This is a genomic window from Paucibacter aquatile (assembly GCF_002885975.1).
Lineage (GTDB): Bacteria > Pseudomonadota > Gammaproteobacteria > Burkholderiales > Burkholderiaceae_C > Paucibacter_A > Paucibacter_A aquatilis.
The window spans coordinates 737,855-851,346 of sequence record NZ_POSP01000004.1; the positions used below are offsets into that span (position 1 = coordinate 737,855).

The window sequence follows — 113,492 nt, forward strand, 5'->3', positions numbered from 1 at the left end:
TGGCAAGGGCCTCGGCGCAGAGGGCGTGCCGGCCACCATGGACCCGGGACTGCGTCGCACGCTGCGCGGGCTGTGTTGGGTGACCCTGGGCCTGGTCTGGGCCTATGTGCTGAGCGGCGTCGAGGCCCGCCGTTGCGACAGCTGTGAGCCCCTGGCCTGGTTGGAGGGGCTCAGCGCCTGGCCTTCGCACCTGCTCCATCTGCTGGCCCTGCTCGCGATTGTTGACACCCTGGATGCCACCTGGTCTCGCAGTGTTCAGGGCATGGCCGAAGACTGCGCCTGGCTGCATCTGCCCGAACAGACGCCCAAACGCGCCGGTGTCGCGGCCCGCCAGGGCGGTTTGCGCCTCATGCGCCGGATCTGGCAGCGGCATTTGAGCGTGGCCGGCTGGCATGCGGCGCCTGGGGGCAGCCTGGACTTTCGCATCCTCTGGCATCAGTACGGTCGGCGTGGCAGCCGGGTGCCTCGGGCTCTGCGCATCATGTTGGGTTTTGTGCTGACTCTGCTCGTGGTCCTGGGTTTGTTCTTTGGTTTCAGCGACGGCGTCGGTCCGGCCGTGCCCGTGCGAGGCGAGGATCACCGCGCCTTGATCCGTTTCACGCTCGATGCCATCCTGGTGCTGCTGCCGTTGCTGGTGGTGGCGGTGGGCGACGCCACCATGCTGGCCTGCCGATTCATTCGATTGCTCACGGCCGCGCGCACGATCTACCCGGCGAGCACGCTGGCGCATTTCGCCGCCAGCCTGGGCAGCGCGCATGAGGCACTGTGGCTGCGCGCCATCGCCGCCGACCCGGCCCAGCGCGCCGTGGCGCCACCCGAACTGCGCCGCCACAGCCTGCTGGACGACTGGATCGATGTGCAGATCGTCGTGCGGCGCAGCGGGCGCATCGGGCCCTTGGTGATGGGGCCCTTCGTGGTACTGGCGCTCTTGATCGTCGGGCGCAGTCGCTTGTTCGACAACTGGTCGCTGACCCTGCCGGTGGCCATGGCCGCCAGTGCCTACCTGCTGGGCCTGCTGGCCCTGGCCGTGCTGCTCAAGCAGGCGGCCGAACAGGCGCGCAGCCGGGCCTTGCGCCGCATGGAGGCCGATCTGCGCTGGCTGATGGGCGGCGATGAGGAGCAGCGCAGGCTGATCGAGCCCTTCAAGCGGCTGATGGCCTCGGTGCAGGAGGAGCGCGGCGGCGCGCTGGCGCCGATTTTTGAGCAGCCCTTGGTCAAGGCCCTCTTGGTGCCCTTGGGTGGGGCGGGCGGCGCCCAGCTGTTCGAGTATTTCCTGCTGGCGCGCTGACCCATAATCGTTGCGATCACCATGACCTTTGTATCCCCTCCATGCACATAGCCATCCTCACCGGCGGCGGCGATTGCCCCGGCCTCAATGCGGTGATCCGCGCCGTCAGCCTGGCCCTGATTCAGCAATGCGGGGCCCGGGTCAGCGGCGTGGAGCGCGGCTTCCTGGGCCTGATCGAGCAGCGCCTGCGGCCCCTGGCCCTGACCGATGTGCGGGACATCCTGGCCCAGGGCGGCACCATCCTCGGCACGCACAACCGCTGCGATCCTTTCCACTACTTTGCCGAGGGCGGGGTGGATGTCTCGGCGCGTGTGCTCGATTTCGTGCGGGCCCAAGGTATTGATGCCTTGGTCGCCATCGGCGGCGACGGCACCATGGCGATTGCCGAGCAATTCAGCCGTTTGGGCCTGCCCGTGGTGGGGGTGCCCAAGACCATCGACAACGACCTCTACCTGACCGAACGCAGCTTCGGTTTCGACAGCGCCGTGGCGGTGGTGTCCGAAGCCCTGGACCGCTTGGAAACCACGGCGCGCAGCCATGGCCGGGTCATGATTGCCGAAACCATGGGTCGGCATGCCGGCTGGATTGCGCTGGAAGGGGGATTGGCGGGTGGGGCGGATGCCATCCTGCTGCCCGAGTTGCCCTACCGGCTGGAGGCTGTGATCGAGCATTGCCGGCGCCGGACTGAGGGTGGCGGCCATGCATTGATTTGCGTGGCCGAAGGGGCGCATGCCCAGGCGCAAAGCCAGGTGGTGCGCGCACTGTTGAGCGATAGCCCTGACCCGGTGCGTCTGGGCGGCATTGGCGCGGTGCTGGCGCAGCAACTGCAGCAGGCATTGGGGGCGCGGGGCGAAGTTGAAGTGCGCTCTACCTTGCTGGGCCATGTGCAGCGTGGTGGCACACCCACGGCCTTCGATCGCGTGCTGGCCACACAGTTTGGCTGGGCCGCGGCCCAGCTGGTGCGCGAGGGCCGCTTCGGCCGCATGGTGGCCTTGCAAGGGGCAGAGTTCACCAGCGTGGCCCTGGCCGAGGTGGCGGGGCGCAACCGCCTCGTGCCCTTGGACCACCCCTTGCTGCAAGCAGCCCGGGGGCTGGGCATCTGCCTCGGTCAGTGAGGGGAGTCGACATCGACAGCAGCGCCTTCAGCGGCGCCGGTTCAAGAGGTGCTCGCACTCGGGCACATCGCAGTTGTCGCAGGCCCAGCGCCACTCGGGCAGGGCGTCCTGGCGGGCTTGTAGGCGGCTGAAGAGGCCCGTGGCCGGCAGGGGCGCGGTCTTTCGGGCCAGCAGCAAGGGCGTGATGGCATTGAGGGCAGCTTCCAGGCGCTGCGCGCCGCTGCCGGCCACCACCGACCAACCGAGGCCCGCGCCCATCAGCGCTCGCCGCACGGCCGCATCCACCGGCGCCCGCACATGGGCGCCGTCGCGCTGCAGACCGTCGGCCACCCAGGGCAGGTCCAGCGCGGTCAGCAAGGTGAGGGCGCAGCGGCGGTGGAAAGCCAGGCCGGTGTCCAGCAAGGAGTGGTCGTCAAACAGCAGTTCGCTGTAGACCGCCGTCATCAGCGGCGTGGTGTCGCAGAGCACCAGATCGGCGCTGAGCGCCAGGGCTTCGCAGCGGGTCGCCTGGGCGGCGGCAATGGCGGCCTGTTCTTCGGGGCGAGGTGTGCGGCCCGCTTGATCGCACCATTCGCGCAGCAGCTCGGGGGCCCAGGCACAGCGCAGGCCGGTGGCCTCGCTCAAGCGCTGCTGCAGGCTTTGGGCCAGGGTCGATTTGCCGGTGCTCTCCGCACCGACGATGGCGATCAGCAAGCCGGGCACGGCTGGGTCTGCCAGGTCTTCATCAAGCCAGTGCCTGGCGGGAACCGCCGCTCGCGTGGCTGTGCTTGAGCTGCTGCGCCCAGGCGCGCCAGCCGGCCACCGACATGGGGATGAAGACTGCGTAGAGCAGCACGGTCAGCCAATAGCCCTTGTAGGCGAACAAGGCGACGCTGACGCCGTTGACCAGCACCCAGACGCCCCAGTTTTCCTGGTACTTGCGCGCCAGCAGCCACTGGCCGAGCAGGCTGGCGACCGTGGGGAAGGCATCCCAGAAGGGCACGGGTGAATCGGTCTGCTGCTGCAGAAACAGGCCCAGCAGCGGCCAGGCCAGCAGGGTGGCAAGCAGCGAGGCCCACAGGCCCGTGGTGCTCAGGCGCCGCACGCGCAGGGCCTGGCCGTCATCGCCTTTGCCACGCAGCCATTGCCACCAGCCCCAAAGCGAGAGGCTCACAAACAGCAGCTGCAGGCTGGCTTCACCGTACAGCTTGCCGCTCCAGAACAGCAGGAAGTAAAGCAGCGAGCTGAGGATGGCCAGCGGCCAGGCCAGGGCGTGCACACGCATATTGCAGACCACCATCCACAAGGCCAGCACAAAGGCGATCAACTCGGTCCAGGTGATGGGGCTGCCCAGCAACTCAAAGGCCGGGGCAAACAGGGGTTGCAGTTGCAGCAGCAAAGCGTCCATGCGGAACGGCGTGTCCTCGAATCGGGGTGGATTTAGGGCAAGGTAGGGCAGGGCCGGGCTGTCAGCGCGGCGCTCAGCGGCGCACTTGCACGTAGATCTCGTCGGGCTTGATCATGCCGAGCTCGAAGCGCGCTTTCTCCTCGACCATCTCCAGGCCTTCGCGCAGGTCCCGCAGTTCCGCTTCCAGCTGCGCGTTGCGGGCGCGGGCCTGTTCATTGGCCTGCTGTGCCTGGGCCAGCTCGGCGCGCAGCTGCACGCCGCGAGGCAGGCTGCCCTTGCCCAGCCAGAGCTGGTACTGGATCAGCAGCAAGAAGGCCGCGAGGATGACGCCAAGTGTTTTCACGCGCGCAGTTTAGCCGAGCCGCGAAGCAATAAAAAACGCCGCAAGACCGGAGGGTCGGGCGGCGTTGGCAGATCAGGACCACTCAGGATCGAGTGGCGGCCCGCATCACTTCAGGTTGTAGAAGGCAGCGCGGCCGGGGTAGACGGCCACATCGCCCAGGTCTTCCTCGATGCGCAGCAGCTGGTTGTACTTGGCCATGCGGTCCGAGCGCGACAGCGAGCCGGTCTTGATCTGGCCGGCGTTCAGGCCGACGGCGATGTCGGAGATGGTCGAGTCTTCGGTTTCGCCCGAGCGGTGCGAGATCACGGCGGTGTAGCCGGCGCGCTTGGCCATCTCGATGGCGGCGAAAGTTTCGGTCAGGGTGCCGATCTGGTTGATCTTGATCAGGATCGAGTTGGCGATGCCCTTGTCGATGCCTTCCTTCAGGATCTTGGTGTTGGTGACGAAGAGATCGTCGCCCACCAGCTGCACCTTCTGGCCCAGCACTTCGGTGATGTGCTTCCAACCGTCCCAGTCGCCTTCGGCCATGCCGTCTTCGATCGAGATGATGGGGTACTTGTCCACCCAGGTGGCCAGCATGGAGGTCCATTCCTGGGCCGTCAGCTGGATGCCGCCTTCGCCTTCCAGCACATACTTGCCGTCCTTGTAGAACTCGCTGGCGGCGCAGTCCAGGCCCAGGGCGATCTGCTCACCGGCGGTGTAGCCGGCAGCGTCGATGGCTTGCAGGATCAGCTGGATGGCGGCTTCATGGCTTTCCACGCTGGGCGCGAAACCACCTTCGTCGCCCACGGCGGTGGAGATGCCCTTGTCGTGCAGGATCTTCTTCAGGGCGTGGAACACCTCGGCGCCCCAGCGCAGGGCTTCGCGGAAGCTCGGTGCACCCACGGGGATGATCATCAGCTCTTGCAGGTCGAGGCTGTTGTTGGCGTGCGCGCCGCCGTTGATGACGTTCATCATCGGCACCGGCAGCTGGTTGCCGCCCATGCCGCCGAAGTAACGGTACAGGGGCAGGCCCGATTCTTCGGCCGCAGCGCGGGCCACGGCCATGGACACGGCCAGCATGGCGTTGGCGCCCAGGCGGCTCTTGTTCTCGGTGCCGTCCAGGTCGATCAGGGTGCGGTCCAGGAAGGCTTGCTCGGAGGCATCCAGGCCCAGCACGGCCTCGGAGATTTCGGTGTTGATGTGCTCCACCGCCTTCAGAACGCCCTTGCCCAGATAACGGCTCTTGTCACCGTCACGCAGTTCGATCGCTTCGCGCGAGCCGGTCGATGCACCCGAAGGCACGGCGGCACGGCCCATCACGCCGGATTCCAGCAAGACATCGCATTCGACGGTCGGGTTGCCGCGGCTGTCCAGAATTTCGCGGCCGACGATATCAACAATGGCACTCATTCAAGCTCTCCAAAAGGTCAAAAATTCGGTTTCGGCGCGCATCTTGCCAGCTGGCAGTTACCGGCGCTGAACAATCGTGCGCGGGGGACGCCCGCCAAGGCGGGCGATCCAATTCAGGCCGAGAAGTCGCTCTCGAGCAGGGGCTGGCTCTTGACCACGCGGTCCAGGGCCACCAGTTGTTCCAGCAAGGCGCGCATGCGCTGCAGGGGCACGGCATTGGGGCCGTCCGACCAGGCCTCCGCCGGGCGCGGATGGGTTTCCATGAAGAGTCCCGCCACACCCGCAGCCACGCCGGCGCGGGCCAGCACCGGCACCATCTCGCGGGCGCCGCCGCTGCTGGTGCCCTGGCCACCGGGCTTCTGCACCGAGTGGGTCACATCAAACACCACCGGCGCGCCGGTTTTGCGCATCTCGGCCAGGCTGCTCATGTCGGCGACGAGGTTGTTGTAGCCAAAGCTCACGCCGCGTTCGCAGGCCAGGAAGCGGTCTTCCGACAGGCCGGCTTCGCGCGCGGCGTCGCGGGCCTTGTCGATGACGTTCTTCATGTCCCAAGGGGCCAGGAACTGGCCTTTCTTGATATTGACCGGCTTGCCCGACTTGGCCACCGCGCGGATGAAATCCGTCTGGCGGCAGAGGAAGGCCGGGGTCTGCAGCACGTCGACGACGCTGGCGACCTCGGCCACCTGCGATTCATCGTGCACATCGGTGATGATGGGCAGCTGCAGCTGGCGGCGCACTTCATCGAGGATCTTCAGGCCGGCATCGATGCCGACGCCGCGCTTGGTCGAACCCGAGGAGCGGTTGGCCTTGTCGAATGAGCCTTTGTAAATCAGCGGAATGCCCAGAGCCGTGCAGGCTTCCTTGAGCTGACCGGCCACGTCGAGCGACATCTCCAGGCCCTCGATCGAGCAGGTGCCGGCGATCAGGAAGAAAGGTCGGTCGATGCCGACCTCAAAACCGCAAAGCTTCATGGGCAGGATTCCTTCAGGCCTGTTTGTGGTTCAGTGCCGCCTTGATGAAGGCGGTGAACAGCGGGTGGCCGTCCCAGGGGGTGGACTTGAACTCGGGGTGGAATTGCACGCCGACATACCAGGGGTGCACCTCGCGCGGCAGTTCCACCATCTCGGTCAGCTTTTCACGCTGGGTGATGGCCGAGATCACCAGGCCGGCGTTCTGCAGCTTGTCCAGGTAATGGGTGTTGGCTTCGAAGCGGTGGCGGTGACGCTCGCTGACCACCGGGCCGTAGATGTCGAAGGCCAGGGTGCCGGCCTTGACGTCCGAGCTCTGCGCACCGAGGCGCATGGTGCCGCCGAGGTCGCTCTTCTCGTCACGCTTCTGGATCGAGCCGTCGGCGTCTTGCCACTCGTCGATCAGGGCGATCACCGGGTGCGGGGTCTCGGGTTCGAACTCGGTCGAGTTGGCGCCGGTCAGGCCCGCCATATTGCGGGCGTACTCGATGGTGGCGACCTGCATGCCCAGGCAGATGCCCAGGTAGGGCACTTTGTGTTCACGGGCGTACTGGGCGGCCAGGATCTTGCCTTCCACGCCGCGCTTGCCGAAGCCGCCGGGCACCAGGATGGCGTCGAACTGCTTCAGCTGCGAGATGTTCTCGGCGTTCAGCATTTCGGAGTCCACGTACTCGATATTGACGCGTGCGTGGTTGTGGATGCCGGCGTGGCGAAGGGCCTCGTTCAGCGACTTGTAGGAGTCGCTTAAGTCGGTGTACTTGCCGCACATGGCAATGGTCACGTCCTTGGCGGGGTTCTCGACCTCGCTGACCAGGGTATCCCAGCGCTTCAGGTCGGCCGACTTGGTGTTGAGCTGCAGCTTGGTGCAGATCAGCTGGTCCAGGCCCTGCTCGTGCAGCATGCGCGGCACTTTGTAGATGGTGTTGACGTCCCACATGGAGATCACACCGTACTCAGGCACATTGGTGAAGAGCGAAATCTTGCCGCGCTCGTCATCGGGGATGCGGCGGTCAGCGCGGCACAGCAGGGCGTCCGGCTGGATGCCGATTTCGCGCAGCTTCTGCACCGTGTGCTGAGTCGGCTTGGTCTTCAGCTCACCGGCCGCAGCGATCCAGGGCACATAGGTCAGGTGCACGAAGGCGACATTGTTCGGGCCTGCCTTCAGGCTCATCTGGCGCGCCGCTTCGAGGAAGGGCAGGGACTCGATGTCGCCGACCGTGCCGCCGATTTCCACAATGGCCACGTCGACTGCATCGGGCGTGCCGGCACCGGCGCCGCGGCGGACGAAGTCCTGGATTTCGTTGGTGATGTGCGGAATCACCTGCACCGTCTTGCCGAGGTAATCACCGCGGCGTTCCTTCTCCAGCACGGACATATAGATCTGTCCGGTGGTGAAGTTGTTGGCGCGCTTCATGCGCGTGGTGATGAAGCGCTCGTAGTGACCCAGATCCAAGTCCGTCTCGGCGCCGTCTTCGGTCACGAAGACTTCGCCATGCTGGAACGGGGACATCGTGCCCGGATCGACGTTGATGTACGGATCCAGTTTGATGAGGGTGACCTTGAGGCCGCGCGATTCGAGGATGGCAGCCAGTGAGGCCGATGCGATGCCCTTGCCGAGGGAGGACACCACACCGCCTGTGACGTAGACGTACTTGGTCATGTCGTGCAGCGTTCTCGTGAAAAACGCTGTGGTGGTAAAGCGCGATTATAGCGAGGCCCGACGGACCGCTCGGACACCGGCCCGGGAATCAGTCCGGGGACGGTGTGGAAAGCTGCATGGCCTCCAGCAACTGCAGCACGAGGGAGGCCGTGTCGTCAGGGCGCTCGAAAGGAAAGAGGTGGCTGCCCTCCATCCAGACGAAGTGGGGCCCGGCTAGGGCCTTGCTGGCGGCGGCGCCCGCCTGGCGCAGTTCCTCGGATTGGGTGCCCGCCACAAAGGCCACCGGGCAGCGCAGCGGATGCCGGCGCAGCAGGCTCGGCAGGTGATGGGGCAGGGTGTCGTAGATGCGGGTCTCGATCTCGCGGCGAAAGCGCAGGCGGCGGCGCCCATCCTGTTCTTCAAAACCACCGTCCACATAGTCCTGCAGCACCCGTGGGTCCCAGCGCGCGAATTTGTGCTTGCTGGCGAAGTGGCTCATCACCGCCTCGCGATCCGGCCATTCGTAGCGGCGCTGGCTGGACACCTTGCCCGGCGAGACCCGGTGGATCAGCCTTGTGGCCTTGGCCACCCGCACGCTCTGGGCACGCCAACCGCTGACCACCGGCGAGTCCAGCATCACCAGGCTTTGCACCAGTTCCGGCTGCTGGCAGGCGACCAGCAGGCTCAGCATGCCGCCCAGGGAATGGCCGACCAGGCTGACCGGCCCGCTGGGTTTCACCTCCGTGCGGATGAAATCGATCAGCTCGTCGCGCAGATGCGGCCAGTTGCTGCTGACCGGATAGGCCGGGTTGTGGCCGATCTGAGGCAAGGCATGGACCTGCCAGCCGGCGCGCCGCCAGGCCTCGAAATGCAGGCGGTAGCAGGCTGCACCAAAGCCGTTGGCGTGGGAGAAGACGAGAGTCCGGTTCATTCCTAGGAGCGCCGGGCGGCGGGGCTACTCGGCCTGGCTCAGCTTCTTGAGCCGGTAGACCAGGTCCAGCGCTTCGCGCGGCGTGAGCGTGTCGGGGTCCACATCATTGATGGCTTGGCTCAGTGTGCTTGTCGCTTGCGAGACAGGCGGCGGCTCGGGCGCGGCCGGCGGTGGCGCAAACAAGTCGATCTGCGCCTGGCCTTCGCCGGCTTTGGCCTCCAGGGCCTCCAGCGTGGCCCGTGCCTGGCGCACCAGGGAGGCGGGCATGCCGGCCAAACGTGCCACCTGCACGCCATAGCTGCGGCTGGCCGGGCCGGGCTGGATCTCGTGCAGGAAGACGATGTCGTCGCCGCTCTCGACCGCGCCGACGTGGCAGTTGATGGCCTGCGGGTGCTTGCTCGGGAACTCGGTCAGCTCGAAATAGTGGGTGGCAAAGAGCGTGAAGGCGCGGCTCTTGTCATGCAGATGGCTGGCGATGGCGCCGGCCAGGGCCAGGCCATCGAAGGTGGAGGTGCCGCGGCCGATCTCGTCCATCAGCACCAGGGACTGCTCGGTGGCACTGTGCAGAATCGCCGCGCCCTCGGTCATTTCCAGCATGAAGGTGGACTGGGCATTGGCCAGGTCGTCGGCCGCGCCGATGCGGGTGTGGATGGCATCCATGGGCCCCAGCCGGCAGGCGCTGGCCGGCACATAGCTGCCGATGGCCGCCAGCAGGCTGATCAAGGCCACCTGGCGCATGAAGGTGCTCTTGCCGCCCATATTCGGGCCGGTGATCACGGCCATGCGGGTGCGCGCATCGAGCCGGCAGTCGTTGGCCATGAACTCACCCGCGCCGGTTTCGCGTAGGCGCGATTCCACCACCGGGTGGCGGCCCTGGCTGATGTCGATGCAGGGCTGGTTGACGAACTCCGGCCGGCACCAGTTGAGCGTGGCGGCGCGCTCGGCCAGGGCCGCCAGGGCGTCCAGGCTGGCCAGGGCGCGGCCCAGGGCGGACAGCGGCTGCAGCGACTCGATCAGCCAGTCGATCAGCTGCTCGAACAGCAGCTTCTCTCGCGCAAGCGAGCGCTCTTGCGCCGACAGGGCTTTGTCCTCGAAAGCCTTGAGCTCGGGCGTGATGTAGCGCTCGGCGTTCTTCAAGGTCTGGCGGCGCTGGTAGTCGCTCGGCACCTTGTCCACCTGGCCCTGCGTCACCTCGATGTAGAAGCCATGGACTTTGTTGAACTGCACGCGCAGATTGGGGATGCCGGTGCGTGCACGCTCGCGGGTTTCCAGGTCCAGCAGGAAGGCGTCGCAGTTGTTCTGGATGGCGCGCAGCTCGTCCAGTTCAGCATCGAAGCCACTGGCGATCACGCCACCGTCTCGCACCAGAACGGCCGGCTCTTCGGCAATCGCGCGGTTCAGCATCTGCTCCAGCTCGGGAGAGGCGAGCAGGCCCTGGGCCAGCTGATCCAGCAGTTCGCTGCTACCGGGGGGCACGGTCTGCTGCAGCTCGGGCAGGATGTGCAGGGTGGCGCGCAGGCCGGCCAGCTCTCGCGGGCGCACCTGGCGCAAGGCGATGCGGGCGGCGATGCGCTCGACATCCGACACCTGGCGCAGCGCCTCGCGCAGGGGCTCGGGCCGGGCCTGCAGCAGGGCGGCGATGGCGCCATGGCGTGCCAGGGCCTCGGCGCGTTCGCGCTTGGGGTGCAGCAGCCAGTGGCGCAGGGCGCGGCTGCCCATGCCGGTGCGGCAGCTGTCCAGCAGGGAGAGCAGGGTGGGGCTGGTCTCGCCGCGCAGGGTCTGCGTCAGTTCCAGATTGCGCTGGGTGGCGGGTGGCAGGTCCAGCAGTTCGCTGCTGCGCTGCACGCTGAGCGCGCGCACATGGGCCAGGGCGCGGCCCTGGGTGTGTTCGGCATAGCTGAGCAGGGCCGCCGCGGCCGCTTGCGCCGCCGTCATCTGCTGGGCGTTGTAGCCGGCCAGGCTGGCCACGCCGAGCTGCTCGCAGAGCTTGCGGGCACCCAGGGCGGTGTCGAACTGCCAGCTCGGGCGGTTGGTGATGGGCGCGCGCGCGGCCAGTACGGCGGCGGGCTGGCGCTCGCGGTCCACCAGCACCTCGGCCGGGCTCAGGCGGGCCAGCCAGGAGGGCAGCTCACGCTCCGTGCATTCGGCCAGGCCCAGCTGACCCTGGGTCAGCGAGAGCCAGGCCAGGCCATGGGTCTTGCCTTGCTGAACGACCGAGAGCAGCACCGAGTCCTGCTTGTCGGCCAGCAGCTCGCTGTCGGTGACCGTGCCGGGCGTGACCACACGCACCACCTTGCGCTCCACCGGGCCTTTGGAGGTGGCCACATCGCCCACCTGTTCGGCAATCGCCACCGCCTCACCCAGTTTGATCAGCTTGGCCAGATAACTCTCCAGCGCATGGACCGGCACGCCGGCCATCACCACTGGCTCGCCAGCGCTCTGGCCGCGGGTGGTCAGGGTGATGTCGAGCAGCTGGTTGCACTTGCGGGCGTCGTCGAAGAAGACCTCGTAAAAGTCGCCCATGCGGAAGAACACCAGCTCCTCGGGGTGCTCGTGCTTGATGCGCAGGTACTGCGCCATCACCGGCGTGTGGGCAGAGAAATCCGGGGCGTGGCTCATGATCGGGATGCGGGCGTCGGTGATGCGGGCGTCAGAAATGAACAAAGCCCTCGGGCGGAGGGCTTTGTCGGTCAGGGGTGCTGAGACAGCTCAGCGCGCAGTTTAAGCGCCTTCGCCACCCAGTTCATCCTTGCGGATGCGCACCGCGGCGCGCTTCTTCGGTGCGGCGGCAGCGTCCGCGGCCACAACGCCCGCAGCGTCTGCGGTCTTCTTCTTGCCTGCGGCCTTGCCGTCTGCCGGCTTGGCATCGCCTTCGGCCTCTTCCGCCGTGATCACGCGGGTGTAGGGCGCCAGGATCTGCACCAACTGGCCGTAGATCTTGGGGCTGCCGGCCACCACTTCGCGCTGGTGCAGGAAGTCAGCTTCGCCGGTGAAGTTGCCGATCAGGCCGCCGGCTTCGGTGATGATCAGCGAGCCCGCGGCCACATCCCAGGGCTGCAGGCCGGTCTCAAAGAAGGCGTCGTAGTAGCCGGCGGCCACATAGCAGAGGTCCAGGGCGGCGGCGCCCGGGCGGCGCAGGCCGGCGCATTCGACCATCACCGCTTCGAACATCTTCATATAGCGCTTGAAGTTGTCGCCGCGGCGGAAGGGGAAGCCGGTGCCGATCAGGGCATCGCTCAAGCGGGTGCGCTTGGAGACGCGCAGGCGGCGGTCGTTCAGGAAGGCGCCACGGCCCTTGGTGGCGTAGAACAGGTCGTTGCGGGTCGGGTCGTAGACAACCGCCTGCTGCACCACGCCGCGGTGTGCCAGAGCGATCGACACGCAGTACATGGGCAGGCCGTGGATGAAGTTGGTGGTGCCGTCCAGGGGATCGATGATCCAGACGAATTCGGAATGCTTGGCGCCGTACTCGCGACCCGACTCTTCGGCGAGGATGCCGTGGTCAGGGTAGGCCTGGAGTAGGGTTTCGATGATGACTTTTTCTGCCGCTTGGTCCACCTCGGTCACGAAGTCATTGGGCGACTTGGTGTTGATCTTCAGGATATCGAGGTCCATCGAGGCGCGGTTGATGATGGCGCCAGCTGCGCGTGCCGCTTTGATGGCGACATTGAGCATGGGATGGAGTGAAGCTTGCTGCGACATGCGTGAAACCTTGCCTGAAGAAGGAGGGTTGAGGTGGACTGGCGAAGAAAAAGAGCGTCTCTAGTGCTGTGGCCGGTCTGAAACTGTTCGGTTTCAGGGCAGCGAGCCTAGGATAATCCCGCATTTTAACCGAGGCGCGGGTTTTGCCTAGCGATTCCTTGGCCGATCTTTCTCGATTCTGCCCGGCTGACCCCGGTGCCCCGCGTTGATATGACACGTTTTGTCTTGATTCAGACCAGCCACCCCGGCAATGTGGGCGCCACCGCCCGGGCCATGAAGGTGATGGGTTTTTCCGAGCTGGTGCTGGTGCGGCCGCGCTTTGCCGATGTGCTGAGCCAGGAAGAAACGGTGGCCATGGCCAGCGGCGCGGCCGACATCCTCACCCGGGCGCGCATCGTCGACAGCCTGGAAGAAGCGCTCGACGGCGTCACCTTTGCCTGCGCCACGGCCATGACGCCGCGCGACTTCGGCCCGCCGGTGCGCGAGCCGCGCGCCTTGTTCGCCGAGCTGGCGGCCTCCGAGCACAAACTGGGCCTGGTGTTCGGCTCCGAGCGCTACGGCATGAGCAATGAAGACGTGTACCGCTGCCACGCGGTGCTGTCGATTCCCACCCACCCGGACTACGGCTCTTTGAACCTGGCCCAGGCCGTGCAACTGCTGGCCTACGACTGGCGCCAGGCGCTGGGGGGCTTCAGCGTGGCCGCGCGCACGCCCGACCCGAATCTGGCCGATGCGCGCGCGGTGCAGGGCTTGCTCACGCATCTGCAGGCCTCGCTGGAGCAGATCGGCTTTCTGGACCCGGCCGCGCCCCGCAAGCTGATGCCGCGCCTGAACCAGCTCTTCAACCGCGCACAGCTGAGCACCGAGGAAGTCCACATCCTGCGCGGTATTGCGCGGGCCATGGTGGAGCCGTATCAACGTGACGCCTGACACCTGAGGCGCGCCGCTTGAAGCGCCGCTCCTGGCGCATCAGCCGCTCTTGAACGGGCTTTTGCTGCCGCCGCTAAACTGGCCGACCCCTGTTTCCTTTGACGCCCCATGTTCCAGCGCCTCCGCGAAGACATCGCCTGCATCCTTGAGCGCGACCCGGCTGCCCGGTCGACCTGGGAGGTGCTGACCTGTTATCCAGGCCTGCATGCGCTGTGGATGCATCGCCGCGCGCACTGGTGCTGGCGCCACGGCCTGCGCTGGACCGGGCGGTTCATCTCGCATCTGAGCCGCTTCCTGACCGGTATCGAGATCCACCCGGGCGCCACCATCGCCCGCCGTGTGTTCATCGACCACGGCATGGGCGTGGTGATCGGCGAGATGGCCGAGATCGGCGAAGGCTGCACGATTTACCAGGGCGTGACCTTGGGCGGCACCTCGCTGGTCAAGGGCGCCAAACGCCACCCGACGCTGGAGGCGGGTGTCATCGTTGGTGCCCATGCCTGCGTGCTGGGCGGCTTCACGGTGGGGGCGGGCGCGCGCATCGGTTCGGGCGCGGTGGTCACGCGCCCGGTGCCGGCCAATGCCACGGCGGTGGGCAACCCGGCCCGCATCATCGAAGCCAAGGCCGATGCCCGCCGCGAAGAGCAGGCGGCCAAGATGGGCTTCTCGGCCTACGGGGTCAGCCAGGGTGATGACCCGGTGGCGCAAGCCATGCGGGGCCTGATCGACAGCGCCGCCGGCCATGAGCATCAGATCGCCTTGCTGTGGCAGGCGGTGTGCAAGCTGTCGGCGGCAGCGCCGGCCCAGCTGGGCGATTGTGTGCCGGCGGGCGCGCGGCAATGCGAGGACTTCGACGCCGCGTCGCTGAACCAGCTGGTTAAGTGAAGGCCCTGAAATTCAGGGCTTGGGGCTGACGCTGCTCTGCCGGCTCAAGCCCGCTGGCGGATCGCCGTCTTGGGCCGGAAGGCCTTGCACTTCGCTTCGCGTGTTTCCAGATACGGCGCGCCGATCAGGTCCAGGCAGTAGGGCACGGCCGCAAAAATGCCGGGCACCAAGCTCTGGCCCTCGGCATCGCGCAGGCCTTCCAGCGTCTCGGCGATGGCTTTGGGCTGCCCCGGCAGATTGATGATCAAGGCCTGGCCGCGGATCACCGCCACCTGGCGCGAGAGGATGGCCGTGGGCACAAAGCGCAGGGAGACCTGGCGCATCTGCTCACCAAAGCCGGGCATTTCCTTGTCGGCCACGTCCAGCGTGGCTTCGGGCGTGACATCGCGCCGCGCCGGGCCGGTGCCGCCGGTGGTCAGCACCAGGTGGCAGCCTGTCTCGTCAACCAGTTCGCGCAGGGTTTGCGCAATCAAGGGCCGCTCGTCGGGGATCAGGCGCGGCACGAACTCGATCGGGTTGTGCAGGGCCTCGCTCAGCCAGCTCTGCAGGGCCGGCAGGCCCTTGTCTTCGTAGACGCCGCTGGATGCACGGTCACTGATGGAAACAATGCCGATGCGCACCGGCTCGGGTGTGGCCGGCAGGGGCGCCAGCGCGGTCTCGCTCATGCCTGCTCGTCCTCGTCCGCGTCTTCTGCCGATTCGCCTTCGGTCGCCGGGTTGACGCGCAGGCGTTCGGTCTTGATGAACTGGAACAGCTCCCGGAAGGCGCGGCCGCTGCGCTTCTCGGGCTCGTTGGCGGCGTCCTTGCGGGCGGCGCGCACGAGGCTGCGCAGCTGCTGCACATCGATGCCGGCATGCTCGGCGATGAAGCTCTGCAGCGCGTTGTCGTCGGCCAGCAGGCGCTCACGCCAGGCTTCGCTCTCGTGCAGGGCGAGGCTGTCCTTGGCATGGCCCAGCTTGTAGGCAGCCACGGCCTGGCGGATGGGCTCGGGGTCGACACGGCGCATCAGTTTGCCGATGTACTGCATCTGGCGGCGGCGGCCTTCGTGCGAGGTGATCTTCTTGGCCATGCGCAGGGCATCGAGCAGGATCTCCGGCAGGGTCAGCGGCTCGAGGCGGCTGGCTGGCAGGGTCAGCAGGTCTTCGCCCAGGCTCTGCAGGACGTGGCTTTCGCGCTTGAGCTGGCTTTTGCTGGGGCGGTCGAAATCGTCGTCTTCGTCGTGCAGATCTTCTTGTGTTCTCATGATGCGGCGTCGGGATAGGGGAGAAGGCAATGGGCGCATGGGCCCGGCCCCGGCAGCAGGGCGCTGCGACTCGTATGATTGTCCCCCAGTTCTGAATCTCCGCGCGTGCGCCTGTGTGCGCCGCGCGCGGTGTCCGGGCCGGGGCGCTTGGCGCTCGGGCCCTTTTCTCTCACGTTTGCGCGCCCTCCATGACCTCTACATCCAAGCCTGTCTCCTCGTCTGCCATGTCTGCATCGTCCGCGAATGGCAGTGGATTTGCCTACAAGGTGGAGCATTTCCAGCAGTTGATCGAGGATGTGCTGGCCGAGGCCAAGCGCCTCGGCGCCAGCGACGCCGGCGCCGAGGTGTCCGAGGGCTGCGGCCTGTCGGTGTCCACCCGCCTGGGCCAGTTGGAGAACGTCGAGCGCAACCGCGACAAGTCGCTGGGCATCTCGGTCTACCTGGGCCAGCGCCGCGGCAATGCCAGCACCTCGGATTTCTCGCCCAAGGCCCTGCAAGACACGGTGCGCGCGGCGTTTGACATCGCCCGCTTCACGGCCGAGGACCCGGTGGCCGGTCTGCCCGACGAGCAAGACCTGTCCCTGGATGCGGCCAGCCGCCCGGACCTGGACCTGTTCCACCCCTGGGCCATCGACGCTCAGGCCGCCGCGGCCATCGCCCTGCGCTGTGAAGAGGCGGCTTTTGCCACCGACAAGCGCATCGCCAACAGCGAGGGCGCGGCCGTGTCGGCGCAGCAGTCGCATTTCTACATGGGCAACAGCCGCGGCTTTCGCGGTGGTTATGCCAGCTCGCGTCACTCGATCTCCGTGGCGCCGATTGCGGGCCGTGGCGCTCAGATGCAGCGCGACGCCTGGTACAGCTCGATGCGCGATGCGCAGGAGCTGGCGGCGCCCGAGGCCATTGGCCGTTATGCCGCCGAGCGGGCGCTGTCGCGCCTGAAGGCGCGTAAGGTCGGCACGGCCGAGGTGCCGGTCTTGTTCGAGAACACGGCTGCAGCCGGCTTGCTGGGTGCCCTGGTGCAGGCGGTCAGCGGGGGGGCGCTGTACCGCCGTGCCAGCTTCCTGCTCGACAGCCTGGGCCAGAGCGTGCTGGCCTCGCACATCGACATCCATGAAGACCCGCACGAGCGCAAAGGCAAGGCCAGCTCGCCTTTCGATGACGAAGGCGTCACCACCCGCGCGCGCAGCGTGGTCGAGGCCGGTGTGCTGCAGGGTTACTTCCTCTCCACCTATTCCGCGCGCAAGCTGGGCATGCGCACCACCGGCCATGCCGGCGGCTCGCACAATCTGAGCATGAGCAGCCGCCTGACGGCCCCTGGCGATGATTTGCGCACCATGCTGCGCCGCCTCGGCACCGGCCTTTTTGTGACTGAGTTGATGGGGCAGGGCGTCAACTCGGTGACCGGTGACTATTCACGTGGTGCCAGCGGCTACTGGGTGGAGAACGGCGAGATCGCCTTCCCCGTCCATGAGGTGACCATTGCCGGCAATCTGAAGTCCATGTTCCAGGACATCGTCGGGCTCGGTACCGATCGCTACACCCTGGGCGGCAAGACGGTTGGCTCCATGCTGATCTCGCGCATGAAACTGGCCGGCAGCTGAGCATCGCCTGACGCCCCGCTGACGCCTCGCGCAGGGGTTTCTCCGGTGAAGGAGGCGAGGAGCTCGCCTCCTAGAATCAGCTCGCTACTTGAAGCACCATTTCACCAGGAGACAAGAGATGACGCGTCGTACCTTCATTCGTGGCGCCGGGCTTGCGGGCGTTTTGGCCGCAGGTTCCGCTCCGGCCATTGTTCACGCCCAGACCACCTTGCGCTGGCGCTTGGCCTCCAGCTTTCCCAAGTCCTTGGACACCATTTTTGGCGCGGCCGATGTGTTCGCCAAAAAGGTCGGCGAAATGACCGGGGGCAAGTTCCAGATCTCCGTGCATGCCGGCGGCGAGCTGATGCCTCCTTTTGGTGTGGTGGATGCGGTCAAGGAGGGGACAGTCGAGATCGCGCACACGGCGCCCTATTACTTCCATGGCAAGGATGAAGTCTTCGCCTTGGGCTGCGCCATCCCTTTTGGCCTGAACAGCCGCCAGATGACCGCCTGGATGGTTGAGGGCAACGGCCTCAAGCTGATGCGCGAGTTCTACCGCGGCTACAACATCATCAACTTCCCGGGCGGCAACACCGGTGCGCAGATGGGCGGCTGGTATCGCAAGGAGGTGAAGAGCCTGGCCGATATCAAGGGCATGAAGATGCGCATTGGTGGTTTTGCCGGTCGCGTGCTGGAACGCATGGGCGGCGTGCCGCAGAACATCCCGGGCGGTGAGATCTATCAGTCTCTGGAAAAAGGCACCATCGATGCGGCCGAGTGGGTGGGGCCTTACGACGATCAGAAATTGGGCTTCAACAAAGTGGCGCCCAACTACTACTACCCGGGCTGGTGGGAAGGCGGCCCGCAGCTGGACTTCTATATCAACACCAAGTCGTTCGATGCCCTGAATCCCGAGTACAAGGCCATCGTGGAATGCGCAGCGGCGGTCGCCCATGTGGATATGCAAGCCAAGTACGACGCCAAGAACCCGGGCGCCCTGCGCGAACTGGTCAAGGGTGGCACCAAGCTGTTCCGTTTCCCCAAGGATGTGATGGATGCGGCGTTCAAGGAGTCCATGGCCATTTACGCCGAACTGGGCAGCAAGAACGCGAACTGGAAAAAGGTCTACGAGGACTATTCCAACTTCCGCCGCGAACAGAATCTCTGGTTCCGCTTTGCTGAAGCTGGGTTTGACGACTTCATGCAATCGCAGAAGCTCTAAGCCTCGAGTCGCTCAGACAAAACAAAACCCGGCCAAGGCCGGGTTTTTTTATGGGCGCGATGCGCGTGAATTGATCGTCAGGGCTTGCGGCTGGCTTCTGCTGCGGCCTCCAGCGGGTCGATGGGGCCCGCCGACGCTTTGCCGGCACCAGAGGAGGCTGCAGGGGCTGCCGAGGAGGCTGCTGAAGCCGGTTCGTCAGCGGGGCCAAAGAGCTTGTTGGCGTCCATCTCGATGGCATTGCCGGATTCGCTTTGTGGTTGGGCTTCGATCACCACATTGGCGTTGTCCGTGCTGCTGGCCGCCTGGCCCATGCCACCCGAGACCAGGTTGGGGAAGGCGATGATCAGACCCACCATGACGATCTGGATCAGCACGAAGGGCACGGCGCCCCAGTAGATCTGGCCGGTGGTGACTGGTGCAATGCGGCGCTGGGTCAGCTTGTCGATGTACTCGGTCAATGGGGCCACGCTGCGCAGATAGAACAGGGCGAAACCAAAGGGCGGGTGCATGAAGGAAGTCTGCATATTGACGCCCAACAGCACGCCGAACCAGATCAGGTCGATGCCCAGCTTTTCGGCCACTGGGCCGAGCAGGGGCACAACAATGAAGGACAGCTCGAAGAAGTCCAGGAAGAAGGCCAGCACGAAGATCAGCACGTTGACGAAGATCAGGAATCCGATCTGGCCCCCGGGCAGTGCGCTGAGCAAATGCTCCACCCATTTGGGGCCGTCCACGCCTTGGAAACTCAGGCTGAAGATGGTGGAGCCCACCAGAATGAAGACCACAAAGCAGGACAGCTTGGTGGTGCTGGTCAGGGCTTGGCGCAAGAGGCCAGACGACATGCGGCCCCGCATGGCGGCCATCAACAGAGCACCCATGGCGCCCATGGCACCGCCTTCGGTGGGCGTGGCGATGCCGAGGAAGATGGTGCCCAGCACCAGAAAAATCAGCGCCAGTGGTGGGATCAACACAAAGGTGACGCGCTCGGCCATGCGCGAAAGCAGGTTCAGTCGCAATGCCTTGTTGAGCACTGAAGCGATGAAAGCCACACCCACACCGACCGACATGGCCACGACGATGGTCTCATCCGTGGCCACGCTGGCCACCGCCTCGCCCTTGAAGTACTCGGTCACCTCCCGGTAGTGCTGGCCGAACAGAACGGCCAAGCCGGTCGAGACCGTGGCCAGCACGGCCAGTGAGCGCAGACCGCTTTGGCCGTTGTCCTCGCGGATGGAGCGCGCCTCCAGAGGCAGGGCTGGCACCCAGTGCGGCTTGAACACAGCCAGCCCGACGATGTAGAGGGTGTACAGCCCGGTCAGGATGAAGCCCGGCAGAAATGCACCCTTGTACATATCGCCCACGCTCTTGCCCAACTGGTCGGCCAGGATGATGAGCACCAGCGAGGGCGGAATGATTTGCGCCAGCGTGCCGGATGCGGCAATCACGCCCGAAGCCACGCGCCGGTCATAGCCGTAGCGCAGCATGATGGGCAGGGAAATCAGACCCATCGAGATCACCGAAGCCGCCACCACCCCAGTGGTGGCCGCCAGCAGGGCGCCCACGAAGATTACTGCGAACGCCAGGCCGCCACGGATGGGGCCGAAGAGTTGGCCGATGGTGTCCAGCAGGTCCTCGGCCATGCCCGAGCGCTCCAGGATCAATCCCATCAAGGTAAAGAAGGGAATGGCCAGCAACGTGTCGTTCTTCATGATGCCGAAGATGCGCAAGGGCAGGGCCTGCATCAGGGAGGCGGGCAGCACGTTCAGCTCGATGCCGACAAAACCGAAGAAGAGGCCGCAGGCACCGAGGCTGAAGGCCACCGGAAAGCCCATGAGCAGGAACACGATGAGCCCCGCGAACATGATCGGGGCCAGGTTGTTGGCGATGAATTCCATGGTGGGCGCTTCCTCAGGCCTTCTTGTGGTCGTGGGGGGCTTGCAGCGCTTCTTGCTGCCTTTCGGCAGCCAAGCGGATGGCCTCGGCCAACTCTTCCTCCGGGCTGCGCTGCTGCACCTTGATGCCGGGGTCGGGTGCCAGGCCTTGCAGGAAGGCCAGGCGCTTGATCAGCTCACTCAGGCCCTGCAGCAGCAAGAGGCTGAATCCCAAGGGGATCAAGGCGTAGACAGGCCAGACGATCAGGCCACCTGCGTTGGATGAAATCTCTCCCGAGCGCCAGGCCTGCAGAAAGAAAGGCGTGCCCAGCCACAGCACAGTCACGCACATGGGCATCAGGAAGGCCAGCAGGCCGAAGACATCAATCCAGGTTTGCACGCGCCTGGAGAAGCGGCCGACCACCACGTCAATCCGCACATGCTCGTTGTTGAGCAGGGTGTAACCAGCGGCCAGCAAAAAGGACGCGGCGAACAGATACCACTGCAGTTCCAGGAATGCGTTCGAGCTGTAGTTGAAGACCTTGCGGATGATGGCGTTGACCGCACTGATGACCGTGGATGCCAGCACCAGCCAGATGACCCAGCGGCCGATGAAACGGCTCAGGCCGTCAATCAGGCCTGAGACTTTGAGGAGGGAATTCAAGGTGGTCTCCAATGCATTTTCTGGTGCAGACGGCCCGCAAGGGCTTGCGCAGGGTTGCCGGCCTGGCCAGCCCCGCGTGGCAAGCCTGCACTGTAAGAGCTGACACCCAGGCTTGGAGCCTTTGTGAGGCCTGTCCTAGGGCAAGTCCTAGGCTGGTTCGCTTTGCCCATGAAAAAAGGGCCTGCATCGACGCAGGCCCTTGGGCATTGAATGGGCGGAGCTTCAGAGCACCGAGGCGGCCGTATAGAGACGGGTCGAGCGTGCGCCTGAACGGCAAAAGGCCAGGATGGGCTTGGGCAGGCTGTTCAGCAGCTGATGGAACTGCACGATATCTTCCGGTGACTGGTAGCTGCCGCTGACCGGCAGATGGCGGTACTCCAGACCGGCAGCTCGTGCGGCTGCTTCCATTTGCGCCGTAGTGGGCTGATCCGGGCCGCCTTCGAAGTCAGGGCGGTTGTTGATCACGCTGCGGAAACCGGCTTGTGCCGCCAAGGCCATGGCCTCGGGTTGCAGCTGTGGCGAGACGCAGAAATCGGGGGCGATGGTTTGCGCGGGCAGGCTCATGGCAGGGCTTCGTCCCGGAATCACTGGCTCAGAGCTTGCTTGACCGCGGCCGAGACCAGGCCCATATCGGCCTTGCCTGCCAGCTGCGCCTTCACGGCGCCCATGACCTTGCCCATATCGCCCGGTCCCTTGGCGCCCAGCTCAGCGACGATGGCTTGCACGGCGGCTGCCACTTCCTCCGCCGACATGCGTTGCGGCAGGTAGGGCTCCAGCACTTGCAACTCTGCCTGCTCCTTCTCAGCGAGGTCAGGGCGGCCGCCCGCGCTGAACTGGCTGATCGAGTCTTTGCGCTGCTTGATCAGCTTGTCGACGATGGCGATCACACCGGCTTCGTCCAGTTCCACGCGTTCATCGACTTCTTTTTGCTTGATGGCGGCGAGCAGACCCCGAATGGTGGTCAGGCGCTCGCTGTCCTTGGCGCGCATGGCGGCCTTCATGTCGTCGGTGATGCGGTCTTTCAAGCTCATGGCAAATCCTGGGTGTCTTGGAATAGGTGGGTGCGTTGCACGCGGGACCAACGTGCTCTCGGCGCGCAGTGTGCCTGCGTTTGCGCAGGTTCGAGATCAAAAAAAACCCGCTACAGCGTCCTGTGCGGGTTTTTTCGGCCGTGTAGCGGTTCCAGAGGAACTGCCGAGGCAATCAGGCGATCAGTACAGCTTCTTCGGCAGCTGCATGCTGCGAACGCGCTTGTAGTGACGCTTGACGGCGGCTGCCTTCTTGCGCTTACGCTCAGCCGTGGGCTTCTCGTAAAACTCGCGGGCGCGCAGGTCGGTCAGCAGGCCCAGTTTTTCGATGGTGCGCTTGAAACGGCGCAGGGCCACATCAAACGGCTCGTTCTCTTTGACGCGAATCGTGGTCATGAAAAGGTAGTTCCTTCAATATGCGCTCGGTGTTCGCCAAGTACTTCATTCAAGACATTTTGAATTCAGTGTCTGAAACGGCTTATCCGGATTCCGCTTCAGAAGCGTTGCGAATCGACGCGCAGGTTTGCCAGCAAAGACGAAGATTGTAGCCTGATTTTCAAGCGATTGCGGTATTTGCATGCAAAGAGCGCGCGCAGGCCGCCGCGCTGGCCCAGGCCCACTGGAAGTTATAGCCTCCCAGCCAGCCGGTGACGTCCACCACTTCGCCGATGAAATACAGGCCCGGCACCCGTTTGCTCTCCATGTTCTGCGAGTTCAGCTCGCGCGTGTCGACGCCGCCGCGCATCACCTCGGCCTTGCGCCAACCCTCGCTGCCGTTGGGAATCAGCGACCAGGCTTGCAGCTGTTGCGCCAGGTTCTGCAGGTCTTTGTCCTTGCATTCCGGCATGGGACGCTGGCTGGCGAGGCCCAGGCGTTCCAGCCAGGCCTGGGCCAGGCGTTGCGGGAACAGGCTGGCCAGTTCGTTGCCCAGCTGCCGCTTGGATTCCCGCTTGGCGCTCTGCAGCAAGGGCAGCAGCTTGTGCTCGGGCGCCAGATCGATCTGCAAGGCTTGGCCCTCGGTCCAGAAGCTGGAGATTTGCAGGATGGCCGGGCCGCTCAGGCCGCGGTGGGTGAAGAGCAGGTCCTCCAGAAAACGCGCCTTGACCTTGCCCTGGCCGGTGCTGACCGCGACCGGCAGTGACAGGCCCGCCAGCGCCGAAAAGGGCGCCCAAGCCTGCTCGTCGAAGGTCAGTGGCACCAGGGCCGGGCGGGGCTCGACGATGGCATGACCGAAGCGCTTGGCCAGGCGCAGGCCCCAATCGGTGGCGCCGATCTTGGGCACGGGCAGGCCGCCTGTGGCCACCACCACCGAGTGCGCGCGCACCTGCCCGCGCGTGGTGTGCAGCTCGAATCGGGCCGCCGAGGCCTCTGTCGATTCGGCGCTCAGGGTCTGCAGCTCTTGCACGCTGCATGGCTGCCAGCGCTCCACGCCGCCGGCCGCACATTCCTTGAGCAGCATCTGGATGATCTGGTCGCTGGAGTCGTCGCAGAACAGCTGGCCCTTGTGCTTTTCGTGGAAGGCGATGCCGTGCTTTTGCACCAGGGCAATGAAGTCCTGGCTGCTGTAGCGCGCCAGGGCCGAGCGGCAGAAGGCGGGGTTGTCGGAGAGAAAATTGGCCGGGCCGACGTCGCGGTTGGTGAAGTTGCAGCGGCCGCCGCCCGAAATGCGAATCTTTTCGGCCACGCGCTCGGCATGGTCGATCAGCAGCACCTTGAGGCCACGTTGACCGGCTTGGCCGGCACAAAAGAGTCCGGCGGCGCCGGCGCCGATGATGACGAGGTCGAAATGCATGAATGGGGTGACTGTGTTCGGGGCGGAAAGATGCGCTGTGCCCGGGGGGGGAAATCTGTTGCGTCAATGCCGCGCCTGCCCCTCGTTGATGCGGCGAGAACTGCAAGGCATTGCAAAGAGTGCAGCAATTGTCCCGCAGCCGCAGCCTCGGTCCTTGAGATGGCTCTGGAGAGGCCGATATCGCTTGAATACGGCGCTGGGCGTGATCTAGGGACGAACCGTGAAGAAATTTGCATTTGGATCGACCAGAGCCCTGGCCGCACTTCGCTAGGATGCAAGCTGTTGCCAAGTTAGGGGGAGAACCCCGGGCCTGTGCACACTTGCTTGATTCGCGGGCGCGAAGCCATCTACAGTGCCCGAAAGCTTGCGCGGTTCCCCAAAATGGCGCGCGAGTGAGCGAAGGTCTCGCTGGCCTGCTCGTCCCGTCAGCCTGTGTGCGTCGACCCTGAATGATTGAACGACTGAGACCTCATGAACAATCCAGCCGCCCCTGACCACGCCGTGCCACCCGCTCAGGGCAGTTTGGCTCATTGGTTGGCCGGGCATGGGGCGGTGGCCAGCGACATGGGGGCGACCCTGCTCAGCTTGATCGAGCCGCTGAACTTGCTGGCTGCCATCAAATCCCTGGCCACGGGCCGCTATGTGTTCGCCAGCCCGGGCCTGGACCGCTTGTTCGAGCGCAGCGAAAGCTCGGTGGTGGGCAGCGTTGACAACGACCTGATGCGCGCCGAGGAAGTGGTGGCCATGCGCCGCGTCGAGCAGGCGGTGATGGCGCAGCGCTCGGTCACTGTGAGCGAGCATCGCCTGGAGTTGGGCGGGCGCCGGCGCGAGTTCACCGTCACCCGGGCCGCCTTGGGCACCGAATTTGTGCTGTCTGTCTGGCAAGAACGCACCGAAGAGCGGCACCGCGAAAGCCATTTACAGCGTGCCCTGCAGCAACTGGAGCAGCAGCAAAAGGCGCTCGAGCAGATCCGCCGAGAGCTGCAGCAGGGCAGCGGCCGCGACGAGGTCTCGGGCCTCTACTTGCAGGCGCAGTTCGACGACGCGCTGCTGCGTGAAATCGACCTCTCGACCCGTGAGCATCGCGAATTCGCTCTGGTCATCATTGCCCTGGACCCGGCGCCCGCCGCCATCCAGGCCTTGGGCGAAGAGGCCAATCAGCGTCTGCTCGAGGGCATGGGTCGCATGCTGCGCGCCAACACCCGCGCCATGGATGCGGCCTGCCGTGTCGGCCACAGCCGCTTTGCCGTCTTGCTGTCGGGTGTGGGCCTGGCCACGGCGCATGCGCGCATGGAGCAGCTGCGTCGCCAGTGCATGGCGCAGATCATCGTGCTGAACGGCCAGGACATGGGCTTGTCCTTGTCCATGGGCGTGTGCAGCTTCCCGCACACGGCTTCCAAGCAGGACGAGCTCTGGAACGCCAGCGAAGCAGCCGTGCACGAAGCCCAGCGTAGGGGCGGCAATCAGGTGGTCTTGGCCTCGATCCCCTTCGGCGCTTGAGCCTGCATCCAGTGACCTGGCTCGGGCTCTAGCCTAGCAGCGACAGGATCACCGACCATTCGTCCGGCGTGACCGGCGTGATTGACAAGCGGCTGCCTGGCTGCAGCAAGCGCATGCTGGCCAGGCGCGGCTCGGCGCGCAGCTCGGCCAGGCTCAGCAGCCTCGTCTTGCGCTCGAAGCGCACATCCACATGCAGCCAGCGCGGTGACTCGACCGTGGCTTTGGCGTCGAAGTAGGGGCTGGCCGGATCGAACTGCGTGGCATCGGGGTAGGCCGGGCTGGCGACGCGAGCCAGGCCGGCAATGCCGATCTGCTCCGGCTTGGGGCAGGACGAGTGATAGAACAGCACGCCATCACCTAACTGCATCTGATCGCGCATGAAGTTGCGTGCCTGGTAGTTGCGCACGCCCACCCAGGGCAGTTGCTGACCCGGCGCCTGCGCCAGATCATCGATGGAGCATTCCGAAGGTTCGGACTTCATCAGCCAGTAGTTCATGGGCGGACTCATGGTCAGGCGCGAGGTCAGGCGCAGGGTCAATCGGCCGCTGGCGCCAGCTTGGGCAATCCAGCGAAGCACAAACACAAACGGCCCGTGAGGGGCCGTTTGCATGCTGGAAAAAGGTGTCCACCGCGAACCGTGAGCCGCATTCCTGAACCCAGGGGGATTCAGGTGGGCGAGGTCAACCGAACTTCGGGTTCATCTGACGCGAGACGATCACACCAGCTGGGCAATGTTCCAAGCCCTTGCTCATAGAGCATCGGTTCAAGGAAATATAGAGCTCACGCGAATGCGATGGACGCCTGCATTCTACGGCGAGCCGGCCGCTTGCCGACGGAGTTCAGAGCAATTGTCCGTCGTGGCCCAGGGCTTCATCGAGGCGGCGGATCAGGCCGTCGAGATCGGGCAGGTCGGCGCCGTTGGGCGCCGTGACCGCGCTGCGCGCAGCCGGCGCACTGGTTGGCTTCTCCTCCGCCAGTTGATAGGCCAGGTTCAGGGCCGCCAGCACGGCGATGCGTTCGCGCGCCTTGACGCGGCCGGCGTCACGGATGGCGCTCATTTCCTTGTCGACCTGGCTGACGGCCTTGCTCAGCGCCGCTTCTCCACCCTCGGGGCAGCCCAGCAGATAACTCTGCCCCATGATGGTCACTTCCATTTGCTTCATGGACTATTCTTTCCAGATTCACTTTCGACGGGCAGGCGTTCCAGCAAGGCATCGATGCGCGCACGCGCGGCATTCAGGCGCGAGCGCTGGCTGTCGCGCTCCTGGCTCAGCGCCTGAACCTGCTCCTGAAGCAGCGCATTGGTGCGCTTCAACTCTTCGTGGCGCAACAGCAACCGCTCGACGCGGTCGATCAAGTCGTTGAGGCTTGGCATGGTTTCCCGTGGCTCCCTAGGGCTTTTTCGGAACAGTTCCTACTCTGGCAAGCCGGGATTGTAGGCGGCGGCCCTCGTCACAAAATGTAGCGACGCTGCAGCTCTCACACATGGGCGCGCGGGCCTTGCAGACGTAGCGGCCATGCAGGATCAGCCAGTGGTGCGCATCGATCAGAAACTCCTCGGGAATGCGCTTGAGCAGGCCTTGCTCCACCGCCAGCGGTGTCTTGCCGGGCGCCAGGCCGGTGCGGTTGCCGAGGCGGAACAAATGCGTGTCCACCGCCATGGTCGGCTCGCCGAAGGCGACATTGAGCACCACATTGGCGGTCTTGCGGCCGACGCCGGGCAGGGCCTCGAGCGCCTCGCGGGTGCGTGGAACCTGGCCGCCATATTGCTCGACCAGGATCTGGCAGGTGGCGATCAGGTGCCGCGCCTTGCTGCGGTACAGGCCGATGGTGCGGATGTACTCGCTCAGGCCGTCTTCGCCCAGGGCCAGGATTTTCTGCGGCGTGTTGGCCACCGGGAACAGGCGCCGTGTGGCCTTGTTGACGCCGACATCGGTGGCCTGGGCCGAGAGCAGCACCGCCGCGAGCAGCTCGAACACGCTGCTGTACTCCAGCTCGGTCTGTGGACTGGGGTTGGCGGCGCGCAGCGTGGAGAAAAAACCGTGTATCTGTTGCGCGTTCATGAGGCGCGATTGTGCCCGTGGCTCGGCCTCGCAGCCGAGCCTGGTTCAGCATTGGCGTTGCGCTCGCGCACGGGCCAGGGCGGCCTGGATCACGGCGCGCTTGCGCTCAAGATCATCGGGTGCGGTCAGCTTGGAGGCGGCAGCCAGATCGGCCAGCTTGGCTTCGGCCTTGGCCTGCAGGCGGGCGGCGTTGTCGCGCAGCTCGCGCTCGGCTTTGAACTGGTGGAAGCCGTAGCGATCGCGCGCAGCATCGGCTTGCGCCGGGCTCCAGGCCGACCAGCCGGTCTGCTCACCCGTGACCGGGCGCATGGAAATGCAATCCACCGGGCAGGCTGGCACGCAGAGCTCGCAGCCCGTGCATTGCTCAGCCACGATCAGGTGCATTTGCTTGGGCGCGCCGACGATGCAATCGACCGGGCAGGCCTTGATGCACAGCGTGCAGCCGATGCACCAGGCTTCGTCGATCACGGCCAGTGCTCGCGGCCCTTCCTGGCCATGCTCTACGCTCAAGGGCAACACGGGGCGGCCGGTCAGGGCGGCCAGGCGCGCCACGCCCTCGCTGCCGCCCGGCGGGCATTGGTTGATGCCGGCTTCGCCGTGGGCCACTGCCTCGGCATAGGCGCGGCAATCCACATAGCCGCAGCGGGTGCACTGGGTCTGGGGCAGGGCGGCGTCGATGCGCGCCGTCAGCTCGGCCAGCAGGGAGCTGGCCTCGGTCTTCTCGATCAGGCTCAAGGTTTGGCGCGGCTTTCTCGGGGCTTGCGCGCCTTGCTGACGGTGGCCTGGGCTTGCGCTTCGGCGGCGGCTTCACCGTGGTCGTACTTGGCGATGAAGTTGCGCACCTCGGGGTAGACCTTCTCGCGCCAGCGGCGGCCGGAGAAGATGCCGTAGTGGCCGGCGCCGATGGCGTCGTAGTGGTACTGGTGCTCGGGTGGGATGCCGGCGCACAGGGCATGGGCGGCGCGGGTCTGGCCGGCGCCGGAGATGTCGTCCAGCTCGCCTTCCACGGTCAGCAAGGCGGTGCCTTGAATGTCCTGGGGGCGCACGAACTGCCCATTGACCTTCCAGGTACCGTTGACCAGGGCGAAATCCTGGAACACGGTCTTGATGGTGTCCAGGTAGTACTCGGCCGGCATGTCCAGCACGGCGTTGTATTCGTCGTAGAACTTGCGGTGGGCATCGGCGCCATCGTCATCGCCGCGGACCAGGTCTAGGAAATAGTCGTAGTGCGAGCTCAGGTGGCGGTCCGGGTTCATGGCCACAAAGCCGGTGTGCTGCAGGAAGCCCGGGTAGACGGCGCGGCCGGCACCGGGGAAATTGGTCGGCACGCGATAGATCACGTTCGACTCGAACCAGCTGAAGCTGCGGTTCATGGCCAGGTTGTTGACGGCGGTCGGGCTCTTGCGGGCGTCGATGGGGCCGCCCATCATGGTCATGCTGCGTGGCGTGGTTTCGCCATTGCTGGCCATCAGGGAGATGGCCGCCAGCACGGGCACGGTGGGCTGGCAGACCGAGATCACATGGCAATCGGGGCCCAGGTGGCGGATGAACTCCTGCACGTAGGCGATGTAGTCGTCGAGGTGGAAGGGGCCTTCCTCCAGTGCGACCATGCGCGCATCGGTCCAGTCGGTGATGTAGACCTTGTGCTCTTTCAGCAGCTGCTTGACGGTGTCGCGCAGCAAGGTGCTGTGGTGGCCGGAGAGCGGCGCCACGACCAGCACGGTGGGCTGGTCCTTCATCTCGGTCAGCACCTGCAGATTGTCGGTGTAGCGCTTGAAGCGCAGCAGGCGGCAGAAGGGCTTGGTGATGGGCACCAGCTCCTGCACCGCCACCTCGGTTCCGCTGACCTCGACGCTGCGGATGTCGAACTCCGGCTTTTCGTAATCCTTGGCCAGGCGGTGCATCAGGTCGAGGCCGGCCGACACCCGTTGCGCCATGGGCGTGTGCGCGAACGGCGACAGCGGGTGGCTGTAAAGCTTGGCGGAGGCGGCGGCGAACTCCGAGAACGGGCTCATCAGCGCGCGCTGGGTTTCAAAAAGCTGGTACAGCATGGGTGGGCCTCGGGGTCATGGCGCACAGCGTCGCAGGGGAGGGCGGGGCTGCGCTGGGTTGCTGAAGCTCGATCTTGCCTGAAATCTTTTGTGCAGCGCAGCATTTTACCGCGCGCGGCACAGCGGCATGGTCGGCTATTAGCGGTGAAAAGCGTGACAGCTCGCAGCGAACAAACCCGAAATTGTGCGCAGGACGCCCGAAAACCGGGCGTCCTGCGAGCGTCTCGCCCGAGCTGAGGGTCTCAGCCGCGCAGCACCGCCGCCATGGCTGCGGCCACGGCCGGCAGGTTCTTCTCGTTCAGCGCGGCTACGCAGATGCGGCCCGAATCCACACCATAAATGCCGAACTCGCTGCGCAGGCGCTGCATCTGGGCAGCGCTCAGGCCCGAGTAGCTGAACATGCCTTTCTGGCGGGTGACGAAGCTCAGGTCCTGGCTGACGCCTGCGGCCTGCAAGGCGCTGACCAGGGCCGAGCGCATGGCGCGGATGCGCAGCCGCATGCCTGCCAGTTCTTCTTCCCACAGGGCACGCAGTGCCGGGCTGGACAGCACGGTGGCCACCACCTGAGCGCCATGCGTCGGCGGGTTGGAGTAGTTGGTGCGGATGACGATCTTGAGTTGGCTCAGCACGCGGCTGGCTTCTTCACCCGAGGCGCAGACCACGCTCAGCGCACCGACACGCTCGCCGTAGAGCGAGAAGCTCTTGGAAAAGCTGGTCGAAACAAAGAAGTTCAGGCCGGAAGCCAGGAACTGCTGGATGACGGCGCCGTCTTCGGCAATGCCTTCGCCGAAACCTTGGTAGGCCATGTCCAGGAAGGCGACCAAGCCGCGGGCCTTGACCACCTCGACCACCTGGCTCCACTGGACCGGGGTCAGGTCGTAGCCGGTGGGGTTGTGGCAGCAGGCGTGCAGCACGACAACCGTGCCGGCTGCGGCGCTGTTCAGCGCAGCCAGCATGCCTTCGAAGTTGACGCCCAGATTCGCGGCGTCGAAGTAGGGGTAGGTCTCGACTTGGAAGCCGGCGTTGCTGAACAGGGCGCGGTGGTTTTCCCAGGAAGGGTCGGAGATCAGCACGCGGGCGCCGGGGTTCAGGCGCTTGAGGAAATCGGCGCCGATCTTGAGGCCGCCGGTGCCGCCTATGGCTTGCACGGTGGCCACGCGCTTTTCCGCCAGCACGGCGCTGTCTGCGCCGAAGACCAGGCCTTGCACGGCCTTGTCGTAGGCGGCGATGCCGTCGATGGGCAGGTAACCGCGGGCCTTGGGGTCGGCCAGCATGGCGCGCTCGGCCTCGGCCACGCATTTCAGCAGGGGCAGCTTGCCGTTTTCGTCAAAGTAGACGCCCACGCCCAGGTTCACCTTGGCCGGATTCGGATCGGCATTGAATTGTTCGTTGAGGCCCAGGATGGGGTCACGGGGGGCCATTTCGACGGCGGCAAACAAGGACATGGAAGCTTCCTGACAGGACGGTGGCATGAACAAACGGGCGCGTTTGCTGGGGCTTGCTGCGGCGCGGCTTGGCCTGCGCTACCCTTGCGTGTTGCCCAGCCTTGCGATTTTAGGTGGGCAAACCCTCGGTACTCGGCGCCTGCGCCCCTTGCTTTTCTCTCCCGACCCGGTCTCCACCCATGCAAGATTCAGACAGCCTCACTGACAACGCTCCCGATGCTGCGCAAGCACCCAAGGGTGAGTTCGTGTCTTTCGAAGGCTCGCCGTTCCAGCTGTTTCAGCCCTTTCCGCCGGCCGGGGACCAGCCCACGGCGATTGCGCAGCTGGTGGAAGGTATCAATGACGGCCTCAGCTACCAGACCCTGCTGGGCGTGACCGGTTCGGGCAAGACCTTCACCATGGCCAATGTGATCGCCCGCCTTGGGCGGCCGGCCATCATCTTTGCCCCCAACAAAACCCTGGCGGCCCAGCTCTACAGCGAGTTCCGCGATTTCTTTCCCAACAATGCGGTCGAGTATTTCGTCAGCTACTACGACTACTACCAGCCCGAAGCCTATGTGCCGCAACGCGACCTGTTCATCGAGAAGGACAGCGCCATCAACGAACACATCGAGCAACTGCGTCTCTCGGCCACCAAGAGCCTGATGGAGCGGCGTGATGTGGTCATCGTCGCCTCGGTGTCGGCCATCTACGGCATCGGCAACCCCAGCGACTACCACCAGATGGTGATGACCCTGCGCAACGGCGACAAGCTGGGTCAGCGCGATGTGATCGCCCAGCTGATCCGCATGCAGTACACCCGCAACGAGCTGGAATTCACGCGCGGCGCTTTCCGCGTGCGCGGCGACACCATCGATGTTTTCCCGGCCGAGCATTCGGAGCTGGCCCTGCGCATCGAGCTCTTCGATGATGAAATCGAGACCCTGCAGCTCTTCGATCCGCTGACCGGCAAGATCCGCCAGAAGATTCCTCGCTTCACCGTCTACCCGAGCAGCCATTACGTCACGCCGCGCGAGAAAGTGCTGGGCGCGATGGAGACCATCAAAGAGGAGCTGCGCGAGCGCCTGGGTTTCTTCGTCAAGGAAGGCAAGCTGGTCGAGGCGCAACGCCTGGAGCAGCGCACCCGTTTCGACCTGGAAATGCTGCAGGAGGTGGGGCACTGCAAGGGGATCGAAAATTACACCCGGCATTTGTCCGGCGCCGCGCCGGGCGAGCCGCCGCCGACCCTGGTGGACTACCTGCCCAGCGATGCCCTGATGTTCCTGGACGAGAGCCATGTGCTGATCGGCCAGTTCGGCGGCATGTACAACGGCGACCGGGCGCGCAAGACCACGCTGGTGGAGTATGGCTTTCGCCTGCCTTCGGCCCTGGACAATCGGCCGCTCAAGTTCGATGAGTTCGAGCGCAAGATGCGCCAGGCCGTGTTCGTCTCGGCCACGCCGGCGGCCTATGAGCAGCAGAACGCTGGCCAGGTGGTCGAGCAGGTGGTGCGCCCGACCGGCTTGGTTGATCCCATCGTCGAGGTGCGCCCGGCCACTCACCAGGTGGACGATGTGCTGCAGGAAATCCGCGAGCGCGTCGAGGCCAACGACCGGGTGCTGATCACGGTGCTGACCAAACGCATGGCCGAACAGCTGACCGATTACTTGAGCGACAACGGCGTCAAGGTCCGCTACCTGCATTCGGATGTGGACACGGTCGAGCGGGTGGAGATCCTGCGCGATTTGCGCTTGGGCGCGTTCGATGTGCTGGTCGGCATCAACCTGCTGCGCGAAGGCCTGGACATCCCCGAGGTGTCCCTGGTTGCCATCCTCGATGCCGACAAGGAAGGCTTCTTGCGCTCGGAGCGCAGCTTGATCCAGACCATCGGCCGGGCCGCTCGCAACCTCAATGGCAAGGCGATTCTGTATGCCGATCGGGTCACCGAGTCCATGCGCAAGGCCATGGGCGAGACCGAGCGCCGCCGCAGCAAGCAGCTGGCATTCAACGAGGCCCATGGCATCACGCCGCGCAGCATCAACAAGCGCATCAAGGATTTGATCGACGGCGTGTACTCAGAAAAGAGCGGTCGCGACGATCAAAAGCTGCTGCAGGTGGCGGAGGTGGAGCAGATGTCCGAGAAAGACCTCAGCAAGCGCATCGCCCTGCTGGAAAAGCAGATGCTCGAGCATGCGCGTAATCTGGAGTTCGAAAAGGCCGCGCGCGTGCGCGACCAGCTGGCCCAGCTGCGGGAGCAGGCCTTCGGTGCCGTGGTGCACGACAATATCGGCTGACGCAGCCGGCCTCGCTCTCGGCCACAGGCGGCGTGAAGCCCTGGCAAAACCTGCGGTTTTGCCTGCCCCCAGCAAAGTGCTCAGTAATTGAGTAAAATTGTCGGAAATAGACCCGGGTTAACCCTTCAGGCTTCGGCCAAGGGCGCCCGGATCGAGGTGGCAGCTGTCGGCGCTTGGCGCGGTGGTTGCCCTGGGTCTTTCGGACATGAGTTCGGGCAAAAGGAGAGTGTGATGCGTCTCACCACCAAAGGTCGCTTTGCCGTCACGGCAATGATCGATCTGGCCTTGCGTGAAAACGGTGGCCCGGTCGCCTTGGCGGCCATCAGCCAACGGCAGCAGATTTCGCTGTCCTATCTGGAGCAACTGTTCGGCAAGCTGCGCCGCCACGAGCTGGTGGAAAGCACCCGCGGGCCGGGCGGTGGCTATTCGCTGGGCCGCAAATCCAGCGAAATCACCGTGGCCGACATCATCGTGGCCGTGGACGAGCCCATCGATGCCACCGGCTGCGGCGGCAAGGAAAACTGCATGGGCGAGGACACCGGCCGCTGCATCACGCACGAGCTCTGGACCAGCCTGAATGCCAAGATGATCGAGTACCTCGATTCGGTCTCCCTGCGCAAGCTGGTGGAAGACCAGCTGGCCAAGGGCGTGACCATCGAGGAGTCGCCGATGAAGCGCGCGATTTCCTCCACGCCGGTGGTCAAACCCATCCGCATCACTGCGCCCAATTCGGTTTTTGCCTTGGGCAACGCCTTCACCAAGTAAGCCGCCATCCGCGACCACGCCAGCAGGGCAGGCGCTTTGGGCCTGCTCAGCTGGCGGAGCCAGTCGGAACAAAAGTCAGAACAAAAAGAGCATTTCTCGAACATGGACATGACCCCGCATTTCCCCATCTATCTCGACTACGGCGCCACCACCCCGGTGGATCCTCGTGTGGTCAGCGCCATGGTGCCCTGGCTCAGCGAGCATTTCGGCAACCCTGCGTCGCGCAGCCACGCCTGGGGTTGGGAGGCGGAGGCCGTGGTTGAGAAATCGCGCGAGCAGGTGGCCGCCCTGATCGGTGCGGACCCGCGCGAAATCGTATGGACCTCGGGTGCGACCGAGTCCATCAACCTGGCCATCAAGGGCGCGGCCCAGTTCTACAAGACCCGCGGCAAGCACATCATCACGCTCAAGACCGAGCACAAGGCGGTGCTGGACACCTGCCGTGAGCTGGAGCGCCAAGGTTTTGAAGTCACTTACCTGGATGTGCAGGCCGATGGCTTGCTGGACATCGAGGCCTTCAAAGCGGCGATCCGCCCGGACACCATCCTGGCTTCGGTGCTGTACGTCAGCAACGAGATCGGCGTGATCCAGGACATCCCGGCCATCGGCGCCATCTGCCGCGAGCGCGGCATCATCTTCCACGTCGACGCCGCTCAGGCCACCGGCAAGATTGCGATCAACCTGGCCGAGCTGCCGGTCGATCTGATGAGCCTGGCTTCGCACAAGACCTATGGCCCCAAGGGCATTGGTGCCCTGTTCGTGCGTCGCAAGCCGCGCGTGCGCCTGGAAGCGCAGATGCACGGTGGTGGCCAGGAGCGCGGCATGCGCTCGGGCACCTTGGCGACACACCAGATCGTGGGCATGGGCGAGGCCTACCGCATCGCCAAGGAAGAAATGGCGAGCGAAGGCGAGCGCATCCGCATGTTGCACGATCGCCTGCTGAACGGTCTCAAGGACATTGAGCAGGTCTTCGTCAACGGCAATCTCGAGCGCCGTGTGCCGCACAACCTGAACATGTCCTTCAACTATGTGGAGGGCGAGTCTCTGATCATGGGCGTCAAGGGCTTGGCGGTGTCTTCGGGTTCGGCCTGCACCTCGGCCAGCCTGGAGCCCAGCTATGTGCTGCGCGCCCTGGGGCGCAGCGACGAGCTGGCGCATTCCTCGCTGCGCATGACCATCGGCCGCTTCACCACCGTGGAAGAGATCGATTACGCCATCGCGACCCTGAAGGACCGCGTGGCCAAGCTGCGCGAGCTGTCGCCGCTGTGGGATATGTACAAGGACGGCATCGATCTCAGCACCATCCAGTGGGCCGCCCACTGACCGACCGATCACAGCCCGCGGCCGATTGAAGTTGGCAGCAGGCTTGGTTCAGCGCCTTTCGATGAGACGTTGATCCGCCAACAGCTAGGAGAAAAATCATGGCATACAGCGAAAAAGTCGTTGATCACTACGAAAACCCGCGCAATGTCGGCGCCTTCGAAAAGGGCGACGAGTCGGTCGGCACCGGCATGGTCGGTGCGCCGGCTTGCGGTGATGTGATGAAGCTGCAGATCAAGGTCAATCCGGCCACCGGCTTGATTGAAGACGCGAAGTTCAAGACCTATGGCTGCGGCTCGGCCATTGCATCAAGCTCGCTCGTGACCGAATGGGTCAAGGGTAAGAGCCTGGATCAGGCTCTGGCCATCAAAAACACCCAGATCGCCGAAGAGTTGGCCCTGCCGCCGGTGAAGATCCACTGCTCCATCCTGGCCGAGGACGCCATCAAGGCGGCCGTGGACGACTACCGCGCCAAGCACACGCAGTAAGGACGGCGCCATGTCAGTGACCGTGACCGAAGCCGCCGCACGCCATGTGACGCGCTACATCAGCAAGCGCGGCCGCGGCGTCGGCGTGCGCCTGGGCGTCAAGACCACCGGCTGCTCCGGCCTAGCCTACAAGCTGGAGTACGCCGACGAGGTGGCCCCCGAGGACGTGATCTTCGAAGGCCATGGCATCAAGATCCTGATCGATCCCAAGAGCCTGCCTTATCTGGACGGCACCGAGCTGGACTTTGTCCGCGAGGGCCTGAACGAGGGCTTCAAGTTCCGCAACCCGCGCGAGAAAGACCGCTGCGGCTGCGGCGAGTCCTTCCGCGTGTAATACAGTGCTGCGCCGCGCGAGCGGTGCAGGCCAGGAGGGCGCGGCGTCGGTCCGCGCTTTTTTCATGGCCGAAGCCAAGTGTCGGCCGCTCTGCGCCCGCCGCAAGATTTGAAAAGCCCGAGACCTGTTCCATGAAACTCGATGACGACGACTTCAGCCTGTTCGGCCTGCCGCAGCGGCAGACCCAGGATCGTGCCGCCATCGATGCCAGCTGGAAGGCCTTGCAGGCCCAGGTCCACCCCGACCGTTTTGCGGCCCAGGGCGCCGCGGCGCAGCGCCTGAGCGCGCAGTGGGCGATGCGGGTCAATGAGGCGCACCAGCGCTTGCGTGATCCGCTCAAGCGCGCGGCCTACCTGTGTGAGCTGCGCGGTGTGCCTTTGCAGATCCACGAGAACACCCGCATGCCCACGGCCTTCCTGATGGAACAGATGGCCTGGCGCGAGGCCCTGGACGAAGCGCAAGACCTGGCCGAAGTGGAGGCATTGGATGCCGAGGTGGCAACGCGCGAGCATGAACTGCTGGCCGAGGTGCAGCGCCTGCTCGATGCCGACGCCGACACCGATATGGCCGCCGCCACCGCTGCCGCCGCCCAGCAGGTGAGGGCGCTGATGTTCATTCACCGATTCCGTTCCGATCTCGATCGACGCCTGGAAGCCCTAGGACAATAAGACATGGCTTTGCTGCAAATTTCCGAACCGGGCCAGTCGCCCAATCCGCACGAGCGTCGCATCGCGGTGGGCATTGACCTGGGCACCACCCACTCTCTGGTGGCCGCCGTGCGTCACGGTGTGGCCGAGTGCCTGCCCGATGAGCAGGGCCAGGTGATCCTGCCCTCGGCCGTGCGCTACCTGGAAGAAGGCCGCCGCCAGATCGGTGCCGCCGCGCTGGCCGCGCAAGCCGAGGACCCGGTCAACACCATCGTTTCGGTCAAGCGTTTCATGGGCCGCGGCCTGGCGGATGTGGCCGAGCGCGGCCAGCTGCCCTATGAATTCGAAGACACGCCGGGCATGCTGTCCCTGCGCACCCGCGATGGCCTGAAGTCGCCGGTGGAGATCTCGGCCGAGATCCTGGCCACCTTGCGCTTCCGTGCCGAGGACAGCTTTGCCGACGATGTGTTCGGTGCGGTGATCACCGTGCCCGCTTATTTTGACGACGCGCAGCGCCAGGCCACCAAGGATGCGGCCCAGCTGGCCGGCCTGAATGTGCTGCGCCTGATCAACGAGCCCACGGCCGCGGCCATTGCCTACGGCTTGGACAACGCCAGCGAAGGGCTTTATGCCGTCTACGACCTCGGCGGCGGCACCTTCGACATCTCTTTGCTGCGCCTGAGTCGCGGTGTGTTCGAGGTGGTGGCCACCGGCGGCGATGCCGCCCTGGGCGGCGATGATTTCGACCGCGTCCTCGCCGATTGGGCGCTGGCGCAGAGCGGCCTGCAGCTGAGCTCGGCCCATGACAAACGTGCGGTTCTGGTGGCGGCGCGTGCTGCCAAGGAGCAGCTTTCCGGTGTCGACAGCGTGCTGCTGCGGGCGTCTTTGGATGCCGGAGCGCTGGAAGTGCGAGTGTCTCGCAGCCAATTCGAAGCCCTGGCCCAGCCGCTGCTGGCCCGCACGCTGAGCGCCGTCAAGCGCGTGCTGCGCGACGCCAAGGTGCGGGCCGATGAGGTACAGGGCACCGTCATGGTGGGTGGCTCCACCCGCATGCCTTGCGTGCGCGCGGCGGTGAGTGCATTGTTCGGCCGCGAGGTGCTGACCAATCTGAACCCCGATGAGGTCGTGGCCCAGGGCGCCGCCATTCAGGCCAACCAACTGGCCGGCAATGCGGCCGATGGCGACATCCTCCTGCTGGACGTGATCCCGCTCTCGCTCGGCCTGGAAACCATGGGCGGCCTGGTCGAGCGCATCATCGAGCGCAACGCCACCATCCCCGTGGCCCAGGCGCAGGACTTCACCACTTTCAAAGACGGCCAAACTGCCATGGCCCTGCATGTGCTGCAGGGTGAGCGCGAGCTGGTCAGCGAATGCCGTTCGCTGGCGCGCTTCGAGCTGCGCGGCATCCCGCCCATGGTGGCCGGCGCGGCGCGCATCCGCGTGACCTTCCAGGTCGATGCCGATGGCCTGCTCAGCGTCGCTGCCAAGGAACTGGGTTCGGGCGTGGAGGCCACCATCCAGGTCAAGCCCAGCTACGGCCTCAGCGACGAGCAGATCGCCGGCATGCTCAAGGATGGCTTTGCCAGCGCCGAATCCGACATGACGGCACGCAAGCTGCGCGAGGCGCGTGTCGAGGCCGAGCGCATGCGCCTGGCCACGCTGTCGGCCCAGGCCGCCGACGGCGATCTGCTGTCCGAAGCCGAGCAGGCCGATATTGCCGGCCTCTTGCAGGCGATGGCGCAGGCGGCCGATGGCGAGGATGCCGATGCCATCACCGCCGCCGTCGAAGCCCTGGCCAAGGGCACCGAAGCCTTTGCCGCCGCGCGCATGAACCGCGGCATTCACAAGGCCTTGACCGGCCGCAGCGTCGACCAGATCTGAGCCGGCGCGCCGCGCCAGGAGAGCCCCATGCCTGTCATCAAGATTCTTCCCCACGCCGAGTACTGCCCCGAGGGCAAGACGGTCAACGCACCGGCCGGCACCTCGATCTGCGAGGCGCTGCTGGACAACCAGATCGCCATCGAGCACGCCTGTGACATGGTCTGCGCCTGCACCACCTGCCATGTGATCGTGCGCGAAGGCATGGCCTCCCTGTCCGAGATGGAGGAGGGCGAGGAGGACATGCTGGATCGCGCCTGGGGCTTGGAGCCCGATTCGCGCCTGAGCTGCCAGGCCATCCTGGGTCAGAAGGACGTCACCATCGAGATTCCCAAGTACTCGATCAACCACGCCAAAGAAGGCCACTGAGCGCGGCCATGCTGGTTCTGGGATTCGAATCCTCCTGCGACGAGACCGGGGTGGCGCTGGTCGAGGTGCCGGCTGCCGGCGCGCCCCAGCTGCGCGCCCAGGCCCTGCACAGCCAGATCCGCATGCACCAGGCCTACGGCGGCGTGGTGCCAGAGCTGGCTTCGCGGGACCACATCCGACGCGTGTTGCCGCTGACGCGTGAGGTGCTGTCGCAGGCCCAGGTGGCTTTGAGCGACATCGATGTCATCGCCTACACCCAGGGCCCCGGCCTCGCTGGCGCCTTGCTGGTGGGCGCCGGTGTGGCCGTGGCCATGGCGGCGGCGCTGGACAAGCCCACCGTGGGCGTTCATCACCTTGAGGGGCATTTGCTGTCACCGTTTCTGTCGGTCGATCCGCCGGAGTTTCCTTTTGTGGCCTTGTTGGTGTCCGGCGGGCACACCCAGCTGATGCGGGTGGACGATGTCGGCCAGTACCAGATGCTGGGCGAGACCATCGACGACGCCGCAGGTGAAGCCTTTGACAAGAGCGCCAAGCTGCTGGGCCTGCCCTATCCGGGCGGCCCGCATCTGGCTCAGCTGGCCGAACAGGGCGACCCGACGGCCTTTGATCTGCCGCGGCCCATGCTCAAGAGCGGCAAGCCCGATTTCAGCTTTGCCGGCCTGAAAACGGCGGTGCTGACCCAGGTGAAGCGCCTGGGCGAGGTGCCGACCGAGCAGCAAAAGGCCGATCTGGCCGCCAGCACGCAGGCGGCCATCGTCGAGCTGCTGCTGCGCAAATCCTTGCTGGCCTTGAAAGAGACCGGGCTCAAGCGCCTGGTGGTGGCTGGCGGCGTGGGGGCCAACCGGCATCTGCGTGAGCAGCTCAATGCGGCCTGCGCCAAGCGTCAGATCCGGGTGCACTACCCGGAGCTGAGCTTGTGCACCGACAACGGCGCCATGATCGCCATGGCCGCCGCGATGCGCTTGCAGCGTGGCATGGCCAGCTTGCGCCCGGGCGCGGGCTTTGAGGTGCGGCCTCGCTGGACGCTGGGCGCGGCTTGAGCGTCGCGCACCTGCACGCCCGGCTTGGCCTCAGCTGACGATCAGCTGGGTCGGGCCGCTGGCCTGCAGCTTGCTCAGCTTCAGTGTCAGCACGCCGTTTTCGAGCTTGGCGCTGCATTCGTTCTGGTTCAGCTCCTGCGGCAGCTGCAGGCTGCGCGAGAAGCGTGTGGCGGCCCGTTCGCGGTGCAGCAGCTTTTCACCTTCGGCCAGTTCCGGGTCGCGGGTTTGTTCGGCGTCGATGCTGACGCGGCGGCCCTCGATGCTGATCTTCACGGCCTCCTTGCTCACGCCCGGCAGATCCAGCAGCACGGTGTAGCCGCTCGCACTTTCGCTGACATCGAGCGCCGGGCTGCGCAGGGCCAGGGCCTGAGGGTCCTGGGTGAACAGGCGCTCGATCTGGCCGCCGACACGGTGGCGCTCCAGTTGGCGGGACAGTTCGGCGGCATGGCGGGCGACGGGAATCACAAACATGGCAGTCTCCTGGGCTGGGCTCCGAGCGGCGCTCGGCGGTATTGGGTTTCGATCCATTTCGGCGGGCCTGGCGGCGCGCCGAACTCCTTGGGGGAGGGGTGAATCAGCCGTCTTGCGCTGGGTCTCGCATCCCCTTGCAGCTTCAATTGCGCCTGGGTTTTTGCCTTTCAAGGGGCTGAAAAAATTCTCCGCCGGCCCTCTTGCTGACGGAGTCGTCGTCGCCATATGTCGACGCTTGGCCGCAATCTTGGAGCCGCGGGCGACTGGGGCTCTGAGGTGGCCTTGTAACTCTGGGCTATAATCCGAGAGTTTTGTCTCTTCCGGCTTTGGATCTGGGTGGGGCAAAGCCGCTGAGGTGACGCAACAAGACCGTGGCAACACGGACTTGCAGGTCGCAGCAGCGAAGCACGGCCCGGGTCGGTTTCACCCGGGACCGCAAGTGAAACCATGGAAACCGTCTGTGTCTGGCTCAAGCCTGTTCTTGAGTCGCCGGCGGCTTCCGACAACAGGAACGCGCACATGTCAGTCGCCGATATCAACAAAGCAGAAATCGTTCAATCGAACGCCCGCAGCGCCAACGACACCGGCTCGCCGGAAGTCCAAGTGGCCCTGCTCACAGCCCGTATCAACGCGCTGACCCCCCACTTCAAGGCCAATATGAAGGACCACCACGGTCGTCGCGGCCTGCTGAAGATGGTCAACACCCGCAAGAGCCTGCTGGCCTACCTGAAGGCCAAGGACGCAACGCGCTACACCGCGCTGATCCAGAAGCTGGGCCTGCGCAAGTAATTTGCCGTTGAGATCAAAGAGCCTGTCTGGGTTGTTCGTCCAGTACAGGCTCTTTGTCTTTTGGCATTGCATGGAGTTGAGCTGAAGTGGCGCTGCTGTGTCATTCCAAGGCCTCTGCCGACAGTCGTGTCGATCTTGCAGATTCTCTGGAATGGCATCCCGCCAAACCCAGTCTCACTCTCGGTTCTGAAGTGGCACCGCAAGCCGCTATGACTGCGTTGTCGGGCCGTGTGGCCTGAGCGCATACAAGGAGAGAGACCATGAGTTTGTTCAATAAAGTCACCAAGACCTTCCAGTGGGGCAACCACGCCGTCGTGATGGAAACCGGCGAGATCGCCCGTCAGTCCAGCGGCGCGGTTGTCGTGAACATCGAAGGCACCGTGGTGCTGGCCACCGTGGTGGCCAAGACCGAAGCCAAGGCCGGCCAGGACTTCTTCCCGCTGACCGTGGACTACATCGAGAAGACCTACGCTGCCGGCAAAATCCCGGGCAGCTTCTTCAAGCGTGAAGGCCGCCCCAGCGAGCTGGAGACTCTGACCAGCCGCCTGATCGATCGCCCGATCCGCCCGCTGTTCCCGGAAGGCTTCTACAACGAAGTTCAGGTCGTGGTGCATGTGCTGTCGCTGAACCCTGAAGTTCAAGCCGACATCGCCGCCTTGATCGCATCCAGCGCTGCGCTGGCTGTGTCCGGCATTCCGTTCAATGGCCCGATCGGCGCTGCGCGCGTGGGCTATGTCAACGGCGAATACATCCTGAACCCGGGCAAGACCGAGCTGATCAACAGCAAGATGGACCTGGTCGTTGCCGGCACCCAAGCTGCCGTGCTGATGGTGGAATCGGAAGCCGACGGCCTGAGCGAAGAGATCATGCTGGGCGCCGTGGTCTACGGTCACGAGCAAGGCAATATCGCCATCGCCGCCATCGACGAGCTGGTGCGTGACGCCGGCAAGCCGGCCTGGGACTGGAAGGCTCCGGCCAAGAACGAGCCGCTGATCGCCAAGGTTGGCGCCCTGGCCGACGAAGCCCTGGCCGCCGCCTACCAGATCCGCAACAAGCAAGCCCGCACCCAGGCTTGCCGTGCGGTGACGGCGAACGTGTTCAAGGCGCTGACCGACGAAGGCGTGGCGTTCGACAAGGTCGAGGTGGAAAGCCTGCTGTTCGAGATCGAAGCCCGCATCGTGCGTGGTCAGATCCTGGCTGGCGAGCCCCGCATCGACGGCCGCGACACCCGCACCGTGCGCCCGATCGAGATCAGCAACAGCATCCTGCCGCGCACCCACGGTTCGGCCCTGTTCACCCGCGGTGAAACGCAAGCACTGGTGGTGGCAACGCTCGGTACCGATCGCGACGCCCAGCGCATCGACGCCCTGGCCGGCGAGTTCGAAGACCGCTTCATGCTGCACTACAACATGCCTCCGTTTGCCACCGGCGAAACTGGCCGCGTGGGCAGCCCGAAGCGCCGCGAAATCGGCCACGGCCGCCTGGCCAAGCGCGCGCTGATCGCCGCTTTGCCGAGCAAGGAAGACTTCCCCTACACCATGCGTGTGGTGTCGGAAATCACGGAAAGCAATGGCTCCTCGTCGATGGCTTCGGTCTGCGGCGGCTGCCTGGCCCTGATGGACGCAGGCGTGCCGATGAAGGCCCATGTGGCCGGCATCGCCATGGGTCTGATCAAGGACGGCAACCGCTTCGCCGTGCTGACCGACATCCTGGGTGACGAAGATCACCTGGGTGATATGGACTTCAAGGTGGCTGGCACCACCGGTGGCATCACCGCCCTGCAGATGGACATCAAGATCCAGGGCATCACCAAGGAAATCATGCAGGTCGCCCTGGCGCAAGCCAAGGAAGCCCGTCTGCACATCCTGGGCAAGATGGTCGAAGCCATGGGCGCGGCCAACACCGAGGTGTCGCAGTTCGCGCCGCGCCTGTACACCATGAAGATCAACCCGGAAAAGATCCGTGACGTGATCGGCAAGGGCGGCGCCACCATCCGTGCGCTGACCGAAGAAACCGGCACCACCATCGACATCGGCGAAGACGGCACCATCACCATCGCCTCGACCGACGCCGAGAAGGCCGAATACGCCAAGAAGCGCATCGAGGAGATCACTGCTGAAGTTGAAATCGGCAAGGTCTACGAAGGCCCGATCACCAAGATCCTGGACTTCGGTGCCCTGGTGAACCTGCTGCCTGGCAAGGATGGTCTGCTGCACATCAGCCAGATCGCCCACCAGCGCGTCGAGAAGGTGACCGACTTCCTGAAGGAAGGTCAGATCGTCAAGGTCAAGGTCATGGAAACCGACGAAAAGGGTCGCATCAAGCTGTCCATGAAGGCCCTGATCGAGCGCGACGCCGCGCCCGCTCAAGCGCCGGCTGAAGCCGCTGAGTAAAAACTGTCCATGAAGGCGATCGCCATCACCCGCCCCGGCGGGCTCGAGGTGTTGCAACTGATCGAGCGCCCTGATCCCGTCGCCGGGATCGGGGAGTGCTTGATCGCGGTGGAGGCCTATGGCATCAACCGCCCCGATGTTCTGCAGCGCAAGGGCGCCTATCCGCCGCCGGCGGGTGCCAGCGATCTGCCGGGTCTGGAGGTGGCGGGGCGCATCGTCGCCGGTGATGCCGAGGCCCTGGCGGCTTCGGGTTTCAAGCTGGGTGACGCGGTCTGTGCCTTGGTGGCGGGCGGTGGCTATGCCGAGTTGTGCGTGGCGCCGATTGGCCAGTGCCTGCCGGTGCCTGCCGGCTGGAGCATGGCGGAGGCGGCCAGTCTGCCGGAAACCTGCTTCACGGTCTGGTCCAACGTGTTCGCGCGTGCCGCGCTGCAGCCGGGTGAGAGCCTGCTGGTGCATGGCGGCAGCAGCGGCATCGGTGTCACCGCCATCCAGATGGCCAAGGCGCTGGGTTCGCGTGTGCTGGTGACGGTGGGCTCGGCAGCCAAAGCCGAGGCCTGCTTGAAGCTGGGTGCCGATGTCGCCATCAACTATCGCGAACAGGATTTCGTTGCGGAAGTGAAGGCGGCGACGGCAGGGCGGGGCGTCGACGTCATTCTGGACATGGTGGCTGGTTCCTATGTCGAGCGTGGCGTGCAATGCCTGGCCGATGATGGTCGCATGGTCATCATTGCGGTGCAGGGTGGTGTTGAGGCTCGCTTTGATGCGGGCGCGGTCTTGCGTCGTCGTCTGACGATCAGTGGCTCGACCCTGCGGCCGCGTTCGCAGGCCTACAAGGCGGGTGTTGCGGAGGCCTTGCGTGAGCGTGTGTGGCCTTTGCTGGCTGCGCGAGAGATTTCGCCAGTGCTGTACCGTCAGATGCCGGCGGCCCAGGCGGCCGAAGCGCATGCGCTGATGGAATCGGGCGAGCACATCGGCAAGATTGTTTTGACTTGGTGAGCGGCAGTCCTCAGTGGGCCTCGATTGGGCTTGCTGGGAGTTTGGAGAACGAGATGCGCAAGAAATTGGTCGTTGGCAACTGGAAGATGCATGGCAGCCGTGCGGCCAACGCGGCCCTGTTGTCGGGCCTGAAGGAGCTGGGGCCCTGGTCGGCCGATGTGGCGGTCTGTGTGCCATTCCCCTACCTGGCCGAAACGGCTTTGGCCTTGACGGGGCAGGCTGTCGGTCTGGGTGCGCAAGATTGCTCGGCTTTCGAGCAAGGCGCCTACACCGGCGAGGTCTCTTCGGCCATGCTGGCCGATTTGGGTTGTCGTTATGTGATCGTTGGTCACTCCGAGCGTCGTGCCTACCATCACGAAAGTGATCAGCTGGTGGCCGACAAAGCCAAGGCGGCACTGGCGCACGGCGTGACGCCCATCGTCTGCGTGGGTGAGACCCTGGCAGAACGCGAGGCTGGCCAGACCGAAGCGGTCGTCAAGCGTCAGCTGGCTGCGGTCATCCACACCCTGACCCATTGCATCGGTGAAATCGTGCTGGCCTATGAGCCGGTGTGGGCCATCGGTACGGGTTTGACTGCCACGCCGGAGCAGGCGCAAGCGGTGCACGCGGTCCTGCGCAAGCAGTTGCATGCGGCCACGCAGAAGTCGGATGCCATGCGCATCCTGTACGGCGGCAGCGTCAAGCCCGACAACGCGCTGCAGTTGTTTGCACAGCCCGATATCGATGGTGGCTTGATTGGTGGCGCGGCCTTGAAGGCCGCGGACTTCGCGGCCATCTGCCGTGCAGCGCACTGAAAGTTGGCTTGAAACCCTGGGTGGATTGCCTGATCGGCAATCGGCCCTTTGAAAAGAACGATTGACTGGAGAGTTAGAGATGCAGGTCTTGATGAATTTGGTTCTGGTGGTGCAGTTGCTGAGCGCGCTGGCCATGATTGGCTTGGTGCTGGTGCAGCAAGGCAAGGGTGCCGATATGGGTGCCAGCTTCGGCAGTGGTGCTTCGGGCAGCTTGTTCGGCGCCACCGGCAGCGCCAACTTCCTGTCGCGCAGCACGGCTGTGTGCGCGACCTTGTTCTTTGCCTGCACTTTGGCTCTGGCCTATCTGTCCAACCACCGCAGCGGTGGTGCTGCCGCTGAAACGGTTCTGGATCGCGCGGCTCCGGCAGCCGTCGCAGCATCGGGTGCTGCAGCCATTCCAGGTGCTGCGCCTGCGTTGGCACCCGTGGTGGCTCCGGCCGCCTCTGCTGCTTCGAACTGATCGCTTGATGCGAAAGCCTGCGCACGCGCTGTGGTTCCGGCTGGCGTGCGCAGCGCCAGGCGCTTGAGTCACGTGCGATCGCGGCCGCATGCCGCCCGCTTGCAGGCTTGGTGCTTGGGGTGGACGATGTTCGGATGAGCTCGCCGCAGATATTTTGAGTGCTTCGATCTGAAATGATCAAAAGTGCGAAATTTTCGGTATAGAATTCAAGGCTGTCTGGGAAGCAATCCCTCTCGCTGATGAAGATCGGCGCCAGACAGAGTTGAGAAGTGAAATTCAGCCGTCGTGGTGAAATTGGTAGACACGCTATCTTGAGGGGGTAGTGGCGAAAGCTGTGCGAGTTCGAGTCTCGCCGACGGCACCAAATGTTCGGTTAATATCCAAAGGTTGGAGCCTGCGGAATATTGGTCGTAGCGCCTCTGTTGCAAGGGTGTGAGCAAACGAAGTTTGTCGCATTTTTGCGGGGGACATGGCGGGCGCAGTCCGTGAGCGATACATTCGCTGGCGGCGCGCCCGTTGCTTTTGTTAAATCACTGCATAAAACTCGGCCGGGGCCTGGAGGCGTACGGCGGTTTTTCAAAGAGCGTCACCTATGAACTTGGATCAGTACCTCCCCGTCATCCTCTTCATCCTGGTCGGCGCAGGCGTCGGTGTGGCGCCCCAAGTGCTCGGCTTTCTGCTGGGTCCCAATCGGCCGGATCAGGCCAAAAACTCCCCCTACGAATGCGGCTTCGAGGCCTTTGAAGACGCGCGCATGAAATTCGATGTGCGCTATTACCTCGTGGCCATTTTGTTTATCTTGTTTGACCTGGAAATTGCTTTCCTGTTTCCCTGGGCGGTTTCGCTCCGTGAGATTGGTGCGGCTGGTTTCTGGTCGATGATGATTTTCCTGGGCATTCTGGTCGTGGGTTTCGCCTACGAATGGAAAAAGGGCGCCCTGGACTGGGAGTGATTGTTAGCCCCTCGCCCGGCGCGCTGCGCTGGTCGGTCCCCCGAGGGGACGCCCCTCCGTCGATGGATGGGCATGGCGGGCTCGCTCGGCAGCAATGCTGGGTCAGGGCTCGGCGCTCGGCTCGCAAGGGCCTGAACGAATGAAAGCTTGCAATGGGTATTGAAGGCGTATTGAAAGAAGGCTTTGTCACCACTTCGGTCGACACGCTGATCAACTGGTCCAAGACCGGTTCCCTCTGGCCCATGACCTTCGGTCTGGCCTGCTGTGCGGTGGAAATGATGCACGCGGGCGCGGCCCGTTATGACATCGACCGTTTCGGCATGTTGTTCCGCCCCAGCCCGCGCCAGAGCGATCTGATGATCGTGGCCGGCACGCTGTGCAACAAGATGGCGCCGGCCCTGCGCAAGGTCTACGACCAGATGGCCGAGCCACGCTGGGTGCTCTCCATGGGTTCCTGCGCCAACGGTGGCGGCTACTATCACTACAGCTACTCCGTCGTGCGCGGCTGCGACCGCATCGTGCCGGTTGATGTGTATGTGCCGGGCTGTCCGCCGACGGCCGAGGCCTTGCTGTACGGCATCCTGCAATTGCAGGCCAAGATTCGCCGTGAAAACACGATCGCGCGCTGAAGGATCAAGCACCGATGAGCAAACTTGACACCCTCAAGACCGCGCTGGAGGCTGCCCTCGGCGAGCGCATCCAGAGTCTGAAGACCGAATTTGGCGAAGTCACCCTGCAAGTGCGGGCGGCCGATTACCTCAGCGTCGCCAAGACCCTCCGTGATCACTCCGAACTGCGCTTCGAGCAGCTGATTGACCTCTGCGGTCTCGACTACAGCAGCTACAAGGACGGTGCCTACGACGGCCCGCGTTACGCTGTGGCGTCGCATCTGCTGTCGGTCAACAAGAACTGGCGTTTGCGCCTCAAGGTTTGCTGCCCGGATGACGATTTCCCGTCGGTGGCAGCCATCACTCCGATCTGGAACTCGGCCAACTGGTTCGAGCGTGAAGCCTTCGATCTCTACGGCATCATTTTTGATGGCCACGAAGACCTGCGTCGCATCCTGACCGATTACGGCTTCATCGGCCACCCGATGCGCAAGGACTTCCCGACCTCGGGTCATGTGGAAATGCGCTACGACGCCGAGCAAAAGCGCGTGGTCTACCAGCCGGTGACCATCGAGCCGCGTGAAATCACGCCGCGCATCATTCGCGAAGACAATTACGGTGGACTTTGATTCATGGCTGAAATCAAGAACTACACCCTGAATTTCGGTCCTCAGCATCCCGCCGCTCACGGCGTGCTGCGCCTGGTGCTGGAGTTGGATGGCGAAGTCATCCAGCGCGCCGATCCCCATATCGGCCTGCTGCACCGTGCCACCGAAAAGCTGGCTGAGAGCAAGACCTACATCCAGTCGTTGCCCTATATGGATCGCCTGGACTATGTGTCCATGATGGCCAACGAGCAGGCCTACTGCCTGGCGATCGAGAAGATGCTCGGCATTGAAGTGCCGGAACGCGCGCAATACATCCGCGTGATGTTCGCCGAGATCACCCGCCTGCTGAATCACCTGATGTGGTTGGGTGCGCACGGTCTCGATTGCGGCGCGATGAACGTGCTGATCTACGCTTTCCGTGAGCGTGAAGACCTGTTCGATATGTACGAGGCCGTGTCGGGCGCTCGCATGCATGCGGCCTACTTCCGCCCGGGCGGTGTCTACCGCGATCTGCCGGACACCATGCCGCAGTACCGCGTGTCCAAGATCAAGAACGCCAAGACCCTGGCCAAGATGAATGAGAACCGCAGCGGCTCGCTGCTGGACTTCATTGAGGACTTCTGCAATCGCTTCCCCAAGAACGTCGACGACTACGAAACCCTGTTGACCGACAACCGGATCTGGAAGCAGCGCACCGTGGGCATTGGCGTGGTGTCGCCTGAACGCGCACTGAACATGGGCTTCACCGGCCCGATGCTGCGTGGTTGTGGCATCCCCTGGGACCTGCGCAAGACCCAGCCTTACGACGCCTACGCCAAGCTGGACTTCGACATCCCGGTCGGCACCAACGGCGATACCTACGACCGTTACGTCGTTCGCGTCGAGGAAATGCGCCAGTCCAATCGCATCATTCAGCAATGCGTGAAATGGCTGCGCGCCAACCCGGGCCCGGTCATTACCGACAATCACAAGGTGGCGCCGCCTTCGCGTGTAGACATGAAGTCGAACATGGAGGAACTGATCCACCATTTCAAGCTGTTCACCGAAGGTTTCCGCGTGCCGGAAGGCGAGGCCTACGCGGCCGTCGAACATCCCAAGGGTGAGTTCGGCATCTACATCGTCAGCGATGGCGCCAACAAGCCTTACCGTTTGAAGATCCGTGCCCCGGGCTTTGCCCATTTGGCTGCGCTGGATGAGATGGCCCGTGGCCACATGCTGGCCGACGCGGTGGCCATCATCGGCACGATGGACATCGTGTTCGGCGAAATCGATCGTTGAGTGATGAGCAGAACGATGACAACGAACAACGAAACCTATGTGCTGAGCGATGCCACGGCGGCCCGCTTTGCGCGTGAAGTGGCCAAGTACCCGGCGGATCAGAAACAATCAGCCGTGATGGCCTGCCTGTCCATCGTGCAGCAGGAAATCGGTTATGTGTCGCGCGCCAGCGAAGACGCGATCGCCGCCTACCTGGGCATGCCGCCGATCGCCGTCTACGAAGTGACGACCTTCTACAACATGTACAACCAGCGCAAGCTGGGTCAGTTCAAGTTGAATGTCTGCACCAATCTGCCTTGCCAGCTGCGTGACGGCCAGAAGGCGCTCAAGCACCTCTGCGAAAAGCTGGGCGTGGAAGAGGGCGGTACCACGGCCGACGGCCTGTTCACCGTGCAAAAGAGCGAGTGCCTGGGTGCTTGCGCGGACTCACCAGTCATGCTGGTCAACGACCGCCAGATGTGCAGCTTCATGAGCAACCAGCGCCTCGATGAGCTGGTGGACGTGCTCAAGGCCCATGCTGCGGCCGAAGCCGCTGCGGCCAAGAACTGAGGAACGGGAAGAAGCATGCTGGATCTATCCAAGTTTCAGAGTCAGGGCGTCGAGACCTGTTTCCATGATCGCCACATTGGCGCACAGATTTACGCCGGTCTGGACGGCAAGAACTGGGGCCTGAAGGACTACGTGGCACGTGGCGGTTATGCCGCGCTGCGCAAGATCCTGAAAGGCGAGGGTGCTCCGGAAGGCACGCCGCTGACCCAGGATCAGGTCATCGCCGAGGTCAAGGCTTCGGGCCTGCGTGGCCGTGGCGGCGCCGGCTTCCCCACCGGCCTGAAGTGGAGCTTCATGCCGCGCCAGTTCCCGGGCGCCAAATACCTGGTCTGCAATTCGGACGAGGGTGAGCCGGGCACCTGCAAGGACCGCGACATCCTGATGTTCAACCCGCACATCGTGATCGAAGGCATGGCCATCGCCGCCTTCGCCATGGGCATCAAGACGGGCTACAACTACATCCACGGCGAGATCTTCGAGGTCTACGAGCGCTTCGAAGCGGCCCTGGAAGAAGCCCGTGCGGCCGGTTTCCTGGGTGACAACATCCTGGGCTCCGACTTCAGCTTCCAGCTGCACGCCTTCCACGGTTTCGGCGCCTACATCTGCGGCGAAGAAACCGCGCTGCTCGAGTCGCTGGAAGGCAAGAAGGGCCAGCCGCGTTTCAAGCCGCCGTTCCCGGCCAGCTTCGGCCTCTACGGCCGCCCGACCACCATCAACAACACCGAGACCTTTGCGGCTGTCCCCTGGATCATCCGCAACGGCGGCCAGCCCTATTTGGAAATCGGCAAGCCCAACAACGGCGGCACCAAGATCTTCTCGGTCTCGGGTGACGTGGAGCGCCCGGGCAATTACGAGATCCCGCTGGGCACGCCGTTCTCCAAGTTGCTGGAGCTGGCTGGTGGCGTGCGCAAGGGCCGCACGCTCAAGGCCGTGATTCCTGGCGGCTCGTCCTCGCCGGTGCTGACCGCCGAGGTCATGATGAACTGCACCATGGACTATGACTCCATCGCCAAGGCCGGCTCCATGCTGGGCTCGGGCGCGGTCATCGTCATGGACGACAGCCGTTGCATGGTCAAGAGCCTGCTGCGCCTGTCCTACTTCTATGCCCACGAGTCTTGCGGCCAGTGCACGCCTTGCCGCGAAGGCACGGGCTGGATGCACCGGGTGGTCGAGCGCATCGCCAACGGCCAGGGCAAGCCCGAAGACATCGACCTGCTGAACTCGGTGGCCGACAACATCCAGGGTCGCACGATCTGCGCGCTCGGCGATGCGGCGGCCATGCCGGTGCGCGCCATGATCAAGAACTTCAAACACGAGTTCGTTCATCTGATCGAACACAAAACGGCTCTGGTGCCGGCCTCGGTCTGAGGCAGGACAGGACACGACATGATTGAAATCGAACTCGACGGCCAGAAGGTAGAGGTCCAGGAAGGCAGCATGGTCATGCATGCAGCCGAAAAGGCCGGCACCTACATCCCGCATTTCTGCTACCACAAGAAGCTCTCCATCGCCGCCAACTGCCGCATGTGCCTGGTGGATGTGGAGAAGGCACCCAAGCCCATGCCGGCCTGCGCCACGCCCGTGACCCAGGGCATGATCGTTCGCACCAAGAGCGAGAAGGCCGTGAAGGCGCAGCAGGGCGTGATGGAGTTTCTGCTGATCAACCACCCGCTGGATTGCCCGATCTGCGACCAGGGTGGCGAGTGCCAGCTGCAAGACTTGGCCGTGGGCTACGGTGGCAGCAAATCTCGCTACACCGAAGAAAAGCGCGTGGTTTTCCACAAGAACGTCGGCCCGCTGATTTCCATGCAGGAAATGAGCCGTTGCATCCATTGCACCCGCTGCGTGCGCTTCGGCCAAGAGATTGCCGGCGTGATGGAGCTGGGCATGGCCCACCGTGGTGAGCATGCCGAGATCCAGACCTTTGTCGGCCGCTCGGTGGACTCCGAGTTGTCGGGCAATATGATTGACATCTGCCCGGTCGGCGCCCTGACCAGCAAGCCCTTCCGCTACAGCGCTCGCACCTGGGAGTTGTCGCGCCGCAAGAGTGTCAGCCCGCATGATTCGACCGGCGCCAATCTGATCGTCCAGGTCAAGAACAACCAGGTGATGCGCGTCGTTCCGCTCGAGAACGAAGCCGTCAACGAATGCTGGATCGCCGACCGCGACCGCTTCTCCTACGAGGCCCTGAACAGCGACCAGCGCATCAGTCAGCCCATGATCAAGCAGGGGGGGGCCTGGAAGACCGTCGACTGGACCACGGCGCTGGAATACGTGGCCAACGGCCTCAAGCTGGTCAAGGCCGAACACGGCCCGGCGGCCATCGGTGCCCTGGGCTCGGCCCACAGTACGGTGGAAGAGCTGCATCTGCTGGCCAAGCTGGTGCGCGGTCTGGGCAGCCAGAACGTCGACCACCGCCTGCGCCACGCCGATTTCAGCAACACCGCCGAAGCCGGCAAGGCCCATTGGCTGGGTGGCTCGATCGCCGCGCTGAGCGAGCTGGATCGTGCCCTGGTCGTGGGCAGCTTCCTGCGCAAGGATCACCCGCTGTTTGCGCAGCGCCTGCGTCAGGCCGCCCGTCACGGCGCCCAGATCAGTGTGATCCACGGCAGCGAAGACGATTGGCTCCTGCCCATCGCTGCACGCATCACCGCGGCGCCGAGCGCCTGGCTGCAGTCGCTGGCCGCTGTTGCTCAAGCCGTGGCCCAGGCCAAGGGCGTGAGTGCACCGTTGAGCGCTGAAGTGACCCCGGCTGCGAACGCGATCGCCGAATCGCTGCTGAGCGGCGAGCGCAAGGCGGTTCTGCTGGGCAATGCCGCTGCACAACATCCGCAAGCCGCGGCCTTGCTGAGCCTGGCCAACTGGATCGCTGCCCAGGTGGGCGCTCAAGTCGGCTACCTGACCGAAGCCGCCAACACCGTCGGTGCGCAGTTGGTTGGCGCTGTGCCGCAAGGCAATGGTTTGAATGCCGCCCAGATGCTGGGTGCGCAAGCCGGCGGCGCGCCGCTCAAGGCTGTGATCCTGCTGAACACCGACCCGGTGCTGGAGAGCGCCAACGCGGCCGCCGCTGCGAAGAGCCTGGCCGCGGCCGAAATGGTCGTGGTGCTGAGCCCCTTCAAGAGCGGCATCGAGTACGCGGATGTGATCCTGCCGACCTCGCCCTTTACCGAGACCTCGGGCTCTTTCGTGAACGCGGAAGGTCGCCTGCAGAGCTTTGTGGGCGTGGCCAAGGCCCTGGGCGAAACGCGCCCGGGCTGGAAGATCCTGCGCGTGCTGGGCAATCTGTTGGCTCTGGATGGTTTCGGCCAGGACAGCTCCGAGCAGGTGCGCAACGAAGCGCTGGGTGTGGATGCTGATTTGAGCAGCCGCCTGAGCAATGCCAGCCAAGCGCCGGTGCAGCTGCAAGCGGCAGCGGGTGGTCTGGATCGCCTGGCCGAAGTGCCGATCTATGCCACAGATGCCCTGGTTCGCCACTCGACCTCGCTGCAGCTGACCACCGACGCCCGCCAGGCGGCCGTGGCCCGTCTGCCGCAGGCGCTGTGGGATCAGCTGGGCTTGGCCGAGGTGCAGGGCGCTTCGGTGCGCATCAGCCAGGAAGGCGCCGGCACCGTGCAACTGCCGGCCCAGCTCGACGCCAAGCTGCCCGCGAATGTGGTGCGTGTGCCCGTGGGGCTCCCGGAAACTGCGGCCCTGGGCGCGGCCTTCGGTTCGCTGAACGTGTCCAAGGTGTGAGGCGAGAACAGCAATGATTGACACCCTCTACCAAACTGGCGCCAGCCTGCTGGGCGGTGCCTGGCCCGTGGTCTGGAACCTGATCAAGATCATCGTGCTGGTTGCCCCACTGATGATTTGTGTGGCCTACCTGACCTTGTGGGAGCGCAAGGCCATCGGCTGGACACAGATCCGTCCGGGCCCGAACCGTGTCGGCCCCTACGGTCTGCTGACCCCCATCGCTGATGCGGTCAAGCTGATCTTCAAGGAAATCATCGTCCCGACGGCGGCCAACAAGGGCCTGTTCTTCCTCGGCCCCATCATGACCATCATGCCGGCCCTGGCCGCCTGGGTTGTGATCCCCTTCGGCCCGGAAGTCGCGCTGTCCAATATCAACGCCGGCCTGCTGTTCCTGATGGCCATCACCTCGCTTGAGGTTTACGGCGTGATCATTGCCGGCTGGGCCTCGAACTCCAAGTACGCTTTCCTGGGTGCGCTGCGCGCGTCCGCTCAGATGGTCAGCTACGAAATCCCCCTGGGCTTCGCCCTGGTGATCGTGCTGATGGTCAGCGGCAGCTTGAACATGAGCGACATCGTCATGAGCCAGTCGCGCGGTCAGTTCGCCGACATGGGCCTGAACCTGCTGTCCTGGAACTGGCTGCCTCTGCTGCCGATCTTTGGCGTCTACTTCATCTCCGGCCTGGCTGAAACCAACCGCCACCCCTTCGACGTGGTGGAAGGTGAGTCTGAGATCGTGGCCGGCCACATGGTCGAGTACTCGGGCATGTCCTTCGCCATGTTCTTCCTGGCCGAGTACGCCAATATGTGGCTGGTCTCGATCCTGACCGTGCTGTTCTTCCTGGGCGGCTGGCTGGCCCCTGTGGCTGCGCTGGACTTCATCCCGGGCTGGATCTGGCTGGGTCTCAAGACCTTCTGCGTGGTCACCGTGTTCCTCTGGGTTCGCGCCAGCTTCCCGCGCTTCCGTTATGACCAGATCATGCGTCTGGGCTGGAAGATCTTCATTCCCGTGACCCTGGTCTGGTTGGTCGTCGTCGGCCTCTGGATTCAGTCGCCGTACAACATCTGGAAGTGAGCTGAGGTCCTCCCATGTCTGCAGTGAGCTTCGTCAAGAGCTTCATGCTCATCGAGCTGTTCAAGGGCCTGGCCCTGACCGGCCGCCATTTCCTGTCGCGCACGATCACCGTGCAGTTTCCGGAAGAAAAAACCCCGCTGTCGCCGCGTTTCCGCGGTCTGCACGCGCTGCGCCGTTACGACAACGGCGAAGAGCGCTGCATTGCCTGCAAGCTGTGCGAAGCAGTCTGCCCGGCGATGGCCATCACCATCGAGTCCGATGTGCGCGATGACGGCTCCCGCCGAACCACGCGTTATGACATCGACCTGACCAAGTGCATCTTTTGCGGTTTTTGCGAGGAGAGCTGCCCGGTCGACTCGATCGTGGAAACCAATATCTTCGAGTACCACGGCGAAAAACGCGGCGACCTCTACTTCACCAAGGACATGCTCCTGGCTGTGGGTGACCGCTATGAACCCGAGATCGCAGCCCAAAAGGAGGCCGACGCAAAGTACCGTTGACCCCTCGTCCGAGAGTACTCGGCCGCTCCCCCAAGGGGACGCAGAGGTCCGCCGGCCAACGCCGCCGTGCACCTCGGCTCGAGTCGCCCTGAACTTGTTTCAAGGCGGCCCGGCGGGCGACTCGATCGGACAAGAGTTAAGTACTGCTGGAACGCTATGGAAATCACCACTGCTCTGTTCTACATCTTTTCGGCCGTGTTGCTGGGCGCCTCGTTCCGTGTGATCACGGCGCGCAGCACTGTGCATTCGGCCCTGTTCCTGATCCTGGCCTTCTTCAATGCCTCGTGCATCTGGATGCTGCTGAAGGCGGAATTCCTGGCCATCACCTTGGTGCTGGTCTATATCGGCGCCGTCATGGTGCTGTTCCTGTTTGTGGTGATGATGCTGGACATCAATTCAGACCACGTGCGGGAGGGTTTTTGGAAGCACATGCCGATGGCTGGCCTGGTCGGCGCCTTGATCGCGCTGGAAATGGCCGCCATCCTGATGGGTGGCTTCCGCCTGGCTGACGCGCCGGAGCTGTCGCCCGCAGCCATGCAGTTGGGCAACACCAAGCTGCTGGGCATCGCCATCTACACCCAGTACCTCTATCCCTTGCAGATTGCGGCCGTGCTGCTCCTGGTGGCCATCATTGCCGCCATCGCGCTGACCCTGCGCCGCCGCAAGGATTCACGCAGCCAAGACGCCTCCGAGCAGGTCAAGGTCAAGAAGGCCGACCGCCTGCGCATCGTCAAGATGGCGCCCACGGTGGAACTGCCCGCCGCGCCTGCAGCCGATGCTGCTGCTGACACAGGAGCCAAAGCATGATGAGCTTGACCTTGGGCCATTTCCTGACCTTGGGGGCGATCCTGTTCGCCATCTCGGTGGTGGGCATCTTTTTGAATCGCAAGAACCTGATCGTGCTGTTGATGGCGATCGAGCTGATGTTGCTCGCGGTGAACCTGAACTTCGTGGCCTTCTCGCACTACCTGGGCGATATGGCGGGCCAGGTGTTCGTGTTCTTCATCCTGACCGTGGCGGCCGCCGAGTCGGCCATCGGCCTGGCCATTCTGGTCGTGCTGTTCCGCAACCGGGCGTCCATCAATGTCGAAGAGCTCGACGCGCTGAAGGGCTGAAGAACAATGTCTGCACAACTCTCTCAGAACCTCCTGCTGGCGGTGCCGCTGGCCCCGCTGGTCGGCGCCGTCGTGGCCGGCCTGTTTGGCAAGCAAGTGGGCCGCAAGGGTGCTCACACGGTCACCATCCTCGGCGTGCTTGTGGCCTTTATCTTGTCGGCCATGACGCTGGAATCCGTCATCAACGACGGTGCCCGTTTCAACCAGACCATTTATGAGTGGATGGTGGTGGGCGGCTTGAAGATGGAAGTCGGCTTTCTGGTCGATGGCCTGACCGCGATGATGATGTGCGTGGTGACCTTTGTGTCGCTGATGGTGCACATCTACACCATCGGCTACATGGAAGAAGATCCGGGCTACCAGCGCTTCTTCAGCTACATCTCGCTGTTCACCTTCTCGATGTTGATGCTCGTGATGAGCAACAACATGCTGCAGCTGTTCTTCGGTTGGGAAGCGGTGGGCCTTGTGTCCTACCTGCTGATCGGCTTCTGGTACACCAAGCCGACCGCCATCTTCGCGAACATGAAGGCCTTTCTGGTCAACCGCGTCGGAGACTTCGGCTTCATCCTCGGCATCGGCCTGCTGGTGGCCTACGGTGGTTCGCTGAACTACACCGAGACCTTCGCCAAGGCTGGTGAGCTGGCTCAGATCAAGTTCACCGCACCGCTGTGGGGCTCGGACTGGATGATGCTGAGCGTGGCCTGCATCTGCCTGTTCATCGGTGCCATGGGCAAATCGGCCCAGTTCCCGCTGCATGTGTGGCTGCCGGACTCGATGGAAGGCCCGACCCCCATCTCCGCGCTGATCCACGCCGCCACCATGGTGACGGCCGGCATCTTCATGGTCGCCCGCATGAGCCCGCTGTTCGAGCTCTCGGACACGGCGCTGAACTTCATCCTGGTGATCGGTTCTATCACGGCCCTGTTCATGGGCTTCCTGGGCATCATCCAGAACGACATCAAGCGTGTGGTCGCCTACTCGACCCTGTCGCAGCTCGGTTACATGACCGTGGCCCTGGGTGCCTCGGCTTACTCGGTGGCCGTGTTCCACCTGATGACCCACGCCTTCTTCAAGGCCCTGCTTTTCCTCGGCGCGGGCTCGGTGATCATTGGCATGCACCACGACCAGGACATCCGCAATATGGGTGGTCTGTGGAAGTACATGAAGGTGACCTGGATCACCTCGCTGCTGGGTTCGCTGGCCCTGATCGGCACGCCCTTCTTCTCGGGTTTCTACTCCAAGGATTCGATCATTGAAGCGGTGCACGCCAGCCATCTGCCGGCGGCGCAATGGGCTTACTACGCGGTCATCATCGGCGTGTTCGTCACCGCCTTCTATTCCTTCCGGATGTACTTCCTGGTCTTCCATGGCAAGGAGAACTTCCGTCACAAGCCCTTCCCGGGCGAGCATGACCATCATGACGACCACGGTCACCATGAGCCTCATGTGCCTCACGAGTCGCCTTGGGTTGTGACCCTGCCGCTGGCCTTGCTGGCGGTGCCTTCGGTGCTGATCGGTTACTTCACCATCGCCCCGATGCTGCATGGCGATTTCTTCAAAGATGCCATCTTCATCAACCACCAGGTCCACCACGCCATGACTGAGCTGGGCCATGAGTTCCACGGCGCTGCGGCCATGGCTGTGCATGGCCTGCAGACGCTGCCGTTCTGGCTGGCTCTGGGCGGGGTGGTGACGGCTTACCTGTTCTACATGGTCTGGCCGGCCGTGCCGGCGACCTTGGCTCGTGTGCTGCGTCCGCTGATCGTGGTCCTGGAGAACAAGTACTTCATGGACTGGATCAACGAGAACATCTTGGCCAAGGCCGCGCGAGGCTTGGGCCTCGTGTTCTGGAAGGCCGGTGACGGCGCCGTGATCGACGGTGTGCTGATCAACGGCTCTGCGCATGCGGTTGGCGGCATCGCCGGCCTGGTGCGTCGCGTTCAAACCGGCCACCTGTACTGGTATGCGCTGGTGATGATCCTGGGCGTGATCGGCCTGATGACCTGGCAGCTGTGGCCCTATATGTGGCCCCAACTCAAGACCCTGACCGGTCTGTGATTGAGGGCGGAGAACAACAATGTTGCTAAGTCTTGCCATTTTCCTGCCCATCGCCTGCGGCGCCGTGCTGCTGGCTCTGGGTCGTGACGACCAGGCCAAAACCGTGCGTTGGCTGGCCTTGCTGGCCGCGCTGGCCAGCTTTGCCGTGACGCTGCCGCTGATCAGCGGTTTCGACAACAGCACGGCTGCCATGCAGTTCGTCGAAAACCAGCCCTGGATCGAGCGTTTCAACATCCGTTACCACCTGGGCCTGGACGGCATCTCCATGTGGTTCGTGCCGCTGACGGCCTTCATCACCGTCATCGTGGTGCTGGCCGCCTGGGAAGTGATCGAGTCGCGCGTCAATCAATACATGGGCGCCTTCCTGATCCTGTCGGGCCTGATGATCGGCGTGTTCTCGGCCCTCGACGGCATGCTGTTCTACGTGTTCTTCGAGGCCACGCTGATTCCGATGTACATCATCATCGGCGTCTGGGGCGGCCCGCGTCGCGTGTACGCCGCCTTCAAGTTCTTCCTCTACACCCTGGCCGGTTCGCTCTTGATGCTGATCGCGCTGCTCTACCTGTACTTCCAGTCCGGTGGCAGCTTCGACATCCTGACCTGGCACAAGCTGCCCCTGGCCGGTGGCACGCAGACCTTGCTGTTCTTTGCCTTCCTGGCTGCCTTCTCGGTGAAGGTGCCGATGTGGCCGGTGCACACCTGGCTGCCTGACGCCCACGTGGAAGCGCCCACCGGCGGTTCGGTGGTGCTGGCCGCCATCATGCTGAAGCTGGGCTGCTACGGTTTCCTGCGCTTCTCCCTGCCCATCGTGCCGGACGCGGCCCATCAGTGGTCCTGGCTGATTATTGCCATGTCCCTGATCGGCGTGGTCTACATCGGCCTGGTGGCTCTGGTGCAGCAAGACATGAAGAAGCTGGTGGCCTACTCGTCCATCGCCCACATGGGTTTCGTGACCCTGGGCTTCTTCATCTTCAACGACCTGGGTGTGCAGGGCGGTCTGGTGCAGATGATCTCGCACGGCTTTGTGTCGGGCGCGATGTTCCTGTCCATCGGCGTGCTCTACGACCGCGTCCACTCGCGTGAGATCGCCAGCTATGGCGGCGTGGTCAACACCATGCCCAAGTTCGCGGCCTTCGCCCTGTTCTTCGCCATGGCCAATTGCGGCCTGCCTGCCACCGCCGGTTTCGTGGGCGAGTGGATGGTGATCCTGGGCACCGTGCGCTACGACTTCTGGCTCGGCGCCATTGCCGCCACGGCCCTGATCTTCGGCGCGGCCTACACCTTGTGGATGTACAAGCGCGTCTACTTCGGTGCCGTCACCAACGACGATGTGCGCAATCTCAAGGACATCAACGCCCGTGAGTTCCTGATGCTGGCAGTGCTGGCCATTGCTGTGCTGTGGATGGGCGTGTACCCCAAGCCCTTCACCGATGTGATGCAGGTGTCGGTGGCTGAGTTGCTCAAGCATGTGGCAACGTCCAAGCTGATCCCCGGTTGATTCTTAGGGCCAACAAGACATGAACAATATGAACTGGCTCGCGGTTTATCCCGAAATCATTTTGCTGGCCATGGCCTGCGTGGTGGCCTTGGCGGACCTGTTCGTCAAGGACCCGGCGCGCCGCCCGACCTACTGGCTGACCCAGCTGACCCTGGTGGCCGTGGCCACCGTGCATTTCAGCGCCTTCAGCGAAGGCCAGACCCTGTATGCCATGCAGGGCATGGTGGTGTCCGACCCCATGGGCCATCTGCTGGGCTTCTTCGCCAGCATCGCCACCATCGTCGTGCTGGTCTATGCGCGTCCCTACGCCGCTTCGCGCGAGATGCTCAAGGGTGAGCTCTTCACCCTGAGCCTGTTCTCGCTGCTGGGCGTGTTCGTCATGCTCTCGGCCAACAACTTCCTGGTCATCTATCTGGGCCTGGAATTGATGAGCCTGTCGCTCTATGCCCTGGTGGCCCTGCGCCGTGACCATGCGGTGTCGACCGAAGCGGCGATGAAGTACTTTGTGCTGGGCGCCCTTGCCAGCGGCTTCCTGCTCTATGGCTTGTCCATGATGTACGGCGCCACCGGTTCGCTGAGCATTCCGCGCGTCTTCGAGGTCATCTCCACCGGCGTGCCCAACAAATCGGTGCTGGTCTTCGGCGTGGTCTTCGTGACCGCTGGTCTGGCCTTCAAGCTTGGCGCTGCCCCCTTCCATATGTGGGTGCCGGACGTCTACCAAGGCTCGCCCACGGCCGCGACCCTGCTGATCGGCTCGGCGCCCAAGCTGGCAGCCTTTGCCATCACCGTGCGTTTGCTGGTGGAAGGCATGATCGGCCTGGCCGTGGATTGGCAGCAGATGTTGATCGTGCTGGCGGTGATGTCGCTGCTGGTCGGCAACCTGGCCGCGATCGCCCAGACCAACCTCAAGCGCATGCTGGCCTACTCGACCATCGCGCAGATGGGCTTCATGCTGCTGGGCCTGGCTTCGGGCGTGGTGAACAACAACACCCTGTCCGCCGCCAATGCCTACAGCTCGGCCATGTTCTACGCCGTGACCTATGTGCTGACGACCCTGGGCAGCTTCGGCATGATCCTGCTGCTCTCGCGCGCTGGTCATGAGGCCGAGGAACTCAAGGACCTGGCCGGTCTGGCCAAGCGCAGCCCCTGGTTCGCGGTGGTGATGGCGGTGTTCATGTTCTCGCTGGCTGGTGTGCCGCCGACTGCGGGCTTCTACGCCAAGCTGTCGGTGCTGCAGGCCCTGGTCTCGACCAATGTGCCGTTCTATCTGGGCCTGGCCATTGCCGCCGTGGTGGTGTCGCTGATCGGCGCCTTCTACTACCTGCGTGTCGTCAAGGTCATGTTCTTCGACGAACCCACGGACCGCGCGCCCCTGGCAGCGCCTGCCGATGTGCGTCTGGTGCTGTCGCTGAACGGTGCCGCCGTGCTGGTCTTTGGTGTGCTGCCCGGCGGTCTGATGGCCTGGTGCGCGTCTGCCATCGTCAAGACGCTGGCGACCTGATCCTCCGGTTTCGCTTTTTCTACCGAATCCATGGATCAAACCGCAGCCGTCTGGCTGGTTTTGTTGGCGGCTGTTCTGGCCGCCAACCTGCCTTACTTCAGCAACCGGGTCCTGCTTGTGGGGCCGCGCCGCAGTCCCAAGGCGGTGGGCTGGCGTCTGCTGGAATTGGTCTTGCTCGCGCTTCTGACCCTGGGACTCGGTTTCCTGCTCGAGTCCAAGCTCGGTCAACGCCAGCCTCAGGGCTGGGAGTTTTACGCGGCCGGCTTCTGTCTCTTCGTGACCCTGGGTTTCCCGGGCTTTGTCTGGTGCTACCTGCGCCGCCATCGCCATGAACCCTGAGGGCGGCGCCGCTGCGCAGCCGGGCTCCACAAGTTCGGACGCCCACTTGCGCGAAGACAGCGTCTCCTCCGAGCGCGTCTTCAACGGCAACTTCCTCCACGTACAGCGCGACATCGTTCGCCTGCCCGATGGCGCCCAGGCCAGCCGTGAGTACATCCTGCACCCCGGCGCGGTCATGATCGTGCCGCTGCTGGACGATGGCCGTCTGCTGCTGGAACGTCAGTTCCGCTTCCCCATGGGCCGGGTGATGCTGGAGTTCCCAGCCGGCAAGCTCGATGCCGGCGAAGCCCCGCTGCGCTGTGCCCAACGCGAGCTGATCGAGGAAACCGGCTACCACGCGGCGGAGTGGGCCCATGCCGGCGTGCTTCACAACGCCATTGCCTACTCGGACGAAGGCATCGAGATCTTCTTTGCCCGCGGCCTCACGCCGGGCCGCCAGGCGCTCGATGACGGGGAGTTCATCGAGCTGCAGGCCTTTACCGTCGCCGAGGTCGATGCCATGTGCCAGGACGGCCGCATCACCGATGCCAAGACGCTGATCGGCCTGCTCTGGCTGCAGCGTTGGCAGGCGGGGGCTTGGGCCCTCAAATGGGTGGCTGCTGCGCAAGAATGAGTGGCGGTGGCCTGAAAGGCCTGCCGCCAGCGCTTACCATCGTTCCATGCTGGTTCTGAATCTTTGCTGTTCCCTCGATCATGGTTTCGAAGGTTGGTTCGCCTCTGCGGCCGACTTTGAGAGCCAGCAGGCGCGCGACCTGGTGTCCTGCCCCATGTGCGGCAGCAATGAGGTCCGACGTTTGCCCAGTGCGCCGCGACTTAATGTCTCGCACCTGCGCCGTGGTGCGTCTGGGGCTGAGCGTGCCGATACCGCCTCGCCTGCAGCGATCGCGGCACGTTCTGAGCCCTCGTCAATCAGCAGCGCTTCCGAGGTCGACTCAAGCGCCTCGTCTGCTGCCGAGTCTTTGGCGCGCGTGCAAGCGCACATGATGCAGGCTTTGCGTGCCATGGTCTCGCAAAGCGAAAACGTCGGCTCGCGTTTCGCCGAAGAAGCACGTCGGATTCACTACGGCGAGGCCGAGCCGCGCAGCATCCGTGGCCAAGCCAGCCGGGCTGACACCGAGGCTCTGGTGGAGGAAGGCATTGCCGTCTTGCCCTTGCCCGATGTGCCCGGGCTCAAAGAGCCTTTGCAGTAGGCGCCACGCCTCGTTGAACCTCGGGCTTTCTTGCCGATCCATGGCCTGACGGGTGCTGGGCGAAGCTAGGGTAAATCCGAGGCTCAATTCTGCTCCATGACCTATGGCCCACCCCTTGGGCTCACTTAAGCTGCGGGGCTTTTGTTCGGCTTTCAAAGACTCGCTTGAGGGTTGCTGCCGGCCACGCTGATCGGCTGGTTGCCGGCCTTGAGCGCGGGGTGGGCGTCATGCGGTTTTTGGGTGACCTCTGCTCACACACCAAGCCCGAACTTCCTTTTGTTTCCAGCTTGTTCAAACTCATCCAAACGGAGTTGATCCGATGACGCGTTCGTCCCGCCTTGCCCGTTCTGTTTCCCCGACCTTGCTGCTGTGCGCTGCACTGGCGCTCAGTGCCTGCGGCAAGCGCGAAGGGGCGGGCGCTGCGGATGCGCCCGGCAAGGCGGCCAGTGCCGCCGCCGCCCCGCTCTTGGTGGCACAGGAAGATTTGCGCACCTTGAGTCTGTCCAGCTATGCCTTCGGCCCCGTCATCACTGGCTCCATCCAGCCCGAGAAGCGCGCCGATCTGCGCGCCGAGGTGTCGGCCGTGGTGCTGCAGGTGCTCAAGGAAAACGGCGAGAACGTGCGCCGCGGCGACCTGCTGGTGCGTCTGGATGACACCTCCATCCGCGACTCGCTGGCGTCGGCCGAGGAGGGCGCCCGCGTGTCCGCCCAGTCGTTCGAGCAGGCCGAGCGCCAGATGCAGCGCCTCAAGACCCTGCAGGCCCAGGGCATGAGCTCGCTGCAAGCGCTGGAAGACGCCGAGCTGCGCCGCAACAACGCCCAGAACGATCTGGTCGCCGCCAAGGCTCGCCTGGTGCAGGCGCGCCAGCAGTTGCAACGCACCGAGGTGCGCGCGCCTTTTGACGGTGTGGTCAGCGAGCGCAAGGTTTCGGCCGGCGACACCGCGCAGGTGGGCAAGGAGTTGGTCAAGGTGATCGACCCGCGCAGCATGCGCTTCGAGGGCCTGGTCTCGGCCGACCGCATGCACGAGATCAAGGCGGGGCAAACCGTCAATTTCCGCGTCAACGGCTTTGGTGAAGGCAACTTCAGCGGCAAGGTCCGCCGCATCGATGCTGCCGCCAATGCCACCACCCGCCAGCTCGAAGTGCTGGTGGATTTCGCGCCGGGCAAGGCGCCGACGGTGGCCGGCCTCTATGCCGAAGGTCGGGTGGAATCCGGCAGCGTCAGCACCCTGATGTTGCCCGAGGTCTCGCTGCAGCGCGCGGGTGACGCGGCCCATGCCTGGCGCGTCAAGAACGGCGTGCTCAACAAGGTGGCGGTGGAACTGGGCGAGCGCGATGCGCGCCGCGGTGAGTTCGTCATTCGCAGCGGCCTGGCCGTGGGTGACCAGGTGCTGCGCAGCCCCGGTTCCAACCTCAAGGATGGTCAGAAAGTCCAAATCGCCGCTGCGGCCGTGGCCTCGGCTTCGGCGCCGGCCAGCACAGGGAAGTAATTGCCATGTTTCTTTCCGATTTCAGCATCAAGAAGCCGATCGCCACGATCGTCATCATCATTGCGCTGATGTGCATGGGCCTGCTGGCCCTGAAGAAGCTGCGCGTCAACCAGATCCCCGATGTGCAGGAGCCGGTTCTGGTGGTCTCCATCGCCTACCCCGGCGCCTCGCCCGAGACGGTGGAGCGCGAGGTGGTGAACCGCATCGAGAAGTCGCTGCAAAGCATCTCGGGCGTGCAGCGCGTGCGGGCCACGGCGGCCGAGGGCTTCGCCCAGATCGTGCTGATCTTCAACTTCAACAAGAACATGATCGAGGCCTCGGATGAGGTCCGCAACGCCATCGGCACGGTGCGCTACAAGCTGCCGACCGAGATCCGCGAGCCGGTGCTGGAGCGCGAGGACCCCGCCGCCGAGCCCATCATGCAGCTGGCCCTGTCCAGCAGCAAACACAGCCACGCTGAGATCTCGCGCATTGCCGAAGATCAACTGGCCGACAAGTTCCGCGCCGTGCCCGGCGTGGCCGTGGTCTTCGTCAATGGCGCGCTCAAGCGCGAGCTCAGCGTGCTGCTCCATGCAGAGAAGCTGCGTGAGAACAATGTCTCCGTGACCGAGGTGGTGGCGGCGCTGCGTAACCAGAACGGCACGGCTCCCGTGGGCAAGGTGCGAGGCACGCTGGAAGACCAGAGCATCCGTCTGCTTGGCCGTCTGGAGTCGCCGGCCGAGTTCCAGCAGATCGTCGTCAAACGCCGTGGCACCGAGCTGGTGCGCCTGTCCCAGGTGGCCAGCATCGAAGACGGCTACGGCGAGCTGACCCGCCAGAGCCTGCGCAATGGCAACCCCAATGTGGGTCTGGCCATCACGCGCTCGCGCGACGCCTCCACCGTCACCACGGCCAACAAGATCCGCAGCCTGGTCGACGAGATCAACAAGACCTTGCCCGAAGGCGCCAAGCTGGAAGTGACCCAGGACGGCGGCAAGGACGCGCAGAACAGTCTGAACAACGTCATCGAGTCCCTGGTGCTGGGTGCCGGCCTGACCATCTTCGTGGTCTATGTTTTCCTGAACTCCTGGCGTTCGACCCTGATCACGGCGCTGTCGCTGCCGACCTCGGTGATCGCGGCCTTCATCGCCGTCTGGCTGTGCGGCTTCACGCTCAACTTCATGAGCTTGCTGGGACTGTCTCTGGCCATCGGTGTGCTGATCGACGATGCCATCGTGGTGCGAGAGAACATCGTGCGCCACCTCGAGCGCGGCTCCGACCGGCGCACCGCGGCGCTGCAGGGCACGGCCGAGATCGGCCTGGCCGTGGCGGCCACCACCTTTGCCATCGTGGCTGTGTTTGTGCCCGTGGCCTTCATGCCGGGTGTGTCGGGTGAGTGGTTCCGGCCCTTCGCGCTGACCGTGGTGGCTTCGGTGATGGTGAGCTTGTTCATCTCCTTCACCCTCGATCCGATGCTGTCGGCCTTCTGGGGTGACCCACCGAATCATCACCAACTGCCCAAGAACGCCTTGGGTCGAGCCCTGGTTCGCTTCAACGACTGGTTTGACCATCAGACCGAGCGTTATGGCCTTGTCATCGCCTGGGCCCTGCACCATCGCAAATGGATGGCTGCCTTCGCCCTGGCCAGCTTGGTCGGCGCCGTGATGTTGCACGCCAAGTTCGGCGGCTCCAGCTTCCTGCCGGTGACCGACAACGGCATGGTCGCGGTGGAAGTGCGCACCCCCGCCAGCAGCAGCCTGGAGTACTCCAAGCTCAAGCTCGAAGCGGCCGCCAAGCTGGCGCGCGAGATGCCCGAGACCGTGGCCACCAACAGCAATGTCAACGTCAACGGTGGCCGCATCTATGTGGACATCGGCAAGGCCAAGGACCGCAAGCGTTCCGCCAATGAGGTGGCGAATGAGCTGCGCGAGAAGCTCTCGCGCCTGGTCGGTGCCGAGTACGCCGTCTCCGACAACCTCAACGGCGGCGGCCGCAAGCCGGTGCAGATCCGCTTCACCGGCGTCGATTCGCGCAAGCTGCTCGACATCACCAACGAGTTCATGGCCAAGTTGCGCAATGTCAAGGGCGCGGTCGATGTGGGCCTGTCTGAGCAAGACCCGCAGGACGAGTTGCAGATCGAGCTGAACCGCGGCCTGGCCAACTCTCTGGGCATCTCGGTCAACGATGCCGCGCAAGCCTTGCGTGTCGCTTTTGCCGGCGTGGAAGTGGGTGACTGGGTCGACCCCTCGGGAGAGACCCGCGATGTGGCCGTGCGCCTGCATCCCAGTGACCGTGTCGATGCCAGCAATATCGAACGCCTGCCCATTGCCGTCAGCGGCAGCAATGTGATGGTGCCGTTGGAGCAGATCGCCACCGTGACCATGGGCAAGGGTCCGTCCAAAATCAGCCATGCCGATGGCAAGCGCACCATCGCCGTGGCCGCCAACGTCCAGGGTCGATCGCCCGGCGAGGTCACGGCCGACGCGCTCAAGCTGGCCAAGTCCATCAATTTCCCGCCCGGCTACAGCCTGGAACTGGAAGGGGACTCGCGCGAGCAGAACGAGGTCTTCAGCGAGATGGGCATTGCGCTGCTGTCCGGCATCGGCCTGATGTATCTGGTGCTGGTGATGCAGTTCGGTTCCTTCACCGCGCCGCTGCCGGTGATGATGTCGCTGCCGCTGTCCCTGATTGGTGTGGTGCTGGCCCTCTTGATGAGCAACAGCACGCTCAACCTCATGAGTTTCATCGGCGTCATCATGCTGATGGGCCTGGTGGCCAAGAATGCCATCCTGCTGCTGGACGCCGCGCGTCAGCTGGAGCGTGAGGGCTTGGGCCGCGAAGACGCCTTGATGGCCGCCGGCCGCAAGCGCCTGCGCCCCATCCTGATGACCACCCTGGCACTGATCGCCGGCATGCTGCCGGTGGCCATCGGCCTGGGCGAGGGCAGCGAGTTCTACCGTCCCATGGCCGTGGCCATCATCGGTGGCACCATCACCTCGACCTTGCTGACCCTGCTGGTCATCCCGACCTTCTACGACAGCATCGAGATCGCCCGCGACCGCATGATCGCCAAGTTCCGTCGTCGCATGGATCGCTGGAACGGCCTGTTTGCTTTCGTGATGACCTTTGTTGAGGCCCTGCTGACCTTGATCCTGCTGCGCTTTGTCTTCCGCATGGTGCTCAAGGCATTCGACCTGCTGACCCGCCGCCGCGGCGGACCTGCGGCGCCGCAAGGTGCGGATTGAGCGGGCTCGGCTGATTCGGGCTCAGCCCATGCAAAAGGCCTCCTGAGTGGAGGCCTTTTTTTGTCGGCGCGGAAGCGGGCGGTTCAAGCCGGGCTCAGAGCACCCGGCCCGGATTCAGCAGCCCCTGCGGATCCAGCGCCTGCTTGATGGCGCGCATCAAGCCGATGGCCACGGGGCTCTTGCGCGCCACCAGTTCCTCGCGCTTGAGTTGGCCGATGCCATGCTCGGCCGAGACGGAGCCACCATGGGCGACGACCGCGTCGTAGACGATGGCGTTGATGGCCTTCTCGTGCTGGCTCAAGAACTCGCCAGCAGCCTGCCCCTCGGGCGCTTGCACGTTGTAGTGCAGATTGCCGTCGCCCAGATGGCCAAAGTCCACCATGCGGATGCCGGGAAAGGCTTGCGCCAGCGCCGCATCGGTGCCGCTGACAAAGGCCGGGATGGCCGAGACGGGCAGGGCGATGTCGTGCTTGATGTTCAGGCCCTCCTCGGCCTGAGCCAGCGGGATGGACTCGCGCAGATGCCAGAGCGCGTGCGATTGCGGCAGGCTTTCCGCCACGGCCGCGTCGCTGATCAGCTCGGCCTCCAGTGCCGCCTCCAGCAGGCCTTCAAACAGGGCGCGCGCATGGGCTTCGCTCTCTGCGTCCGAGATCTCCAGCAGCACCATCCAGGCGCTGGCCGCCAGCGGCTGTTGCAGCTGGGGGAAATGCTTGCGCACCAGGCCCAGCGAGAACTCGTTCATCACCTCGAAGCCGGTCAGGCCTGAGCCGGCGCGGGCGCGCGCGAGGCTCAGCAGTTGCACGGCCTGGTCCAGGCTGTCGCAGGCGGCCAGCGCCGTCATCTTGGCCACGGGCTTGGGGAAGAGCTTGAGCGTGGCCGCGGTGATGATGCCCAGCGTGCCCTCGCTGCCGATGAAGAGATCGCGCAGGTCGTAGCCGGTGTTGTCCTTGCGCAGACCGGAGAGGCCGTCCCAGACCTCGCCGGCGGCCGTCACCACCTCCAGACCCAGGCAGAGCTCGCGCGCATTGCCATAACGCAGCACCTGCGTGCCGCCGGCATTGCTGGCCAGATTGCCGCCGATGGTGCAGCTGCCCTCGGCCGCCAGGCTCAGCGGGAACAGCAGGTCTTGCGCCGCGGCCGTGGCCTGCACGGTCTGCAGAATGGCGCCGGCTTCCACCGTCAGCGTCAGGTTGGCGGCGTCCAGGGCGCGCACGCGGTTCATGCGGCTGAGGCTGAGCACGATCTGCGTGCCGCTGGCATCGGGCGTGGAGCCGCCGACCAGGCCGGTGTTGCCGCCCTGCGGCACCAGGCTCACGCCATGGGCGGCGCAGAGCTTGACGACGCCGGCCACCTGCTCGGTATTGGCCGGCCGGGCCACGGCCAGGGCGCGGCCGGCATAGCGGCGGCGCCAGTCGAGCTCATACGCGCTCAGGTCTGCATCACCGGCCTTGGCGCCGCCGATCAGCAAGCCGGCTTCGCCGAGCAGGGATGTCAAGGCCTCGATCAGGGCCGCGTGTTCTTGTCTCATGGTTCTGGTTGTTATGGGGGTGTTGCAGAAAATCGATGCGGGCCGGGCGGCGCCTGGGGCTCAGGCCTCGCTGCGCTCGGCCTTGGCTGCCGCCAGGCGCTGGCGCACCTGCAGGGCACAGGCCACAAAGATCAGCACGCTGAGCAGCACCTCGGCCGTGGCCAGCCACATGGCCAGGCCGCTTTCGCTGGTGGCGCGCACGGCGCCCTCGGCGAAATACAGCCACACCATCAGGCTCAGCCAGCGGAAGGTGTAGAGCCGATAGCGCCACAAGCCGGCCATGGGCAGCAGCAAGGGCAGGGCCTTGATCGCCAGCGAGCCGCTGCCTGTGGGCGCCAGCCATAGTTCCCAGGCCAGGCACAGCACAAACAAGGCCATCAAGGCGCCCAAGGCCAGATTGCGGCTCAGCGCCTCCTGTGGGCTGGCTTGGGTGCGCCCGGTGGGCGGTGGCGGCGGGGCTTCGCGCGCAGCCGCACGGGCCGCGGCTTTGGCGGCGCGGGCGGCGGCTTTGGCCGCTCGCTCGGCGCGGCGCTGTTCGGTGGGGCTCAGCGGGATGGGCGTGGCTGGAAGCTCGATGGGAGAGGGTGCATTCGCGCTCTGGGGCGCGTTCGATGGCAGGGGCGGCTGAGACATGCTGGCATCATAGCCAGCATGCGAAAACCGAGTTCTGACCCCCTGATCCAAAGGCCGACGCTGGATCAGTTTCTTGTCTCCCTGCAAAACTGGCCCTGGCGCCTGACCGTTCACAGCCTGCGCGAGCGCTTTCGGGAAGGGCGCCTGGGCCTGACCGCCGGCAGCCTGACCTTCACCACGCTGATCTCCCTGGTGCCGCTGCTCACCGTGATGCTGGCCTTGTTCACGGCCTTCCCGATGTTTGCGTCCTTCCAGGTGGCGCTGGAAAAGTACTTCCTGAAGAGCCTGATCCCCGACACCATCGCCCGGCCTGTGCTGGGCGCGCTGACCCAGTTTGCGTCCAAGGCCAGCCGCCTCGGTACCGTGGGTCTGGTGGCCCTGGGCCTTTCGGCCCTGGCCTTGATGCTGACCATCGACCGCACCTTGAATCAGATCTGGCGCGTCAAGCGCCCGCGGCCGATTGCCCAGCGGGTGCTGGTGTACTGGGCGGCCGTCACCCTGGGCCCCATCCTGCTGGGCGGCAGCCTGGCCTTGACCAGCTATGCCATCACCACCGGCCATGAGCTGGTCAGCACCCTGCCGGTGTCCCTGTCCCTGCTGTTCAGCACGGCGCAATTCTTGTTTCTGTCCTTCGGCGTGGCGTCCTTGTTCCACTATGTGCCCAACACCGATGTGCGCTGGCGCCATGCGCTGCTGGGCGGCGTCTTCGTCACCGTGGGTTTCAATCTGGCCAAGGCCGGCCTCGCTTGGTACGTGAAACAGGTGCCGACCTTCTCTACGCTTTACGGCGCGTTCGCCACCGTGCCCATTTTTCTGGTCTGGCTCTATCTCGGTTGGGTGATCGTGCTGCTGGGCGCCTTGCTGGCGGCCAATGCGCCCAGCCTCAGCAGCGGCATGCTGCGCCGGCCCGAGACGCCGGGCCTGAGCCTGGAGCTCTCGCTGGGCGTCTTGCGTGAGTTGCGCGACAGCCAGGCGCGCGGCGAGGGCGGGCTGACCAGCTTGATGCTGGCCCGCCGCCTGCGGGTGGACCCGCTGCAGCTGGAGCCGGTGCTCGATCAGTTGCTGGACCTGGACTGGCTGGGCCGGCTGGAAGAGGAGGGAGCGCAGCGCCTGGTGCTTCTGTGTTTGCCGCAGGAAACCCTGGCCCAGGCCTTGCTGCAAGCCACGCTGGCCGAACGCACGCCGGGGCTGGCGCCGCTGTGGGCGCGCAGCGGCTGGGAGCGTGTCAGCCTGGCCGAACTGCTGGACGCACAGCCGGCCTGATCGCCCTCAGGGGTGCAGCACCACGAGCAGGGCCACGGCCGGCTCGGACTGCGCATCGCCCAGCGCCGCAAGGTGGCGGATGGCATGCGGTCCGTCGACGGCATAACGCGCGGTTTCGCCGGCGCTCAAGGTCCGGCTGCTGCCACCGGCTTCCACGCGCAGGCTGCCGCTGAGCACGCTCAGGTGCTCGCGCGAGCCAGGCTCGTGCGCGGCCGATTCCAAAGCGCCGCCGGGCTGAACCGTCAGCTGATACCACTCGAACTGCCCGGCCAGGTCGATGGGGCCGAGGATGCGCAGCTGGCACAGGCCGTCGGGGCTGCTCATGCCCGGCGTGGCGTGGGCGGCCACGGTTTCAATCGCCGGCGCTGCGGCGCGCTCGCCGCCGAGCAGCTCGGACAGCTCCACCCGCAGCGCATTGGCCAGGCGCCAGACCACGGCCACCGTGGGGTTGGCCTGGTTGCGCTCGATCTGGGACAGCATGGATTTGCTCACCCCGGCGCGGCGCGACAGCTCGTCCAGCGACAAGCCCTGGCTTTGCCTCAGGGCTTGCAGGGTGGCGCCGACCTTGGGCGGCTCCAGATGATCCAAACTCGGCACGGACATGACGCTTGACCCCAAAAAGGAAATCCCAGATACTGCACGACAGTTCGATATATCGAACTATGTTCAATTTAGCGGATTGTGCATCAAGCCCAGTGGGGTGAGCCGCCGCGCGCAACGTCAAGCCACACCCAGGAGACCCTCATGGCCAGCAGCGAAGACTTCTACGCCCATATTCGCAATGAACTGGCGGGCATCCGCGAGGCCGGTCTCTACAAGAACGAGCGCGTCATCACTGGCCCGCAAGGCTCGCTGGTGCACACCAACGATGGCCGCGAAGTCATCAACCTCTGCGCCAACAACTACCTGGGTCTGTCCTCGCACCCGGCGGTGATCGAAGCCGCGCACGAAGCCCTGCGCAGCCACGGCTACGGCCTGTCTTCGGTGCGCTTCATCTGCGGCACGCAAGACCTGCACAAGACCCTGGAACAGCGCCTGGCCAAGTTCCTGGGCACCGAGGACACCATCCTCTACGCGGCGGCCTTCGATGCCAACGGCGGCCTGTTCGAGCCCCTGCTCGGTGAGCAAGACGCCATCATCAGCGACGAGCTGAACCACGCCTCCATCATCGACGGCATCCGCCTGTGCAAGGCCAAGCGCTTCCGCTACAAGCACAACGATCTGGCCGATCTGCAAGCCCAGCTGGAGGCCGCCAAGGCCGCCGGCGCCCGCCACACCCTGGTCTTCACCGACGGCGTGTTCTCCATGGACGGCACCATCGCCCAGCTGGACAAGATCCGCGCCCTGTGCGACCAATACGGTGCGCTGCTGGGCATCGACGAATGCCATGCCAGCGGCTTCCTGGGTCAGACCGGCCGCGGCACGCATGAATACCGCGGTGTGTTTGGCAAGATCGACATCATCACCGGCACCCTGGGCAAGGCCCTGGGCGGCGCCTCGGGCGGCTTCACCTCGGGCCGCAAGGAAGTGATCGAGCTGCTGCGCCAGCGCTCGCGCCCCTATCTGTTCTCCAACACCGTGGCGCCCAGCATCGTCGGCGCGTCCATCGCCGTGCTCGACCTGCTGGAGGGCTCCACCGCCCTGCGCGACAAGCTGGAGGCCAACACCACCTACTTCCGCGAGGCCATCCAAGCCGCCGGCTTCGAGATCAAGCCCGGCACCCACCCCATCGTGCCCATCATGGTCTACGACGCGGTGATGGCGCAAAAACTCAGTGCCCGCATCCTCGAGCTGGGCGTTTATGCCGTCGGCTTCTTCTTCCCCGTGGTGCCCAAGGGCCAGGCGCGCATCCGCGTGCAGGTCTCGGCCGGCCATGAGCGCGAGCAGCTGGAGCGCGCCGTCGCCGCCTTTGCCCAGGCCGGCCGCGAGCTGGGCCTGATCAAGGCCTGATTTTCTGAAGCCCCTCCCCGAACTGCACTCAGACCCATGAGCACCCCCAAGATTCTCATCATCGGCGCCAACGGCCAGATCGGCACCGAACTGGCCCAGGCCCTGGCCTTGCGCCACGGCAACGACATGGTCATCACCAGCGACCTGGCGCCTGAAGGCCGCGTGCCGGCCCTGACGCACGAGATGCTGGACGCCACCGACGCAGCGGCCATCGCCGCCGTCGTCAAGCGCCACAGCATCACCCAGATCTATCTGCTGGCGGCCGCGCTGTCCGCCACCGGCGAGAAGCACCCGATGTGGGCTTGGGACCTGAACATGAAGGGCCTGCTCAATGTGCTGGAGCTGGCCCGCACCCAGAAGCTGGACCGCATTTTCTGGCCCAGCTCGATCGCAGCCTTTGGCCCCAACACACCGGCCCTGGACACGCCCCAAACCACGGTCATGGACCCGACCACGGTCTACGGCATCTCCAAGCTGGCCGGCGAGCGCTGGTGCCAGTGGTACTTCGAGAAGCATGGCGTCGACGTGCGCAGCCTGCGCTACCCCGGCCTGATCAGCTACAAGACGCCCCCGGGCGGTGGCACCACCGATTACGCCGTGGACATCTTCCACTCGGCGCTCAAGACCGGCCGCTACACCTGCTTCCTGGAAGAGGGTCAGGCCTTGCCCATGATGTACATGCCCGACGCCCTGCGCGCCACCATCGAGCTGATGGAAGCGCCGGCCGAAGCCATCAAGCAGCGCGGCAGCTACAACCTGGCCGGCGTCAGCTTCACCCCGGCCGAGATCGCCGCCGAGATCGCCCGCCAGGTGCCGGGCTTCCAGATCGACTACGCGCCAGACTTTCGCCAGGCCATCGCCGCCAGTTGGCCGCAGCGCATCGACGACAGCGCCGCCGTGGCGGACTGGGGGTGGAAACTCGAGTACGACCTGAAGGCCATGGCCACCGATATGCTGACCCAGCTGCGTCCCATGCTGGGCCTCTGACTCGCGTGCTGGGTCTGGCGCCGGACTGGATCTGAGTCGGCGGCATCGCAGCGCGCCGACAAATGAAGCGCAGCGCTGCTAAGCTGTGCTGATGCTGCTGAATTCCGCCTCCCTCCGCCCCTCACTCCTGCCGCGGCTTGTGCTGCGATGCTTTCGCTCAGGTCCCGCGTCGAATTCCGCCTTGCCCGCCCGGCCACGGGTCGCTGCGCTGCTGTTTGTGGCAATGGCTGTGCCTGGCTTGTGCCAGGCGCAGGCCGTGCGCGAGGGTGATGCCGCGGGCGATATGCGTTACCTGCTCGGTATGTCCTACCGCTACGGACCGGAGTATTTTGGCGCCCGGCAGAACGGTGGGGATATCAAACCGCTCTGGGCTTTGCGTTGGGGGCGCTGGCGCATTGCCACCTCGGGCTCTTCGGGATTGATGGGTTTCGGCCGCGAAACCGTGGACGGCGGTGCTGGTGCCAGCCGCGAGCTGTTCCGCAACGAGAACTTCAGCCTCGGATTTGGCCTGCGTATCGACAGCGGCCGAGACAGCCGCGACAGTGAGAGCACCCAGGGGCTGCCCGATGTGAAGCGCACCCTGCGTGGACGGGTCTACGTCAGCTACAACCTGGCCCCCGGCTGGCAGCTTGGCGGCAGCTTGAGCCAGGACCTGGCGGGGCGTGATGGCGGCCTTGTCTGGAGTACCGATCTGCGCAAGCAACTCTACCGTTCGGCCGGTGGCGAGCTCAGTGTTGGCATCGGCGTGTCGGGCGGCAATGGCCGCTATATGCAAAGCTACTTCGGTGTTCCTGAAGGGCCGGCGGCGGAGCGCCTGGGTCGCAGCTATAGCCCGGGCTCGGGCTTGCGCGACGCTGGCCTGGGCCTCAGTTACACGCGTTCGATCAGCAAGCATTGGGTCTGCTTCAGCAGCCTGGGCACCGGCCGCCTGCTGGGGACGGCCGCTGACAGCCCTCTCAACCAGAAGTCGGGCTCCTTCAACTGGAGTCTGGGCCTGGCCTACCGCAACTGAGTTCCCCACTCGCTCCCATCATGGATACACCTGTTGCCGCTGCCAAGGCCGGACGCCATTTCCTGCCGCGCTGGGCCCTCTGGGTCTTGGGCTTGTTGCTGATTGCGGTGGCTCTGGGTCTTTGGCACAGCCAAAGGGGCAAGGCTCTGCCGGCGGAGCAGCTGCAGCGGCGCGATTTTGTGCAGACCGTGGTGGCCAGTGCTCGCGTGGAGGCGCCGCACCGGGTGGACCTGGCGGCGCAGATCACCGGCACGGTCAGCGAAGTGCCGGTGGCGCAGGGGCAGGCTGTGGCGCAAGGCCAGCTGCTGGTGGCCCTGGAGGCCAGTGAGCTGAAGGCCGCGCAGCGCCAGGCCGAGGCGGCCTTGCAGCAGGCGCAGCTGAACTTGCGCCGCCTGGGTGAGGTGCAGCTGCCGGTCAGCGAGCAGCAGCTGCGCCAGGCGCAAGCCACGCTCGATCTGGCGCGTGCCCAGCTGCAGCGCAGCGAGCAGCTCCATCAACAAGGATTCATCGGTGCGGCCGCCCTCGATGAGGCCCGCAAGAGCCTGAGCCTGGCCGAAGCCCAGGCGCGTGTCAGTCAGGCCCAGACCCGCAGCCTGCAGCCGGCTGGCAGCGAGCTGGCCCTGGCCCGCGCCGCCCTGAGCCAGGCCGAGGCCGCCGCCGACCTGGCCCGGGCGCGGGCCCGCTACACCCGCATCCAGGCGCCGGTGGCCGGCACCCTGATCGCCCGCAATGTCGAGGTCGGTGATGTGGTGCAGGCCGGGCGTTTGCTGATGACGCTCTCGCCCCAGGGCCGGACCGAGCTGGTGCTGTCCATCGACGAGAAGAATCTGCGCCTGCTGCAGCTGGGCCAGCCGGCCCTGGCCTCGGCCGATGCCTACCCCGAGCAGCGCTTTGCCGCGCGCGTGGCTTATATCAACCCGGGCATCAATGCCCAGACCGGCGCGGTCGAGGTGCGCCTGGCGGTCGATGCGCCACCGGTCTATCTGCGCCAGGACATGACGGTCTCGGCCGACATCGAGGTCGGCAGGCGCCAGCGCGCCCTGCTGCTGGGCCTGGCGCAGGTGCATGAGGCGTCGGGCCAGAAACCCTGGGTCTGGCGCGTCGATGCCCAGCAGGGGCTGCAGCGGCGCGAGATTGAGCTGGGCCTGCGCAGCGGCGGCTGGGTCGAGGTGCTGGGTGGTTTGGCTGAAGGCGACGTGGTGCTGCAGGCTGCGGCTGCGGATGCTGCGGGTCTGAAAGCGGGCGACCCTGTGCGGCCAGTGTTCGCCAAGCCGACAGCAGCCGCACCAAGGTCCTTGCCCGCCAGTCGCTGAAACAGGCGCTGACACCTGACCATGCTCAAGTCCTGGCAACCCTTTGAGTGGATCGTGGCCCTGCGCTTTCTGCGTGAAGGGCGGCTGCAGACCCTCTTCATCATGACCGGCGTGGCCATCGGTGTGGGCGTGATTGTCTTCATGTCGGCCCTGCTGGCCGGTTTGCAGGGCAACTTCATCCGCCGCGTGCTCTCGGCCCAGGCCCACATCCAACTGCTGCCGCCGCAGCAGCACACGCGCGAGCTGCGCGGCGAGCGTGAGCTGGGGCCTGAGGGCCAGCCCGGCGCCGTGGTCGGTGCCATCGTCCAGCCGCCGCTGCAGCGGCTCAAGTCCATCGACCAGTGGCAGGCCGTGGCACGGCAGGTGCAGGCCATGCCGGGCGTGCGGGTGGTCAGCCCCCAGGTCAGCGGCTCGGCCCTGGTGCTGCGCGGCAGTGCCAGCCGCGCGGTGTCGCTCACCGGCATCGAGCCGGCGCTGTATTACCGCATCGTCGATCTTGGCGACAAGCTCTTGCGCGGCAGCGCCCAGCTGGGCAGCGGTGACATCCTGATTGGCAGCGAGCTGGCCGCCGACCTGGGCCTCGATGTCGGCGACAAGTTGCGCCTGAGCACCAGCAATGCGGCCAATCCCGGCGCCGCACCCAGCCTCAGCACCTTCAAGATCGCCGGCATCTTTGACCTCGGCAACAAGGGGGCCAATGAACGCAGCACCTATGTGCCGCTGCGCACGGCGCAAAGCTTGCTGGGCCTGCCCGGCGGCGTCAGCAGCCTCGATGTGACGGTCGAAGATGTCTATGCCGCCGAGCGCATGGCTCAGCGCATTGCTGCGGAAACCGGCGTGCAGGCGGACAGCTGGATCAAGGCCAGCGCTCAGTTCTTCTCGGCCATCAGTGCTCAGTCGACGGCCAATACAGCGATTCGGTTTTTCGTCGGCCTCTCGGTCGCCTTCGGCATTGCCAGCGTGCTGGTGGTCGTGGTGGTGCAAAAGTCGCGTGAGATCGGCATCTTGCGCGCCATGGGCATTTCGCGCGGGCAGATTCTGCGGGTCTTTTTGTTGCAAGGTGGTTTGCTGGGCTTGGGCGGCGCGCTGATCGGCTGCGCCATCGGCGCGGCGGCCTTGCTGGCCTGGCAGCGCTTTGCGCGCAATGCCGACGGCACGCCGCTGTTCGCGCTCAGCCTGGACCCGCAGCTGTTTGCCCTGGCCTTGCTTTTGGCCAGCATCACCGGTTTGCTGTCTGCGTTTGCGCCGGCCCTGCGTGCGGCACGGCTTGATCCCGTGGTGGCCATCCGTGGCTGAGGGCGCCGATCGCAGCGCTGTGGTGACCATGCGCAGCGTGCGCAAGGTCTTCAACCCGGGCACGCCATTCGCCAGCGAGGTCTTGCACGGCATTGATCTGGACTTGAGCCGCGGCGAGTTCTGCGCCGTCATGGGCCCCAGCGGCTCGGGCAAGAGCACGCTGCTCAATATCGTCGGCCTGCTGGACCGGCCCAGCAGCGGCGAGCTGAGCATCTGCGGCGAGAACACCGTGGGCCTGGACGACCATGCGCTGACCCGGCTGCGCGGCCACAACATCGGCTTTGTCTTCCAGTACCACCACCTGATCAGCGCCTTCACCGCGCTGGAAAACGTGATGCTGCCCCTGCTCGGTGCCAAGGGCCGCCCCGATGCGGCCATGGCAGCGCGGGCGGCCGAGCTGATCGATCAGGTCGGGCTCACGCCCTGGCGCGACAACCTGGCCAACAAGCTCAGCGGCGGCCAGCAGCAGCGCGTGGCCGTGGCCCGGGCCCTGGCCATGAAGCCGGCCTTGCTGCTGGCCGACGAGCCCACCGGCAACCTCGACACCAAGAGCGCCGACGCGGTGTTCGAGCTGCTGCGCCGGGTCAACCGTGAGCAGGGCACGGCCGTGCTCTTCGTGACCCACAACCCCGAGCTGGCCCAGCGCTGCGACCGCACCATCCTGGTGGTGGACGGCATGATCCAGCGCGGCTGAGCCGCGGCTTCAGCGCAGCGCCTGGCGCAGGGCTGCCAGCATCGCGTCGGGCGCCTCGGCCATCATCGAATGGCCGGCGGGCAGTGTGTGCACGGCCGTGGGCACCTGGGTTTTCAGCGCTTCGATCAGGGCTTGCGCCTGCTTGGGCGCCGTCATCTGGTCCTGCTCGCCGAGGATGAAATGCGCCGGGCAGCGCACCCGGGCCGCAGCCTCCAAACCGCCGGCATAGCTGTCGCAGACGCGGAAGTCGTGCTCGAAGAGATTGAGCGCGGTCTGCCCGTTCTGGATGCGGCTCTTGAGCGCCAGCTCGGCCCCTTGCAGCCAGCTGCCGGGGCCTGGGTAGCCAGGTTTGCTGGCCCAAGTGGCGAAGGAGAAGGTGTTGACCATGGCGATGGCCTGCTCGGGCGCCGTGCGGGCGGTTTCCAGCAGGGCGGGCGAGACCTTCATCGGGTAGGCCGTGCCCACCAGCACCAGGCGGCTGACCTGCTCGGGCGCGCGCGCGGCGGCTTCCAGCGCGATCAGCGAGCCCATGCTGTGGCCGACCAGGGCGGCGGGCCGGCTCAGGCCTGCCGCCTGCATCAAGGCCAGCAACCATTCGGCCATGGCCGGCACATCGGCCAGCGGTGCTTGCGCGCGGTTGCGGCCATGGCCGGGCAGGTCGACGGCCAGCACCGCATGGCCGTGGTGGGCGCACCAGCGCGCTAGCAGGGTCCAGACGCTGTGGTCGTTGAGGGCACCGTGGATGAAGACCACGCAGGGCAGGGTGGGGTCGAAGGGCTTGCCGCCGGTGTAGGCGTAGCTGGGCTGTTCGTGGACGTTGAAGAGCATGGTGGGGGTCTCGGTGGCTTCGCTTCAGCGGGCTGCGATCTTGAGCGCGCGCTTCAAGTCGGCGATCAGGTCCTCGGCGTCTTCCAGGCCGATGGACAGGCGGATGGTGCCGGGCGTGATGCCGGCCTGGGCCAGGGCCGCATCGTCCATGCGGAAATGGGTGGTGCTGGCCGGGTGGATCACCAGCGAGCGGCAGTCGCCGACATTGGCCAGGTGGGAGAAGATTTTGAGCGCTTCGATGAAGCGCCGGCCTTGCTCGCGGCTGCCTTGCAGATCGAAGCTGAAGACCGAGCCGCAGCCGCGCGGCAGCAGCTGCTGGGCCAGGCCATGATCGGCATGGCTGGCCAGGCCGGGGTAGCCGACGCGGCTGACCTGGGGCTGGGTGGACAGAAACTCGGCCACGCGGCCGGCGTTCCGCACATGGCGCTCCATGCGCAGGGACAGGGTCTCGATGCCTTGCAGAATCAGCCAGGCGGTGTGCGGGCTCATGCAGGCACCGAAGTCGCGCAGGCCCTCGCGGCGCGCGCGCAGCAGGAAGGCGCCGGTGCTGCTCTCCTCGCTGAACACCATGCCGTGGAATCCGGCATAGGGCTCGCAGAGCTCCGCAAAGCGGCGGCCGCCGCTGCGCTCGAACGCGGCCTGCCAGTCGAAGCGGCCGCTGTCCACCAGCACGCCACCGACCACGGTGCCGTGGCCGGACAGGAATTTGGTGGCCGAATGCATGACCAGATCGGCGCCCTGGGCGATGGGCCGCTGCAGATAGGGCGTGCTCAAGGTGGCGTCCACCAGCAGGGGCAGGCCGGCCTCGTGGGCGATGGCCGCGACGGCCGGGATGTCCAGCACGTCCATGCCCGGGTTGCCCAGGGTCTCGCCGAACAGCAGGCGGGTCTCAGGCCGGATGGCGGCGCGCCATCCTTCCAGATCGCCGGGCTTGACGAAGGTGGTCTCTATGCCGAAGCGCGACAAGGTGTAGTGCAGCAGATTGTGCGAGCCGCCGTAGAGCGCGCTGGAGGCGACGATGTGCGAGCCGGCCGCGGCGAGGGTGGAGATGGCCAGGTGCAGCGCCGCCTGCCCGCTGGCCGTGGCGATGGCGCCGACTCCGCCTTCCAGCGCGGCCATGCGTTCCTCGAACACGGCCGTGGTCGGGTTGGAGATGCGGCTGTAGACATGGCCGGCGCGCTCCATATTGAAGAGCGAGGCGGCATGCTCGCTGTTCTCGAACACGAAGGAGGTGCTCAGATGCAGGGGCGTGACGCGCGCGCCGGTGGCGGGATCGGGGGCCGCGCCGGCATGCAAGGCCAGGGTGTCAAAGCCAGGGTCGCTGTAACCGGACATATGGACTTTCGTGGTGTTGAATGCGCGGATTGTGTGCTATGTTCCCAAGCATCCTGCGGCGCAAGGTGCCGGGTCTTGCCGACAGTGCAGCAGGTTGTGTTAGGCAGTGGCAGGCAGTGACAACGAGGAGAAAGCTGATCATGAAAGTCGTCGACATTTTGCGCGTCAAGGGCGGCACGCTGTTCACCGTCACGCCCGACGAATTGCTGGCCGTGGCCGTGACCGCCATGGCCGAACGCGACATCGGCTCCCTGGTGGTGATGGAGCATGGCGATCTGGTCGGCATGCTGACCTTCCGCGAGGTGATCGCGGCCATCGTGCGCAATGGCGGCACGGTCGGCACCTCCCTGGTTCGCAGCGTCATGGACGACCATCCGCTGACCTGCACGCCGGAGACTGAAATCGACGAAGTCCGCCGCATGATGCTGGGCCGCCACGCCCGCTACATGCCGGTGCTCAACGGCCGCACGCTGATGGGCGTGATCTCCTTCTACGACGTGGCCAAGGCTGTGGTCGATGGCCAGGATTTCGAAAACCGCATGCTCAAGGCCTACATCCGCGACTGGCCGCTGGAAGACAACCCGGCGGCGGCGGATGAATCCAAGCTCTGAGCGGCAGGGCGCCTGAACGCCAGCTGCGCCTTCGGCTGCCTGAGCTGGCCTGAATTTCACTCCTGCTTTCACACCCACAGAGAAGCGCGGCTCGGCCGCCTTCTCTGTTTTGTTTTTCCAGCCTCGGCCGACCGGTGCCAGGCGTTGTGCCGAAGGACGTTCCGCCATGACAAGCCTGCAGCAACTCTTTGCCCAGAAGTCCTGGGCCAACCAGGAACTGTTTGCCGTGCTGGCGGACGTGGATGCCAGCCAGCACGCCGAGGCGCTGCATGCCGCGCTGCGCATGCTCAACCACATCTACGTGGTGGACCGCATCTTTCACGCGCATCTCTGCCAGCAGGCGCATGGCTACACCCGCAGCAACACCGATGACACGCCGAGCCTGGAGGTCTTGCAGTTCGAACAGGCGGAGCTGGATGCGTGGTTTGAGCGTTATGTCGCCGAACTCTCGCCCGAGCAGGCGGCCGAGCGCTTGCGCTTCCAGTTCACCGATGGCGACGCCGGCTGCATGAGCCGGGAGGAAATGCTTCTTCACTTGATCACCCACGGCGCTTATCACCGCGGCAATGTGGGCCAGATGCTCAAGGCCATCTCGGTCGCGCCGCCGCGCGATCTGCTGACCCGTTTCCTGCACCTGAGCGAGCCACAGCGCCGCCAGGCCTGAGCAGGCGGGCAGGCGCGCGCGGGTGCCGGCCGACCGGGGTCAGCCCGCCAGCTTCAGCGTGCCGTGCCGGCCACGGCCGAGTGTGGCCCACCAGAGCAGCCCCAGGCCCAACCAGGCCAGGCCCAGCTTCATGGCCGCACGGTCCTGCCCGTAGAGGATGAAGAGCAGCACGGCCAGGCCCAGGGCCGGCACCAGCCCATGGCGCAGCCAGCGGCCGCTGCGCTGGCGCAGCAGGAAGTGCCAGATCACGGCCAGGTGCAGCAGCACAAAGGCACTGAGCGCGCCAAAGGTGACGAGATTGGTCAGGGCGGCAGCGTCCTCGAGGAACAGCAGGGCCACGGCCAGGGACACGGCAGCCACCAGCCAGGTGCTGGTCTGCGGCGTCTGGCGCTCGGGGTGCACGCGGGCCAGCCAGCGTGAGCCGGGCAGTTGGCCGTCCCGCGCCATGGCGTAGAGCACGCGAGACACGGCTGCCTGCGCGCTCAAGGCATTGGCCACGCCCCAGGCCAGGGCGGTGGCCACCGCGCAGCTGATGAAGAGGCTGCGTCCGCCGGCCAGTGCGGCGATGTCGTAAAAGGCGCTGTCGGCGCTGGCCGGCTTGAAGTCCGGCCCGGCTGCCAGGGCCAGTTCGCTCGCCAGCCAGGTTTGGGCGATGAAGCAGCTGCCCATCAGGAACAGCACCCAGAGCGTGGCTCGGCCGATCGGGTTGTCGCGCGGGCGCGCGGGGTCGGATCTGACCTCCTCGCTGAGTGTGGAAATGGCATCAAAGCCCAGAAAGGACAGGGCGGCGATGGCGGCGGCACCGGCCACCCAGTTCCAGTTCAGCTGCGGGCCCTGGAGGGGGCGCAGGCTCAGGCCCGTGCCGCCCGGCCCGAGCAGGGTCCACAAGGCCAGCGCCATGAAAACCGCCAGCACCAGCAGCTGCAAAGCGAGAAAGACCCGGTTGGCACGGGCGGTCAGCTCGACACCTCGCAGATTGATGGCCGTGCACAGGGCGATGAAGGCCAGCACCCAGCAACCGGCGGGCAGGGCGGGCCAGAGGGCTTGCAGCGAATTTGCACTGACCACAAAGAGCAGGGCCGGCACCAGGATGTAGTCGAGCAGGAGCAGCCAGCCGGCCAGAAAACCGGCCAGTGGGTGCAGGCCGCGCTGGGTGTAGGTGTAGGCCGACCCGGCAACGGGAAACTCCTGCGCCATGGCCGCATAGCACAGCGCGGTGAAGACCATGGCCAGCAGCCCAAGGCCATAGGCCAGGGGCACCAGGCCTTGCGAGGCGTCGGCCACAAAGCCGTACACGCCGAAGGGCGCGATCGGCACCATGGCCACCATGCCGTAGCGCAGCAGGTCCTTGAAGCCCAGGGCCCGCTTGAGTTCCTGCCGGTAGCCGAAGTCGGCCAAGTCTGGCGATGCCGTGAGGCCTGGCGGGCTCGAGCGGCTCACAGCGCAATCCCCAACTGCTGCAGCAGCGCTTGCGGCATCTCGAAGCGGCAGGTCTTCTTGGGGTCGACGATCTGGCAGATCTGCAAATTGCCGGCGATGCTCATCAGGTTGACTGCGTCGACCTCGCTCATGCGGCCGTGCTGGGTCAACAAGTCCGCCATCTGGCGGCTGGCCAGCAGGGCGGCCTCATCGAGCTGCACGGCGGAGCCCAGGGTGTAGGCATGGCTGGGCGTGCTCAGCAAGGGCAGGGGCCAGGGCTTGCCGGCCTCGGGCTTGATCACGCGCAGGCGCACGCGCACCTCGCCGGCCACCTCCAAGCCGCAGACCGACACCTCGCCATCGCCCATGGCCGCATGCAGATCGCCCAGGGCCAGCAGGGCGCCCGGCACCTGCACCGGCAGGTAGAGCGTGTGGCCGGCGCTGATCAGCTTGCAATCCATATTGCCGCCATGGGCGTCGGGGGTGCCGCAGGACACGGGCTCGCCGGCCGGCGCCGTGCCGATGACGCCGATCATGGGCCGCAAGGGCAGGCGGATGCCACCGGGCATCAAGACCTGACCCCCTTCGATGGCCATGCTGCGGATGCTGGCCTCGCTGAAGCGGTCACCGAGGATGCCCAGGCCCGGTGCCGTCACCATCACGGCACGCTCGCCCACCTCGATGTGTTCGATGTCCACGGCCAGCACATCGCCGGGTTCGGCGCCGCGCACGAAGACCGGGCCGGTGGCCGGGTTGATGCGGGCCCAGTCCACGCCTTCAAACGGCGTGTCTTCACTGACGATCTGGTCCTGGAAGCAGTCGCAGGTTTCGAACAGCAGCCGCTCGCCGCTGTCGACGCTGAGCACCGGCGGGTTGTCGCGCGACATGGCGTAGATCACCTGCTCGCGCGAGATTCGATGGACGCTGCTCATGGGCTTCTCCTCCTGCCAGTGTGTTGGGCTTGTGGCCTGCGCCTGGACTCTACGAAGCGAGGCGGAAGCTGGCCATCGGGGGCGACCCTTTGCATGCCAGCGGCATCGGTCCCGCAGCGCTCGATCCGCGAACGTCAAGCGCACGTGTATCCGTGGAAGATCGAAAGTAGCTCCGCGATCGGACTTTCACTTTTTGCCTGCCGAGCCAACAGGCCCTGTCTCAATCTGGCCCACGGGCCCCGACCCTCTGTCAGATGTTTCTATGTTCAAGCGCGGCTGCGCTGAGGACACTGCGCAGCCTCGGCTCCGGCCGACGGTCCACATCTACCTCTGGAGACCCCCATGCCTGCCCACAAGACCCCATTCAAACTCGCTCTGCTTCCGGCTGCGGCCTTGATCCTGAGTGCACTGTCCAGCATGAGCCTGCCTGCGGCTGCTCAAGACGGCGCTGTCGAGAGCACGGCCGTGCTCAATCTCGGCAGCGGCGAGCAGTTGATCGAGGCGCTGCGCCAGCAACACCGCGGCAGCAGCAGCCCCTTCTTCCGCACCTTCGGCAACGAGTCGCTCGCAGTGCAGATCCAGGACTTCTTCGACAAGAATGGTCTGGTGTCCATCTCCGGCCATGCCCTGGGCAACAGCAACTCGGTGTTCTTCCTCAAGGGCAGTGCCAAGAACCTGGGTGGCTATCTGGCGCTGCATGACAAGCGCAAGGCCTTTGAGTTCAGCAGCGGCAGCGCCGATGGCGCCAAAGGTCAGGTGCTGGTGCGCGAAGTGCCCTATACCGTGGTCTTTCCCGATTTCGACGAGAAGTTCCAGCACGACTATGAGCGCGCCCAGAACGTCACCACATTGGCCGTGGCCGCGCCCGTCTACAGCCCCATGGCTCTGCGCCAGGCACCGCATATCGGGCCCTATGCCAATCAGGACGTCACCCAGCTGGAGAGCAAGCCCGGAAGCCCCTGGGTGTTCTATCTCAACACCACCGCTGTCATGAACGGCAGCACGCCGCTCAATGGGGTGACGAAAGAACAGATGTACCGGGCCTGGCAATCGGTGGCCGACCAGTACTCGATGTTGAACATGAACGTCACGACCAAGCGCTCGGTCTACGACGCGGCGCGCACGGCCAACACCTTGCGCACCGGCATCATCAACTTCATCAACCAGGATGGTCGCTCCTTTGCGCCGCTGCGCTCTTTCGGCACCACCTCGGCCGGCACGCTGTACCGCAACCCCTCGGCCGGCTTCGACTACGGCTATGGCATCGGCATGACCGGTGCGCACGAGGTGGGTCACCAGATGGGCATGTCGCATGACGGCGGCGGCAGCGGTGGTGAGTACTTCGAAGGCATCCCGGCTTACCAGTGGGGCCCCATCATGGGCAACTACTGGATGGGTGGCTCCTGGGCCAACCAGCTGTTTACCTGGAGCCGTGGCGAGTACAGCACCGCCAACAACCAGGAAGACGATTTCCGCATCATGACGGTCAATGAGTCGGTGCCCTATGTGGCCGACGACAACGTCAACGGCAAGCCCCTGCAGCTGCGCGCCGGGGGGGAGATCAACCCGCTGGACAACTGGGGCCAGATCGAGCGCAACACCGACAACGATCTGTTCACCTTCACGGTCGCCAATGCCGCGACCCTGAACCTGCGGGTGGACCCGATCGAGTACTTGCGCATGCTCGATGTCGAGGCGCAGATCCTGAACAGCAGCGGCCAGCAGGTGGCGCGCAGCAATCTGGCGGTGAATCGCTCGGCCGAGTTCAGCAATCTGCAACTGCCTGCCGGCAGCTACTCGATCAAGATCCAGGGCGGCGCTGAGGGCACGCCGCAGAGGGGCTTCTCGAACTACTCCTCGGTTGGCCTTTATGCACTCAAGGGCACGCTCAGCGGCGGCGTGCCCGACACGCCACCTACTCCGCTGAGCAATGGCGTGCCCCTGGCCAACCAGAGCGGCGCCACCGGCAGCTGGAACTACTACGCCATCACCTTGCCCAGCGCAGCCTCCAAGCTGACGGTCACGCTCAAGGGCAGCAACGGCGATGCCGACCTCTTTGTGCAGAAGACGGCCAAGCCCAGCACCAGCAGCTATGCCTGCAAGAGCGATGGCTCGACCAGCAACGAGAGCTGCGCCATCACCGCGCCGACGGCGGCCACCTACATCGTCGGTGTGCAAGCCTATGCGGCCTACAGCGGCGTGACGGTCACGGCCACGGTCACGCCGTGATGGTGCTGTGATCGCAAAGTGAGCGCGGGGCAGGCTGGGCTTCACCCGGCCTGCCCGTAGAATCCAGCGCTTCAGGCAGCACAGGATTCCCATGTCAGGCAGCACTTTCGGCGAATTGTTCCGCGTCACGAATTTCGGCGAGAGCCATGGCCCGGCCATTGGGTGTGTGATCGACGGCTGCCCCCCGGGCCTGGCCCTCAGCGAAGCCGACATCCAGCCCGAGTTGGACCGCCGCCGCCCCGGCACCAGCCGCCATGTGACCCAGCGCAACGAGCCCGATGCCGTCGAGATCCTCTCCGGCGTTTTTGAGGGCTACACCACCGGCACGCCCATCTGCCTGCTGATCAAGAACACCGACCAGCGCAGCAAGGACTACGGCAACATCCTGGATACCTTCCGTCCGGGCCATGCCGACTACAGCTACTACCGCAAGTACGGCCTGCGCGATCCGCGCGGCGGCGGCCGCTCCTCGGCCCGCCTGACCGCACCCATGGTCGGTGCCGGCGCCGTGGCGCGCAAATGGCTGAAAGAGAAATTCGGCACCGAGTTCCGCGGCTGCATGACCCAGCTCGGCGAGATCGAGATCCCCTTCGAGGGCTGGCAGCATGTGGGCGACAACCCCTTCTTCGCCGCCAACTCCAGCAAGATCGCCGAGCTGGAGGCGTATATGGATGCGCTGCGCAAATCCGGCGATTCGGTCGGTGCGCGCATCCGCGTCGAGGCCACCGGCGTGCCTGTGGGTCTGGGCGAGCCCTTGTTTGACAAGGTCGATGCCGACATCGCCTACGCCCTGATGGGCATCAACGCGGTCAAGGGCGTGGAGATCGGCGCCGGCTTCGGCGTGGTGGCCCAGCGCGGCAGCGAGCATGGCGACGAGCTGACCCCGTTCGGCTTCGCCAGCAACAACGCCGGCGGCATGCTGGGCGGCATCTCGACCGGGCAGGACATCGTGGCCTCCATCGCCATCAAGCCGACCAGCTCGATCCGCAACCCCAAGGCCTCGATCAACCGCGCCGGCGAGCCGGCCGTGGTCGAGACCTTTGGCCGCCACGACCCTTGCGTGGGCATCCGCGCCACACCGATCGCCGAGGCCATGCTGGCCCTGGTGTTGATGGACCATGTGCTGCGCCATCGCGCGCAGTGCGGCGATGTGGCCCTGCCGCTGGCGCCGATTCCGGGCGCCCGCCCCGCCGCAGGCGCGGACGGATCGGCTGAATGACCGAGCCCCCGAGCGGCTCCGGCGGTTCCGGCAGCTTCGGCCTGCCACGCGGCGGCGCCTCGGCCCGCACCCTGGCCGCCAGCGCGGCCCTGTCCTGCGCCTACTTCGCCGCCATCGGCGGCTTCAACCCCTATGCCCCGCTTTGGTACAAGGAGCTGGGCCTGCCGGTGTTTGCCATCGGCTTGCTGGTTTCCTTGTCCAGCTGGACGCGCCTGTTCGCGCCCTACGCCTGGGGCGCGCTGGCCGACCGCACGGGCCAGCGGGTGCAGATCATCCGCTGGACGGCCCTGGCCAGCTGCATCGCCGGCGCCGGTTTTTTGCTGCCGCCTCAGCTGGCGACCCTGGTGATCGCCACCTTTTTGATGTTCAGCTTCAACGCGGCCATCGTGCCCTTGACCGAGACCGTGGTGGCCAGCCACCTGAGCACGGCCGACGGTGGCATGGACACGCGCCGTTATGGCCGCGTGCGCATGTGGGGCTCGATCGGCTTTCTGGCCACCGTGGTGCTGGCCGGCTGGTGGTATGAGCATTTCGGCATGCGCTGGTTTGCGCTGACCACCTTTGCCTTGCTGGCCCTGGTGGTCTTGATGGCTTGGCGCATGCCGCTGCAGGCGCGGCCCAGCCCGGCGGCACGCAGCGCGGCAGCGGTGGCGGAGGGCAGCGATTCGGTGCTGGCCGTGTTTGCCCGGGCCGAGGTGCGCTGGTTCTTCCTCGGTGTGTTCCTCACAGTGTTGGCGCATTCGGCGCTGTACGCCTTTTTCAGCCTGTTTCTTGATGCCCTGGGCTACAGCAAGCCGGTGATTGGCGGGCTGTGGGCGATCTCGGTGGTGGTGGAGATCTTCTGGTTCGCCTTCTCGGGCCGCTTGCTGGAGCGAGCCACCCTGCACCACTGGCTGGTGGCGGCGTCCTTGCTGGCAGCCCTGCGCTTTGCCATGACGGCGGCCTTCGGTGCCAACCTCGGTCTGCTGCTGCTGGCCCAATGCGGCCATGCCATCACCTTCGCGGCCCAGCATACGGCTTGCATCGCGCTGATCACGCGTTACTTCCCGGGCCGCCTGCGCGGCCGGGGGCAGGCCTTGTACTCGGTGCTGGGCTATGGCTTGTCGGGCGTGCTGGGCAGCTTGGGCGGGGCCTGGCTGGTGGACCATCTGGGCTATGCGGCGGTGTTCTGGGCCGCTTCGCTCTGCGCCCTGGCCGGAGCCTTCTGTGGCTGGCGCAGCCTGGTCTGCGAGGCGCAGCAGACCAAGTCCTGAGCCTCAAACCTGCCCCGGCCTGCACGGGCGGTCGTGGCCAAAAGCAGATCGGTGCTGGCTTTTGGCGTTTCGTCGCATCCCGCCCGCGCTCCATGAGGCGCCTTCCTACACTGCGGCCACTTTGTGGTTTTGACAGATGAATGGGGGACTCCATGCGCAAACAATGGCTTGTTGGTGGAATTGCAGCGGTGCTGCTGGCCGGGGGCGCGGGCGTGACGGTATGGGCCAGCAAGGGCGGCGACACGCCCAAGAAAGAGGCCGAGGCCGGGCCGGCCAAGGTGACGCTGGAGTTTGTGCCGCATGAGGTGGTCAAACCGACCCTGACCCGCATGCCAGCCCAGATCGAGTTTTCGGGCCCGCTGGTGGCGCCCAACACCGCCATCGTGCGGGCCAAATCCAGCGGCACCTTGCTGAGCCTGGCCGTGGCCGAGGGCAGCCGTGTGCGTGCCGGTCAGGCTTTGGGGCAGATCGATCTGGAAGAGTTGCGCTTTCGCATCGCCGAGCGCAATGCCAGCGTCGAATCGGCCCGTGCCCAGTTGGAGCAGGCCGAACGTCAGTTCAAGGCCAACCAGGGCCTGGCCGACCAGAAGTTCATCGCCAGCACCGCGCTGGACACCTCGCGTGCGGCCCTGGAAGCCGCGCGTGCCCAACTCTCCAGCGCCCGTGCGCAGCTCGACACGGCCCAGGTGACCCTGCGCCAGGCGGCCCTGGTGGCGCCGATCAGCGGCGTGGTGTCCAAGCGCCATGCGGTGGCTGGCGAGAAGCTGGCGCCCGAGCAACAGGTGCTCAGCATCGTCGACCTGAGCCGGCTGGAGCTGGCCGGCCTGGTGGGCACGCATGAGGTCAGTCGCCTCAAGCCCGGCCTGACGGTGCAGATCAAGGTGGAAGGCCATGAGGCGCCAGTCCAGGCCCGCATCAGCCGTATCGCACCGGCCGCCGAACCGGGCACGCGTTCCATCGGCGTGACTCTCGAGCTGGCCAATGCCAAGGAAGAGTTCCGTGCCGGCCAGTATGCCGTGGCTCGCGTCGAGCTGGCCGATGAGGCCCAGCGCCTGACCGTGCCGGAAACCGCGCTGAGCAGCAATGGCGGCCAGGAGCAGGTCTGGTTGATCGAGAACGGCGCCCTGGTGCGCCGCATCGTCACCACCGGCCGCCGGGACGCGAGGGAAGGGCGGGTCGAGGTGCTGCAAGGCCTGACGCCCGCGGCCCAGGTGCTGTCGGCGCGCTTCGACAATCTGCGCGAGGGCGCCAAGGCGACTGTCGTGGCGGCCAAGACCAAGGTGGCTGCGGCCACCGCACCCTGAGCGAGGACCGGCATCATGTGGATGACTCGCGTCTCGATTCAAAACCCGGTCTTCGCCACCATGGTGATGGTGGCTTTGTGTGTGCTGGGTCTGTTCTCCTACGCCAAGCTGGGCGTGGAGAACATGCCGGACATCTCCATCCCCGTCGCGTCCGTCGATGTGCGCTATCCCGGCGCCTCGCCCGAGGCGGTGGAGCGTGAGATCGCCAAGCCCCTCGAAGAATCGCTGAACACCATCGCTGGTGTCGAACGCGTGGTGTCGCGCAGCTTCGAAGGCCGGGTGCAGGCCCAGGTCGAGTTCGGCCTGAACACCGATATGGGCCGCGCCATGCAGGAGGTGCGTGACCGCGTCTCGCTGGCGCAATCGGCCTTCCCCAAGGAAGCAAAAACGCCGACCGTGGCGCGCGCCCAGATGGAAGACAACCAGCCCGTGGTGCTGGCTGCGCTGATGAGCAAGACACGGCCGGCGCGCGAGCTGTCGATGATGAGTGAGCTCATCATCGCCAAGCGCTTGGGCCGCGTGGACGGCGTGGCCCGCGTGGACGTGGGCGGCCTGGTCTCGCGCGAGGTGCGCATCGATCTGGACCCGATGCGCTTGCGTGCCTACAACGTGACACCGGCCGAGATTGCCCAGGCCTTGCGCGAGGCCAATGTCGACCAGCCGGTAGGCCTGATCTCGGACAAGAGTGCCGATGCCATCTTGCGCGTGGAAGGTCGGGTCAAGGACCCCAAGGCCTTTGCCAAGGTGGTGGTGGCGCGGCGCGGCAATCTGGTGCTGACCCTGGGCGATCTGGGCCAACTGGTGGAGCGTGAGCGCGAACCGGACAGCCTGGCCCGCATCAATGGTGCGGCCGCCGTGACCTTCAATGTCTTCAAGCAGCAAGATGCCAACATCGTCAACACCGGGGAGGGCGTCAAGGAGGCCATGGCCGAGCTGCGCAAGACCTTGCCCAAGGACGTGGAGCTGAACCTGATCTACGCCTCCAGCGACAACGTCAAGGACTCGCTCAACGGCCTCAAGCACACCCTGGTCGAGGGCGCGCTGCTGACGGTGGCCATCGTCTTCCTGTTCCTGCACAGCTGGCGTTCGACCATCATCACCGGCCTGACCCTGCCGATCGCCGTGATCTCCAGCTTCATCGCCGTTCATGCCTTCGGCTTCACGCTGAACTTCATGACCATGATGGCCCTGTCGCTGTGCATTGGCTTGTTGATCGACGATGCCATCGTCGTGCGCGAGAACATCGTGCGCCATGTCGGCATGGGCAAGAGCCACCAGCAGGCGGCGTTTGACGGCACCAACGAGATCGGCCTGGCGGTGATGGCCACCACCTTTGCCATCTGCGCGGTGTTTGTGCCGGTGGCCTTCATGGGCGGCATCATCGGCAAGTTCTTCTACCCCTTTGGCATCACCGTGGCGGTGGCGGTGATGGTGAGCTTGTTCGTCAGCTTCACGCTCGACCCCATGCTGAGCTCGGTCTGGAAGGACCCGCCAAGCCATTACGTCAAGAAGCTGCCGGTGATCGGCCACCTGATCCGCGCCACCGATCACGGCATGGATGTGCTGCACCGGGTCTACGAGCGCCTGATTCGCTGGGCGTTCTCGGGCCGACGCTATCGCCTGTTTGCACTGCCGATTCCGGTCTGGGGCCGTCCATTCGACGCCGCAGGCCAGCGCGATCGCAGCGCCCCGCGCCGCCTGCGCCTGGCCACCATTACGCCGCGTGGCCTGGTCATGATGGCTGGCGGCGGCAGCTTTGTGCTGGCCCTGGTGCTGGCTGGATTTGTCGGCACCGAGTTTGCACCCAAGACCGATGACAGCTTCACCCAGGTGAACCTGCGCTTGCCCGTGGCCTCCAGCCTGGAGCGCAGCAACGCCAAGGTGCTGCAGGTGGAGGAACTGCTGGCGCAGTTCCCCGAGATCAAGACCGTGTCCACCGTGGTCGGCGGCACCGGTGAGGGCATGGCCACCGGCCGCAACCAGGCCTCGCTGAACATCTCGCTGGTGGACCGCAAGGACCGCAAGCGCAGCCAGAAGCAGGTGGAAGATGCCATTCGTGCCGAGATCGCCAAGATCCCCGGTGTCGATGCCAGCGTGGGCGGCGACCGCTCGATCTGGATCACCTTGCTGGGCAATGACCCGGAGGCCCTGACCCAGGTGGCCAACGATCTGGTGGCCAAGATCAAGAAGGTCAAGGGCGCGGTCGATGTGGAGACCACGGTCAAGCCCGGCCTGCCGGCTTTTGCCGTCAAGCTCAAGGACTCGGCGATTCGCGAGCTGGGTCTGACCGCACCGCAGGTGGCCGCATCGCTGCGCGCCTATGTCAACGGCGAGGTGGCTACCTACTGGACCACGCCCGATGGCAACCAGGTCGAGGTGCTGCTGCGCCTGCCGGTCGAGCAACGCCAGCGCATCGACCAGATGCTCAAGCTGCCCGTGGCCTTCGCAAAGGATGGCTCGCCGATCGCGCTCGATCAGGTGGCCACCATCGAATCGGTGTTCAACCCCGAGGTGATCCGCCGCCAGAACCTGCAGCGCCGCGAGGCCGTGTTTGCCGGCACCGAGGGCCGCCCCTCGGGTGATGTGAATGCCGATGTGCAGAAGATCGTCAAGTCCATGGAACTGCCGCCCGGCGTCAGCTTCAATGTCGATGGCGCCGGCAAGCAGCAGAAGGAAGCCTTCAATGGCCTGCTGGCCGCCATGGGCCTGGCGGTGATCTTCATCTACATCGTGCTGGCCAGCCAGTTCGGCAGCTTTGTGCAGCCGATCGCCATCATGGCCTCGCTGCCCCTCTCGCTGATCGGTGTGATGCTGGCCCTGCTGATCACGGGCACCACGCTCAATGTGTTCTCCATGATCGGCCTGGTCATGCTGATGGGCCTAGTGACCAAGAACGCGATCCTGCTGATCGACTTTGCCAACCACGCCCGCAAGGGCGGGGCCAGCATTCCCGAGGCGCTGCTGGAGGCCGGCCTGGTGCGCATGCGCCCCATCATCATGACCACAGCGGCCATGGTCTTCGGCATGCTGCCCATGGCGATTGCCTTCAACCAGGGCGGTGAGGTGCAAGCCCCCATGGGCCGGGCCATCATCGGCGGCGTCATCACCTCGACCCTGCTGACCTTGGTGGTGGTACCGGTGCTGTATTCCTACCTGGTGCGGGAGCGCAAGCCCAAGCCGGCCGCTCAGCAGGAGGCGATGCTGGCCGAGCTGCCAGCGCTTGGCGCCGGCGCCAGCGCCAGCGCTTGATGCCGCAGGCAGCCCCAGGTCTTTGACTCACGGCGGCGCCCTTCGGGGCGCCGTTTCTTTTTCTTGAGGGGCGTTCTCCTGTACGACAGGATCGCTCGCGTGAGTTCGGAACGATTTGCCCGTGCGCGCGGCGGGGCCGGCCGCAGCAAGGGGCTCAGGCTTGGCTATGCTGCGCAGCCATGTTCCTTCGTTTTGGTTTCTGGCGGCAGGCCTGCCGCCACACGGCGCGCCCTTGCCGATGGCTGCTCTGCCTGCTCATGGTCGCAATCGGCCCGACGCTGCCAGCGCAAGCCCAACAACGCCTGCTCAGCGAAGAGTTCGCTCCCATCAACTTCAGCGAGAACGGCGAGGCCAAGGGCTTGGCGGTCGAGGTGGTGCAGGAGATCCAGCGGCGCCTGAAGAAGGAATTGCCGATCGAGTTCCAACCCTGGGCGCGTGCCTACCGCGAGGTGCAACTGGGCGGCGAAACCGCCTTGTTCAGCATGGCACGCACGCCAGGGCGAGAGCGCCTCTTCAAGTGGGTGGGGCCGGTGGTCACCTTCTACAGCTCGATCTATGCGCCGGCCCGCGGTGGCCTGCGACTGCGCAGCATGGACGATGCCAAGCGGGCCAAGTCGGTGCTGGTGGTGCGTGACTGGTACACCTCGGAGGAGCTGAGCCAGCTGGGCTTTCGCAACCTGGTCAGCGTTGCCGATCCGCAGGCAGCCATCCGCATGCTCCTGGCCCAGCGGGCGGATTATTTCGCCACCGAACGTCTGTCCATGCCCAAGATCATGGCGCAGGCCGGCGTGCCCGAGGATGCGCTGGAGATCGTGTACAGCTATGCCAGCGCCGAAGGGTATATCGCCTTCTCGCGTGACACCCCTGACCGTGTCGTTCAAGCCTGGCAAAGGGCACTCGATGCCATGAAGCGCGACGGCAGCTTTGCCGCCATCTACAAGCGCTGGCTGCCTCAGGACAGCCCGCCAATCAAGCGCTAAGCCCGGTCTTGCAGTCTGTACCCGTGCCGCAGGTCATGGGTTTTTTGTATGCAGTTGTTACCACGTTGTCGGGTTTTCTGACAGCGTTACGTTCTGTTTCGTGCAAATTGCCTCGCCACAAGGACTTGGTGCGCTGGCATGAACCCTGCTTCACAAAGCAAGTTCGCCAATGGGCGAACTTTTGTTTTGGACACTTGTAGGGATACGAATTGAAGATCAAGACTCTGTTTTCCGCCGCACTGCTGGTCTCGGGACTGGTGGCAGCGAGCTCTTCGGCTCTGGCGGGCGCTGTGCATCACACCGACCTGTTCTCGGCCAACACCTTGCCGCGCAACGACGATGGCTCCACCGGCCTGGTCAACATCGGCTTCAACGTCAATTTCTTCGGCAGCCAGTTCACCCAGCTGTTCGTCAACAACAACGGCAACGTGACGTTTGATCGAGCCTTGGACACTTACACGCCCTTCGGCCTGCAGGGCACCAACCGCCAGATCCTGGCGGCCTTCTTTGCCGACGTGGACACCCGCAATGCCCGCAGCGGTGTCACCCAGTACGGCACCGGCCTGCTGAACGGCCACAAGGTCTTCGGCGTGAACTGGCTGGACGTGGGCTACTTTGACACCCAGGCCAACAAGCTGAACACCTTCCAGCTCATCATCACCGACCGCTCGGACATCAATGCCGGTGACTTCGACTTCGAGTTCAATTACGACAAGATCCAGTGGGAGACTGGAGATGCTGCCAGCAGCGGCGGCAGCAACGGCCAAGGTGGCAATTCGGTGCGCGTCGGTTGGTCCAACGGCAACAGCAATTCCTTCGAGCTGCCCGGCTCGGCCGTCAACGGCGCGCTGCTGGATGGCGGCGCCCAGTCCCTGGTTGCCGGTTCGCTGAATTCCAACGTCGCCGGCCGCTACAGCTTCAGCGTGCGCAATGGCTCGGTGCAGCCGCCCTCGACCGTGCCGGAGCCGAGCTCTCTGCTGCTGGTGGGCCTGGCCCTGGCTGGCCTGGGTGCGGTGTCGCGTCGTCGTCGCGCCTGAACTCGTTTCGTTTCACCCAGCCAAGTCAAAGGCGACCCTCGGGTCGCCTTTTTCTGTTTCGTCTTGCGCGTGCCGTATCAGCACTCGACGATGTTGACGGCCAGGCCGCCGCGTGCGGTTTCCTTGTACTTGGTCATCATGTCGGCACCGGTGTCGCGCATGGTCTTGATGACCTTGTCCAGGCTCACGAAGTGCGTGCCGTCGCCGCGCAAGGCCATGCGCGCGGCATTGATGGCCTTGACCGAGGCGATGGCGTTGCGTTCGATGCAGGGGATTTGCACCAGGCCGCCGACTGGGTCGCAGGTCAGGCCCAGGTGGTGTTCCATGCCGATCTCGGCGGCGTTTTCGACCTGCTCGGGCGTGCCGCCCATGACCTGGCACAGGGCCGCAGCAGCCATGGAGCAGGCCACGCCCACCTCGCCCTGGCAACCGACCTCGGCGCCCGAGATCGAGGCGTTTTCCTTGTAGAGGATGCCAATGGCCGCAGCCGTCAGCAGGAAGTCGATCACGCCCTCGTCGTTGGCGTGGTGGACGAAGCGGCTGTAGTAGTGCAGCACGGCCGGCACGATGCCGGCTGCGCCATTGGTCGGCGCCGTCACCACGCGGCCACCGGCGGCGTTTTCTTCATTGACGGCCAGGGCGTAGAGGTTGACCCAGTCCATCACCTGCAGCGGGTCGCGCAGCGCGGCTTCGGGGTTGGCGGTCAGGTCGCGGTGCAGTTGGGCCGCACGGCGCTTGACCTTGAAACCACCGGGCAGGATGCCCTCGGTGCGGCAGCCGCGGCTGACGCAGTCCTGCATCACCTGCCAGATCTTCAGCAGGCCGGCGCGGGTCTCTTCATCGCTGCGCCAGTGGCGCTCGTTGCGGCGCATGACTTCGGCGATGCTGATGCCGTGTTGCTTCGTCAGCGCCAGCAACTCGTCGCCGGTCTTGAAGGGGTAGGGCAGCACGGTGGCATCGGGGGCGATGACTTTTTGCTTGCTGCCGTCGGCCGCCACCTCGTCGCTGACGACAAAGCCGCCGCCGACCGAGTAGTAGGTGCGCTGCTGGATTTCCACACCTTCGGCATCGAAGGCCGAGAAGCGCATGCCATTGGCATGGAAGGGCAGGCTCTGGCGCTTGAACAGCACCAGGTCCTTGGCCTCGTTGAACTCGATCTCATGCTCACCGCCCAGACGGATGCGGCCGCCGCTGCGGATGGCGTCGAGGTAAGCCGGCACCTGCTCGACATCGACCGTATCCGGCTCATGGCCGGCCAGACCCAGCAACACGGCCTTGTCGCTGCCGTGGCCCTTGCCGGTGGCACCGAGCGAGCCATACATCTGCGAGACCACGCGTGCCGTGCGCTCGAGCTGGCCTTCGTGGCGCAGGCGTTGCACAAACATGCGTGCCGCACGCATGGGGCCCACGGTGTGCGAGCTGGATGGGCCGATGCCGATCTTGAAGAGGTCGAAGACTGAAACGGCCATGGGGCCTCCAAGCGTTGGTGTGAGATTCGAGCACGGCCCGATGAATCAGGCCGGTCTTGTGACAAAAAAGCCGGCTGGCGTCGATGGTGAATGTTCCATCAGACAGCAAGCCGGCTCTGGCAGGGCGGTGCCGAGCGTCCTGGGACGCTCAGGCGTAGTCGCTCATCGGCGGGCAGGAGCAGCTGAGGTTGCGATCCCCGTAGACGTTGTCCACGCGGCCCACCGGCACCCAGTACTTCTGGCGGCGCAGCGAGGCCACCGGGTAGGCAGCTTCTTCGCGGCTGTAGCCATGGGTCCACTCCGCGGCCAGCAGGCTCTCTGCCGTGTGAGGGGCGTTGACCAGCGGGTTGTCTTCTGCCGTCCAGCTGCCGTCGGCCACCTTGGCGATCTCGGCGCGGATGGCCAGCATGGCGTCGCAGAAGCGGTCCAACTCGAACTTAGACTCGCTCTCGGTCGGCTCCACCATCAGGGTACCGGCCACCGGGAAGGACAGGGTGGGCGCATGGAAGCCGTAGTCGATCAGGCGCTTGGCCACGTCTTCAGCGCCGACGCCGGTGGCGTCCTTCAGCGGGCGGATGTCCAGGATGCACTCGTGGGCCACACCGCCGCCCTTGATGCCCTCGATATTGCCGCTGAAGTGGATGTCGTAGGCATCGGCCAGGCGGGCGGCCACATAGTTGGCCGAGAGGATGGCCACTTCGGTCGCAGCCTGCAGGCCCTCAGCGGCCATCATGCGGCAGTACATCCAGCTGATGGGCAGCACGGCGGCATTGCCCAGCGGTGCGGCGGACACGGCGCCGATGGCGGTCTTGCTGTCGTAGCCGGCCGAACGGTGGGTGGGCAGGAAGGGGACCAGATCGGCCACCACGCAGACCGGGCCGACGCCCGGGCCGCCACCGCCGTGCGGGATGCAGAAGGTCTTGTGCAGGTTCAGGTGCGAGACATCGCCGCCGAATTCGCCCGGTGCGGCCACACCGACCAGGGCGTTCATGTTCGCGCCGTCCACATAAACACGGCCACCGTGGCTGCGCACCAGGGCGCAGATTTCCTTGACCTGGGTGTCGAACACACCGTAGGTCGAGGGGTAGGTGATCATGATGGCGGCCAGGTTGGCGCTGTGCTGCTCGCACTTGGCCTTGAGGTCGGCCAGGTCGATATTGCCTTCCTTGTCGCACTTGGTCACCACGACCTGCATGCCCACCATCTGGGCCGAGGCCGGGTTGGTGCCGTGGGCCGATTCAGGGATCAGGCAGATCTTGCGATGGCCTTCATTGCGCGACTCATGCCAGGCCTTGATGGCCAGCAGGCCGGCGTACTCACCTTGCGAGCCGGCATTGGGCTGCAGGCTGATGCCGGCGTAGCCGGTGGCTTGGCACAGCCAGGCGGTCAGCTGTTCGTTCAGCTGGGCATAACCCTGCAGCTGATCGTGCGGGGCAAATGGGTGCACGCCGGCGAACTCGGGCCAGGTGATGGGGATCATCTCGGCCGTGGCGTTCAGCTTCATCGTGCAGGAGCCCAGCGGGATCATGCTGCGGTCCAGCGCCAGGTCCTTGTCCGACAGGCCGCGCAGATAGCGCAGCATCTCGGTTTCCGAGTGGTAGCGGTTGAACACCGGGTGGCTCAGGTAGGCGCTGGTGCGCTGCAGCTCAGCCGGGATCAGGCTGGCGATGCCCTTGTCGAACGCGCTCAGGTCCGGCAGGGCCTTGCCATCGGCAAACACGGCCAGCACGGCGGCCAGGTCGGCGCGTGTGGTGGTCTCGTCGAGCGACAGGCTCAGGGCCTCGGCGCTGGCGCGGCGGAAGTTCATGCCGGCGGCCACGGCGCGGGCCTGGATGGCCGCGGTCTGCGCACCGGTCTGCACATGCAGGGTGTCGAATGCGCTGGCGTTGCCGAGGGCAAAGCCCAGGCTCTTCAGGCCTTCGGCCAGCACGGCGGTGAAGGAGGCCACGCGCTGGGCGATGCGCTTCAGGCCTTGCGGGCCGTGGTACACGGCGTACATGCTGGCCACCACGGCCGGCAGCACTTGGGCGGTACAGATGTTGGAGGTGGCCTTCTCGCGGCGGATGTGCTGCTCGCGGGTCTGCAGGGCCAGACGGTAGGCCGGCTTGCCGTGGGCGTCGATGGAGACACCGACCAGGCGGCCGGGCAGGCTGCGCTTGTACTCGTCCTTGCAGGCCATGTAGGCGGCGTGCGGGCCGCCATTGCCCATGGGCATGCCGAAGCGCTGGGTCGTGCCCACGGCGATGTCGGCGCCTTGCTCGGCGGGGGCCTTGATCAGGGTCAGGGCCAGCAGGTCGGCGGCAGCGATCAGCAGCGCACCTTGGGCATGGACCGCGTCGGCGGCGGCTTGCAGGCTGCGCACATCGCCGTTCACGCCGGGGTATTGCAGCAGGGCGGCGAAGCACTCGCTCTTGCCAGCCTCAGCAGCCGGGCCCACCACCACGTTGAAGCCCAGGGGCTCGGCACGGGTGCGCACCACTTCCAGGGTTTGCGGCAGTACGTCGTCGGCGACGAAGAAGGTCTGGCTCTTGCTCTTGCCCACGCGGGCGGCCAGGGTCATGGCTTCGGCGGCGGCGGTGGCTTCGTCCAGCATGGACGCGTTGGCAATGGCCATGCCGGTCAGGTCGGTCACCATGGTCTGGAAGTTGACCAGGGCCTCCATGCGGCCTTGCGAAATTTCAGCCTGGTAGGGCGTGTAGGCGGTGTACCAGGCGGGGTTCTCGAGGATGTTGCGCAGGATGACGCCGGGTGTCAGCGTGTCGTAGTAGCCCTGGCCGATGTAGCTCTTGAGCACCTTGTTCTTGCCCGCCAGCGCCTTCAGCTCGGCCAGGGCCTGGGCTTCGGTCGCAGCCGCCGGCAGGTCCATGCCCACTGAGCGCTTGATGCTGGCGGGCACCACGGCTTCGATCAGGGCGCGGCGCGAGGCGGCACCGATCACCGACAACATGCCGGCTTCGTCAGCGGCATCGGGGCCGATGTGGCGGGCTTGGAATTCGGTGGCGTTCTCGAGCACCGACAGGGGCTGCAGGGCGGACATCAACATGGCAAATCCTTGGAGCCTGGCGCCGCTTGTGGCGGCCTCAGGCCGTTTGTGTTCGGGAGAGCCTGCCACAGCAAGGCGCAAGGACTGCGCTCTGTGGCAGGGGGTGCCGCGGCCTCACTCATAGAGCCGCCGCGGCCGGTTTGATCAGCTGTTCTTGACCAGCTCGTCGTAGGCGGTGCTGTCCATCAGGCCGTCCAGCTCGGCCGGATTGCTCAACTTGACCTTGAAGAACCAGCCGGTCTTCAGCGGGTCGCTGTTGGCGAGCGACGGGTCGTCGCGCAGGGTTTCGTTGACTTCGGTGATCTCGCCGGCGACCGGCATGTAGACGTCGGCGGCGGCCTTGACCGACTCCACCACGCCCGCCACTTCCTTGGCTTCGAAGCTGCTGCCCACGGCAGGCAGGTCCACGAACACCACATCGCCCAGGGCGTCTTGTGCGTGCACGGTGATGCCCACGGTGACGATGCCGTCGGCTTCGATCTGGACCCACTCGTGGTCAGGCGTGTACTTGATGTTGCTCATGCGGTGCTCCGTTGCTTTCGGAAGGTGGAAAGGAGAAAGAAAATGAAATGTAGGGTGCCCGATCGGGGCCGGGCAAGCGCGACGAGAGCCGAGCCGGCTCTCATCCGTTCAGCCGCGGTAGTAGCCGTTGGGCGTGAACGGGGTGCTGGACACCGTCATCGGTGTGCGCTTGTCGCGGACGATGGCGAAGACTTCGGTGCCCAGGGCCGCAAATTCCTTGGCCAGGTAAGCCAGGGCCACCGGCTTGCCTACCGTGGGGCCCAGGGTACCGCTGGTGACCACGCCGATTTCCACGCCCTCGGCGTTGACCAGCTTGGCGCCTTCGCGCACCGGCATGCGTTCGCTGCTGACCAGGCCGACGCGCTTGCGAGCGGCGCCCTTGGACAGCTGCTCGTCCACCACGGCGGCACCGGGGTAGCCACCGGCACGGGCGCCACCGGCGCGGCGCACCTTCTGAATGGCCCAGGTCAGCGAGGCTTCCACCGGGGTGGTGCCGGTGTCGATGTCATGGCCGTAGAGGCACAGGCCCGCTTCCAGGCGCAGCGAATCGCGCGCACCCAGGCCGATGGGCTTGACTTCCGGCTGGGCCAGCAGCTTGCGGGCCAGCTCGACTGCCTGGTCCTGGTGGACCGAGATTTCGAAGCCGTCTTCGCCGGTATAGCCCGAGCGGGTCAGGAAGGTCTCAATGCCGTCCAGATTGAAGAAGCCGCCGGTCATGAAGGTCAGCTTGGCGACTTCAGGGTTCAGGCGCGACAGGGCGGTCACGGCCTGCGGGCCTTGCAGGGCCAACAGGGCTTGCTCGGGCAGGGGCAAGACCTGGCACTTGTCGCCGATCTTGGCCTGCATGTGGGCGATGTCCTGCACCTTGCAGCCGGCGTTCACCACCACAAAGAGGTCGTCCGGGCGGCGGGCGATCATCAGGTCGTCCAGGATGCCACCTTGTTCATTGGTGAACAGGGCATAGCGCTGCTTGAACAGGCCCAGGTCGATCACATCGACCGGCACGATGGTTTCCAGCGCAGCGGCAGCGCCATCGCCGATCAGGCGGACCTGGCCCATATGGGACACGTCGAACAGGCCGGCGGCCGCGCGGGTGTGCTTGTGCTCGGCCATCACGCCGGTCGGGTACTGCACGGGCATGTCGTAGCCGCCGAAGGGCACCATCTTGGCGCCGAGTTCGATGTGCAGGGCGTGCAGGGGGGTCTTGAGCAGGGGAGCGGAGGAGTCAGCAGCGGACATGGGAGCAGCTTTCGAGGGCAATCATCTGGCCCACGCCCCTGAGACCGACTCAAGGAGTGGGGGGGAATGCCCTCGCTGTCCGCTTTACCTGAGAGATTGGCCGCCGGCGTATTGCCAACAGCTTGCCCCTTCGGTGGACGGGCTCGAAACCCGTCTCTCTCCAGTGAGGACGCCCGACGTTTTGTGAACGGGCGTTTTATCAGTCCTTTTGCCTGAGCGTTCGCAGCGTGGGATCACCAGTGCCACTGCGCCTTCGGCGGCTTCCGCGAGGAAGCTCTCTCCTGACGGCGGCGATTGTAGCCCTGGTTTTTGCGCAAAAAGTGGCTCCGTGGCGAGGCCTTTTCGCAAATCCACAAATGCGCCGGCTTCCTCGCGTTCATCACGCCATGGCGGGCGCCGCTTCTGCCTATGCTGGCCGCAGCATGAATCACGCCTTGCAGGCAACACCGCGCCCATGAGCCACACCGCGCCCGAAATTCACCTCTGCATCCAGCAGCCCGGGGCCTATGTGCACTCCCTGGGCTTGCTCGATCAGGCGCGCTACTTCCGCTACCAGTTCCGCCGCCTCGGGGCCGAGGTCAGCATGGCGAAGAACCGGCTGCGCCATGGGGCGATCAATTTCATCTTTGGCGCCCATCTCGGTTTTGAGCCGGCCTTGCTCGATCGCCATGTCTGCGTGTTTGTGAACCTGGAGCAGCTGGGCGAGGGCGGGGCCCAGGTCTCGCCCGAGTATTTGCAGCTGCTGGCGAACTGGCCGGTGGTGGATTACGACGCCGCCAACTGCAGCGCCTACCGCGCCCGGCCGGATCAGGTGCCGGTGTTCCCCCTGCTGCATGCACCGTACCTGAGGCCGGCGGAATCCATCCCGCTGGAGCAGCGGCCCATCGATCTGCTGTTCATCGGCAGCATGAACGATCGCCGCCGCGCCTGGCTGGATCGCATCGAGGCCCTGGGCTTGAGCGTGGCCTTGTTCGACGGCCCGCTTTACGGCCCCGAGCGTGATGAGTTCATCCGCCAGGCCAAGGCCGTGCTCAATGTGCATTTCTACGAGAGCAGCCGCTTCGAGCAGACCCGGGCGGCGATCTGCCTGTCCCTGGGCACGCCCGTCATCTCCGAGCGCGCGCCGGGCACCGAGGTGCATCCGGCCTTCGAGGACTCGGTCCTGTGGCTGGAGGGCGGGCAGCTGGAGCAGTTCTTCAGCGAGGACTTCGGCACCCCGGCGTTTTTTGATTTCGCCCGCCTGGCGCTGGAGCGCTTTGAGCAGGCCGACCCGGCTGTGGCCTATGCCGAGATGCTCGCCGTTGCGGCCAACCATGCCGTTGAACGCCTGCCGGCCTTGCCGCAAGCGCCCTGGCGGCCGCAGCGCCTGCATGTGGGCGCCGGCGCCGATTACAAAGCCGGCTGGCTCAATATCAGCCGAGATGCCGAGCAAGAGCCCGATCTTCGGCTGGACCTGAGCCGCCCACTGGATCTGCCGCTGCGCGACCAGTCGGACGCGCATGGCCCGATCGAGCTGCAGGCCGAGAGCCTGGAGTTGCTCGACGTCAGCGGCCTGCAGCATGAGGCTTCGGCATTGAAGACCTTGCTGAATCAGGCTTTGCGTCTGCTGCAAACCGGCGGCGAGCTGCAACTGGATTTGGCCGGCGCCTTGCCACCCGAGCCTGCAGCTGCTGCGGGCTGGCTGGCCGCGCCCGATCTCTTCAGCAGCTTCTGGCAGGCTTGCGGCGAGGATTTCTGGGCGCTGGGCTGGTTCGGGCAGCGCTTCGAGCTGCTGGCCCATGCCTACTTCGATGCCCAGGCGCGGCCCTGCGAGGCCGAGGCGGCCCTGGGCACGCGGGTGGTGCTGCGCAAGATCGAGAGCTCGCTGCGCGAGCGCACCACGGCGCGGGCGCGCCAGAGCCGCTTGCGCCTGCCCGACGATGCCGTGGACGCGGCCCACCGCCTGTTGCCCGCCTGCCCGGCGGCGCAGGCCGGCGCGACGAAGAAATTCAAGTGGTCCATCCTCGTGCCCAGCCTGCCGGCGCGGCGCGAGCTGCGCAAGCGCATGCTGGCCATCCTGGAACCCCAGGTGGCCCGCTATCCCGATGTGGAACTGCTGGTGCTCGAAGACAACCGCAGCCGCGAGTACGGCCCCAAGCTGCAGGCCATGATCGACATCGCCCAGGGCGAGTACCTGAACTTCGTGGACGATGACGACGAGATCTCCGAGCACTACGTCGACACCATCTACCCCTTGCTGAACGGAGTTGATTGCGTGGGCTTTTCGGCGCGCATCAGCGTCGAGGGTGGGCCCTTCAAATCGGTGTTCTACAGCATGAAGAACAAGGTCTGGGTCGATGCGCCCGAGGGCTATTACCGCAACCCGCAACACTTGACCCCCATCCGCAGCGAGCTGGTGCGTCAGATCCCCTGGGTCGGCCACTACGGGGCGGATCGCACCTGGTCGCACAAGATGTCGGCCTCCGGCCTGCTTCAGACTGAAAACGTGACCGACGCGGTGCTCTACACCTACTACGCCACGCAGAAAGAAAACCGCGAAGGCGTCTGGCGCTGAGCGCTGCTGAGCAATCAGATCACGTGGTGGCCTGACTTCAGGTACCAGTCGGCCATGCGCTGACCGTTCCAGCGCAGCGTCACATGCTCGGCCTGCCGGGCCGGAGGCAAGGCGGCGCGCGGGGTGAACAGGGCCACGCACTGGCCGCCGGGCTGGCGCACGCTGTCGTAGATCAGGCCCGCGCTGCCTTGCTCGCGCAGGCTCTGGGCGAAGGGCCGCGAGGCGGCGTAGGAGTTCGCATCCAGCAGCGCCAGCGCGCGCAGATCACGGTCGTCGGCACGCAGTTCGTGCAAATCGGCCTGCACCGTGACGCGGTAGCAGCGCAGATCCACATCGATGGCCGGCTCGGCCGTGCGGGCGAGAAAGAGCGCGCGGTGGTGGCTGACCTCGGCCACGGCGGTTTCCAGCGTGGCCGCGGCGTAGTAGACACCGTAGCTGCCGTCGGAAAAACGGCTGCCCTCGGGGTTCAGGTGGGTGAAGGCCGCCATGATGGGGCTGCTCCCGGGGCCGCAGAGGCGCTGCTCGGGCGGCACCAGGCTCAGCTCGCCGAGTTGCTCGCGCAGGCGCGGGTTGCCGAGCGCCTCGATGGCGAAGACCACGGCCAGGTCCGCCGGCTCGGCCACTGCGTCGAACAGCAGCACGGGCGGGTAGCGGCTGGGCAGTAGACGGCAGGAATCCGGCCAGTGCACGGGGATGCAGGGCAGGGCGATCGGGGCAGACGGGGGCAGGGCGGAGGAGCTCAAACGCCAGGTCTTTCAGGCCCAGCCGCCGCGCTGTGCATCCAGGTACTGGCGCACGACAAAGAGATCGGCGATCTGGCCGCCCAGCATGCGCGAAAGGGCGCTGCCGCCGCCGAACAGGGGCGCGCTGTTGGCCTTCTTGATCCAGGCATCGGCCCGCTCCGGGATGGGAAGCAGGATCTGCAGGCTGGCGTAGATGCTGAACAGATGAGACAGGCGCTCCAGCGTGGCGCCGTCCAGGCCGGCCTTGATGCGGCCGGCTTTCCAGTCGTAAAACGTGGTGCGGCCGCAGCCGAGCAGGCGCTGCTGTTCTTCATTGCTCAGGCCCCAGGCCTGGGCCATGCGAAAAAACGTGCGCAGCGCCGCGCCGGCGGCGGCCGGGGTGTGCAGATCGGGCAAGCCCGGCTGCGGCTGGCTGTGGAAGTCCGAAGGAAGGGCGGCCATGGCGAACTCCTGGCAGGTGGGCGGCGCCGGCCTGGGCAGGCAGGAGCGGCGTCGCTGAGGAGTTCAGTGTAAGTTCTTTGGCGAACGAAAACAAGAATTCAGTACGGAACTGAATTTTCCTCGCGCCACCCTCTGATCTTCAGTCCTCCTCGCCGCCGTGACCGTGGCCATGGCTGTGTGCCTCGACCGGCATGCTGCGGCCGTCGGCGCCGTCGAAGAAGAAGGGCTTGCGGGCCTTTTGGCGCGGCAGCACCTCGTTCATGCTGCCGACCTCGAAGACCCGGCCGTTTTGCATCACATGGCTGATGCGGTCGCTCTGGCGGATGTCCTTGAGCACATCGCCGTCGATGATGACCAGATCGGCCAGCTTGCCCACCTCGAGCGAGCCCAGGTCCTTGTCCAGGCCCAGGTAATGCGCCGGGTTGGCGGTGGCGGTGCGAATGGCTTCCAGCGGCGTCATGCCGCCGAGGCCGAACATCCACATCTCCCAATGGGCACCCAGGCCTTCGCGCTGACCGTGGGCGCCGATATTGGCCTTGACGCCGCCGCGCTGCAGCTCGGTGGCGGTGCGGGCGACGCGGATGACGTTGAAGTCTTCCTCGGGCGCGGTCTCACGGCGCACGCTGCGTGACTCCAGCACGGCGCGCGGCACGTACTTGCTTAGCAGCGGGTGTTTCCAGACTTCCGTGCGGGCGTACCAGTAATGCTCACCGTCCAGGCCGCCGTAGGCCACGTTGAGCGTGGGCGTGTAGCCGACCTGCGTCTGCGTCCAGAGCTGCTTCACATCGTCATAGACCTCGGCCACCGGCAGGGCGTGTTCGATGCCGGTGTGGCCGTCGACGATCATGCTCATGTTCAGCTGGAACAGCGAGCCGCCCTCGGGCACCACCATCATGCCGGTCTGGCGCGCGGCCTCGATCACCTGCTGGCGTTGCTCGCGGCGTGGCTGCTGGTAGCTCTTGACGCTGATGGCGCCCGCGGCCTTCTGGCGCTTGAGATGAACCAGCGCATCGTCCAGGTTGTTGACCGGGGCATTGATGCTGCCCTTGGCGCCGTAGAGGATGGAGCCGGTCGAGTAGATGCGCGGGCCGGTCACCAGGCCGGCGCGCTGCATCTCGGCTTGCGTGAAGATGTCGCCGTTGCGGTTGGATGGGTCGTGGATGGTGGTCAGTCCAAAGGCCAGCGAGGCGTAGTTGATCCAGCTTTGCTGGGGGATGATCTCGCTCTCACCCATGCCGCCGTGCCAGTGGGCATCGATCAGGCCTGGGATGATGGTCTTGCCGCGTGCATCGAGGCGTTTCGCATCGGCTGGGATCTGCACCTGATCGGCGCGGCCGATGGCGGCAATGCGGTTGCCCTGCACCACGATCACGCCGTCTTCGATCACCTCATCGCCCTTCATGGTGGCGATGCGGGCGCCGCTGATGGCGATGCGGCCGGCGGGCTTGTCGCTGGCCTGGCTGAAACCGATCTTGCGGCCGGCCTGCTGCACCGTCTCGGGCTTGAAGGTGCTGGCCACCGGCTTGCCATCGGCATCCACGGCCGCGGGCGGGAAGGCCTCGGCCAGGCGGGCGCTGTAGAGCTCGTCGCCATGGCTGAACCAGAGCTGCTGGCTGTCGCCGCTCCACTGCATGTTTTCGCCGGCGACCACGTCGAACTGGCGTACCGGCAGCGCGTCCATCTTGGGGCCTACGGTGATGGTCTTGCCGGCCTGCGGCAGCGGCGTCACATAGGCGTGGCTGCGCTCGACAAAGCCCAGCCACTGGCCATCGGGCGAGAGGCTGTATTGGCTGACGTACTCGCTGCGCGCGACCTCGGTTTCGCTGCGGTCCTTGAGCTCGATGCGCCAGAGCGAGCGGCGCGAATCGACCTCGCTGCTCATGCTGGAGCGGCTCACATACACCGCGTCATTGCGGGCGCCGAACTGCGGGCTGTCGCCGTCCTTGCTGATGCGCTGCGGCTCGCCACGTCCATCCGCCGCGGTGATGTAGACGCCGTTCTCCAGGCCATGCCAGGGCGTGGTCAGGTAGCCGCCTCTGGCCTTGACGTAGGCGATCTGCAGGCCATCAGGCGAGAAGCGCGGCGAGAGGTATTTGCCCGGCGCCTTGGTGATCACGGTCTCGCGGCCGCTGGCCAGGTCCAGCTTGCGCACGCTGCCGAGCTTGTCGTCGTTCCAGCTCACATAGACCAGCTCGCGGCCGTCGCGCGAGAAGCTGGGGAAGAACTCGAAGGCCTCGCCTTGCTGCTGGGTCAGGCGGCGCGGCGCGGCATCCGAGCGCAGGTCCTTGAGGTAGAGATGGCCCAGGGCCGAGTAGACGACCGATTTGCCATCGGGCGAGGTGTTGACCCAGCGCAGCTGCTTGACGGCGAACTGATCGGGCGCCACTTCTTGCGGCACGCGCAAGGCCTCGCGCACCTCGCGCTGGTCTTTCACATGGAAGGGGATCTCGGCGGCCGTGCTCTTGAAGGGGTCGACGCGCCAGAGCTTGCCCTGGGCCCAGACGACGATCTGTTTGGCATCTGGCGTCCAGGCAAAGGCCGGGTAGACGCCGTTGATGGACCAGCTCTCCTGCAGATCACGCTCCAGCTGGCCCCAGGCGGCGAACTCGCGGCCGCTGCTCAGGTCCTTGAGGAAGAGCGTGCTCTGGTTGCGCACCCGGCGCACAAAGGCCAGGTACTTGCCATCGGGCGAGGGGGTGGGGCGGATGGCGCCGCCGGCGCCTTGAACAAAGGCCTCGACCGTGCCGTCGCTGAGGTCCTGGCGGAAGATCTTGAAGATCTCGCCGTTGGAGTTTTTGTTGTACTCGAAGCTGCGGCCCGGCGTGGTGTCTTGCGAGTAGTAGAGGTATTTGCCGTCGGGCGAAAGCGCGGGCTCGCCCAGGTCTTTCTGCCAGTTGGGCTTCTCATTCAGCTGCACGCCCTTGTTGCCGGCCGCGGCGCCATCCACATGGAAGAGCCAGATCTCGCCCGAGCCGGCCGAGCGTGTGCCGGTGTAGTGCTTGCGCGCGGCGATGTACTTGCCGTTGGGGTGCCAGACCGGGTTGTTGAGCAGGCGGTAGTCTTCCTTGGTCACAGCGCGGGCGCCGCTGCCGTCGGCATTCATCACCCAGATGTTGTCGCCGCCGCCGGCGTCGCTCTGGAAGGCGATCTGGCGGCCATCGGGTGAGAAGCGGGCTTGCTGCTCCCAGGCGATGGAATGGGTCAGGGGCTTGGCCTCGCCGCCCGCGATGGGCAGCAGGTAGAGGTCACCAAGCAGGTCGAAGACCAACTGCTTGCCGTCAGGGCTTACGTCCACGCTCATCCAGGTGCCGCTGCGGGTGTCGATCTGCACCTGGCGGCCGGTGCCGGGCGGCTGGTTGACGTTCCAGGTTTTCTTGTCGGCCGCTTTCTCAGTCGCCTTTTCGGCAGCCGGGGCTGTTTGGGCCACACCGCTGTGCACGGCTCCCAGCAGGGCGACGGCCAGGGCGCAGGCGCGCAAGGCGGAGGGGCAGGTCTTGCCCGCGGTGGCGGGGCTCAGAAACAAAGGTGTGGCAGTGCTTGTGCTCATGGGATGACTTGGGTGAAGTGCCGGGCGAGGATAGCGACAGCCGCCTCCTGCAGCCATGAGCAATTGCCCTCTGCGGCGGGCTCCTTCGCGTCAGTTGGGCGCTGCTCGCGCAAGTGCCTGAGCGGCGCCACGGCTCATGGCCGTGGTGCCCATCTGAAGCTGAGCTGAAGTGGGGCGCTCTCCACAGTGCTACCGTTGCAGCAGGAGGTAAGGCGCATGCGTCTGATGCTGCTTGAAGATGACGACACCTTGGGCGAGGGCTTGAGCGAGTTCCTGCGCCTGGAGGGCCATCTGGTGGATTGGTTCCAGAGCCTGCGCGACGCGCAACTGGTGATCAGCGAGCCCTACGACCTGCTGCTGGTCGATTGGCAACTGCCCGATGGCTCCGGGGTTGACTGGATCCGCCAGCTGCGCGCGCGCGGCCTCGGGCTGCCCATCGTCGTGCTCACGGCCAAGGACCGGCTCAGCGAGCGCATCCAGGGACTGGACAGCGGTGCCGATGATTACCTGGTCAAGCCATTTCAACCGGAAGAGCTGGCAGCGCGCATCCGCGCCCTGCAGCGGCGGTCGCTGTCGCAAGGTGCACAGCGTCGGCGCCTGTCCGCGGAGGTGGACATGGATCTGGCCGCCAAATGCGTGTACCGAGGCGACCAACGCGTGGACCTGACCGCACGGGAATGGACGCTGCTGGAGGCTTTGGTGAATCGCGCGGGCCGGGTGGTGTCCAAATCCGATCTGGAGGCCTTGACCCAAGGCTTCGAGGGCGAGGCAGCCAGCAATGTGGTCGAAGTACATGTCTTCAATCTGCGGCGCAAGCTGGGGCGTGCGTTGATCGAGACCGTGCGCGGCCTCGGCTATCGGGTCAGCCCATGACGACGAACACGCTGCCCAGCTTGCGGGCCGAACTCTCGCGCAGCCTGTGGTGGATCAGCGCCGCCTGGCTGCTGACCGTGCTGCTGAGCGTGGTGTGGGTGGTGCGTCACGAGGCCGAGGAGTTGATGGACGAGGCTTTGCGCGAATCTTCGGAGCTGATCTATGGTCTGCTGAAGCAGGGCGCTCGCCTGCCCGACGAACTGCAGGGGCAGGTCTTGCCCGCGCCGCCGCACAAGGAGCATCTGGTCTGGCAACTGCTGGACAGCCGCTCTGCCCAGGTGCTGCGCCGCTCCCATATGGCGCCGGCGCGCGCCTTGTTGATGCCAACGCGCCGCGGCCTTTTTGATGCGCCGGGCGGTTGGCGGCTTTATGCCATACCCATGTCGGACGGCCGCAGCACCTTGCTGGTGGCCCAGACCCGCGCCGAGCGCCTGGAATCGCGTTACGGCGCGCTCCTCGCACTATTGGCTGCGGCCTTGGCGGTCAGTGCGTTCTGGGCGGCACTGCTGAGCCGGCGCGTGCGGGCCACCTTGCAGCCGCTGGCGGCCTTGGGCACGCAGATCCAGGCTTACGACCCCATGCGCGCCGAGACCGATCTGCCTCCAGCCAGCCGGGCGGAGCTGCTGCCGGTGCGCAGCGCCATCCATGAGCTGGGCCAGCGTCTGGCCTTACGGGTTCGCCATGAGCAGGCCTTTGCCGCACATGCCGCCCATGCCTTGCGCACCCCGCTGGCCGGCATGGACGCACAACTGGCCTTGGCTCAGCGTGAGGCCGACGAAGCCTCGCGGCCCCGCATCCTGCGCGCTCGGGCCGCGGCCGAACGGCTCAAGCGCGTGGTTTCGTCCCTGCTGCTGATGTTCCGCAGCGGGGCGGAGCTGGATGTGCAGGACCTGAGTCTGGGTGATCTGGCCGACCTGGCTCAGCGTTTGCCCCTGGATCAGCTGCAGCTGCATGTCCAGGCGCCGGCGGACCGAACAGTTCCAGTGCGTGCCGATCCCAATCTGCTCAGCGCTGCCTTGGCCAATCTGCTGGACAACGCCCTGCGTCACGGTGCCGAGCAGGCCTGGCTGAGCCTGCAACTGGAGGCGGACGGCATGGTCCGCTTGCGCCTGCGTGACGACGGTCCGGGCGTGGATGCGGATCGCCTGTCCCAGTTGCAAGCCGGCCTGAATCAACCTGAAGACGCGGCTGCGGTCGGCCTGGGCCTGCGCCTGGCCCAGTTGGTGGCGCAAGCGCACGGCGGTTGCTTGAGCCTGGAGATCCCGGCTGCGACGGGCGGCCGCGGGCCCCGCGGTTTCGCGGTATGCCTGCAATGGCCGTCCAGAGGCCCGGGATCGCGCGCCGGCTAGCCGCGATCCAGGACTGGGAACCCGCGGGAAGCTCACGCAGCCCATGGCTTGTCCCGCAGCGCTGGCGCCTATTGCCTGCGGCTGGCTTCGACCATGCGCTTCATCGCCTCGGCCGTGCTCATTTTGTCGCTGTTCCAGAACTGGCTGACCACGTCCTTGAGCGCCCACTCGATGGACGAGGGCGCAGCCATGCCGTTGGCGATCGAGGGCAGCAGCGAGGCCTGCTTGGCGGCGGTGCTGAACTCTTGCGCCGAGGCCTTGGCGCAGTCGTCGAAGCGGTCCATCTTCATGCCCAAGCGCACTGGGATGCTGCCCTTGCTGAGGTTGAAGGCCTCCTGGAACTCAGGCGACATGACGGCGCTGGCCAGGTCTTTCTGCGCCGCGCTGTTGGCCGGGCTCTTGAGCTTGAACATGGCGAAGGAATCCACCACAAAGATGAAGCTCTTGGCCGTGCCGGGCGCCGGGGTGCAGATGAAGCCTTTGCCTGGCTGGCTGCCGACGGCGAGGAACTCGCCCTTGGCCCAATCGCCCATCAGCTGCATGGCCGCCTCGCCCTTGATCACCATGGCTGTGGCCAGGTTCCAATCCCTCCCCGGGGCATTGCGGTCGGTGAAGGGCTTGATGCGTTTGTAGGTGCTGAGCACCTTGTCCATGGTCGGACTGTTCAGCGCGCTGGCCTCGCGCAGCACAAAGGCCTGGCGGTAGAACTCGGCGCCGCCCACGCCCAGGGTCACGGTCTCCAGCAGGGTCAGGTCTTGCCAGCTCTGCCCGCCATGGGCCAGGGCGATCACGCCGGCCTTCTTCAGGGTTTCGGCGGCGGCAAAGAACTCGTCCCAGCTGCTGGGTACCTTGGCGCCGACGCGGGCAAACACTGCCGGATTGACCCAGAGCCAGTTGACGCGGTGCACATTGACCGGCACGGCGATGTAGTCGCCGCGGTATTTCATTTGGTCGCTGACGACCTGGGGCAGCAGATCGTCCCAGCGTTCGGCCCGGGCCACTTCGTTGATGCTGGTCAGCACGCCCTCGCGGGCCCAGGCCTGCAGGGAGGGGCCCTTGATCTGGGCGGCGGCCGGCGCATTGCCCGACACCACGCGCGAGCGCAGCACGGTGATGGCCGAGTCGCCGCCGCTGCCTGCGACGGCAAAGTCCTTCCAGCTGTGGCCCTTGGCCTGCATGCTGGCCTTGAGCGCCTGGGCCGCCCGCGCCTCGCCGCCGCTGGTCCACCAGTGCAGCACCTCGATCTCGCCGGCGCGGGCAGCCGGCAAAGCCGTGGCCAGCGTCAGCAGCAGGGCGCCCAGCAGCCCCGAACGACTCACGGCCAGCCGCTGCGCGCGGGCGGGATTCAGTTTCATTGGCGGGTCCCCATCCGGGGCCGAGTGCTGCGGCATGCAGTCCGCGAGCCCTGGCCTCCATTAATTATTAACACGGCATTAACATTTTGCCTTCAAGGCAAGGTTTCGGTCAGCGGGCTATCCCTGAACCGCTGCCGGCAGGGTGACGCGCACCAGGGCGCCGAAGGGTGCTTGCGCCTGCACTGGCCGCAAGCACACGCGGCCGGCATGGCGCTCGACGATCTCGCGCACGATGGCCAGGCCCAGGCCGCAGCCGGTGCCGTCGTGCGTGGCGCGCACAAAGCGCTCGAACACATGCTCGCATTCGCTCTCGGGCAGGCCGGGGCCGTTGTCTTCGACCTCGACGATGGCCTGGCCGTCGCTGAGCTCCACCCGCACGGTGACGCTGGCGCCGCGGCCGGCATAGCGGATGGCGTTGTCGATCAGATTGAACAGGGCCTCGCGCAAGAGCGACTCGAAACCGCGCACCGGGCAGCGGCTGCAGGACTCGGCCGCCTCGAAGCCGAGGTCGATGCCGGCGGCGAGCGCGCGCGGCACCATCTCGGTGGTCAGCTCGCGCGCCAGCTGGCGCAGGTCCAGGGTGCTGCGCGCCTGCTGGCTGGCCGATTCGGGCTCAGCTCGCGCCAGGCTCAGCAACTGGTTGACCAGATGGGCGCTGCGCGTGGCGCTGCTGTGCACCAGCTGCAGGCGGGCCCTCAGGGCGGGGTCCTGCGCGTCCAGCAGGGCCAGCTCGGTCTGGCTCTTGAGGCCGGCCAGGGGCGTGCGCAGCTGGTGGGCGGCGTCGCTGATGAAGCGCTTTTGCGCCACCACATTGTGGTTGACCTCGACCAGCAAGCTGTTCATGGCCAG

The 113,492-nt window shown here is 65.4% G+C and carries 100 protein-coding genes, 1 tRNA gene, 1 other RNA gene and 2 riboswitches (2 of these 104 running past the window's edge); of the genes, 60 read left to right on the forward strand and 42 right to left on the reverse strand.

Going from position 1 to position 113,492, the window contains the following annotated elements; translation table 11 throughout:
• Positions 1–1,288 carry the end of a hypothetical protein gene (locus C1O66_RS22785; RefSeq protein ID WP_102770280.1) on the forward strand. Its footprint begins 2,294 nt before the window's first position, so the window shows 1,288 of its 3,582 coding nt (coding positions 2,295–3,582); its start codon lies beyond the left edge, outside the window; the stop codon is at positions 1,286–1,288.
• A 41-nt stretch (positions 1,289–1,329) separates the two neighbouring features.
• Positions 1,330–2,403 (forward strand): 6-phosphofructokinase, encoded by a 1,074-nt coding sequence (locus C1O66_RS22790; RefSeq protein WP_102770281.1) that lies wholly within the window; start codon positions 1,330–1,332, stop codon positions 2,401–2,403.
• Between the two features lie 27 nt (positions 2,404–2,430).
• Here C1O66_RS22790 and C1O66_RS22795 read toward each other — a convergent pair whose 3' ends face one another.
• The 9 genes from C1O66_RS22795 to C1O66_RS22835 form a co-directional block, all read right to left on the reverse strand.
• Positions 2,431–3,105 (reverse strand): AAA family ATPase, encoded by a 675-nt coding sequence (locus C1O66_RS22795; RefSeq protein ID WP_102770282.1) that lies wholly within the window; start codon positions 3,103–3,105, stop codon positions 2,431–2,433.
• Positions 3,106–3,127: 22 nt separating this feature from the next.
• Positions 3,128–3,790: a nicotinamide riboside transporter PnuC gene (pnuC, locus tag C1O66_RS22800; protein ID WP_102770283.1), complete on the reverse strand. Its 663-nt coding sequence runs from the start codon at positions 3,788–3,790 to the stop codon at positions 3,128–3,130.
• A gap of 73 nt (positions 3,791–3,863) precedes the next feature.
• Positions 3,864–4,133, reverse strand: a complete 270-nt coding sequence (gene ftsB / locus C1O66_RS22805; RefSeq protein WP_102770284.1) for a cell division protein FtsB — start codon at positions 4,131–4,133, stop codon at positions 3,864–3,866.
• A gap of 105 nt (positions 4,134–4,238) precedes the next feature.
• Positions 4,239–5,525, reverse strand: a complete 1,287-nt coding sequence (gene eno / locus C1O66_RS22810) for a phosphopyruvate hydratase (RefSeq protein ID WP_102770285.1) — start codon at positions 5,523–5,525, stop codon at positions 4,239–4,241.
• Between the two features lie 113 nt (positions 5,526–5,638).
• Entirely contained in the window at positions 5,639–6,496 is an 858-nt protein-coding gene (gene kdsA / locus C1O66_RS22815; RefSeq protein ID WP_102770286.1) for a 3-deoxy-8-phosphooctulonate synthase, read from the reverse strand.
• Positions 6,497–6,509: 13 nt separating this feature from the next.
• The gene (locus tag C1O66_RS22820; protein WP_102770287.1) at positions 6,510–8,153 is read right to left on the reverse strand and encodes a CTP synthase; all 1,644 of its coding nucleotides are present in this window, start codon (positions 8,151–8,153) and stop codon (positions 6,510–6,512) included.
• 88 nt (positions 8,154–8,241) lie between these two features.
• Positions 8,242–9,063 (reverse strand): alpha/beta fold hydrolase, encoded by an 822-nt coding sequence (locus C1O66_RS22825; protein ID WP_102770288.1) that lies wholly within the window; start codon positions 9,061–9,063, stop codon positions 8,242–8,244.
• A gap of 24 nt (positions 9,064–9,087) precedes the next feature.
• Positions 9,088–11,682 (reverse strand): DNA mismatch repair protein MutS, encoded by a 2,595-nt coding sequence (gene mutS, locus C1O66_RS22830; protein WP_102770452.1) that lies wholly within the window; start codon positions 11,680–11,682, stop codon positions 9,088–9,090.
• 102 nt (positions 11,683–11,784) lie between these two features.
• The gene (locus tag C1O66_RS22835) at positions 11,785–12,765 is read right to left on the reverse strand and encodes an inositol monophosphatase family protein (protein ID WP_102770289.1); all 981 of its coding nucleotides are present in this window, start codon (positions 12,763–12,765) and stop codon (positions 11,785–11,787) included.
• Positions 12,766–12,975: 210 nt separating this feature from the next.
• Here C1O66_RS22835 and C1O66_RS22840 point away from each other — a divergent pair, with 210 nt between their 5' ends.
• On the forward strand, positions 12,976–13,695 hold the full coding sequence (locus tag C1O66_RS22840; RefSeq protein ID WP_102770290.1) for an RNA methyltransferase: 720 nt from the start codon (positions 12,976–12,978) through the stop codon (positions 13,693–13,695).
• Between the two features lie 108 nt (positions 13,696–13,803).
• Complete coding sequence (cysE, locus tag C1O66_RS22845) at positions 13,804–14,580, forward strand: serine O-acetyltransferase (protein ID WP_102770291.1); 777 nt, start codon at positions 13,804–13,806, stop codon at positions 14,578–14,580.
• A gap of 44 nt (positions 14,581–14,624) precedes the next feature.
• On the opposite strand, the gene mog is transcribed toward cysE, so the two are convergent.
• Positions 14,625–15,245, reverse strand: a complete 621-nt coding sequence (mog, locus tag C1O66_RS22850) for a molybdopterin adenylyltransferase (RefSeq protein ID WP_102770292.1) — start codon at positions 15,243–15,245, stop codon at positions 14,625–14,627.
• Complete coding sequence (gene yjgA, locus C1O66_RS22855; protein WP_102770293.1) at positions 15,242–15,823, reverse strand: ribosome biogenesis factor YjgA; 582 nt, start codon at positions 15,821–15,823, stop codon at positions 15,242–15,244. The genes mog and yjgA overlap by 4 nt, the downstream gene beginning before the upstream one ends.
• A 224-nt stretch (positions 15,824–16,047) precedes the next feature.
• Between yjgA and pmbA the strand changes: the two genes are divergently transcribed.
• Together pmbA and C1O66_RS22865 are read left to right on the forward strand one after the other, a co-directional pair.
• On the forward strand, positions 16,048–17,424 hold the full coding sequence (gene pmbA / locus C1O66_RS22860; protein ID WP_102770294.1) for a metalloprotease PmbA: 1,377 nt from the start codon (positions 16,048–16,050) through the stop codon (positions 17,422–17,424).
• Between the two features lie 118 nt (positions 17,425–17,542).
• Entirely contained in the window at positions 17,543–18,625 is a 1,083-nt protein-coding gene (locus tag C1O66_RS22865) for a TRAP transporter substrate-binding protein (protein ID WP_102770295.1), read from the forward strand.
• Between the two features lie 77 nt (positions 18,626–18,702).
• Here the strand turns inward: C1O66_RS22865 and C1O66_RS22870 are convergent, their stop codons facing one another.
• From C1O66_RS22870 to C1O66_RS22895, 6 genes are all read right to left on the reverse strand, one after another.
• Positions 18,703–20,520: a TRAP transporter large permease gene (locus C1O66_RS22870; RefSeq protein WP_102770296.1), complete on the reverse strand. Its 1,818-nt coding sequence runs from the start codon at positions 20,518–20,520 to the stop codon at positions 18,703–18,705.
• Between the two features lie 13 nt (positions 20,521–20,533).
• Positions 20,534–21,160: a TRAP transporter small permease subunit gene (locus C1O66_RS22875; RefSeq protein WP_102770453.1), complete on the reverse strand. Its 627-nt coding sequence runs from the start codon at positions 21,158–21,160 to the stop codon at positions 20,534–20,536.
• Positions 21,161–21,382: 222 nt separating this feature from the next.
• Positions 21,383–21,724, reverse strand: a complete 342-nt coding sequence (locus C1O66_RS22880; protein WP_102770297.1) for a protein tyrosine phosphatase family protein — start codon at positions 21,722–21,724, stop codon at positions 21,383–21,385.
• 20 nt (positions 21,725–21,744) lie between these two features.
• Positions 21,745–22,191, reverse strand: a complete 447-nt coding sequence (locus tag C1O66_RS22885; protein ID WP_102770298.1) for a GatB/YqeY domain-containing protein — start codon at positions 22,189–22,191, stop codon at positions 21,745–21,747.
• A 180-nt stretch (positions 22,192–22,371) separates the two neighbouring features.
• Positions 22,372–22,584 carry a 30S ribosomal protein S21 gene (rpsU, locus tag C1O66_RS22890; protein ID WP_007833691.1) on the reverse strand — a complete coding sequence of 71 codons (213 nt, stop codon included), beginning with the start codon at positions 22,582–22,584 and terminating at the stop codon, positions 22,372–22,374.
• A 160-nt stretch (positions 22,585–22,744) separates the two neighbouring features.
• Positions 22,745–23,980, reverse strand: coding sequence for a BaiN/RdsA family NAD(P)/FAD-dependent oxidoreductase (locus tag C1O66_RS22895; protein WP_102770299.1), 1,236 nt, complete (start codon positions 23,978–23,980; stop codon positions 22,745–22,747).
• 471 nt (positions 23,981–24,451) lie between these two features.
• On the opposite strand from C1O66_RS22895, the gene C1O66_RS22900 reads away from it, so the two are divergent.
• A complete protein-coding gene (locus C1O66_RS22900; RefSeq protein WP_102770300.1) occupies positions 24,452–25,480 on the forward strand; it encodes a GGDEF domain-containing protein in 1,029 nt (342 codons plus the stop codon).
• Between the two features lie 28 nt (positions 25,481–25,508).
• Here the strand turns inward: C1O66_RS22900 and C1O66_RS22905 are convergent, their stop codons facing one another.
• The 8 genes from C1O66_RS22905 to C1O66_RS22935 form a co-directional block, all read right to left on the reverse strand.
• The gene (locus C1O66_RS22905) at positions 25,509–25,976 is read right to left on the reverse strand and encodes an EVE domain-containing protein (protein WP_102770454.1); all 468 of its coding nucleotides are present in this window, start codon (positions 25,974–25,976) and stop codon (positions 25,509–25,511) included.
• A gap of 122 nt (positions 25,977–26,098) precedes the next feature.
• Positions 26,099–26,283, reverse strand: a non-coding RNA gene (gene ssrS / locus C1O66_RS24780) — 6S RNA.
• Positions 26,284–26,319: 36 nt separating this feature from the next.
• Positions 26,320–26,643 (reverse strand): cell division protein ZapA, encoded by a 324-nt coding sequence (locus tag C1O66_RS22910; RefSeq protein WP_102770301.1) that lies wholly within the window; start codon positions 26,641–26,643, stop codon positions 26,320–26,322.
• On the reverse strand, positions 26,640–26,855 hold the full coding sequence (zapB, locus tag C1O66_RS22915) for a cell division protein ZapB (RefSeq protein WP_102770302.1): 216 nt from the start codon (positions 26,853–26,855) through the stop codon (positions 26,640–26,642). The genes C1O66_RS22910 and zapB overlap by 4 nt, the downstream gene beginning before the upstream one ends.
• Positions 26,856–26,871: 16 nt before the next feature.
• Complete coding sequence (gene nth / locus C1O66_RS22920; protein WP_102770303.1) at positions 26,872–27,543, reverse strand: endonuclease III; 672 nt, start codon at positions 27,541–27,543, stop codon at positions 26,872–26,874.
• Positions 27,544–27,588: 45 nt separating this feature from the next.
• Complete coding sequence (gene rsxB, locus C1O66_RS22925) at positions 27,589–28,278, reverse strand: electron transport complex subunit RsxB (protein ID WP_243392934.1); 690 nt, start codon at positions 28,276–28,278, stop codon at positions 27,589–27,591.
• Positions 28,275–29,594, reverse strand: a complete 1,320-nt coding sequence (locus C1O66_RS22930; RefSeq protein ID WP_102770304.1) for a polyhydroxyalkanoate depolymerase — start codon at positions 29,592–29,594, stop codon at positions 28,275–28,277. Before C1O66_RS22930 ends, rsxB begins: the two co-directional genes overlap by 4 nt.
• Before the next feature lie 242 nt (positions 29,595–29,836).
• Positions 29,837–31,039: an amino acid aminotransferase gene (locus C1O66_RS22935; RefSeq protein WP_102770305.1), complete on the reverse strand. Its 1,203-nt coding sequence runs from the start codon at positions 31,037–31,039 to the stop codon at positions 29,837–29,839.
• Between the two features lie 179 nt (positions 31,040–31,218).
• On the opposite strand from C1O66_RS22935, the gene uvrB reads away from it, so the two are divergent.
• The 9 genes from uvrB (at position 31,219) to tsaD (ending at position 40,153) form a co-directional block, all read left to right on the forward strand.
• Positions 31,219–33,312, forward strand: a complete 2,094-nt coding sequence (gene uvrB / locus C1O66_RS22940) for an excinuclease ABC subunit UvrB (protein ID WP_102770306.1) — start codon at positions 31,219–31,221, stop codon at positions 33,310–33,312.
• Positions 33,313–33,543: 231 nt separating this feature from the next.
• Positions 33,544–34,077, forward strand: coding sequence for a Fe-S cluster assembly transcription factor (locus tag C1O66_RS22945; RefSeq protein WP_102770307.1), 534 nt, complete (start codon positions 33,544–33,546; stop codon positions 34,075–34,077).
• Positions 34,078–34,179: 102 nt separating this feature from the next.
• On the forward strand, positions 34,180–35,400 hold the full coding sequence (locus C1O66_RS22950) for an IscS subfamily cysteine desulfurase (protein ID WP_102770456.1): 1,221 nt from the start codon (positions 34,180–34,182) through the stop codon (positions 35,398–35,400).
• Positions 35,401–35,498: 98 nt separating this feature from the next.
• Positions 35,499–35,885 carry a Fe-S cluster assembly scaffold IscU gene (gene iscU, locus C1O66_RS22955; protein ID WP_102770308.1) on the forward strand — a complete coding sequence of 129 codons (387 nt, stop codon included), beginning with the start codon at positions 35,499–35,501 and terminating at the stop codon, positions 35,883–35,885.
• Positions 35,886–35,895: 10 nt separating this feature from the next.
• A complete protein-coding gene (gene iscA / locus C1O66_RS22960; RefSeq protein WP_102770309.1) occupies positions 35,896–36,219 on the forward strand; it encodes an iron-sulfur cluster assembly protein IscA in 324 nt (107 codons plus the stop codon).
• Between the two features lie 131 nt (positions 36,220–36,350).
• Positions 36,351–36,887: a Fe-S protein assembly co-chaperone HscB gene (gene hscB / locus C1O66_RS22965; protein ID WP_102770310.1), complete on the forward strand. Its 537-nt coding sequence runs from the start codon at positions 36,351–36,353 to the stop codon at positions 36,885–36,887.
• Positions 36,888–36,890: 3 nt separating this feature from the next.
• Positions 36,891–38,747: a Fe-S protein assembly chaperone HscA gene (hscA, locus tag C1O66_RS22970; RefSeq protein ID WP_102770311.1), complete on the forward strand. Its 1,857-nt coding sequence runs from the start codon at positions 36,891–36,893 to the stop codon at positions 38,745–38,747.
• A gap of 27 nt (positions 38,748–38,774) precedes the next feature.
• Complete coding sequence (gene fdx, locus C1O66_RS22975; protein ID WP_102770312.1) at positions 38,775–39,113, forward strand: ISC system 2Fe-2S type ferredoxin; 339 nt, start codon at positions 38,775–38,777, stop codon at positions 39,111–39,113.
• An 8-nt stretch (positions 39,114–39,121) separates the two neighbouring features.
• A complete protein-coding gene (gene tsaD, locus C1O66_RS22980; RefSeq protein ID WP_102770313.1) occupies positions 39,122–40,153 on the forward strand; it encodes a tRNA (adenosine(37)-N6)-threonylcarbamoyltransferase complex transferase subunit TsaD in 1,032 nt (343 codons plus the stop codon).
• 30 nt (positions 40,154–40,183) lie between these two features.
• Here the strand turns inward: tsaD and C1O66_RS22985 are convergent, their stop codons facing one another.
• Complete coding sequence (locus C1O66_RS22985; protein WP_165794750.1) at positions 40,184–40,624, reverse strand: Hsp20/alpha crystallin family protein; 441 nt, start codon at positions 40,622–40,624, stop codon at positions 40,184–40,186.
• Positions 40,625–41,143: 519 nt separating this feature from the next.
• Between C1O66_RS22985 and rpsO the strand changes: the two genes are divergently transcribed.
• The 25 genes from rpsO to C1O66_RS23110 all read left to right on the forward strand — a co-directional run bounded on the left by rpsO (position 41,144) and on the right by C1O66_RS23110 (position 67,772).
• On the forward strand, positions 41,144–41,413 hold the full coding sequence (gene rpsO, locus C1O66_RS22990; RefSeq protein ID WP_102770315.1) for a 30S ribosomal protein S15: 270 nt from the start codon (positions 41,144–41,146) through the stop codon (positions 41,411–41,413).
• Between the two features lie 260 nt (positions 41,414–41,673).
• A complete protein-coding gene (pnp, locus tag C1O66_RS22995) occupies positions 41,674–43,806 on the forward strand; it encodes a polyribonucleotide nucleotidyltransferase (RefSeq protein WP_102770316.1) in 2,133 nt (710 codons plus the stop codon).
• A 9-nt stretch (positions 43,807–43,815) separates the two neighbouring features.
• Positions 43,816–44,802, forward strand: coding sequence for an NAD(P)H-quinone oxidoreductase (locus C1O66_RS23000; protein ID WP_102770317.1), 987 nt, complete (start codon positions 43,816–43,818; stop codon positions 44,800–44,802).
• Between the two features lie 53 nt (positions 44,803–44,855).
• Positions 44,856–45,596 carry a triose-phosphate isomerase gene (gene tpiA / locus C1O66_RS23005; protein WP_102770457.1) on the forward strand — a complete coding sequence of 247 codons (741 nt, stop codon included), beginning with the start codon at positions 44,856–44,858 and terminating at the stop codon, positions 45,594–45,596.
• 79 nt (positions 45,597–45,675) lie between these two features.
• Positions 45,676–46,056, forward strand: coding sequence for a preprotein translocase subunit SecG (gene secG, locus C1O66_RS23010; RefSeq protein WP_102770318.1), 381 nt, complete (start codon positions 45,676–45,678; stop codon positions 46,054–46,056).
• Positions 46,057–46,335: 279 nt separating this feature from the next.
• Positions 46,336–46,420, forward strand: a tRNA-Leu gene (locus tag C1O66_RS23015).
• Between the two features lie 228 nt (positions 46,421–46,648).
• Entirely contained in the window at positions 46,649–47,008 is a 360-nt protein-coding gene (locus C1O66_RS23020) for an NADH-quinone oxidoreductase subunit A (RefSeq protein WP_102770319.1), read from the forward strand.
• Between the two features lie 152 nt (positions 47,009–47,160).
• On the forward strand, positions 47,161–47,637 hold the full coding sequence (locus C1O66_RS23025) for a NuoB/complex I 20 kDa subunit family protein (protein ID WP_047484384.1): 477 nt from the start codon (positions 47,161–47,163) through the stop codon (positions 47,635–47,637).
• 14 nt (positions 47,638–47,651) lie between these two features.
• The gene (locus C1O66_RS23030) at positions 47,652–48,245 is read left to right on the forward strand and encodes an NADH-quinone oxidoreductase subunit C (protein WP_102770320.1); all 594 of its coding nucleotides are present in this window, start codon (positions 47,652–47,654) and stop codon (positions 48,243–48,245) included.
• A 3-nt stretch (positions 48,246–48,248) separates the two neighbouring features.
• Positions 48,249–49,502 (forward strand): NADH-quinone oxidoreductase subunit D, encoded by a 1,254-nt coding sequence (locus tag C1O66_RS23035; RefSeq protein WP_102770321.1) that lies wholly within the window; start codon positions 48,249–48,251, stop codon positions 49,500–49,502.
• A 15-nt stretch (positions 49,503–49,517) separates the two neighbouring features.
• Positions 49,518–50,051, forward strand: coding sequence for an NADH-quinone oxidoreductase subunit NuoE family protein (locus C1O66_RS23040; RefSeq protein ID WP_207796061.1), 534 nt, complete (start codon positions 49,518–49,520; stop codon positions 50,049–50,051).
• 15 nt (positions 50,052–50,066) lie between these two features.
• Positions 50,067–51,419, forward strand: a complete 1,353-nt coding sequence (gene nuoF, locus C1O66_RS23045) for an NADH-quinone oxidoreductase subunit NuoF (protein WP_102770322.1) — start codon at positions 50,067–50,069, stop codon at positions 51,417–51,419.
• Between the two features lie 18 nt (positions 51,420–51,437).
• Complete coding sequence (nuoG, locus tag C1O66_RS23050) at positions 51,438–53,783, forward strand: NADH-quinone oxidoreductase subunit NuoG (RefSeq protein WP_102770323.1); 2,346 nt, start codon at positions 51,438–51,440, stop codon at positions 53,781–53,783.
• A 13-nt stretch (positions 53,784–53,796) separates the two neighbouring features.
• Positions 53,797–54,855, forward strand: a complete 1,059-nt coding sequence (gene nuoH / locus C1O66_RS23055; RefSeq protein ID WP_102770324.1) for an NADH-quinone oxidoreductase subunit NuoH — start codon at positions 53,797–53,799, stop codon at positions 54,853–54,855.
• A gap of 14 nt (positions 54,856–54,869) precedes the next feature.
• A complete protein-coding gene (gene nuoI, locus C1O66_RS23060; protein WP_102770325.1) occupies positions 54,870–55,355 on the forward strand; it encodes an NADH-quinone oxidoreductase subunit NuoI in 486 nt (161 codons plus the stop codon).
• A gap of 156 nt (positions 55,356–55,511) precedes the next feature.
• On the forward strand, positions 55,512–56,162 hold the full coding sequence (locus tag C1O66_RS23065) for an NADH-quinone oxidoreductase subunit J (protein ID WP_102770326.1): 651 nt from the start codon (positions 55,512–55,514) through the stop codon (positions 56,160–56,162).
• On the forward strand, positions 56,162–56,470 hold the full coding sequence (gene nuoK / locus C1O66_RS23070; RefSeq protein ID WP_102770459.1) for an NADH-quinone oxidoreductase subunit NuoK: 309 nt from the start codon (positions 56,162–56,164) through the stop codon (positions 56,468–56,470). Before C1O66_RS23065 ends, nuoK begins: the two co-directional genes overlap by 1 nt.
• A 6-nt stretch (positions 56,471–56,476) precedes the next feature.
• Positions 56,477–58,528 carry an NADH-quinone oxidoreductase subunit L gene (gene nuoL / locus C1O66_RS23075; protein ID WP_102770327.1) on the forward strand — a complete coding sequence of 684 codons (2,052 nt, stop codon included), beginning with the start codon at positions 56,477–56,479 and terminating at the stop codon, positions 58,526–58,528.
• Between the two features lie 19 nt (positions 58,529–58,547).
• Positions 58,548–60,026, forward strand: coding sequence for an NADH-quinone oxidoreductase subunit M (locus C1O66_RS23080; protein ID WP_102770328.1), 1,479 nt, complete (start codon positions 58,548–58,550; stop codon positions 60,024–60,026).
• A gap of 19 nt (positions 60,027–60,045) precedes the next feature.
• The gene (gene nuoN, locus C1O66_RS23085; protein ID WP_102770329.1) at positions 60,046–61,527 is read left to right on the forward strand and encodes an NADH-quinone oxidoreductase subunit NuoN; all 1,482 of its coding nucleotides are present in this window, start codon (positions 60,046–60,048) and stop codon (positions 61,525–61,527) included.
• A gap of 30 nt (positions 61,528–61,557) precedes the next feature.
• The gene (locus C1O66_RS23090; protein WP_102770330.1) at positions 61,558–61,866 is read left to right on the forward strand and encodes a DUF2818 family protein; all 309 of its coding nucleotides are present in this window, start codon (positions 61,558–61,560) and stop codon (positions 61,864–61,866) included.
• Positions 61,856–62,479: an NUDIX domain-containing protein gene (locus C1O66_RS23095; RefSeq protein ID WP_102770331.1), complete on the forward strand. Its 624-nt coding sequence runs from the start codon at positions 61,856–61,858 to the stop codon at positions 62,477–62,479. Before C1O66_RS23090 ends, C1O66_RS23095 begins: the two co-directional genes overlap by 11 nt.
• A gap of 46 nt (positions 62,480–62,525) precedes the next feature.
• Positions 62,526–63,056, forward strand: a complete 531-nt coding sequence (locus C1O66_RS23100) for a DUF1178 family protein (protein WP_102770332.1) — start codon at positions 62,526–62,528, stop codon at positions 63,054–63,056.
• A gap of 319 nt (positions 63,057–63,375) precedes the next feature.
• Complete coding sequence (locus C1O66_RS23105) at positions 63,376–64,548, forward strand: efflux RND transporter periplasmic adaptor subunit (protein WP_102770333.1); 1,173 nt, start codon at positions 63,376–63,378, stop codon at positions 64,546–64,548.
• 5 nt (positions 64,549–64,553) lie between these two features.
• Entirely contained in the window at positions 64,554–67,772 is a 3,219-nt protein-coding gene (locus C1O66_RS23110) for an efflux RND transporter permease subunit (RefSeq protein WP_102770334.1), read from the forward strand.
• Positions 67,773–67,866: 94 nt separating this feature from the next.
• Here C1O66_RS23110 and C1O66_RS23115 read toward each other — a convergent pair whose 3' ends face one another.
• Both C1O66_RS23115 and C1O66_RS24685 read right to left on the reverse strand, forming a co-directional pair.
• Positions 67,867–69,300: an FAD-binding oxidoreductase gene (locus C1O66_RS23115; RefSeq protein ID WP_102770335.1), complete on the reverse strand. Its 1,434-nt coding sequence runs from the start codon at positions 69,298–69,300 to the stop codon at positions 67,867–67,869.
• A gap of 60 nt (positions 69,301–69,360) precedes the next feature.
• Positions 69,361–69,933 carry a DUF2069 domain-containing protein gene (locus C1O66_RS24685; RefSeq protein WP_102770336.1) on the reverse strand — a complete coding sequence of 191 codons (573 nt, stop codon included), beginning with the start codon at positions 69,931–69,933 and terminating at the stop codon, positions 69,361–69,363.
• An 18-nt stretch (positions 69,934–69,951) separates the two neighbouring features.
• Between C1O66_RS24685 and C1O66_RS23125 the strand changes: the two genes are divergently transcribed.
• Positions 69,952–71,196 carry a YihY family inner membrane protein gene (locus C1O66_RS23125; RefSeq protein ID WP_102770337.1) on the forward strand — a complete coding sequence of 415 codons (1,245 nt, stop codon included), beginning with the start codon at positions 69,952–69,954 and terminating at the stop codon, positions 71,194–71,196.
• Between the two features lie 6 nt (positions 71,197–71,202).
• Here C1O66_RS23125 and C1O66_RS23130 read toward each other — a convergent pair whose 3' ends face one another.
• Positions 71,203–71,799 (reverse strand): helix-turn-helix domain-containing protein, encoded by a 597-nt coding sequence (locus C1O66_RS23130; RefSeq protein WP_102770338.1) that lies wholly within the window; start codon positions 71,797–71,799, stop codon positions 71,203–71,205.
• Between the two features lie 141 nt (positions 71,800–71,940).
• Here C1O66_RS23130 and kbl point away from each other — a divergent pair, with 141 nt between their 5' ends.
• From kbl to C1O66_RS23160, 6 genes are all read left to right on the forward strand, one after another.
• Positions 71,941–73,146: a glycine C-acetyltransferase gene (gene kbl, locus C1O66_RS23135; RefSeq protein ID WP_102770339.1), complete on the forward strand. Its 1,206-nt coding sequence runs from the start codon at positions 71,941–71,943 to the stop codon at positions 73,144–73,146.
• Positions 73,147–73,182: 36 nt separating this feature from the next.
• Positions 73,183–74,133, forward strand: a complete 951-nt coding sequence (locus C1O66_RS23140) for an NAD-dependent epimerase/dehydratase family protein (RefSeq protein ID WP_102770340.1) — start codon at positions 73,183–73,185, stop codon at positions 74,131–74,133.
• 223 nt (positions 74,134–74,356) lie between these two features.
• A complete protein-coding gene (locus tag C1O66_RS23145; protein ID WP_165794751.1) occupies positions 74,357–75,145 on the forward strand; it encodes a MipA/OmpV family protein in 789 nt (262 codons plus the stop codon).
• 20 nt (positions 75,146–75,165) lie between these two features.
• Complete coding sequence (locus C1O66_RS23150; protein WP_102770342.1) at positions 75,166–76,458, forward strand: efflux RND transporter periplasmic adaptor subunit; 1,293 nt, start codon at positions 75,166–75,168, stop codon at positions 76,456–76,458.
• A 21-nt stretch (positions 76,459–76,479) separates the two neighbouring features.
• Positions 76,480–77,754: an ABC transporter permease gene (locus C1O66_RS23155; RefSeq protein ID WP_102770343.1), complete on the forward strand. Its 1,275-nt coding sequence runs from the start codon at positions 76,480–76,482 to the stop codon at positions 77,752–77,754.
• Between the two features lie 28 nt (positions 77,755–77,782).
• Positions 77,783–78,448, forward strand: a complete 666-nt coding sequence (locus tag C1O66_RS23160) for an ABC transporter ATP-binding protein (RefSeq protein WP_102770460.1) — start codon at positions 77,783–77,785, stop codon at positions 78,446–78,448.
• 9 nt (positions 78,449–78,457) lie between these two features.
• On the opposite strand, the gene C1O66_RS23165 is transcribed toward C1O66_RS23160, so the two are convergent.
• Entirely contained in the window at positions 78,458–79,276 is an 819-nt protein-coding gene (locus tag C1O66_RS23165) for an alpha/beta fold hydrolase (RefSeq protein WP_102770344.1), read from the reverse strand.
• A gap of 24 nt (positions 79,277–79,300) precedes the next feature.
• Entirely contained in the window at positions 79,301–80,611 is a 1,311-nt protein-coding gene (locus tag C1O66_RS23170; RefSeq protein ID WP_102770345.1) for an O-acetylhomoserine aminocarboxypropyltransferase, read from the reverse strand.
• 140 nt (positions 80,612–80,751) lie between these two features.
• Between C1O66_RS23170 and C1O66_RS23175 the strand changes: the two genes are divergently transcribed.
• Positions 80,752–81,222 carry a CBS domain-containing protein gene (locus C1O66_RS23175; RefSeq protein ID WP_102770346.1) on the forward strand — a complete coding sequence of 157 codons (471 nt, stop codon included), beginning with the start codon at positions 80,752–80,754 and terminating at the stop codon, positions 81,220–81,222.
• A 166-nt stretch (positions 81,223–81,388) separates the two neighbouring features.
• Complete coding sequence (locus tag C1O66_RS23180) at positions 81,389–81,886, forward strand: DinB family protein (protein ID WP_102770347.1); 498 nt, start codon at positions 81,389–81,391, stop codon at positions 81,884–81,886.
• Between the two features lie 39 nt (positions 81,887–81,925).
• Here C1O66_RS23180 and C1O66_RS23185 read toward each other — a convergent pair whose 3' ends face one another.
• Positions 81,926–83,284 (reverse strand): APC family permease, encoded by a 1,359-nt coding sequence (locus tag C1O66_RS23185; protein ID WP_243392935.1) that lies wholly within the window; start codon positions 83,282–83,284, stop codon positions 81,926–81,928.
• A 38-nt stretch (positions 83,285–83,322) separates the two neighbouring features.
• Positions 83,323–84,237 carry an acetamidase/formamidase family protein gene (locus C1O66_RS23190; protein WP_102770348.1) on the reverse strand — a complete coding sequence of 305 codons (915 nt, stop codon included), beginning with the start codon at positions 84,235–84,237 and terminating at the stop codon, positions 83,323–83,325.
• 342 nt (positions 84,238–84,579) lie between these two features.
• Here C1O66_RS23190 and C1O66_RS23195 point away from each other — a divergent pair, with 342 nt between their 5' ends.
• The 7 genes from C1O66_RS23195 to C1O66_RS23225 all read left to right on the forward strand — a co-directional run bounded on the left by C1O66_RS23195 (position 84,580) and on the right by C1O66_RS23225 (position 95,508).
• Entirely contained in the window at positions 84,580–86,466 is a 1,887-nt protein-coding gene (locus tag C1O66_RS23195; protein ID WP_102770349.1) for a pre-peptidase C-terminal domain-containing protein, read from the forward strand.
• A 91-nt stretch (positions 86,467–86,557) separates the two neighbouring features.
• On the forward strand, positions 86,558–87,685 hold the full coding sequence (gene aroC / locus C1O66_RS23200; protein WP_102770350.1) for a chorismate synthase: 1,128 nt from the start codon (positions 86,558–86,560) through the stop codon (positions 87,683–87,685).
• The gene (locus C1O66_RS23205) at positions 87,682–88,938 is read left to right on the forward strand and encodes an MFS transporter (protein ID WP_102770351.1); all 1,257 of its coding nucleotides are present in this window, start codon (positions 87,682–87,684) and stop codon (positions 88,936–88,938) included. Before aroC ends, C1O66_RS23205 begins: the two co-directional genes overlap by 4 nt.
• Positions 88,939–89,090: 152 nt before the next feature.
• On the forward strand, positions 89,091–90,242 hold the full coding sequence (locus C1O66_RS23210; protein ID WP_102770352.1) for an efflux RND transporter periplasmic adaptor subunit: 1,152 nt from the start codon (positions 89,091–89,093) through the stop codon (positions 90,240–90,242).
• 15 nt (positions 90,243–90,257) lie between these two features.
• On the forward strand, positions 90,258–93,491 hold the full coding sequence (locus C1O66_RS23215; protein WP_102770353.1) for an efflux RND transporter permease subunit: 3,234 nt from the start codon (positions 90,258–90,260) through the stop codon (positions 93,489–93,491).
• A gap of 179 nt (positions 93,492–93,670) precedes the next feature.
• Positions 93,671–94,471 (forward strand): substrate-binding periplasmic protein, encoded by an 801-nt coding sequence (locus C1O66_RS23220; protein ID WP_102770354.1) that lies wholly within the window; start codon positions 93,671–93,673, stop codon positions 94,469–94,471.
• Positions 94,472–94,680: 209 nt separating this feature from the next.
• On the forward strand, positions 94,681–95,508 hold the full coding sequence (locus tag C1O66_RS23225; protein ID WP_102770355.1) for a nidogen-like domain-containing protein: 828 nt from the start codon (positions 94,681–94,683) through the stop codon (positions 95,506–95,508).
• Between the two features lie 77 nt (positions 95,509–95,585).
• On the opposite strand, the gene C1O66_RS23230 is transcribed toward C1O66_RS23225, so the two are convergent.
• The 4 genes from C1O66_RS23230 to gcvT all read right to left on the reverse strand — a co-directional run bounded on the left by C1O66_RS23230 (position 95,586) and on the right by gcvT (position 101,781).
• Complete coding sequence (locus C1O66_RS23230; protein ID WP_102770356.1) at positions 95,586–96,977, reverse strand: L-serine ammonia-lyase; 1,392 nt, start codon at positions 96,975–96,977, stop codon at positions 95,586–95,588.
• Between the two features lie 148 nt (positions 96,978–97,125).
• The gene (gene gcvP, locus C1O66_RS23235) at positions 97,126–100,020 is read right to left on the reverse strand and encodes an aminomethyl-transferring glycine dehydrogenase (protein WP_102770357.1); all 2,895 of its coding nucleotides are present in this window, start codon (positions 100,018–100,020) and stop codon (positions 97,126–97,128) included.
• Between the two features lie 144 nt (positions 100,021–100,164).
• A complete protein-coding gene (gene gcvH / locus C1O66_RS23240; protein WP_102770358.1) occupies positions 100,165–100,542 on the reverse strand; it encodes a glycine cleavage system protein GcvH in 378 nt (125 codons plus the stop codon).
• Positions 100,543–100,650: 108 nt separating this feature from the next.
• Positions 100,651–101,781, reverse strand: coding sequence for a glycine cleavage system aminomethyltransferase GcvT (gcvT, locus tag C1O66_RS23245; RefSeq protein ID WP_102770359.1), 1,131 nt, complete (start codon positions 101,779–101,781; stop codon positions 100,651–100,653).
• A 65-nt stretch (positions 101,782–101,846) separates the two neighbouring features.
• Positions 101,847–101,955, reverse strand: a riboswitch (glycine riboswitch).
• A gap of 16 nt (positions 101,956–101,971) precedes the next feature.
• A riboswitch (glycine riboswitch) is annotated at positions 101,972–102,075 on the reverse strand.
• Between the two features lie 160 nt (positions 102,076–102,235).
• On the opposite strand from gcvT, the gene C1O66_RS23250 reads away from it, so the two are divergent.
• Positions 102,236–104,335 (forward strand): hypothetical protein, encoded by a 2,100-nt coding sequence (locus C1O66_RS23250; RefSeq protein ID WP_207796062.1) that lies wholly within the window; start codon positions 102,236–102,238, stop codon positions 104,333–104,335.
• A gap of 14 nt (positions 104,336–104,349) precedes the next feature.
• Here the strand turns inward: C1O66_RS23250 and C1O66_RS23255 are convergent, their stop codons facing one another.
• From C1O66_RS23255 to C1O66_RS23265, 3 genes are all read right to left on the reverse strand, one after another.
• A complete protein-coding gene (locus C1O66_RS23255; RefSeq protein ID WP_243392936.1) occupies positions 104,350–105,078 on the reverse strand; it encodes an RES family NAD+ phosphorylase in 729 nt (242 codons plus the stop codon).
• 12 nt (positions 105,079–105,090) lie between these two features.
• Entirely contained in the window at positions 105,091–105,519 is a 429-nt protein-coding gene (locus C1O66_RS23260) for an antitoxin Xre-like helix-turn-helix domain-containing protein (protein WP_102770360.1), read from the reverse strand.
• Positions 105,520–105,658: 139 nt separating this feature from the next.
• Positions 105,659–109,066, reverse strand: coding sequence for an amidohydrolase family protein (locus C1O66_RS23265; protein WP_102770361.1), 3,408 nt, complete (start codon positions 109,064–109,066; stop codon positions 105,659–105,661).
• 216 nt (positions 109,067–109,282) lie between these two features.
• Here C1O66_RS23265 and C1O66_RS23270 point away from each other — a divergent pair, with 216 nt between their 5' ends.
• Complete coding sequence (locus tag C1O66_RS23270; RefSeq protein WP_102770362.1) at positions 109,283–109,939, forward strand: response regulator transcription factor; 657 nt, start codon at positions 109,283–109,285, stop codon at positions 109,937–109,939.
• On the forward strand, positions 109,936–111,288 hold the full coding sequence (locus tag C1O66_RS23275; protein ID WP_102770363.1) for a sensor histidine kinase: 1,353 nt from the start codon (positions 109,936–109,938) through the stop codon (positions 111,286–111,288). The genes C1O66_RS23270 and C1O66_RS23275 overlap by 4 nt, the downstream gene beginning before the upstream one ends.
• A gap of 68 nt (positions 111,289–111,356) precedes the next feature.
• Here C1O66_RS23275 and C1O66_RS23280 read toward each other — a convergent pair whose 3' ends face one another.
• Together C1O66_RS23280 and C1O66_RS23285 are read right to left on the reverse strand one after the other, a co-directional pair.
• Positions 111,357–112,643: an ABC transporter substrate-binding protein gene (locus C1O66_RS23280; protein WP_102770364.1), complete on the reverse strand. Its 1,287-nt coding sequence runs from the start codon at positions 112,641–112,643 to the stop codon at positions 111,357–111,359.
• A 117-nt stretch (positions 112,644–112,760) separates the two neighbouring features.
• A protein-coding gene (locus C1O66_RS23285) for a sensor histidine kinase (RefSeq protein WP_102770365.1) crosses the window boundary here: on the reverse strand, positions 112,761–113,492 show its end. 741 nt of this gene lie beyond the right edge of the window; the window shows 732 of its 1,473 coding nt (coding positions 742–1,473); the start codon falls outside the window, past its right edge; it ends in the stop codon at positions 112,761–112,763.

Excerpts from the sequence above, each read along its gene's own strand:
- C1O66_RS22790 (WP_102770281.1), top strand. The coding sequence starts at position 1,330 with ATGCACATAGCCATCCTCACCGGCGGCGGCGATTGCCCCGGCCTCAAT.
- pnuC (WP_102770283.1), bottom strand. The coding sequence starts at position 3,790 with ATGGACGCTTTGCTGCTGCAACTGCAACCCCTGTTTGCCCCGGCCTTT.
- eno (WP_102770285.1), bottom strand. The coding sequence starts at position 5,525 with ATGAGTGCCATTGTTGATATCGTCGGCCGCGAAATTCTGGACAGCCGC.
- kdsA (WP_102770286.1), bottom strand. The coding sequence starts at position 6,496 with ATGAAGCTTTGCGGTTTTGAGGTCGGCATCGACCGACCTTTCTTCCTG.
- C1O66_RS22820 (WP_102770287.1), bottom strand. The coding sequence starts at position 8,153 with ATGACCAAGTACGTCTACGTCACAGGCGGTGTGGTGTCCTCCCTCGGC.
- C1O66_RS22825 (WP_102770288.1), bottom strand. The coding sequence starts at position 9,063 with ATGAACCGGACTCTCGTCTTCTCCCACGCCAACGGCTTTGGTGCAGCC.
- mutS (WP_102770452.1), bottom strand. The coding sequence starts at position 11,682 with ATGAGCCACGCCCCGGATTTCTCTGCCCACACGCCGGTGATGGCGCAG.
- C1O66_RS22835 (WP_102770289.1), bottom strand. The coding sequence starts at position 12,765 with ATGTCGCAGCAAGCTTCACTCCATCCCATGCTCAATGTCGCCATCAAA.
- C1O66_RS22840 (WP_102770290.1), top strand. The coding sequence starts at position 12,976 with ATGACACGTTTTGTCTTGATTCAGACCAGCCACCCCGGCAATGTGGGC.
- cysE (WP_102770291.1), top strand. The coding sequence starts at position 13,804 with ATGTTCCAGCGCCTCCGCGAAGACATCGCCTGCATCCTTGAGCGCGAC.
- mog (WP_102770292.1), bottom strand. The coding sequence starts at position 15,245 with ATGAGCGAGACCGCGCTGGCGCCCCTGCCGGCCACACCCGAGCCGGTG.
- yjgA (WP_102770293.1), bottom strand. The coding sequence starts at position 15,823 with ATGAGAACACAAGAAGATCTGCACGACGAAGACGACGATTTCGACCGC.
- pmbA (WP_102770294.1), top strand. The coding sequence starts at position 16,048 with ATGTCTGCATCGTCCGCGAATGGCAGTGGATTTGCCTACAAGGTGGAG.
- C1O66_RS22865 (WP_102770295.1), top strand. The coding sequence starts at position 17,543 with ATGACGCGTCGTACCTTCATTCGTGGCGCCGGGCTTGCGGGCGTTTTG.
- C1O66_RS22870 (WP_102770296.1), bottom strand. The coding sequence starts at position 20,520 with ATGGAATTCATCGCCAACAACCTGGCCCCGATCATGTTCGCGGGGCTC.
- C1O66_RS22880 (WP_102770297.1), bottom strand. The coding sequence starts at position 21,724 with ATGAGCCTGCCCGCGCAAACCATCGCCCCCGATTTCTGCGTCTCGCCA.
- C1O66_RS22885 (WP_102770298.1), bottom strand. The coding sequence starts at position 22,191 with ATGAGCTTGAAAGACCGCATCACCGACGACATGAAGGCCGCCATGCGC.
- rpsU (WP_007833691.1), bottom strand. The coding sequence starts at position 22,584 with ATGACCACGATTCGCGTCAAAGAGAACGAGCCGTTTGATGTGGCCCTG.
- C1O66_RS22895 (WP_102770299.1), bottom strand. The coding sequence starts at position 23,980 with ATGCATTTCGACCTCGTCATCATCGGCGCCGGCGCCGCCGGACTCTTT.
- C1O66_RS22900 (WP_102770300.1), top strand. The coding sequence starts at position 24,452 with ATGAACAATCCAGCCGCCCCTGACCACGCCGTGCCACCCGCTCAGGGC.
- C1O66_RS22905 (WP_102770454.1), bottom strand. The coding sequence starts at position 25,976 with ATGAACTACTGGCTGATGAAGTCCGAACCTTCGGAATGCTCCATCGAT.
- C1O66_RS22910 (WP_102770301.1), bottom strand. The coding sequence starts at position 26,643 with ATGAAGCAAATGGAAGTGACCATCATGGGGCAGAGTTATCTGCTGGGC.
- zapB (WP_102770302.1), bottom strand. The coding sequence starts at position 26,855 with ATGCCAAGCCTCAACGACTTGATCGACCGCGTCGAGCGGTTGCTGTTG.
- nth (WP_102770303.1), bottom strand. The coding sequence starts at position 27,543 with ATGAACGCGCAACAGATACACGGTTTTTTCTCCACGCTGCGCGCCGCC.
- C1O66_RS22930 (WP_102770304.1), bottom strand. The coding sequence starts at position 29,594 with ATGCTGTACCAGCTTTTTGAAACCCAGCGCGCGCTGATGAGCCCGTTC.
- C1O66_RS22935 (WP_102770305.1), bottom strand. The coding sequence starts at position 31,039 with ATGTCCTTGTTTGCCGCCGTCGAAATGGCCCCCCGTGACCCCATCCTG.
- uvrB (WP_102770306.1), top strand. The coding sequence starts at position 31,219 with ATGCAAGATTCAGACAGCCTCACTGACAACGCTCCCGATGCTGCGCAA.
- C1O66_RS22945 (WP_102770307.1), top strand. The coding sequence starts at position 33,544 with ATGCGTCTCACCACCAAAGGTCGCTTTGCCGTCACGGCAATGATCGAT.
- C1O66_RS22950 (WP_102770456.1), top strand. The coding sequence starts at position 34,180 with ATGGACATGACCCCGCATTTCCCCATCTATCTCGACTACGGCGCCACC.
- iscU (WP_102770308.1), top strand. The coding sequence starts at position 35,499 with ATGGCATACAGCGAAAAAGTCGTTGATCACTACGAAAACCCGCGCAAT.
- iscA (WP_102770309.1), top strand. The coding sequence starts at position 35,896 with ATGTCAGTGACCGTGACCGAAGCCGCCGCACGCCATGTGACGCGCTAC.
- hscB (WP_102770310.1), top strand. The coding sequence starts at position 36,351 with ATGAAACTCGATGACGACGACTTCAGCCTGTTCGGCCTGCCGCAGCGG.
- hscA (WP_102770311.1), top strand. The coding sequence starts at position 36,891 with ATGGCTTTGCTGCAAATTTCCGAACCGGGCCAGTCGCCCAATCCGCAC.
- fdx (WP_102770312.1), top strand. The coding sequence starts at position 38,775 with ATGCCTGTCATCAAGATTCTTCCCCACGCCGAGTACTGCCCCGAGGGC.
- tsaD (WP_102770313.1), top strand. The coding sequence starts at position 39,122 with ATGCTGGTTCTGGGATTCGAATCCTCCTGCGACGAGACCGGGGTGGCG.
- C1O66_RS22985 (WP_165794750.1), bottom strand. The coding sequence starts at position 40,624 with ATGTTTGTGATTCCCGTCGCCCGCCATGCCGCCGAACTGTCCCGCCAA.
- rpsO (WP_102770315.1), top strand. The coding sequence starts at position 41,144 with ATGTCAGTCGCCGATATCAACAAAGCAGAAATCGTTCAATCGAACGCC.
- pnp (WP_102770316.1), top strand. The coding sequence starts at position 41,674 with ATGAGTTTGTTCAATAAAGTCACCAAGACCTTCCAGTGGGGCAACCAC.
- C1O66_RS23000 (WP_102770317.1), top strand. The coding sequence starts at position 43,816 with ATGAAGGCGATCGCCATCACCCGCCCCGGCGGGCTCGAGGTGTTGCAA.
- tpiA (WP_102770457.1), top strand. The coding sequence starts at position 44,856 with ATGCGCAAGAAATTGGTCGTTGGCAACTGGAAGATGCATGGCAGCCGT.
- secG (WP_102770318.1), top strand. The coding sequence starts at position 45,676 with ATGCAGGTCTTGATGAATTTGGTTCTGGTGGTGCAGTTGCTGAGCGCG.
- C1O66_RS23020 (WP_102770319.1), top strand. The coding sequence starts at position 46,649 with ATGAACTTGGATCAGTACCTCCCCGTCATCCTCTTCATCCTGGTCGGC.
- C1O66_RS23025 (WP_047484384.1), top strand. The coding sequence starts at position 47,161 with ATGGGTATTGAAGGCGTATTGAAAGAAGGCTTTGTCACCACTTCGGTC.
- C1O66_RS23030 (WP_102770320.1), top strand. The coding sequence starts at position 47,652 with ATGAGCAAACTTGACACCCTCAAGACCGCGCTGGAGGCTGCCCTCGGC.
- C1O66_RS23035 (WP_102770321.1), top strand. The coding sequence starts at position 48,249 with ATGGCTGAAATCAAGAACTACACCCTGAATTTCGGTCCTCAGCATCCC.
- C1O66_RS23040 (WP_207796061.1), top strand. The coding sequence starts at position 49,518 with ATGACAACGAACAACGAAACCTATGTGCTGAGCGATGCCACGGCGGCC.
- nuoF (WP_102770322.1), top strand. The coding sequence starts at position 50,067 with ATGCTGGATCTATCCAAGTTTCAGAGTCAGGGCGTCGAGACCTGTTTC.
- nuoG (WP_102770323.1), top strand. The coding sequence starts at position 51,438 with ATGATTGAAATCGAACTCGACGGCCAGAAGGTAGAGGTCCAGGAAGGC.
- nuoH (WP_102770324.1), top strand. The coding sequence starts at position 53,797 with ATGATTGACACCCTCTACCAAACTGGCGCCAGCCTGCTGGGCGGTGCC.
- nuoI (WP_102770325.1), top strand. The coding sequence starts at position 54,870 with ATGTCTGCAGTGAGCTTCGTCAAGAGCTTCATGCTCATCGAGCTGTTC.
- C1O66_RS23065 (WP_102770326.1), top strand. The coding sequence starts at position 55,512 with ATGGAAATCACCACTGCTCTGTTCTACATCTTTTCGGCCGTGTTGCTG.
- nuoK (WP_102770459.1), top strand. The coding sequence starts at position 56,162 with ATGAGCTTGACCTTGGGCCATTTCCTGACCTTGGGGGCGATCCTGTTC.
- nuoL (WP_102770327.1), top strand. The coding sequence starts at position 56,477 with ATGTCTGCACAACTCTCTCAGAACCTCCTGCTGGCGGTGCCGCTGGCC.
- C1O66_RS23080 (WP_102770328.1), top strand. The coding sequence starts at position 58,548 with ATGTTGCTAAGTCTTGCCATTTTCCTGCCCATCGCCTGCGGCGCCGTG.
- nuoN (WP_102770329.1), top strand. The coding sequence starts at position 60,046 with ATGAACAATATGAACTGGCTCGCGGTTTATCCCGAAATCATTTTGCTG.
- C1O66_RS23090 (WP_102770330.1), top strand. The coding sequence starts at position 61,558 with ATGGATCAAACCGCAGCCGTCTGGCTGGTTTTGTTGGCGGCTGTTCTG.
- C1O66_RS23095 (WP_102770331.1), top strand. The coding sequence starts at position 61,856 with ATGAACCCTGAGGGCGGCGCCGCTGCGCAGCCGGGCTCCACAAGTTCG.
- C1O66_RS23100 (WP_102770332.1), top strand. The coding sequence starts at position 62,526 with ATGCTGGTTCTGAATCTTTGCTGTTCCCTCGATCATGGTTTCGAAGGT.
- C1O66_RS23105 (WP_102770333.1), top strand. The coding sequence starts at position 63,376 with ATGACGCGTTCGTCCCGCCTTGCCCGTTCTGTTTCCCCGACCTTGCTG.
- C1O66_RS23110 (WP_102770334.1), top strand. The coding sequence starts at position 64,554 with ATGTTTCTTTCCGATTTCAGCATCAAGAAGCCGATCGCCACGATCGTC.
- C1O66_RS23115 (WP_102770335.1), bottom strand. The coding sequence starts at position 69,300 with ATGAGACAAGAACACGCGGCCCTGATCGAGGCCTTGACATCCCTGCTC.
- C1O66_RS24685 (WP_102770336.1), bottom strand. The coding sequence starts at position 69,933 with ATGTCTCAGCCGCCCCTGCCATCGAACGCGCCCCAGAGCGCGAATGCA.
- C1O66_RS23125 (WP_102770337.1), top strand. The coding sequence starts at position 69,952 with ATGCGAAAACCGAGTTCTGACCCCCTGATCCAAAGGCCGACGCTGGAT.
- C1O66_RS23130 (WP_102770338.1), bottom strand. The coding sequence starts at position 71,799 with ATGTCCGTGCCGAGTTTGGATCATCTGGAGCCGCCCAAGGTCGGCGCC.
- kbl (WP_102770339.1), top strand. The coding sequence starts at position 71,941 with ATGGCCAGCAGCGAAGACTTCTACGCCCATATTCGCAATGAACTGGCG.
- C1O66_RS23140 (WP_102770340.1), top strand. The coding sequence starts at position 73,183 with ATGAGCACCCCCAAGATTCTCATCATCGGCGCCAACGGCCAGATCGGC.
- C1O66_RS23145 (WP_165794751.1), top strand. The coding sequence starts at position 74,357 with ATGGCTGTGCCTGGCTTGTGCCAGGCGCAGGCCGTGCGCGAGGGTGAT.
- C1O66_RS23150 (WP_102770342.1), top strand. The coding sequence starts at position 75,166 with ATGGATACACCTGTTGCCGCTGCCAAGGCCGGACGCCATTTCCTGCCG.
- C1O66_RS23155 (WP_102770343.1), top strand. The coding sequence starts at position 76,480 with ATGCTCAAGTCCTGGCAACCCTTTGAGTGGATCGTGGCCCTGCGCTTT.
- C1O66_RS23160 (WP_102770460.1), top strand. The coding sequence starts at position 77,783 with ATGCGCAGCGTGCGCAAGGTCTTCAACCCGGGCACGCCATTCGCCAGC.
- C1O66_RS23165 (WP_102770344.1), bottom strand. The coding sequence starts at position 79,276 with ATGCTCTTCAACGTCCACGAACAGCCCAGCTACGCCTACACCGGCGGC.
- C1O66_RS23170 (WP_102770345.1), bottom strand. The coding sequence starts at position 80,611 with ATGTCCGGTTACAGCGACCCTGGCTTTGACACCCTGGCCTTGCATGCC.
- C1O66_RS23175 (WP_102770346.1), top strand. The coding sequence starts at position 80,752 with ATGAAAGTCGTCGACATTTTGCGCGTCAAGGGCGGCACGCTGTTCACC.
- C1O66_RS23180 (WP_102770347.1), top strand. The coding sequence starts at position 81,389 with ATGACAAGCCTGCAGCAACTCTTTGCCCAGAAGTCCTGGGCCAACCAG.
- C1O66_RS23190 (WP_102770348.1), bottom strand. The coding sequence starts at position 84,237 with ATGAGCAGCGTCCATCGAATCTCGCGCGAGCAGGTGATCTACGCCATG.
- C1O66_RS23195 (WP_102770349.1), top strand. The coding sequence starts at position 84,580 with ATGCCTGCCCACAAGACCCCATTCAAACTCGCTCTGCTTCCGGCTGCG.
- aroC (WP_102770350.1), top strand. The coding sequence starts at position 86,558 with ATGTCAGGCAGCACTTTCGGCGAATTGTTCCGCGTCACGAATTTCGGC.
- C1O66_RS23205 (WP_102770351.1), top strand. The coding sequence starts at position 87,682 with ATGACCGAGCCCCCGAGCGGCTCCGGCGGTTCCGGCAGCTTCGGCCTG.
- C1O66_RS23210 (WP_102770352.1), top strand. The coding sequence starts at position 89,091 with ATGCGCAAACAATGGCTTGTTGGTGGAATTGCAGCGGTGCTGCTGGCC.
- C1O66_RS23215 (WP_102770353.1), top strand. The coding sequence starts at position 90,258 with ATGTGGATGACTCGCGTCTCGATTCAAAACCCGGTCTTCGCCACCATG.
- C1O66_RS23220 (WP_102770354.1), top strand. The coding sequence starts at position 93,671 with ATGTTCCTTCGTTTTGGTTTCTGGCGGCAGGCCTGCCGCCACACGGCG.
- C1O66_RS23230 (WP_102770356.1), bottom strand. The coding sequence starts at position 96,977 with ATGGCCGTTTCAGTCTTCGACCTCTTCAAGATCGGCATCGGCCCATCC.
- gcvP (WP_102770357.1), bottom strand. The coding sequence starts at position 100,020 with ATGTTGATGTCCGCCCTGCAGCCCCTGTCGGTGCTCGAGAACGCCACC.
- gcvH (WP_102770358.1), bottom strand. The coding sequence starts at position 100,542 with ATGAGCAACATCAAGTACACGCCTGACCACGAGTGGGTCCAGATCGAA.
- gcvT (WP_102770359.1), bottom strand. The coding sequence starts at position 101,781 with ATGTCCGCTGCTGACTCCTCCGCTCCCCTGCTCAAGACCCCCCTGCAC.
- C1O66_RS23250 (WP_207796062.1), top strand. The coding sequence starts at position 102,236 with ATGAGCCACACCGCGCCCGAAATTCACCTCTGCATCCAGCAGCCCGGG.
- C1O66_RS23260 (WP_102770360.1), bottom strand. The coding sequence starts at position 105,519 with ATGGCCGCCCTTCCTTCGGACTTCCACAGCCAGCCGCAGCCGGGCTTG.
- C1O66_RS23265 (WP_102770361.1), bottom strand. The coding sequence starts at position 109,066 with ATGAGCACAAGCACTGCCACACCTTTGTTTCTGAGCCCCGCCACCGCG.
- C1O66_RS23270 (WP_102770362.1), top strand. The coding sequence starts at position 109,283 with ATGCGTCTGATGCTGCTTGAAGATGACGACACCTTGGGCGAGGGCTTG.
- C1O66_RS23275 (WP_102770363.1), top strand. The coding sequence starts at position 109,936 with ATGACGACGAACACGCTGCCCAGCTTGCGGGCCGAACTCTCGCGCAGC.
- C1O66_RS23280 (WP_102770364.1), bottom strand. The coding sequence starts at position 112,643 with ATGAAACTGAATCCCGCCCGCGCGCAGCGGCTGGCCGTGAGTCGTTCG.